Source organism: Marinobacter maritimus (assembly GCF_007671675.1).
Taxonomy (GTDB): domain Bacteria; phylum Pseudomonadota; class Gammaproteobacteria; order Pseudomonadales; family Oleiphilaceae; genus Marinobacter; species Marinobacter maritimus.
Genome location: NZ_VCGW01000006.1, coordinates 1 through 115,343, shown reverse-complemented (window position 1 = coordinate 115,343; position 115,343 = coordinate 1). Strand labels below are relative to the sequence as shown.

The 115,343-nt window shown below is 54.5% G+C and carries 98 protein-coding genes and 1 riboswitch (1 of these 99 running past the window's edge); of the genes, 68 read left to right on the top strand and 30 right to left on the bottom strand.

The features are described from left to right. The 7 genes in view from FFI90_RS18120 to rffA are tightly spaced (at most 40 nt apart) and all read left to right on the top strand, a layout consistent with a single transcriptional unit that may run on beyond the window. Positions 1–1,095, top strand: partial view of a glycosyltransferase family 4 protein gene (locus tag FFI90_RS18120; RefSeq protein WP_246123662.1) — the 3' portion only. 24 nt of this gene lie to the left of the window's left edge; the window shows 1,095 of its 1,119 coding nt (coding positions 25–1,119); the start codon falls outside the window, past its left edge; its stop codon occupies positions 1,093–1,095. Then, entirely contained in the window at positions 1,096–2,163 is a 1,068-nt protein-coding gene (locus tag FFI90_RS18115) for a CDP-glycerol glycerophosphotransferase family protein (protein WP_144780162.1), read from the top strand. Positions 2,164–2,203: 40 nt separating this feature from the next. Continuing rightward, positions 2,204–3,250 carry a dTDP-glucose 4,6-dehydratase gene (gene rfbB, locus FFI90_RS18110; RefSeq protein WP_144780160.1) on the top strand — a complete coding sequence of 349 codons (1,047 nt, stop codon included), beginning with the start codon at positions 2,204–2,206 and terminating at the stop codon, positions 3,248–3,250. 23 nt (positions 3,251–3,273) lie between these two features. Next, on the top strand, positions 3,274–4,185 hold the full coding sequence (rfbA, locus tag FFI90_RS18105; protein WP_144780158.1) for a glucose-1-phosphate thymidylyltransferase RfbA: 912 nt from the start codon (positions 3,274–3,276) through the stop codon (positions 4,183–4,185). Beyond that, a complete protein-coding gene (locus tag FFI90_RS18100; protein ID WP_186318018.1) occupies positions 4,178–5,221 on the top strand; it encodes a TDP-N-acetylfucosamine:lipid II N-acetylfucosaminyltransferase family protein in 1,044 nt (347 codons plus the stop codon). Before rfbA ends, FFI90_RS18100 begins: the two co-directional genes overlap by 8 nt. A 3-nt stretch (positions 5,222–5,224) precedes the next feature. Continuing rightward, entirely contained in the window at positions 5,225–5,788 is a 564-nt protein-coding gene (locus tag FFI90_RS18095; protein WP_144780154.1) for an acyltransferase, read from the top strand. Then, positions 5,785–6,915 carry a dTDP-4-amino-4,6-dideoxygalactose transaminase gene (gene rffA / locus FFI90_RS18090; RefSeq protein WP_144780153.1) on the top strand — a complete coding sequence of 377 codons (1,131 nt, stop codon included), beginning with the start codon at positions 5,785–5,787 and terminating at the stop codon, positions 6,913–6,915. Before FFI90_RS18095 ends, rffA begins: the two co-directional genes overlap by 4 nt. On the opposite strand, the gene FFI90_RS18085 is transcribed toward rffA, so the two are convergent. From FFI90_RS18085 to FFI90_RS18070, 4 genes are all read right to left on the bottom strand, one after another. Beyond that, positions 6,895–8,922, bottom strand: coding sequence for an O-antigen ligase family protein (locus tag FFI90_RS18085; protein WP_144780151.1), 2,028 nt, complete (start codon positions 8,920–8,922; stop codon positions 6,895–6,897). The two genes, rffA and FFI90_RS18085, sit on opposite strands and share 21 nt — an antisense overlap. A gap of 1 nt (position 8,923) precedes the next feature. After that, positions 8,924–9,829 carry a lysophospholipid acyltransferase family protein gene (locus FFI90_RS18080; RefSeq protein WP_144780149.1) on the bottom strand — a complete coding sequence of 302 codons (906 nt, stop codon included), beginning with the start codon at positions 9,827–9,829 and terminating at the stop codon, positions 8,924–8,926. Next, a complete protein-coding gene (locus tag FFI90_RS18075; protein WP_144780147.1) occupies positions 9,826–11,241 on the bottom strand; it encodes a mannose-1-phosphate guanylyltransferase/mannose-6-phosphate isomerase in 1,416 nt (471 codons plus the stop codon). Before FFI90_RS18075 ends, FFI90_RS18080 begins: the two co-directional genes overlap by 4 nt. A gap of 127 nt (positions 11,242–11,368) precedes the next feature. Next, a complete protein-coding gene (locus FFI90_RS18070) occupies positions 11,369–12,037 on the bottom strand; it encodes a YrbL family protein (RefSeq protein ID WP_144780145.1) in 669 nt (222 codons plus the stop codon). A gap of 94 nt (positions 12,038–12,131) precedes the next feature. Between FFI90_RS18070 and FFI90_RS18065 the strand changes: the two genes are divergently transcribed. After that, entirely contained in the window at positions 12,132–12,815 is a 684-nt protein-coding gene (locus FFI90_RS18065; RefSeq protein ID WP_144780143.1) for an SGNH/GDSL hydrolase family protein, read from the top strand. On the opposite strand, the gene FFI90_RS18060 is transcribed toward FFI90_RS18065, so the two are convergent. Genes FFI90_RS18060 through lpxL form a run of 4 tightly spaced genes read right to left on the bottom strand, consistent with a single transcriptional unit; the run spans position 12,793 to position 16,856 of the window. Further along, the gene (locus tag FFI90_RS18060; RefSeq protein WP_144780141.1) at positions 12,793–13,833 is read right to left on the bottom strand and encodes a glycosyltransferase; all 1,041 of its coding nucleotides are present in this window, start codon (positions 13,831–13,833) and stop codon (positions 12,793–12,795) included. The two genes, FFI90_RS18065 and FFI90_RS18060, sit on opposite strands and share 23 nt — an antisense overlap. Then, complete coding sequence (locus FFI90_RS18055; protein WP_144780138.1) at positions 13,830–14,945, bottom strand: glycosyltransferase family 4 protein; 1,116 nt, start codon at positions 14,943–14,945, stop codon at positions 13,830–13,832. The genes FFI90_RS18060 and FFI90_RS18055 overlap by 4 nt, the downstream gene beginning before the upstream one ends. Continuing rightward, positions 14,942–15,922 carry a mitochondrial fission ELM1 family protein gene (locus tag FFI90_RS18050; protein WP_144780136.1) on the bottom strand — a complete coding sequence of 327 codons (981 nt, stop codon included), beginning with the start codon at positions 15,920–15,922 and terminating at the stop codon, positions 14,942–14,944. Before FFI90_RS18050 ends, FFI90_RS18055 begins: the two co-directional genes overlap by 4 nt. Then, a complete protein-coding gene (lpxL, locus tag FFI90_RS18045; RefSeq protein WP_144780134.1) occupies positions 15,909–16,856 on the bottom strand; it encodes an LpxL/LpxP family Kdo(2)-lipid IV(A) lauroyl/palmitoleoyl acyltransferase in 948 nt (315 codons plus the stop codon). Before lpxL ends, FFI90_RS18050 begins: the two co-directional genes overlap by 14 nt. 122 nt (positions 16,857–16,978) lie before the next feature. On the opposite strand from lpxL, the gene waaA reads away from it, so the two are divergent. Further along, positions 16,979–18,232 carry a lipid IV(A) 3-deoxy-D-manno-octulosonic acid transferase gene (gene waaA / locus FFI90_RS18040; RefSeq protein WP_144780132.1) on the top strand — a complete coding sequence of 418 codons (1,254 nt, stop codon included), beginning with the start codon at positions 16,979–16,981 and terminating at the stop codon, positions 18,230–18,232. Between the two features lie 95 nt (positions 18,233–18,327). On the opposite strand, the gene FFI90_RS18035 is transcribed toward waaA, so the two are convergent. Then, on the bottom strand, positions 18,328–19,707 hold the full coding sequence (locus tag FFI90_RS18035; protein WP_144780130.1) for a TolC family outer membrane protein: 1,380 nt from the start codon (positions 19,705–19,707) through the stop codon (positions 18,328–18,330). 206 nt (positions 19,708–19,913) lie between these two features. Then, positions 19,914–20,030: riboswitch (TPP riboswitch) on the top strand. A 90-nt stretch (positions 20,031–20,120) separates the two neighbouring features. On the opposite strand from FFI90_RS18035, the gene thiC reads away from it, so the two are divergent. The 4 genes from thiC (at position 20,121) to cpdA (ending at position 24,380) form a co-directional block, all read left to right on the top strand. Further along, positions 20,121–21,998, top strand: coding sequence for a phosphomethylpyrimidine synthase ThiC (gene thiC / locus FFI90_RS18030; RefSeq protein WP_144780128.1), 1,878 nt, complete (start codon positions 20,121–20,123; stop codon positions 21,996–21,998). 269 nt (positions 21,999–22,267) lie between these two features. Then, positions 22,268–22,885: an NUDIX domain-containing protein gene (locus tag FFI90_RS18025; RefSeq protein ID WP_144780125.1), complete on the top strand. Its 618-nt coding sequence runs from the start codon at positions 22,268–22,270 to the stop codon at positions 22,883–22,885. Continuing rightward, a complete protein-coding gene (locus FFI90_RS18020) occupies positions 22,885–23,370 on the top strand; it encodes a DUF1249 domain-containing protein (protein WP_144780123.1) in 486 nt (161 codons plus the stop codon). Before FFI90_RS18025 ends, FFI90_RS18020 begins: the two co-directional genes overlap by 1 nt. A 203-nt stretch (positions 23,371–23,573) precedes the next feature. Then, the gene (gene cpdA, locus FFI90_RS18015; protein ID WP_144780121.1) at positions 23,574–24,380 is read left to right on the top strand and encodes a 3',5'-cyclic-AMP phosphodiesterase; all 807 of its coding nucleotides are present in this window, start codon (positions 23,574–23,576) and stop codon (positions 24,378–24,380) included. Here the strand turns inward: cpdA and metE are convergent. Further along, entirely contained in the window at positions 24,374–26,695 is a 2,322-nt protein-coding gene (gene metE / locus FFI90_RS18010) for a 5-methyltetrahydropteroyltriglutamate--homocysteine S-methyltransferase (RefSeq protein WP_144780119.1), read from the bottom strand. The genes cpdA and metE overlap by 7 nt on opposite strands. Before the next feature lie 121 nt (positions 26,696–26,816). Between metE and FFI90_RS18005 the strand changes: the two genes are divergently transcribed. The 3 genes from FFI90_RS18005 (at position 26,817) to FFI90_RS17995 (ending at position 29,534) form a co-directional block, all read left to right on the top strand. Next, entirely contained in the window at positions 26,817–27,707 is an 891-nt protein-coding gene (locus FFI90_RS18005; RefSeq protein WP_144780116.1) for a LysR family transcriptional regulator, read from the top strand. A gap of 43 nt (positions 27,708–27,750) precedes the next feature. Further along, a complete protein-coding gene (gene gcvH / locus FFI90_RS18000) occupies positions 27,751–28,143 on the top strand; it encodes a glycine cleavage system protein GcvH (RefSeq protein ID WP_144780114.1) in 393 nt (130 codons plus the stop codon). A 194-nt stretch (positions 28,144–28,337) separates the two neighbouring features. Continuing rightward, positions 28,338–29,534 carry a class I SAM-dependent rRNA methyltransferase gene (locus tag FFI90_RS17995; RefSeq protein ID WP_144780112.1) on the top strand — a complete coding sequence of 399 codons (1,197 nt, stop codon included), beginning with the start codon at positions 28,338–28,340 and terminating at the stop codon, positions 29,532–29,534. A gap of 55 nt (positions 29,535–29,589) precedes the next feature. On the opposite strand, the gene FFI90_RS17990 is transcribed toward FFI90_RS17995, so the two are convergent. After that, complete coding sequence (locus FFI90_RS17990; protein WP_144780110.1) at positions 29,590–30,246, bottom strand: histidinol-phosphatase; 657 nt, start codon at positions 30,244–30,246, stop codon at positions 29,590–29,592. 172 nt (positions 30,247–30,418) lie between these two features. Here FFI90_RS17990 and FFI90_RS17985 point away from each other — a divergent pair, with 172 nt between their 5' ends. From FFI90_RS17985 to FFI90_RS17975, 3 genes are all read left to right on the top strand, one after another. Next, positions 30,419–30,949 carry an RNA pyrophosphohydrolase gene (locus FFI90_RS17985; RefSeq protein ID WP_144780108.1) on the top strand — a complete coding sequence of 177 codons (531 nt, stop codon included), beginning with the start codon at positions 30,419–30,421 and terminating at the stop codon, positions 30,947–30,949. A gap of 15 nt (positions 30,950–30,964) precedes the next feature. Then, on the top strand, positions 30,965–33,271 hold the full coding sequence (gene ptsP, locus FFI90_RS17980) for a phosphoenolpyruvate--protein phosphotransferase (protein WP_144780106.1): 2,307 nt from the start codon (positions 30,965–30,967) through the stop codon (positions 33,269–33,271). Positions 33,272–33,376: 105 nt separating this feature from the next. Beyond that, entirely contained in the window at positions 33,377–34,621 is a 1,245-nt protein-coding gene (locus tag FFI90_RS17975) for a patatin-like phospholipase family protein (protein ID WP_144780104.1), read from the top strand. A 57-nt stretch (positions 34,622–34,678) separates the two neighbouring features. Here the strand turns inward: FFI90_RS17975 and hslU are convergent, their stop codons facing one another. The 6 genes from hslU to FFI90_RS17945 all read right to left on the bottom strand — a co-directional run bounded on the left by hslU (position 34,679) and on the right by FFI90_RS17945 (position 43,501). Then, positions 34,679–36,010 carry an ATP-dependent protease ATPase subunit HslU gene (hslU, locus tag FFI90_RS17970; protein ID WP_144780102.1) on the bottom strand — a complete coding sequence of 444 codons (1,332 nt, stop codon included), beginning with the start codon at positions 36,008–36,010 and terminating at the stop codon, positions 34,679–34,681. 2 nt (positions 36,011–36,012) lie between these two features. Beyond that, positions 36,013–36,567: an ATP-dependent protease subunit HslV gene (gene hslV, locus FFI90_RS17965; protein WP_144780100.1), complete on the bottom strand. Its 555-nt coding sequence runs from the start codon at positions 36,565–36,567 to the stop codon at positions 36,013–36,015. Between the two features lie 208 nt (positions 36,568–36,775). Beyond that, complete coding sequence (locus FFI90_RS17960; RefSeq protein WP_144780098.1) at positions 36,776–37,408, bottom strand: SPOR domain-containing protein; 633 nt, start codon at positions 37,406–37,408, stop codon at positions 36,776–36,778. 9 nt (positions 37,409–37,417) lie between these two features. Further along, on the bottom strand, positions 37,418–39,103 hold the full coding sequence (gene argS, locus FFI90_RS17955) for an arginine--tRNA ligase (RefSeq protein WP_144780097.1): 1,686 nt from the start codon (positions 39,101–39,103) through the stop codon (positions 37,418–37,420). Between the two features lie 145 nt (positions 39,104–39,248). Then, complete coding sequence (locus FFI90_RS17950) at positions 39,249–41,126, bottom strand: Ig-like domain-containing protein (protein ID WP_144780094.1); 1,878 nt, start codon at positions 41,124–41,126, stop codon at positions 39,249–39,251. A gap of 203 nt (positions 41,127–41,329) precedes the next feature. Then, a complete protein-coding gene (locus tag FFI90_RS17945; protein ID WP_144780092.1) occupies positions 41,330–43,501 on the bottom strand; it encodes a primosomal protein N' in 2,172 nt (723 codons plus the stop codon). A 181-nt stretch (positions 43,502–43,682) separates the two neighbouring features. On the opposite strand from FFI90_RS17945, the gene rpmE reads away from it, so the two are divergent. Then, the gene (rpmE, locus tag FFI90_RS17940) at positions 43,683–43,904 is read left to right on the top strand and encodes a 50S ribosomal protein L31 (RefSeq protein ID WP_144780090.1); all 222 of its coding nucleotides are present in this window, start codon (positions 43,683–43,685) and stop codon (positions 43,902–43,904) included. Positions 43,905–44,131: 227 nt separating this feature from the next. Beyond that, the gene (locus FFI90_RS17935) at positions 44,132–45,397 is read left to right on the top strand and encodes a malic enzyme-like NAD(P)-binding protein (protein WP_144780088.1); all 1,266 of its coding nucleotides are present in this window, start codon (positions 44,132–44,134) and stop codon (positions 45,395–45,397) included. A gap of 100 nt (positions 45,398–45,497) precedes the next feature. Here the strand turns inward: FFI90_RS17935 and FFI90_RS17930 are convergent, their stop codons facing one another. Then, entirely contained in the window at positions 45,498–48,014 is a 2,517-nt protein-coding gene (locus FFI90_RS17930; RefSeq protein ID WP_144780086.1) for a penicillin-binding protein 1A, read from the bottom strand. Positions 48,015–48,209: 195 nt separating this feature from the next. Between FFI90_RS17930 and FFI90_RS17925 the strand changes: the two genes are divergently transcribed. The 12 genes from FFI90_RS17925 (at position 48,210) to FFI90_RS17870 (ending at position 64,427) form a co-directional block, all read left to right on the top strand. After that, positions 48,210–49,274, top strand: a complete 1,065-nt coding sequence (locus tag FFI90_RS17925; RefSeq protein ID WP_144780084.1) for a pilus assembly protein PilM — start codon at positions 48,210–48,212, stop codon at positions 49,272–49,274. After that, entirely contained in the window at positions 49,274–49,837 is a 564-nt protein-coding gene (locus FFI90_RS17920; protein ID WP_144780082.1) for a PilN domain-containing protein, read from the top strand. The genes FFI90_RS17925 and FFI90_RS17920 overlap by 1 nt, the downstream gene beginning before the upstream one ends. Next, positions 49,837–50,448, top strand: coding sequence for a type IV pilus inner membrane component PilO (locus FFI90_RS17915; RefSeq protein WP_144780080.1), 612 nt, complete (start codon positions 49,837–49,839; stop codon positions 50,446–50,448). The genes FFI90_RS17920 and FFI90_RS17915 overlap by 1 nt, the downstream gene beginning before the upstream one ends. Positions 50,449–50,450: 2 nt before the next feature. Next, positions 50,451–50,999, top strand: a complete 549-nt coding sequence (locus FFI90_RS17910; protein WP_144780078.1) for a pilus assembly protein PilP — start codon at positions 50,451–50,453, stop codon at positions 50,997–50,999. A gap of 65 nt (positions 51,000–51,064) precedes the next feature. Continuing rightward, positions 51,065–53,128: a type IV pilus secretin PilQ gene (locus FFI90_RS17905; protein WP_186318017.1), complete on the top strand. Its 2,064-nt coding sequence runs from the start codon at positions 51,065–51,067 to the stop codon at positions 53,126–53,128. A 138-nt stretch (positions 53,129–53,266) separates the two neighbouring features. After that, entirely contained in the window at positions 53,267–53,833 is a 567-nt protein-coding gene (gene aroK, locus FFI90_RS17900) for a shikimate kinase AroK (RefSeq protein WP_144780074.1), read from the top strand. Beyond that, a complete protein-coding gene (aroB, locus tag FFI90_RS17895) occupies positions 53,826–54,923 on the top strand; it encodes a 3-dehydroquinate synthase (protein ID WP_144780072.1) in 1,098 nt (365 codons plus the stop codon). Before aroK ends, aroB begins: the two co-directional genes overlap by 8 nt. Positions 54,924–54,958: 35 nt before the next feature. Next, positions 54,959–56,428 carry an AAA family ATPase gene (locus FFI90_RS17890; protein ID WP_144780070.1) on the top strand — a complete coding sequence of 490 codons (1,470 nt, stop codon included), beginning with the start codon at positions 54,959–54,961 and terminating at the stop codon, positions 56,426–56,428. Between the two features lie 212 nt (positions 56,429–56,640). Continuing rightward, on the top strand, positions 56,641–61,089 hold the full coding sequence (gene gltB, locus FFI90_RS17885) for a glutamate synthase large subunit (protein WP_144780068.1): 4,449 nt from the start codon (positions 56,641–56,643) through the stop codon (positions 61,087–61,089). 90 nt (positions 61,090–61,179) lie between these two features. Next, positions 61,180–62,598: an FAD-dependent oxidoreductase gene (locus FFI90_RS17880; RefSeq protein ID WP_144780066.1), complete on the top strand. Its 1,419-nt coding sequence runs from the start codon at positions 61,180–61,182 to the stop codon at positions 62,596–62,598. 128 nt (positions 62,599–62,726) lie between these two features. Beyond that, positions 62,727–63,791, top strand: coding sequence for a uroporphyrinogen decarboxylase (gene hemE / locus FFI90_RS17875; RefSeq protein ID WP_144780064.1), 1,065 nt, complete (start codon positions 62,727–62,729; stop codon positions 63,789–63,791). A 267-nt stretch (positions 63,792–64,058) separates the two neighbouring features. Continuing rightward, positions 64,059–64,427, top strand: a complete 369-nt coding sequence (locus tag FFI90_RS17870; RefSeq protein ID WP_144780062.1) for a PilZ domain-containing protein — start codon at positions 64,059–64,061, stop codon at positions 64,425–64,427. A 187-nt stretch (positions 64,428–64,614) separates the two neighbouring features. On the opposite strand, the gene radA is transcribed toward FFI90_RS17870, so the two are convergent. After that, positions 64,615–65,991, bottom strand: a complete 1,377-nt coding sequence (gene radA, locus FFI90_RS17865) for a DNA repair protein RadA (protein WP_144780061.1) — start codon at positions 65,989–65,991, stop codon at positions 64,615–64,617. Continuing rightward, positions 65,991–67,652, bottom strand: coding sequence for an energy-dependent translational throttle protein EttA (ettA, locus tag FFI90_RS17860; protein WP_144780059.1), 1,662 nt, complete (start codon positions 67,650–67,652; stop codon positions 65,991–65,993). Before ettA ends, radA begins: the two co-directional genes overlap by 1 nt. Before the next feature lie 295 nt (positions 67,653–67,947). Here ettA and glyA point away from each other — a divergent pair, with 295 nt between their 5' ends. The 8 genes from glyA (at position 67,948) to FFI90_RS17820 (ending at position 74,578) form a co-directional block, all read left to right on the top strand. After that, the gene (glyA, locus tag FFI90_RS17855; protein ID WP_144780057.1) at positions 67,948–69,201 is read left to right on the top strand and encodes a serine hydroxymethyltransferase; all 1,254 of its coding nucleotides are present in this window, start codon (positions 67,948–67,950) and stop codon (positions 69,199–69,201) included. Positions 69,202–69,273: 72 nt separating this feature from the next. Next, positions 69,274–69,792, top strand: coding sequence for a transcriptional regulator NrdR (gene nrdR / locus FFI90_RS17850; RefSeq protein ID WP_144780055.1), 519 nt, complete (start codon positions 69,274–69,276; stop codon positions 69,790–69,792). Next, complete coding sequence (gene ribD / locus FFI90_RS17845) at positions 69,789–70,904, top strand: bifunctional diaminohydroxyphosphoribosylaminopyrimidine deaminase/5-amino-6-(5-phosphoribosylamino)uracil reductase RibD (RefSeq protein ID WP_144780053.1); 1,116 nt, start codon at positions 69,789–69,791, stop codon at positions 70,902–70,904. Before nrdR ends, ribD begins: the two co-directional genes overlap by 4 nt. A gap of 74 nt (positions 70,905–70,978) precedes the next feature. Beyond that, on the top strand, positions 70,979–72,094 hold the full coding sequence (ribBA, locus tag FFI90_RS17840; RefSeq protein WP_144780051.1) for a bifunctional 3,4-dihydroxy-2-butanone-4-phosphate synthase/GTP cyclohydrolase II: 1,116 nt from the start codon (positions 70,979–70,981) through the stop codon (positions 72,092–72,094). A gap of 47 nt (positions 72,095–72,141) precedes the next feature. Next, the gene (gene ribH / locus FFI90_RS17835; protein WP_144780049.1) at positions 72,142–72,618 is read left to right on the top strand and encodes a 6,7-dimethyl-8-ribityllumazine synthase; all 477 of its coding nucleotides are present in this window, start codon (positions 72,142–72,144) and stop codon (positions 72,616–72,618) included. Beyond that, positions 72,618–73,094: a transcription antitermination factor NusB gene (gene nusB / locus FFI90_RS17830; RefSeq protein WP_144780047.1), complete on the top strand. Its 477-nt coding sequence runs from the start codon at positions 72,618–72,620 to the stop codon at positions 73,092–73,094. Before ribH ends, nusB begins: the two co-directional genes overlap by 1 nt. A gap of 3 nt (positions 73,095–73,097) precedes the next feature. Beyond that, positions 73,098–74,054 (top strand): thiamine-phosphate kinase, encoded by a 957-nt coding sequence (thiL, locus tag FFI90_RS17825; protein ID WP_144780045.1) that lies wholly within the window; start codon positions 73,098–73,100, stop codon positions 74,052–74,054. Next, positions 74,051–74,578, top strand: coding sequence for a phosphatidylglycerophosphatase A family protein (locus FFI90_RS17820; protein ID WP_144780042.1), 528 nt, complete (start codon positions 74,051–74,053; stop codon positions 74,576–74,578). Before thiL ends, FFI90_RS17820 begins: the two co-directional genes overlap by 4 nt. A gap of 12 nt (positions 74,579–74,590) precedes the next feature. Here the strand turns inward: FFI90_RS17820 and FFI90_RS17815 are convergent, their stop codons facing one another. Beyond that, the gene (locus FFI90_RS17815) at positions 74,591–74,794 is read right to left on the bottom strand and encodes a DUF6316 family protein (protein WP_144780040.1); all 204 of its coding nucleotides are present in this window, start codon (positions 74,792–74,794) and stop codon (positions 74,591–74,593) included. 253 nt (positions 74,795–75,047) lie between these two features. Between FFI90_RS17815 and FFI90_RS17810 the strand changes: the two genes are divergently transcribed. Further along, positions 75,048–75,752: a DUF2057 family protein gene (locus tag FFI90_RS17810; protein ID WP_144780038.1), complete on the top strand. Its 705-nt coding sequence runs from the start codon at positions 75,048–75,050 to the stop codon at positions 75,750–75,752. Between the two features lie 23 nt (positions 75,753–75,775). Here FFI90_RS17810 and FFI90_RS17805 read toward each other — a convergent pair whose 3' ends face one another. Both FFI90_RS17805 and FFI90_RS17800 read right to left on the bottom strand, forming a co-directional pair. Beyond that, positions 75,776–77,296 carry a WS/DGAT/MGAT family O-acyltransferase gene (locus FFI90_RS17805; protein ID WP_144780037.1) on the bottom strand — a complete coding sequence of 507 codons (1,521 nt, stop codon included), beginning with the start codon at positions 77,294–77,296 and terminating at the stop codon, positions 75,776–75,778. Positions 77,297–77,421: 125 nt separating this feature from the next. Next, the gene (locus FFI90_RS17800; protein ID WP_144780035.1) at positions 77,422–78,333 is read right to left on the bottom strand and encodes a LysR substrate-binding domain-containing protein; all 912 of its coding nucleotides are present in this window, start codon (positions 78,331–78,333) and stop codon (positions 77,422–77,424) included. A 102-nt stretch (positions 78,334–78,435) separates the two neighbouring features. Between FFI90_RS17800 and FFI90_RS17795 the strand changes: the two genes are divergently transcribed. Then, entirely contained in the window at positions 78,436–79,419 is a 984-nt protein-coding gene (locus FFI90_RS17795) for a glutathione S-transferase family protein (protein WP_144780033.1), read from the top strand. On the opposite strand, the gene ispB is transcribed toward FFI90_RS17795, so the two are convergent. Then, positions 79,416–80,384 (bottom strand): octaprenyl diphosphate synthase, encoded by a 969-nt coding sequence (gene ispB, locus FFI90_RS17790; protein ID WP_144780031.1) that lies wholly within the window; start codon positions 80,382–80,384, stop codon positions 79,416–79,418. The genes FFI90_RS17795 and ispB overlap by 4 nt on opposite strands. Positions 80,385–80,633: 249 nt before the next feature. Here ispB and rplU point away from each other — a divergent pair, with 249 nt between their 5' ends. From rplU to proB, 4 genes are all read left to right on the top strand, one after another. Then, positions 80,634–80,945: a 50S ribosomal protein L21 gene (rplU, locus tag FFI90_RS17785; protein ID WP_096784044.1), complete on the top strand. Its 312-nt coding sequence runs from the start codon at positions 80,634–80,636 to the stop codon at positions 80,943–80,945. A 35-nt stretch (positions 80,946–80,980) separates the two neighbouring features. Next, positions 80,981–81,244, top strand: a complete 264-nt coding sequence (rpmA, locus tag FFI90_RS17780; protein WP_144780029.1) for a 50S ribosomal protein L27 — start codon at positions 80,981–80,983, stop codon at positions 81,242–81,244. A gap of 146 nt (positions 81,245–81,390) precedes the next feature. Further along, positions 81,391–82,581 carry an Obg family GTPase CgtA gene (gene cgtA, locus FFI90_RS17775; RefSeq protein ID WP_144780027.1) on the top strand — a complete coding sequence of 397 codons (1,191 nt, stop codon included), beginning with the start codon at positions 81,391–81,393 and terminating at the stop codon, positions 82,579–82,581. Between the two features lie 30 nt (positions 82,582–82,611). Beyond that, positions 82,612–83,736, top strand: a complete 1,125-nt coding sequence (gene proB, locus FFI90_RS17770) for a glutamate 5-kinase (RefSeq protein WP_144780025.1) — start codon at positions 82,612–82,614, stop codon at positions 83,734–83,736. A gap of 83 nt (positions 83,737–83,819) precedes the next feature. On the opposite strand, the gene rpsT is transcribed toward proB, so the two are convergent. Then, positions 83,820–84,089 carry a 30S ribosomal protein S20 gene (rpsT, locus tag FFI90_RS17765; protein WP_144780023.1) on the bottom strand — a complete coding sequence of 90 codons (270 nt, stop codon included), beginning with the start codon at positions 84,087–84,089 and terminating at the stop codon, positions 83,820–83,822. A 395-nt stretch (positions 84,090–84,484) separates the two neighbouring features. On the opposite strand from rpsT, the gene murJ reads away from it, so the two are divergent. The 13 genes from murJ to FFI90_RS17700 all read left to right on the top strand — a co-directional run bounded on the left by murJ (position 84,485) and on the right by FFI90_RS17700 (position 98,992). Further along, on the top strand, positions 84,485–85,981 hold the full coding sequence (gene murJ / locus FFI90_RS17760) for a murein biosynthesis integral membrane protein MurJ (protein WP_246123667.1): 1,497 nt from the start codon (positions 84,485–84,487) through the stop codon (positions 85,979–85,981). 84 nt (positions 85,982–86,065) lie between these two features. After that, on the top strand, positions 86,066–87,025 hold the full coding sequence (gene ribF, locus FFI90_RS17755; RefSeq protein ID WP_144780019.1) for a bifunctional riboflavin kinase/FAD synthetase: 960 nt from the start codon (positions 86,066–86,068) through the stop codon (positions 87,023–87,025). Between the two features lie 72 nt (positions 87,026–87,097). Continuing rightward, positions 87,098–89,917, top strand: coding sequence for an isoleucine--tRNA ligase (gene ileS, locus FFI90_RS17750; protein ID WP_144780017.1), 2,820 nt, complete (start codon positions 87,098–87,100; stop codon positions 89,915–89,917). Beyond that, complete coding sequence (lspA, locus tag FFI90_RS17745; RefSeq protein ID WP_144780015.1) at positions 89,917–90,441, top strand: signal peptidase II; 525 nt, start codon at positions 89,917–89,919, stop codon at positions 90,439–90,441. Before ileS ends, lspA begins: the two co-directional genes overlap by 1 nt. 5 nt (positions 90,442–90,446) lie before the next feature. Then, on the top strand, positions 90,447–90,899 hold the full coding sequence (gene fkpB, locus FFI90_RS17740; protein WP_144780013.1) for an FKBP-type peptidyl-prolyl cis-trans isomerase: 453 nt from the start codon (positions 90,447–90,449) through the stop codon (positions 90,897–90,899). A gap of 2 nt (positions 90,900–90,901) precedes the next feature. Continuing rightward, complete coding sequence (gene ispH, locus FFI90_RS17735; RefSeq protein ID WP_144780011.1) at positions 90,902–91,855, top strand: 4-hydroxy-3-methylbut-2-enyl diphosphate reductase; 954 nt, start codon at positions 90,902–90,904, stop codon at positions 91,853–91,855. 186 nt (positions 91,856–92,041) lie between these two features. After that, positions 92,042–92,623, top strand: coding sequence for a GspH/FimT family pseudopilin (locus FFI90_RS17730; protein ID WP_144780008.1), 582 nt, complete (start codon positions 92,042–92,044; stop codon positions 92,621–92,623). 22 nt (positions 92,624–92,645) lie between these two features. Continuing rightward, the gene (pilV, locus tag FFI90_RS17725; protein WP_186318016.1) at positions 92,646–93,179 is read left to right on the top strand and encodes a type IV pilus modification protein PilV; all 534 of its coding nucleotides are present in this window, start codon (positions 92,646–92,648) and stop codon (positions 93,177–93,179) included. Then, positions 93,176–94,450: a PilW family protein gene (locus tag FFI90_RS17720; protein WP_144780004.1), complete on the top strand. Its 1,275-nt coding sequence runs from the start codon at positions 93,176–93,178 to the stop codon at positions 94,448–94,450. The genes pilV and FFI90_RS17720 overlap by 4 nt, the downstream gene beginning before the upstream one ends. Beyond that, positions 94,441–94,959 carry a pilus assembly PilX family protein gene (locus tag FFI90_RS17715; RefSeq protein ID WP_144780002.1) on the top strand — a complete coding sequence of 173 codons (519 nt, stop codon included), beginning with the start codon at positions 94,441–94,443 and terminating at the stop codon, positions 94,957–94,959. Before FFI90_RS17720 ends, FFI90_RS17715 begins: the two co-directional genes overlap by 10 nt. Positions 94,960–94,998: 39 nt before the next feature. Further along, entirely contained in the window at positions 94,999–95,376 is a 378-nt protein-coding gene (locus FFI90_RS17710; protein WP_144780000.1) for a hypothetical protein, read from the top strand. After that, positions 95,373–98,537 (top strand): pilus assembly protein, encoded by a 3,165-nt coding sequence (locus FFI90_RS17705; protein ID WP_144779998.1) that lies wholly within the window; start codon positions 95,373–95,375, stop codon positions 98,535–98,537. The genes FFI90_RS17710 and FFI90_RS17705 overlap by 4 nt, the downstream gene beginning before the upstream one ends. After that, the gene (locus tag FFI90_RS17700) at positions 98,537–98,992 is read left to right on the top strand and encodes a type IV pilin protein (RefSeq protein ID WP_144779996.1); all 456 of its coding nucleotides are present in this window, start codon (positions 98,537–98,539) and stop codon (positions 98,990–98,992) included. The genes FFI90_RS17705 and FFI90_RS17700 overlap by 1 nt, the downstream gene beginning before the upstream one ends. Before the next feature lie 15 nt (positions 98,993–99,007). On the opposite strand, the gene FFI90_RS17695 is transcribed toward FFI90_RS17700, so the two are convergent. The 3 genes from FFI90_RS17695 to FFI90_RS17685 are packed head-to-tail and all read right to left on the bottom strand — an operon-like array spanning position 99,008 to position 102,669. Further along, the gene (locus FFI90_RS17695; protein ID WP_144780239.1) at positions 99,008–99,562 is read right to left on the bottom strand and encodes a GspH/FimT family pseudopilin; all 555 of its coding nucleotides are present in this window, start codon (positions 99,560–99,562) and stop codon (positions 99,008–99,010) included. 52 nt (positions 99,563–99,614) lie between these two features. After that, the gene (locus tag FFI90_RS17690) at positions 99,615–100,994 is read right to left on the bottom strand and encodes a sigma-54-dependent transcriptional regulator (protein WP_144779994.1); all 1,380 of its coding nucleotides are present in this window, start codon (positions 100,992–100,994) and stop codon (positions 99,615–99,617) included. Positions 100,995–101,028: 34 nt separating this feature from the next. Next, positions 101,029–102,669 (bottom strand): sensor histidine kinase, encoded by a 1,641-nt coding sequence (locus FFI90_RS17685; RefSeq protein WP_144779992.1) that lies wholly within the window; start codon positions 102,667–102,669, stop codon positions 101,029–101,031. Positions 102,670–102,763: 94 nt separating this feature from the next. Here FFI90_RS17685 and FFI90_RS17680 point away from each other — a divergent pair, with 94 nt between their 5' ends. Next, positions 102,764–104,428, top strand: coding sequence for an NAD+ synthase (locus FFI90_RS17680; protein WP_144779990.1), 1,665 nt, complete (start codon positions 102,764–102,766; stop codon positions 104,426–104,428). A 9-nt stretch (positions 104,429–104,437) separates the two neighbouring features. Here the strand turns inward: FFI90_RS17680 and FFI90_RS17675 are convergent, their stop codons facing one another. Further along, positions 104,438–105,271, bottom strand: a complete 834-nt coding sequence (locus FFI90_RS17675) for an outer membrane protein assembly factor BamD (protein WP_144779988.1) — start codon at positions 105,269–105,271, stop codon at positions 104,438–104,440. A gap of 133 nt (positions 105,272–105,404) precedes the next feature. Between FFI90_RS17675 and rluD the strand changes: the two genes are divergently transcribed. The 3 genes from rluD (at position 105,405) to clpB (ending at position 109,850) form a co-directional block, all read left to right on the top strand. Beyond that, positions 105,405–106,382, top strand: a complete 978-nt coding sequence (gene rluD / locus FFI90_RS17670) for a 23S rRNA pseudouridine(1911/1915/1917) synthase RluD (protein ID WP_144779986.1) — start codon at positions 105,405–105,407, stop codon at positions 106,380–106,382. After that, a complete protein-coding gene (gene pgeF, locus FFI90_RS17665; RefSeq protein ID WP_144779984.1) occupies positions 106,372–107,139 on the top strand; it encodes a peptidoglycan editing factor PgeF in 768 nt (255 codons plus the stop codon). The genes rluD and pgeF overlap by 11 nt, the downstream gene beginning before the upstream one ends. A gap of 134 nt (positions 107,140–107,273) precedes the next feature. Continuing rightward, positions 107,274–109,850: an ATP-dependent chaperone ClpB gene (gene clpB, locus FFI90_RS17660; RefSeq protein WP_144779982.1), complete on the top strand. Its 2,577-nt coding sequence runs from the start codon at positions 107,274–107,276 to the stop codon at positions 109,848–109,850. 55 nt (positions 109,851–109,905) lie between these two features. Here clpB and FFI90_RS17655 read toward each other — a convergent pair whose 3' ends face one another. Next, positions 109,906–110,367 carry a DUF4124 domain-containing protein gene (locus tag FFI90_RS17655; protein WP_144779980.1) on the bottom strand — a complete coding sequence of 154 codons (462 nt, stop codon included), beginning with the start codon at positions 110,365–110,367 and terminating at the stop codon, positions 109,906–109,908. A gap of 518 nt (positions 110,368–110,885) precedes the next feature. Between FFI90_RS17655 and FFI90_RS17650 the strand changes: the two genes are divergently transcribed. From FFI90_RS17650 to pssA, 4 genes are all read left to right on the top strand, one after another. Then, entirely contained in the window at positions 110,886–112,604 is a 1,719-nt protein-coding gene (locus tag FFI90_RS17650; protein ID WP_144779978.1) for an acetolactate synthase 3 large subunit, read from the top strand. Between the two features lie 2 nt (positions 112,605–112,606). Then, on the top strand, positions 112,607–113,098 hold the full coding sequence (ilvN, locus tag FFI90_RS17645) for an acetolactate synthase small subunit (protein ID WP_144779976.1): 492 nt from the start codon (positions 112,607–112,609) through the stop codon (positions 113,096–113,098). A gap of 65 nt (positions 113,099–113,163) precedes the next feature. Continuing rightward, positions 113,164–114,180: a ketol-acid reductoisomerase gene (ilvC, locus tag FFI90_RS17640; protein WP_144779974.1), complete on the top strand. Its 1,017-nt coding sequence runs from the start codon at positions 113,164–113,166 to the stop codon at positions 114,178–114,180. A gap of 88 nt (positions 114,181–114,268) precedes the next feature. After that, positions 114,269–115,120 carry a CDP-diacylglycerol--serine O-phosphatidyltransferase gene (gene pssA, locus FFI90_RS17635; RefSeq protein WP_144779972.1) on the top strand — a complete coding sequence of 284 codons (852 nt, stop codon included), beginning with the start codon at positions 114,269–114,271 and terminating at the stop codon, positions 115,118–115,120. Positions 115,121–115,343: the final 223 nt, after the last annotated feature.

The following is a 115,343-nucleotide window of genomic DNA, read 5'->3' as shown; positions in this document are numbered from 1 at the left end:
GAAATGCCGGCGATTTTATGCCTTACGGACGCTTGCGATCGCCCGGAGAGTGAGCTCTTTATCGGCCTTAAAAATGCCGGGTTTAGCGTTGATGTCATGTGCAACCCGAAAGGTCGAAACTATCAACGCCTGGTTGCTGAAAACATGGTCGTTCAGCCAATGGCGTTGAAAAGTCGTTTTGATAAAGAAGGCATACAGGCGATCAGCAAACAACTGAAAAGCAGACGCTACGACATTATTCACGCCTACAATCCGCGAGCTTTGGCATGTGCGCTCCGCGCGTCGAAAGGCACCAGCATAAAGATCGTGGCTTACCGGGGTATTATCGGCAATATCAGTTTTTTGAACCCGGAGTCCTGGATTACATTTTTGCATCCGAGAGTGAGCAAAATTGTCTGCGTGGCAGATGCTATCAAGGATTATCTGGCAAGCCTGAAGTTTCTCTGGATGCGCATTTCAGATGAAAAGCTCATTCGTATCTACAAGGGTCATGATCTTGGTTGGTATCAGGCAGCGCCGGCCAACCTTGAGCAGTTTGGTGTGCCAGCTGGAGCTTTTGTCGTGTGCAGTACGGGGCGAAATAATCCCAGAAAAGGATACGATGATCTGATTGAAGCGATCAACCACTTACCTGATGACATCAGTGCACATCTGGTGTTGGTCGGTGATGCAATTGACAATCAGGAGCTGAATGCTCAGGTAGCTCAGTCAAAGCATCCGGAGCGCATCCATTTCACCGGGTACCGAGACGATGCGCCGGCCATAGCCGCAGCAAGTGATGTTTTCGTTCTGCCTTCGAAGGAGCGGGAGGGTCTGCCCAGAGCCGTTATTGAAGCAATGGCTTATGGTGTGACACCTGTGGTAACCCGTGTGGGTGGTATGCCCGAGCTGGTCGAAGAGGATGTGAGTGGTTTGGTGGTTCCTCCGGAAAACTCTGTAGCACTGTCTTCGGCGATCGAGCGCCTGTACCGTGACAAAACGTTGCTCGAGAGATTAGGGCGGGCAGCCAAGGCAAGAATTGCGAATGATTTTCATACGTCGCAAACGGTCCGTGAAACGGGCGAACTTTACAAATCATTGATGGGTAGGAACTGAGTGCGCAGGTATCTGTTTTTCGTCAATCAGCCATATTCCTACTCAATATTGCGGCCATTGCAGGCTGAAATTCGGCGCCGGGGCGATGAGGTTGCCTGGTTTGTTGCCGGATGTTCAACGGCCCCACTGAAACCGGATGAGAAAAGACTGAAAACGGTGAAAGAGGTTCTGGCCTACGGAGCCGATGCCACCTTTGTGCCGGGCGATTGGGTGCCTTATTTTTTCCCGGGCATAAAAGTAGAAGTGTTCCATGGCATGGCCAGAAACAAGCGCGGCCACAAAAACGAGGACGAGAGCGACCACTACCGAATTCGGGGCTGGTTTGACCTCTATTGTACCCAAGCGGAGAAAGACACTGAAAAATTTCAGGCCCTGGCGCAGGAGTTAGGACATTTTGCGGTAGCCAAGACTGGTTGGCCCAAACTCGATCCGCTGCTCAAGAATGTGAATGTCGGTGAGCGTGCCCGCCCTGAAGGGGAGCCGCCAACCGTATTTTTTGCTTCGACATTCAGCCGCTCGGTTACCTGTGCGCCTCAGCTGGCGGACAAGATTGAAGCTCTCTCCCGGAGCGGCAATTGGCGGTTTATCGTAACCCTGCATCCAAAAATGGAAGAATCTGTTGTCGAGCGCTACCGAGGTATGCAGAGCGATAACCTGAGATTCGTTGAAAGTGATGAGGACCTGGTTCCGCTATTGCCCGAAGCGGACCTTATGCTGTGTGATACCTCGTCGATCATGTTTGAGTTCATGTTTCTTCAAAGACCTGTGGTGACCTTCCGAACAAAGATGCCTGGCCCTTACCTTATTGATGTCCAGAGCGTTGATCAGCTGGAGGATGGTCTGACACAAGCCGTCCAGCGCCCGGAACAATTGCTTGCCGCACAAAAAGAACTGTGCAGTGATCTTCACGTGTTTTTTGATGGGCGCTCAAGTGGGCGGGTTCTGGATGCGGTTGATCAGTTTCTGCTGGAAAAGAAGAATAGCTTGCGCCCCAAGCCCTGGAACCTGCTGAGGAAACTGAAGGTGAGGCGCCGTCTGCATAGGGAATTGGCCAAAACGTCTCATTAGTCAGTGATGCCATTGAGTTCAAACCTGATTGGAGTGTGGTATGAAAATTTTGGTCACCGGTGGTGCCGGTTTTATTGGATCGGCAATGATCCGGTACCTCATCGCGCAAACCGACACCGAGGTCGTCAATGTCGATTTGTTGACTTACGCCGGCAACCTGGAGTCACTGGGGGAAGTGTCCGGCAGTGATCGATACAGATTTGAGCAGGTGGATATCTGTGATCAGTCTCAGCTGCAGACTGTTTTTGAGGCTCATCAGCCAGATGCGGTAATGCACCTGGCGGCAGAGAGCCACGTTGACCGGTCCATCGATGGCCCTGCCGCGTTTATTCAAACCAACATTGTTGGCACCTGCACGCTGCTTGAAGTTGCGCGGAAATACTGGTTGGCGCTGCCTGAACACAAGCGAGAGGTGTTTCGGTTTCACCACATCAGCACCGATGAGGTTTATGGCGACCTTACGGCCGCGGATGAACCTTTCAGTGAAAGCACTCGGTATGCGCCGAGCTCGCCATACTCCGCCAGTAAAGCGAGCTCTGATCACCTCGTCCGTGCCTGGCACAGGACTTATGGCCTACCTGTCGTTGTGAGTAATTGTTCGAATAACTATGGTCCTTTCCAGTTTCCGGAAAAATTGATTCCCCTGATGATTCTCAATGCTTTGGCTGGTAAGCCTTTGCCTGTATACGGTGATGGTCTTCAGGTGCGCGATTGGCTTTTTGTTGAGGACCACGTTACGGCGCTCTATTCGGTGTTGAGAGAAGGGGAGCTGGGCGAAACCTACAACATTGGTGGGCGGAGCGAGAAAACCAATCTCGAGGTGGTACATTGTGTGTGCCGGTGCCTTGATGAGCTGGTGGAAAAAAAACCTTTCGGACTGTCGTCTTTCCAGGAGTTAATCTCCCACGTGTCGGATCGGCCGGGCCACGATCGCCGTTATGCTGTTAATATTGAAAAAATTAGTCACGAGCTGTGCTGGCAACCCAGTGAAACCTTTGACTCCGGAATGCGGCGAACGGTGAGCTGGTATCTTGACAATCTCGATTGGTGTCACCGTATTTTTGAAAGATCAGACAACAAACACTGATACTCAGAAAAGTTGAGCAACGTATGAAGGGTATTATTCTTGCTGGTGGCACTGGTACGCGCCTGTTTCCGATCACCATGGGTGTTTCCAAACAGCTTCTGCCTATCTATGACAAGCCTATGATCTATTACCCGCTCTCGGTTTTAATGCTGGCGGGTATCCGTGACATTCTGATTATTACCACACCCGATGATGCGACTGCATTCAAGCGTTTATTGGGCGATGGCAGGAGATTCGGCATTCAGCTGAGTTATGAAACCCAAAAGAGCCCTGACGGCCTCGCTCAGGCCTTTCTGATCGGAGAGGACTTTATCGGCACGTCAGATGTCTGTCTGGTGCTGGGTGATAACATTTTTTACGGGCAGGGTTTTACGCCGATGTTGAAAAATGCGGTGAACCAACTCCAGCAGAAACGAGGCGCGACGATTTTTGGATACCAGGTCAAAACGCCACAGGACTTCGGGGTCATCGAGTTTAATAGCGATATGCAGGCGGTGTCGCTGGAAGAAAAGCCCGAACACCCTAAATCCAATTTCGCGGTGACCGGCCTCTATTTTTACGACAATCGGGTTGTCGAGATTGCCAGGAAAGTAGCGCCGTCTGCTCGCGGCGAGCTTGAAATAACGGCTATCAATAATGCGTACCTGAACGATGGCTCACTGAACGTCCAGCTTCTTGGGCGCGGATTTGCGTGGCTCGATACCGGTACCCACGGCACGCTGCTGGAAGCGGCGCAATTTGTTGAAACCATTGAAAAACGTCAGGGGTTCAAGATTGCCTGTCTTGAAGAGATCGCCTGGCGCAATGGTTGGCTGGATAACGCGGGCATGCTCAGCGCTGCAGCGTTTTACGCGAAAAGTGGGTATGGGTCGTATATAAGGGAGCTGGTCGACGAATCTGACACTTTCGATAAGAGTGATGCGTCACTTGAGTAACCAGAGAGTTCTGCACATTTGCCGGGCAGAGAAGTTCATTCCGCCGTTTATCGATCTGGTACAGGCCAACTTTGATCCAGCCCTGCATGAGTTTGTCATTTTCGGTGACCATAAAAGATACAGCAGTGAGGGGCGCTTCGGCGTACATCGCGTAGGCAAGGGCTTCGCCGAGAAAACAACGGCAAAAATCCGTTTGATTGTTCAGATGCACCGCGCGGATCGAATTATTCTCCATGGGATGTTTACCCGTGCGGTCACCAAGATGCTGTTTCTGATGCCGTGGCTGTTAAAGAAGACCTACTGGTTTATCTGGGGTAATGATCTTTACGGCAAGAGAGAAGCAGGCTCGAAACCGGGCCTGAAGGATTTTTCCAGACGGTTTGTTATTAAACATCTCGGGCATCTTGTGACGCATGTGCCAGGTGATATTGAGCTTGCCAGGGAGTGGTACGGTGCTGGCGGTAAGTCTCATCATTGCCTGATGTATACCTCCAATCTGTTTTCGGCCACCGTTGTTGGAGAGAGAGTCACTGATTTCGTTGAAATTCAGGTGGGCAACTCTGCGGATCCCAGCAACAAGCACCTTGAGGTGTTTGAAAAACTGGCGAGCCTTCGGGCGGATAATTTTCGCGTGTATGTACCGCTTTCTTACGGCGATCAGCAGCACGCCTATCGGGTTATCAGCGAGGGCAGAAAGCTTTTTGCCGACCGCTTTGTGCCGCTCGTTGATTTTATGCCTTTAGATCAGTATCAGGAGTTTCTTGCGACGATTGACGTTGCCATTTTCAATCACAATCGCCAGCAGGGACTTGGCAATCTGATATCGCTTCTCGGCATGGGGAAAAAAGTGTATCTGCGGCGAGGTATTTCAACCGCCAATTTGCTGGATACGATGAAGATTCAGTGGTTTGATGTTGAAAAGATTGATTTGTCTCCGCCCTCGGAGCTTTCGAGGGAGGGTAATGTGCGGCGAATCCGGGATGCCTACTCAAAGTCGAACCTGATTGCGCAACTTGATGACATCTTTAAGGGGTGAGCGATGGGTTACCTTTCGGAAAGCGCGCTCGGAGACATGAACTTCAAGAGCCTGGGGCGGGGCGTCAGGATAAGCGACAAGGCGAGTATCTATAACGCAGAGCTGATGGACATAGGCGATTATTCCAGGGTTGATGATTTTTGCATTCTGTCAGGCAAGGTTTCCATTGGCCGCTATTGTCATGTAACCCCTATGTGCCTGATTGCCGGTGGGCAACCGGGTGTCGAGCTCAGGGATTTTTGCACCTTGGCTTATGGCGTCAAGGTTTTTGCACAATCCGATGATTATTCCGGAGAGACCATGGTCAACTCTCTTGTTCCAAGGAAGTACAAGCGAGAGCGTTTTGCTCCTGTTCTCCTGGAGCGGCAAGTCATAGTTGGAACAAACTCGGTCATATTTCCGGGCATAACAGTGGCCGAAGGCTGCGCAATAGGAGCTATGACCTTGGTCGCAAAGAGTACCGATCCGTGGGGAATATATGTTGGAAGTCCGGCCCGTTGGCTGAAGGCGAGAAAGAAAGATTTGAACGACCTTGAAAGCCGATTTCTACAGGAAGAAGACGCGTGATTCCATTTAATCGTCCCCCCGTTACAGGAAACGAGTTGCCCTTCATTGAAGAAGCGTTGAAGCAGGCAAAGCTCTCTGGCGACGGTCCATTCACTGAGCGTTGCCAACGGTGGTTTGAACGCCAGTTGGGCTGTAAGCGCACCTTTATGACCCCCTCCTGTACTCACGCCCTCGAAATGGCGGCCTTGTTGATCGATGTGAAGCCAGGCGATGAAATCATCATGCCGAGCTACACCTTTGTCAGCACCGCTAATGCGTTCGTACTCCGCGGCGCGCGCATAGTATTTGTGGACGTTCGTCCGGACACCATGAATATCGATGAGAGTCTTATCGAACAGGCAATTACCGAAAAGACCCGGGCCATTGTCCCAGTGCATTACGCCGGCGTCGGATGCGACATGGACGTTATTATGGAGCTGGCCAATCGTCATGGGCTTTACGTGATCGAAGACGCCGCCCAGGGCATGATGGCCGAATATCATGGCCGCCCTTTGGGCTCCATCGGGCACATGGGTACGTTCAGCTTTCATGAAACGAAAAACTATACCAGCGGTGGTGAGGGCGGATTGCTCATCATCAACGATGAAGGCTTTGTAAAGCGGGCTGAAATCATTCGGGAAAAGGGTACCAACCGCAGTCAGTTTTTCCGCGGCATGGTAGACAAGTACAGCTGGGTTGGAATGGGTAGCAGCTATCTTCCTTCCGAGCTTCAAGCTGCATACCTCTGGGGCCAGTTAAACCGGGCCGAGCAGATTCGTGACAATCGCCTGGCGATCTGGGCGCGGTATCACCAGGCGTTCAAATCCCTGATTGCAAACGGTATTGTTGACGGGCCTGCACGGCCGGAGGCGACGGCACACAATGCCCACATGTATTTTCTGAAAATCCGGGATCTGGAAGAGCGCAGCGCCCTGATTGATCACCTAAAACAAGCCGGTGTTATGGCTGTATTTCACTACGTGCCGCTGCACTCCACGCCGTTTGGCGAGACCGTGGGGCGATTCCACGGCGAGGAACGCTATACCACCAAGGAGAGCGAGCGCTTGGTGCGTCTGCCTCTCTGGTACGGCATGCCAGAGGAAGAGCAGGAGCGCGTCATTCAGTTGCTACTTGCGTTCTTCGGCTGATGAGTGATTTTTTCGCCGGGGACTTAACGTCCACAGGCCCGCGTATTTGTTAAACGTCACTTGAGCGTAGGTGACCGCCGTCAGGTAACCCACTGCGCCATCAAGAAACCCGAACCGGATAAAATAAACCTGTACAAAGGTCATCAAACCCCTGAGGGTTGGGTAGATCATGGTGTGTGTTTTCTTGCCCTTCCGATGCTTTTCCAGCGATCCCAGCCAGGCATACTTCGAGCTTTTTTCCAGTGAGTGACCAAAGTCCCTGTGTGTGTAGTGAGTCAGACGACCGCGCAGCGTTCTGGTTTTTCGTCCTTCAGGAATCAGGATGCGCTCGTGCACCAGGGCGTCGGAGAAACGAACGCCTTCCCGCCTGAACAGTCTCAGAGGCGCCCTGCCACTGCGGCCGAAATCCAGGCGGGCGCCATAGATAGTGACGGCCCAAGGGAGTTTGTAAGCATCTGCGTCAGGGTCAGCAAGCCGGTGGTTGATTTCCCGCGCAAGTTCCGGGGTTATGCGCTCATCGGCGTCCAGTGACAGTACCCAGTCGCTTGTGGCTTTCTCCAATGCTCTCTGTTTCTGAACACCAAAGCCGGGCCAGTCGGTGACCTCAAGGATGTCGGCATACTGCTTGGCAATCTCGACGGTTCTGTCTGTGCTTCCGCTATCAAGTACAATAATTTCGTCAGCAACCAACCTGGCCGACTTCAGACAATCGGCAATGTGGTCTTCCTCGTTTTTAGTGATGATTGTGGCCGATACCGTTCTCGTCCGTTGCCTTACGTAAGAGGTGCTCAGCTCGTTGAATAGTGCAGCGGCAATGCCTGAAACGGACACCAGGTAGAAGGTCAGGAACAGCGTTCGATTAAAGGTCGCTTCAGTCAGCCCGAAGAGGAGGTAACCAACGCTGACCATTGAGCCTGCCACTGCCAGATGTGCTGTCGCTGTGTGGGAGCTGAGCAGGTGTCGTGCGAAAATGGCCAAAGGAAGGAAGATCAGGAATGCCCAGCTCAGAATGCCCGGGACACCGCTGGTAGCGGCATTGTTGAGCAAGTCGTTGTGGGCGTGGCCGGTACAGCAGTCGATCAACACGGCAGACGATTCCCCGGATGCGACTGAAGCTTCGATTTCGCGCGTATAGCCTCCAAGACCCGCGCCGGTCCAGGGGTTGTCTTCAAACATCCGCCAAGCCTGCCCCCAGACTTCCATCCGGACGGTGATGCCGGAATCCAGGGTGTCGCTCTGTATAAATCCCTTGAGCTGATCGGGCACACGTTCATTCGTAGAAATGGCGATCACCAGCAAAACAGGAATTGCGAGCAGGCTGACGATGCGCAGATTTCTGCTGAGTAGTGGCATCAGGAGCAGGAGAAAAAATGGCAGGGCAACCAGATTACTCCGGGTTTGCGACAGCATGGCAATGGCGGCCGCCCCGGTACCCATAACGATAAAGAGAAGAGCAAGGGGGCGCCGCTTGCTGCGGAGGAAAAACAGCCCGCCCGTCAGGGTAAGGAAGCTAGCCAGCAGTGCGATATTCCCGAAGTTGATCGGGTTTATTCCGCCGCCAAAGCGGTTGCTCAGAAACGAGGTAATAGAACCCTGGTCTGCGATCAGCGCCGAACCCAGCAGAGCAAAAATGGATGCAGCCAAGAGCCCAGCCGCGGCGAATACCGTGTTCGCGCCCAGTCGGCCATAGCTCAGGGCGATAATCAGGGGCCAGAACAGAATAAAGCGGGCGTGAGCGCCTAGCGTTTTTCCGCCCTCATAACTGAAGCCTTCAACTGCCCAGGAATAAACGCTCACGAGTACAAAGAACCAGAACGCAAAATGCAGTAAACGCAATTCTTTTGGCTTATCCCATCCCGCCTGATATAAGGATTTTCTGTAGCTGATCACAAAACCTGCGATGGCAAGCAATAGAGTTGCAACTGCCAGCACGCTGGATGACAGCAGTGCGCCTGCGACACCGATTACAAAAAGCAGGTGGACAGGCTTTTTGATGCAGTCGGTCATGTCAGCACACCTTATCCGGGTTATAGGGATTCTTTTCGCCGGGTGGCCGGTGCCGCATGCGCTTGTATTCCCACTGGTACTGCCCGGGAATGTCCCGGATACAACGCTCGACAGACGTATTCAGAGCTGTTGTAGCAGCTACCGCATCCTTACTGTCCAGGCCCGGCTCAGTTTCGCGTACGACGATCCGAAACCCGCGCGCGTTCTCCAGCCTTTCGGCGTAGGTAATCAGAACCTTGGCACCGGTGCGCTGCATAAGTTTTGAAACCAGGGTCATGGTTTTGACTTCCATGCCAAAAAACGGCGCAAAGGCATTACCTTTGCCGCGCGGGGACTGGTCAGGAAGGATACCGGCAACACCGCCTTCCCGCAGAATCGAAGTCAGTCTTACCAGACCGCGTCTGTCGCCACGCACGAGTTCTGAGCCAAGCCGGCCTCGCACACGGATCATGTAGTCTTCGAATTCCGGCATGTTAGGTGGGCTATAGAGTGCGGCCATTTTGTAACGGGATGAGAAAAACAGTCCAGCCAGTTCCCAGTTCCCGAGGTGCGGCGCGAGCAGAATCAGCCCGCTGCCGTCAGCCATGGCATCGTCAATTAGCTCAAGCCCCTCGGTTTCACGTACCAATCCAAGGCATTTTTCCACTGGCCATTCCCACATCAAGGGAATTTCCAGCATTGTCATCCCTGTGTTTACCAGCGATTCTTTTGCCATGGTTGCGCGTTCGGCTTGTGGCAGTTCCGGGAGACATATTGCAAGGTTGATGTCGGTAACCTCGCGAGCTTTGACGGGTAGTTTCCACATAAGCAAGCCCACAAGCTTGCCGATTCTTTGAGCACCTGCCAGTGAAAGCCAGCCTGCGATACGCAGAAGACCTGCAACAAGAAAATATTTCAACTTGCTCATTTTCTGCCGTACCGGTCTTCGTATCTGACAATGTCATCCTCACCAAGATAGGAGCCGGATTGCACCTCAATCAACTCCAGGTCAATGACCCCGGGGTTTTCCAGCGAGTGCACCTGGCCTATGGGAATGTATGTCGACTGGTTTTCGGTGACCAGATAGGTTTTCTCGCCGTTAGTTACCCGCGCAGTGCCGCTGACGACAATCCAGTGCTCAGCACGATGATGGTGCATCTGAACGGAGAGTTTTGCGCCGGGCTTTACCGTAATTCGCTTCACCTGATAGCGCGGGCCACTGTCTATGGAGTCGTAGACCCCCCAAGGCCGGTAAACCTCACGGTGATTCATATGCTCGTGCCGGCCGTCGCTGCGGATTTGCTCAACCACGGCTTTTACATCCTGCACTTTGTCTTTGTGAGCAACAAGAATGGCATCGTTGGTCTCAATGATGACAAGGTCATCAACACCAATGGTTGCAACGAGCCGACTCTCTGCGCGAACAAGCGTGTTGCGGGTTTGATGGGCTATCACATCGCCGCTGAGGCTGTTTCCGTTCCGGTCTTTTTCACTGACATCCCAAAGTGCGGACCAGGATCCGATGTCGCTCCACCCGGCGTCCAGTGAAACGACGACAGCGTGATCGGTTTTCTCCATGACGGCGTAGTCAACAGATTCGGAAGGACAGCTTGCAAACCGTTCCGAATTTACCCGGATAAAGTGAAGGTCCTCGCTGGTGTCTGCCATCGCTGCGCGGCAGGCAGCCAGAATGTCAGGGCGATGCAGTTCCAGCTCGGTCAGATATTGTCTGGCGCCGAACAGAAACATGCCGCTGTTCCAGAGGTACTCTCCAGACGCAAGATAGGCTTGAGCGGTCTCGATATCGGGCTTTTCCACAAAACCATCAACGGTGTAGCAATCTGTGGCCAGTTCGCTGCTACGGTGTATATAGCCATACCCGGTTTCAGGTTGGTTGGGGACAATGCCGAAGGTGACAAGCTTGCCTTCCTTTGCCTGAGGTACAGCCTTTGCCACGCCTGCCTGAAAAGCCTCGACATCTTTGATCAGGTGGTCGGCGGCAAGAACCAGCATAAGCGGGTCATCGCCATGGGCGCTCTCACATAGCTGAAGTGCCGCCAACGCGATTGCTGGAGCAGTGTTTCGTCCGCAGGGCTCAAGAATGATGCAGCTATCTTCATGGCCGGACTGCCGCATTTGTTCCGCAGCCAGAAAGCGGTGCTCTTCATTGCAGATCAGGAGTGGTTTTTGCGCGTCCATTCCGTCAAGTCTGGCCACCGTCGATTGCAGCATCGAGAGGGGGCCGTCTGTCAGTTTGAGAAACTGTTTCGGGTTCAGTTGTCGTGACAGCGGCCAAAGACGCGAGCCGGTACCGCCAGCCATAATGACGGGATGAATCATGAGCTTACTCCAGGCTTGATTGAGTTTGTGAGAGCGTTCCTGAACCCTGTGTTCGCAGGTGGAATCTTACCATATGGATTGAGCATCGACAGCGCAGCTGCGCAGTGCCGCGAGCTCGTTACAGGCGTCATAGTCGTTGCGCGGCTTCCCAGGTTTGCTTTCTATCACTGAGCTCCCATGCAATGCGCTTGTAGAAGCGATTGACTCGTCTCGCTGTGTAGCGCCTTCGCCATGCCGGAATCGCTGCAAGCGTGTTCTGAGCGCCGGGTGCTCCCAGCCCATCGACCAGAAGAAGCTCTGGTTGATTGTTACGTCGGGCTATGACCAGGTTGTGAGGCAAGAGGTTGCGGGTCAATATGCCTGTTTTTTCGAGCCACTCACAGAAGCGCTCCGAAGCTGCTTTTATGGGGGCGTCAAAACCGTGTTGTTTCAGGTAGCTCTCAAGCGTTTGAGCCGGATCCCCGTGATCGTCCAGAAGAAGCTCACTTTCATTGGCGGTGCCGAGCGATGTTGGCGTTTCGCCATAGAACCGCGGGAGATGGTGCCAGACAATGCTTTCGTGGCCCTGTTTGATCAACGATACTATTGCAACCTGCTGATGTGCACGTTGTTCCTGTGTGTTGTCGTTGATCCTGGACTTGCCGAGCAGTTTTTTGAGAGGCATCTGCCGCTGATAACGCGCTTCTATATTTTCCGGGCGAATGACTTTCAGACAGCGGCCAGGGATGCCCGGGTGCAGGTAGCAATGGCGGTTGTAGCCCGAAGCAAAGGGCTTTTGGTCAGAAAGATCTATCACAGCAGTATTTCGTCTCTTCGGAGTTATAGGCTGATTGTCAGGTTGAATCTCATCACTGGCAATTTGTTCTGCTGGCAACTGGAGCCTGATGGCTATGAGTTTTTCAGAGGTATCCAAACCTTGTTTGGCATTTGGTGATTGTAACACAGAGGGTTTTCGAACCCTTGAAGGCCCCGTCTGGGCTGAGCAGGTTGCAGATGCGCTGGAGCTTGAGTTCAAAAATTGCGGGCACACCATGAGCACTACCCGGGAACTGCTGCAGTATGCTGCAGCGTTTCCTCCATCGGAATATGCATTAGTGTGTGTACAGTACGGGCTGGTGGATTCCTGGCTGACGTTTCGCGGTGCGCCTTATGTGCTTTATTACCCTGACAACCCGCGCCGGAAGCTGGCAAGAAAACTGGTTAAAAAGCTGAAGAAGTGGGCGCGCTCTTTACAGCTTCAAAAAAGGCTGGGGGCTGTCGAGCAAGTACCGTTGGAAGAGTACATTGAAAACGTACGGACAGTCCTGAAGTCTGCCCCGGACAGCCAGTTTGTTCTGGTGGCGACGGCTCCGAACCGTGACACATCCCGGAACCCGAGAATCCTGAGATATAACACAGCTCTTTCAAATCTTGCTGACGAGGAGCACAACGCAATCTATGCGGATGCCTGGGATGAACTCTGGAGCAATCTTGATGTATGTCTGATGGACGATGGAACTCACCTTACCACCCGAGGGCACCGCGTTGTCGCAGATTGTGTTCAGAAGGCGCTCAGGCCCGGGAGTTTGCGCTGAGAAGCTTGAAATAGAAAGCTTCTGTCCGGCTCGTCATGGCCTCCAGTGTCAGCTCCCGCGAAGTATGTTCAAAACATGCTTCCTGGCTTTTTTTCAGGCTTTCCGGATCTGCAAGTTGAGCTGACAACAGGGTGTGTAATGCGCTCAGGTCTGTTGCGGTTGCCAGGCTTTCGGCAGGAAGCATCTCAAGCGCACCATTGACGGGCGTTGAAAGCACGGGGCAGCGCATCAGTAGAGCTTCGACAAGAGTGTATGGAAAACCCTCGCGTTCGGAACTGATTACGCACACAGAAGCTTTCTGAAGCCAGGCCGCCGGGTTTTCTTCGTAGCCGGGCAGTTTTATGAAGCTTTCAGCTCCCAGGTGCTGGACCTGTACCCTCAGCTTTTCGGCCTCGGAGCCCTCGCCCAGAATATAGAGTGGCAGTGCAGGATTGACTGTTGCCCACACAGAAATCAGGTTGCCGAACTGCTTGACCGGCTCGAGGCGACCTATGGCAACTGCAAAGGCCTGGTTTCCGGGTACGGGGTGAGTTGTTCTGCCCACCTCGTTCTGAGACTTGACCCCATTGTGGATGAGGATTGAATCAGGGTGGGACAACGCCTCCCGGATGCCTTTGCTAACGGCAATTACACCCTCAAGTTTGTTGAAATCCTTATGGCTGGATTTGGTGCCATGGACAGTGCCCACCGTTACGCTTCCCTGAGTTCCCAGACCTGAGATCAGTGCGGCCGCCTTGCTGCCTTGAGCGTGGATTACATCGGGAGATAGCTTGCGAAGCATTCGTTTCAAACGCTGCTTTAGCAGGGGGTTCCGCCTTCCCCATTGTACCGGCAAAGGGTGGAAGGTGATCTCGTGTGAAAAGCGATGCCGGTAATCCGGGTGTGCAAGAACGTGCACCTTGTGGCCGCGGCGGGCAAGTTCGTCTGCAAGGTCAGCCGTGTGCTTTTCCATGCCCCCCCAATTACCTCCCGGAGTGGCGATTAACTGGGCAAGGGTGAGGCGCTCAGGTGAGTTCATGGTGAAGAGGGCACTTTAGCAAGAACTTTGCGGTAAACCTCCAGTGTCGACTCCGTTTGCGCCTGAAGGCGAAACTTGAAGGGGATCTCGATATTCGGAGTGCTGTCGCTCAACAGCCTGAGTGCAACCTGGGCGAACTCACGGGTGTCATCGGGCGTGACCAGCCCGTCAGGAAAGCATGCCTGCAGTGTTTCTGCCGCGCCTCCCCGGTTAAAGGCGACGACGGGTGTTCCGGATGAAAGCGCTTCGGTAACCGTGCGGCCGAAGGGCTCGGGCTTTGTCGACATATGGCAAACCAGGTTGGCGAACAGATAAAGCTCCGCCATGTCGTTTCGTTGTCCCAGAAAGGTGACCTTATCGTTAAGCCCAAGTTTCGCCCGGTGTTGTTCAAGCTCTCCCATGAAGTGCTCTTTGCCGGGTTCTGCTCCGCCAACAATGATGCCGTGGCAATCTGGCATTTTGCGGACGATTTCCTCCATGGCCTCAAGAAACTCCAGTTGGCCTTTCCAGCGAGAAATGCGCCCCGGCATCATCAGAATGCGTTTGTCCTCGAGGTGCGGAAACTGTGCAAACAAAGTCTGTCGCCATGCGTTGCTCAACTCACGCTTCTGAAAGTAATCCACATCCACACCGCGCTGTATTACGGTCAGCTTTTGTTCAGGAACCTTGAAATTGCGGAGAACGTAATCTCGAACACAGTTTGAAACTGCAATCACGTGATCTGATTTTGCCATGATCGCGCTGTAGGGGTTCACGGAGTACATGCCGTGGAAGCTTGAAACAACGGCGGGGCGCTGATGCGCTGGTAAACCCTTCAACGCCAGGCGTACGATCCAGGCCGGCATGCGTGAGCGCACGTGAATGATGTCTGGCTGCAGCTCACGGATCAGCTTTCTCATGGGCCGGATCTGACCGAAAGACGCGGGCGTTTTGCGATGAATGGGCATCTGTATGTGGGTTGAGCCTTGTTCCTGAAGTCGTTTTGCCAGCGGGCCGCCACTGGATACGACAAAAGACTCATGGCCATGCCGCACCAGATCAGACGCAAATTCCACTGTTCCTCTTTCTACACCGCCACTGAAAAGAGCCGGCAGTGCCTGAATAATTCTCAAGTAGTTGTCCTCTTTTGTGCTTTTTGCGTCTTGCCTGCTCCCGATGCAAGCCAGCGCTGGATGACCCAGTTTGCAGCCCGGTCCGCCTCCCAAAGAGGTTTCTCCTGCCCGGTTTTGCCCCCCATAACCGTAGCATGGTCGCTCCAGCGGGCTACATAACCCATTTCGACCAATCGTCGAACACCGCTGGCAACCCGACTGTCTGATCGCTCAGAGAGCTGAAATAGCCCGGTAGGCACACCGGATGTTGCAGCTTCGCACACCATCGACATGCTGTCTGGCGTTACCCAGATTGCTCTGGATGTGGCAACGTGATGGTTAAGCCAGTCTTCGTGGGTATCGTCAGGATTTACCACTGTGACCCGCAGGCCGGAAAGCTCATCAAGCCTTTCCCTGAGAGCGTTCGGTGTCCGCCTTGAACTGCTGATCGTCCAGCGCCATTGCGGGTATTCGCCGATCAGGTTGACAACTTGTCCAAACACAACGTCGTCGTCCCAGTCAAAATGTGGAGAAGGCCCTCCAAGTAGCAACAGAGCTTCCGGCTTGTCCGTGATCCTTGCCAGGGGGGTGATTGTGTTGATGACACCTTCGGTGATCAGGGTGTCCCGGTTTTGCGCAACGCCATCGTGGGCGGGAATAATTGAGCCGCCGACCCAGGTGCGAGGGAACCCGGGCTTCATGATAACCAGTGTCTTGGCTTTCCTGAGCCTCCGTAAAGACAGCAGGAGCCCGTGAGTACCTGAGCCCGCAGCGATGATCAGATCCGGGTGGGGGAGTGCTCTATCCAGCTTGGGAGGCATTGCCAGCAGTGCACGCCAAAATGGAACCTTGGCGTGGTGCGCATCTATCCAGAACAGGCTGGCGCCTGCTTTCACGCGTAACCGGTTGCCCAGGCCTTTGAGTTGGTTCCTGTGCCCCGGTTTGTCGTCTGTGAGCAACCATATTACGGGTGCTGATGATGCTTTATTTTTTGCCATAGAAGCCCGGATCGTCTTTGTCTGGTCGCGTTTTAAAACGTCGGTGCATCCAAAGGTACTGGTCTGGAGCGCGCCGAATCTCGCTCTCCAGAATCTGGTTGATCAAAGTCGCATCCTGCAAATCATCTCCGCTAGGGAAAGGTTCCAGCGGAGGGTGAAAATAAATATCGTAACCGGGTTTATCGTCTCGCCGAAAATGGCTGAACGGAACCACCTTGCATTTGCTACGCGCCGCAATACGTGACGTTGCGGTTATGGTGCCGGTTGGTATGCCAAAGAAGGGCGCAAATACGATATCTTTGCGCCCATAGTCCTGGTCAGCGGCATACCATACGGTGCGATTATTGCGCAGGCTCCGGAACAAGCCTCTGAGATCCCGGGCTCCGAGAACGGCGTCATACCGGCGCTCCCTGGCCCGGGTCATGATCGCATTCATCAGCGGATTGTTGTGATCCCGCTGCATAACATCCGCTTCAATGTACTCGGTAATCAGGCTGCCGCCGAGGTCCAGAGTGCTGTAATGGCCTCCAAGAAGCAGCACACCTTTGCCCTCGGTCAGTGCCTTATCGAGGTTCTCCTTGCCGTGAACATTCGTTATTCCGGTGAGCTTTGCAGGGTTTCGGAACCATGCGATGCCCAGCTCGATCAGGCCAATTCCATTGGCAATAAAGGTATTTCGAACCAAAGCAGCCTGCTGTGCCTGATTGAACTCCGGGAAGCATAGGCGGATGTTAACCTCGGCTATGTGGCGACGCCTATCGGCAAAGCGCCAGGCCAGAAGCCCCGCACACTTGCCGAGCCACCATTGAAAACGGATAGGAAGCTGTGCCACACACCACATTACAAAAACCCCGCCCCAAGTCGGCCACCAGCGAGGATGGAGGTAGGCGGAGTAGTCGGTGTTGCGCGGCTGCTTGCGATATTTCTTCTTCACGTGAAACGGGTCCCGAGGGTTCAATGGATTGCTGGGCAGACTATGGTGCCCGGCAGGGTCAATCGGAAGCAAATCAATAGGCTTTGGGATATGATAGCGCACTGATTTGCCGGGAGTCCTGCGTGCTTCAATTTATCTATTCACAGCTTATACGGTTGCTACTGCCATTTATTCTTTTGCGTTTGTGGTGGCAGGGCCGTAAGGCCCCCGAACTGCGCCGGAACTGGCAACAGCGCTTGGGTTTCGTGCAACGGACCAACGGCAGCGTGGTGTGGGTGCATGCTGTTTCTGTAGGCGAGACGATTGCAGCGGCGCCTATGGTGCGGCGGCTGCTCGCCCGGAACCCGGACATTACGATACTGATGACCGCCATGACAGACACAGGTCTGACACAGGCCATGAAAATGTTTGGTAATCAGGTCCAGTATGCTTACGCACCCTACGATACCCCGGGCTCGATCCGTCGTTTTCTGAACCGTGCCAACCCCAGAATTCTGGTTATCATGGAAACGGAAATTTGGCCGAATATGATACGCCAGAGCCGTTCCCGGCGCGTGCCGGTTTTTCTGATCAATGCGCGGCTTTCTGAGCGCTCGGCCCGAGGTTATGAGCGAGTAAAAAGCCTGGTCGCCCCGATCATGCGCAGCATCAGCTGGGTGGCTGCACAGGCCGAAAAGGATGCAGAGCGGTTTCGCAGAATTGGCGTTGCAGCATCCAAGGTTGCGGTGACAGGGAGTGTGAAGTTTGATGTGGATATCCCAGACGCCTTGAGGGAGGCTTCGCAAAAGCTTAAGGCATCCTTTTTCTCACGTCCGGTCTGGATTGCCGGGAGTACCCATGAAGGTGAAGATGCCCAGTTGCTGGCGGCGCACCGGCAGCTTTTGAACGCCCATCCGAATGCCCTGTTGATTCTGGTGCCTCGCCACCCTGAGCGCTTTGAATCGGTTACGGAAAAAGTCGGTAAACAGGCATTTACTCTGGCGCGGCGCTCCCTCGCTGAAGACCCTTCGCATGCAAATGTTTATCTCGGGGATACCATGGGCGAGCTGATGATGCTTTATGGCTCCAGCGACGTGGCGTTTGTGGGTGGTTCTTTGATTGAACGCGGTGGTCACAATCCTTTGGAGCCGGCTGGTTGGGGGATTCCTGTGATCTCTGGGCCCCACGTTTTCAACTTTGAAACCATTTATCAAAGGCTTCTCGACGACCGTGGCGTGACGATGGTCAGCGATGCGGGTGAGCTATACCGTCATTTGGCGGTTCTGTTCGGTGATGCTGTCGAGCGCCAGGCCAGTGGAAAGCGTGCATTGAGCGTGGTTAACAAAAATAGAGGTGCGCTGGACAGGGTGGTAGATGGAATTATCGAGCGGGTCTGAAGCGGTTGGGGTGTTGGTGCCTTGATAGAGAAAGGATAAGAAGGTTTGCTTCTACCCTTTCTCTATCAAGCGGCTATGCGCCTTGCCTGCGTATACTAGCGGGTAGGGTCTTCCAGGGTTTCCTGGTCATTGGCAAGAGCCTCTATGCCAGGGGCCGTGGCGCTGAGCCAATTGTTCAATTCAATCAGGTCTCTCGGGCTGAGCGTGCCCGCAGCCTGTTTTAGCTGAAACGTGTTGTTCACATAGTCATAACGGGCGTTGGCGTAATCCCGCAGTGCGACATAATAGGCCCGTTCTGCATCCAGCACTTCAACAATATTCCGGGTGCCAACATCATAGCCGGCGCGGGTTGCATCCAGAGCACTGCGGCGGGAAATGATGGTTTGTTTCAGCGCTGACGCAGTTTCAATGTTGTTGTTAATGGTCAGGAACAGGCTGCGAGTAGTTACCCGTACATCGCGGCGCACGGTGCTGAGAGTCTGTTCTGCCACTGTGACCAGAGAACGCTGCTGACGTACCCCTGCCTGAGTTCCACCGCCAGAATATAGCGGCACATTGAGGCTGAGGCCGATAATGCCCTGAGTAGTAACACCGTCACGCTGAAGGCTGGAGCTCTGCTCAATTCCGTCAACGTCGGACTTGCCGTAAGAGGCGTTCAGATCCAGTGTCGGGTAATGCCCTGCCTTGGCCACTTTCAGTCCGGACTCACTGGCGCTCAGGTCGTAAATTGCGGATTGAATGGACCAGTTTTGCTCCAGGGCGGTCATTTCCCACGCGGCCGGGTCCATTGGTTCAGGGCGGCCCAGAGGGAAGTTCTGGCGCAGATTCTCCAGATCCTCCGAGTATTCACCGGTCAGCCGGGCCAGTTGCTCCCGTGCGATATTTACCTGGTTTTCTGCTGCAATTCGCAGGCTCCTGCTGTCGTCGTAGCTGGCGCGGGCTTCGTAGACTTCAGTAATGGCGATCAGGCCAACATCGAAGCGCTCCTGAGCCTGTTCATACTGGCGCCGGATTGCGGCTTCGCCTGCCAGGGCGGTCGTTACCGTATCCTGAGCACGCAAAACATCAAAGTAGGCGGTTGCGACATCAAGAATGAGTTGTTGCTGAGCCAGATTATATTGCGCTCGCGCGGAATCTGTCTGGAACTGGCTGGCATCGTACTGAAACCATGCGTCTGCACGAAACAGTGGTTGTGTCAGTTGCACGCCGTAGTTCAGCTCTTTATAGCTGTTATCCTGGGATGCGCTGGGGCCGTCATTATCAATATGACGCGCCTCACCATAGGCACCGATTTGTGGCAACAAGGCGCTCCGGGTGACATCGCTGGCGGCCTGTTGGGATTCAAATCTGGCCTGAGCTGCAGCAATGCCGGAATCATAGGAAAGTGCTTTCTCATAGGTCTCTACCAGGTTCATGGACAGGGCAGGTTGTGCTGCCAAGAGGCCAACAAGTCCGGAAAGCAATCGTTTCTTCATTGTTACTCCTGAGTACATATGCGCGCTTGTGCCCTCTCGGGGCGCTTGTAAGAGAATGCCGGATCTCTGCGGAAAATATGGGAACGGCCTCCGCATTGGCATGGAAAATCGAACCGGTTTAAACAGATCAGTCATTATGGACAATAATTGCTCTCAGCTCTACACTTGCAAATAGCACCTACTCTGAGTGCTATGCATTACAGACTCGCGTCTTGACGGGGTGCTGGCTGCCTGATTTGTTTGGGCAACTGGCTGAGATTGCAACGCAGAACCCGCGACCTGATCCGGATAATACCGGCGTAGGGATTGAGACCAGACAACCGAAGAGCCAGTGCTGCCCGCTAAACAACGGCTTGGCTACTTTCTCCGTCATGCGCGACCCGAATACCAAAGCAATGTTCCGGGAGCGAATGATGACAGATCTACCAACTTACCTTAGTGATTCCGCCCGCGTGGATTCTGCCGCGATACAGCCGTTGCCAGGATCGCGAAAAATATACGTACAGGGTAGCCGTTCCGACCTGCGGGTGCCTATGCGGGAAATTACCGTACAGGACACGCCCACGGAGTTGGGCGGTGAAAAAAACGCGCCGGTGATGGTGTACGACACCTCGGGTATCTACAGTGATCCCAACGCGACCATTGACCTGCGCAAAGGGCTCCCTGCAATCCGTGCCGCCTGGATAGCCGAGCGAGAAGACACAGCGCCCTTACCAAGCTATACATCTGAATATACCCGCCGGCGAATGAAGGACCCTCAGCTCGACCCGCTCAGGTTTATGGATGAGCGTAAGCCATTACGAGCGCTGGCGGTTAAAAACGTCACCCAGATGCATTACGCCCGCAATGGCATCATTACGCCTGAAATGGAATACATCGCCATTCGTGAAAACATGAAACTGCTGGAAGCCCGTGAGCAGGGTTGGGTGAACGATCAGCACCCCGGCCAATCCTTCGGTGCCAGCATTCCAATGGAAATTACCCCCGAGTTTGTGCGCAGCGAAGTTGCTCGGGGTAGGGCGATTATCCCTGCCAACATTAATCATCCCGAATCCGAACCGATGATCATCGGTCGTAACTTTCTGGTGAAGATCAACGGCAACATCGGCAACTCAGCGGTTACTTCCTCAATCGAGGAAGAAGTAGAAAAGCTCACCTGGGGCATTCGCTGGGGTTCCGACACCATCATGGACCTCTCCACCGGCAAGAACATTCACGAAACCCGCGAATGGCTCATCCGCAACTCACCAGTGCCCATCGGCACAGTGCCCATTTACCAAGCGCTGGAAAAAGTAGGCGGCGTTGCCGAAGACCTAACGTGGGAGATCTTCCGAGACACATTAATCGAGCAAGCTGAGCAGGGCGTAGATTACTTCACCATCCACGCTGGCGTGCGCTTGCACCACGTACCAATGACCGCCAAACGCACCACAGGCATCGTCTCCCGAGGCGGCTCCATTATGGCGAAATGGTGTTTGGCTCATCACAAAGAAAGCTTCCTGTACGAGCACTTCGAAGACATCTGCGAAATCATGAAAGCCTACGATGTCTCCTTCAGCCTCGGCGACGGCCTGCGCCCCGGCTCCATAGCCGACGCCAACGACGCTGCCCAGTTCGGTGAGCTGGAAACCCTTGGCGAACTCACGAAAATTGCCTGGAAGCACGATGTTCAATGCATGATCGAAGGCCCTGGTCACGTGCCCATGCACCTAGTGAAAGAGAACATGGACAAACAGTTGGCGTGTTGTGACGAAGCACCCTTCTACACCCTCGGCCCCTTGGTTACCGACATAGCTCCTGGCTACGACCACATAACCTCCGGCATCGGCGCTGCCATGATCGGTTGGTTCGGCTGCGCCATGCTCTGCTACGTCACCCCTAAAGAGCACCTGGGCCTGCCCAACAAAGACGATGTGAAAACCGGCATCATCACCTACAAAATCGCCGCCCACGCAGCCGATCTGGCCAAAGGACACCCCGGCGCTCAAATACGCGACAACGCCGTCTCCAAGGCCCGGTTCGAATTCCGTTGGGAAGACCAGTTCAACCTAGGTTTGGACCCAGACACAGCTCGCGCCTTCCACGATGAAACTTTGCCTAAGGACTCCGCCAAAGTGGCTCACTTCTGTTCCATGTGCGGCCCAAAATTCTGCTCTATGAAAATCTCCCAAGAAGTTCGGGACTACGCAGCGGAACACGGTATTGACGAGATATCGGCAGTGGATGCTGGCATGAAGGAAAAATCCAGAGAGTTTATTGACTCTGGAAGCAAACTTTACGACAAGGTCTGAATTTTCTGGAAGCTGGCGGCGCGGTGCAATAGAAACTGGCGCTCGTCAACGCATAGCTCATAAGTCTGGGGCAGGGATCGAGAGGGTTTGCCAAAACTGTGCGGAGTCATGGATGGCGGAGCCCAAGCGCCACATGGATGTGCCGCAAGGAGCGTGTTTTGGTAAGCCCTCTCGATTCCTGCCTTGCACCCAAGCTAGCATCAAGAAGGCTTGCAATACCCCTAAGCCAGAGTCTATCGTTCAAAATCGATTTCACTGCAGGGCAAACTATGACCAAGCCGTTCCAGTTCGAAGCCAGTGACGTCACAATCGAAAAACGCGAAACCGTCTTTCAGGGCTTCTTCCGTATGGATAAGTTATGGCTGACGCATCCGCGCTTCGATGGCCGGAGTATGCCTCTGTTTACCCGTGAGCTCTTTCTGCGCGGCGATGCCACCTGCGTGCTCCCCTACGATCCTGACCGCGACGAAGTCGTTCTGCTTGAACAATTTCGCTTGGGCGCAATCGGTCGCGATCAATCGCCATGGTTACTGGAGCTGGTTGCCGGAATGAACGAAAACGGCGAAAACAGCGAAGAGGTTGCCCAGAGGGAAGGCCAGGAAGAGGCCGGGCTCAGTTTCAGTAAGCTCGAGAAAATCTGTGATTACCTGGTTTCGCCGGGCGGCACCACTGAAATGGTTTACCTATACTGTGGCAAAGTCAGCACCGAATCGGCAGGCGGCCTGTATGGGCTCGAAGACGAGCACGAAGACATACGAGCCCATGTGGTGCCGGCAGACGAAGCCATAAGTATGATCCGTGACGGTCGTATTAATAACGCTGCCGCAATCATCGCTATTCAGTGGCTCCAGCTCAACAGGGTCCGACTGCAGGCAGGGTGGGAGTAATGGGTGAATGGACCATGAAGCCCAAGCGATATGTGCCTGACCTGCGCCAGCTGGGAGCCCTGTGTGAGGGCAATTTCCAACGCCTTCGCAGGCTGCGCCAGCTCAGGGTAGACAATCAGCCAGTGTGTGAAATTGAACTATATCGGGAAAATGAATACCTGGGCCGCGTTCGGATCCAGGTGCTACAAACCGCCCGGTATACGGAAACCCTCTTGCTTGAGCAAGTTCACAACAGCGGGCGTTGGCTCAATAATCCACTGATGACTGTTCGGGTATACCACGACGCTGCCATGGCGGAGGTCATCAGTTGCTATCGTGACACGCAGATTGCGCCCGTCAATGACTATCCCAACCGCTTTATGCACCATCCGGATGAAAAAGTTCAGGTCAACGGATTTCTTGCTGACTGGCTCGAGTACTGTCTGAGGTTCGGCCATTTGCCGCTCGAGTATGCGGCCTGGTCTGCTGATGAAAGTGCGGACTGAAAGTTGGCCTTGAAGAGGGTAGTATTGTTAAATACTGCAATATATTGGTCGTGCTGATCCAGAATGTGACGCCGGTTCCAATCAATAGCGACAAATCCCGAAGCTGACAACGTACACTTGTTTTGAAATCATGGGGGCTAGCGTGAAACGGCGACCTGTGAATCCGTTCCTCAAGCGATGACAGCGAGCAGACCAAGAGCATCATGACGTCACAGGAAACCACCCGCCCACTTCGGGTATTGCAGCTAACGGATCCGCACCTGATGGCCAGCGTTGATGGTGCGCTGCTCGGTGTAAATACCCGTGACAGCCTTGATGCCGTTATAGCAGAGGTGCTCGAATCCCGCGGGCAACCTGATTTGATCCTGGCCACAGGAGATCTTGCCCAGGATGGCTCGGAAGAAGCCTATCGTGTGTTAGGCGACCGCCTTGGCGTGTTTGATTGTGTGTCCGCGTGGCTTGCCGGAAATCACGATCACGCTGAGTCGCTGACGAAAGTGGCAACGCGCTATGGCGCAGACCTGAGGCACATTGTTCAAGCCGGCTGGCAGTTCATTCTTCTGGATTCTTCGGTGCCAGGGAAAGTTTACGGGGAACTTGCCCAATCCGAGTTGGACTTTCTGGCCGAAACCTTGGCACAGCACCCGGATTTGCCGGCACTTGTTACGCTGCATCACCACCCGGTAGATATTGGTGCTGACTGGATGAGGGAAATTGGCCTCAGGAATCGTGAAGAATTCTGGCAGGTGATTGACCGCTTCCCGCAAGTAAAGGTCGTGTTGTGGGGTCACATTCACCAGACTCATGAGCAGAAGAGAAACGGCGTGCAGCTGCTGGCCACGCCTTCCACTTGCATTCAGTTTACCTCCGGTTCGCGCAAGTTCTCCGTGGAAGATCTGGCACCTGGGTATCGTTGGTTTGAACTCCAGGCCTCCGGCAACTTCACAACGGAAGTGGGTCGGGCCATGGATTTCGAGTTTGAGCTTGATAAGAACAGCTCGGGTTACTGATCTGCTTTCGCAAGTTCCCGTTCCGCAATTTCATTCCCGGCGCTTTGCGTCCGCAGTTCGCGGGCCGCAGCTACCATAGCTTCCAGGGCAGGGATCACCTCTTCCCAGCGACGGGTCTTCAGACCGCAATCCGGATTGACCCACAAGCGCTCTGCTGGAACCCTTTCCGCCGCCTTTCTCATCAAGTCTGTCACCTGTTCCACCTGCGGAATGTTCGGCGAGTGGATGTCATAAACGCCCGGGCCGATATCATTGGGATACTCAAAACCCTTGAAGGCATCGAGCAGCTCCATGGCAGAGCGTGACGTTTCGATGGTAATCACGTCCGCATCCATACGGGCAATGGCGCCAATGATGTCGTTGAACTCCGAATAACACATGTGGGTGTGAATCTGGGTGTCATCGTGCACGCCGTTGGCGCTGATGCGGAAGGCCTCGATAGCCCATTCCAGATAGGTATTCCAGTCTGACTGGCGCAAGGGCAAGCCTTCGCGCAAGGCTGCCTCGTCAATCTGGATAATACCCACGCCGGCCTTTTCCAGATCCTGTACTTCGTCGCGTACGGCCAGAGCCAACTGAAGGCAGGTATCCTTGCGTGGTTGATCATCACGCACGAATGACCAGTTCAGAATCGTTACAGGTCCGGTGAGCATGCCTTTCAAAGGTTTATCCGTCAGGGACTGGGCGTATGTGGTCCAGCCTACGGTCATGGCGTTGGGGCGGGTGATATCGCCAAATAAAATGGGTGGCTTCACGCACCGGGATCCGTAGGACTGCACCCAGCCAAAGCGGCTGAAAACATAGCCTTCCAGCTGCTCTCCGAAATACTCCACCATGTCGTTGCGCTCAGCCTCGCCGTGCACAAGTACATCCAGACCAAGCGCTTCCTGTTGCTCAATGCAGTAAGCAATTTCTTCATGAATCCGTGCTGTGTAGCTCTGACGGTTCAGGTTTCCCTGGCTAAACTCTTTACGAAACTTGCGTATTTCCGGAGTTTGAGGAAAGGAGCCAATGGTCGTCGTTGGATAGGCTGGCAGCTGGAATCGTTCTTGCTGCAGCTTGGCCCGGGTGCTGAACGGGCTCCTGCGATGGCCGTGCTCTGGTGTAATAGCCAACAGCGCCTTGGCAACCGCCGGGTTGTGGGCTCGTGAAGACTGTCGGCGGTTTTCAATGGCTTTCCGGTTGGCATCCAAATCCTTAGCTACGGCGTCCCGACCTTCATCGAGCGCCTTCGCCAGAGTGGCCAATTCCTGCAGCTTCTGGCGTGCAAAGGCCAACCAGTTGCGGATTTCTGAATCCAACGTCGTTTCGTTCTCAAGATCAACGGGCACGTGCAAAAGCGAGCAAGAGGTTGCAAGCCAAAGACGTTCTCCCAGCTTTTCCCTTAGTGGCTCCAGAAGATCCAGAGTGGCGTTCAGGTCTGTTTTCCAGACATTGCGGCCGTTGATAACCCCGAGGGACAGCACTTTGTGAGCCGGCAGCCAGTCAGCCAGTCGAGCAACTTCGATTTGGGCGCTGATGGCATCCAGATGAATGCCGGCAACCGGTAGCTCGCAAGCAAGTTGCAGGTTTTCGCGCAGTTCCCCGAAATAGGTCGTCAGCAGCAGTTTCACTGGAGCTGTTTTCAACTCGTGGTAGGCGAGTACGAATGCGTGTCGCCAGTCGGCGTCCAATTCTGTCACCAGCGCCGGCTCGTCAATTTGCACCCATTCGGCGCCTGCTGCTGCCAGTTTTTCAAGCAACTCGCTGTATACCGGTAGCAATTTTTTCAGCAGCTTCAAGCGGTCAGATTCATCCTTGGTCTTGCCCAACCTGAGATAAGTAACCGGGCCAATGATCACTGGTTTTGCAGTTACGCCTTGCGCGTGAGCTTCGGCCAGTTGCTCCAGAATGCGCTCAGCATTCAAGCTGAAACTCGTGTCGGCACTGAATTCCGGCACTATGTAGTGGTAATTGGTGTCGAACCATTTGGTCATTTCACCCGCATGCACACTGCAGCAGGCGCTGTCGCAGGGAGCGCGGCCCCGGGCTACACGAAAATACGCATCCAGCGTGGTGCCCTCATGGCTACTGGCGCGCTCTGGCAAATTGCCGAGTGTGACGCTCATATCCAGTACCTGATCGTACAGAGAAAAATCGCCTACAGGTGCCAGAGAAAGACCCGTCTGCTCTTGCCAATTCTGCGCGCGCAACTCAGCGGCCGTTTCCTGCAGGGCTCGTTCACCTGACTTGCCGTGCCAGAGGGCTTCCAGAGCAAATTTAAGTTCCCGGCGGGGGCCGATGCGAGGGTAGCCAAGGCTATGAGTGGTGGTCATCCGGAACTCCTGATTCTGTGTTTTTTGGGCGTTGATAGGAGTTGTCAGATTAGCGCTCAGATTTAATGAATAATAATGGTATTATTTCAGGGTTCCATTAATTTTACTCATGGGTTTCCCGATGATTGAGCGTAACCACCTGGAAGTGCTCCGGGCTGTGGAAACAGAAGGTTCCCTGACCGCAGCGGCGAGTCGCCTCCACCTCACCCAGTCCGCGCTAAGTCACTCTGTCCGCAAACTGGAACAGCAGCTGGGAACGCCAATTTGGCTGCGCGAAGGGCGCCAGCTGCGATTGACGCAGGCCGGCAACCACTTGCTTGCTCTGGCTAATCGGCTGCTGCCACAGTTCGAACATGCGGAAATGCTCATCGACCAGTTTGCCAGAGGGCAGGCGGGCACTCTTCGCATCGGAATGGAATGCCACCCGTGTTATCAGTGGCTGTTGAAAGTTGTTGGCCCCTACCTTGAGCAGTGGCCGTCGGTGGATGTCGACGTAAAACAGAAATTCCAGTTCGGCGGCATTGGCGCCCTGTTTGGCCACGATATCGACATGCTGGTCACCCCTGATCCATTGCACAGGCCCGGTTTGGTGTTTGAGCCTGTGTTTGATTACGAACAGGTGCTGGTAGTTGCCGCCAATCACAGCCTGGCAGGCAAGCCCTGGGTCGAAGCAGCGGATCTTGAGCCGGAAACCCTGATTACCTATCCCGTGGCGATCGAGCGGCTGGATGTGTTCAATTACCTGCTGGTTCCCGCAAACATGCGCCCGGCCCGCCATAAAACCATCGAGACCACGGATATCATGCTGCAAATGGTCGCAGCAGGCCGTGGGGTGGCGGCGCTGCCCCGCTGGTTGGTAACGGAGTACAGCGATCGGCTGGCTATTGTTCCGGTAAAACTGGGTAAAAATGGCATCGCCAAACAGATCTTTCTGGGCCGCCGCGAGCGCGATGTTGGTGTGCAGTACATGGATTCGTTCATGAAGCTGGCGCGAGAGGTTCGCTGGCGCTGACGTTTCGGTTACACTGCGCAAAAATCTGCCAGGAACTACCGTTATGAGCGAAACACCTCCCGATTTGAAATACATCGAAACTCACCAGTGGGTGCGCGTAGATGCCGATGGCACGGCTACAGTTGGTATTACCGACTTTGCTCAGGAGCAGTTAGGTGATGTGGTTTATATCGGCGTCCCCGAGGTGGGTGAAACGGTAACCGGTGGCGAGGAAGCTGGCGTTGCCGAATCCGTGAAATCCGCATCCGACGTGTTCAGCCCGGTAACGGGTGAAGTACTTGAGGTCAACGAGAGCCTTGAAGACGAGCCCGAGAAAGTCAACGAAGATCCCTATGGCGAAGGGTGGATGTTCAAAGTCAAACTCGCCGACCAAGGTGAGCTCGATGGGCTAATGGATTCGGATGCTTACGCTGAGCATTTAGCGGCCGTCGAGTAAGTCTGGCAGGAACCGTCGGGCAAGGCTGTCCAAAACTGTGCGGAGCCATGGATGACAGAGCCAAGCGTACATGGACGTATTCACAGCGTGTTTTGGACAGCCTTGCCCGATGGTTCCCTTCGCCCAAGCTTGGGTGTAGTGGTTGTCAGTTAATGTATAATCCCGCCCTGATTTTCTTCCCCTAGGTGGTTGCCATGAATTTCCCGGTTTTATATCTACGCAAAGGCGCCGAGCGCAGGCTCCGTGCTGGCCATCTTTGGGTTTACAGCAACGAAGTCGATATCCAGCGGTCGCCTCTGGCACAGTTCGAAGCCGGCACTCAGGCTGAGTTGCGGGCATCGAACGACAAACCACTCGGTGTGATTTTCGTTAACCCCCACTCCCTCATCTGCGGCCGCCTGATCAGTCGTGATGCTGCACAAGGCATGACACCGAATCGCCTGACCCAGCGCATGGAAACGGCGCTAACGTTGCGGGCCAGGTTGTTCGACAAGCCCTTCTATCGCTGGGTGTTCGGCGACAGCGACGGGCTGTCCGGGCTGGTGGTGGACCGCTTTGGCGATACCGTAGTGGTGCAAATCTCCACCGCTGGTATGGAACAGATGAAAGAGTCGATTGTCCGGGCGGTTCAGCGCTTGGTGCATCCGAAAGCCATCATCCTCAAGAACGATGGCAAGATGCGCAGCGTTGAGGGGCTGGCTACCTACATTGAGCAGGCGCATGGCCCGGAAGCGACACTGCTCGAGGTTGAAGAAAACGGTGTTCGCTTCGAAGTGCCGCTTGAAGGCGGACAGAAAACCGGCTGGTTTTACGATCACCGAATGAATCGTCAGCGTCTGCAGGCTTACGCGCCGGGTAAGCGGGTGCTGGATGTGTTCAGTTACGTGGGTGGCTGGGGCATTCAGGCGGCCTGTGCAGGCGCCACCCAGGTTACTTGTGTGGACAGCTCTTCAGGCGCCATTGATTCTGTGCATCACAATGCGAAACTCAACGGCCTGGATAATGTGGAAACCATTGAAGGCGATGCGTTCGACGCACTGAAGGCGCTGGCGGAGGAGAAAGAGAAATACGATATCGTTGTACTGGATCCGCCGGCCTTTATTCCTCGCCGTCGCGACCAGAAAGCCGGCGAACAGGCCTATGCGCGCCTGAACCAGTTAGGTTTGCGGTTGCTGGAGCGGGATGGGGTGCTGGTTTCAGCATCATGCTCCATGCACCTGTCCCAAGAGAAACTGGTTGACATTATCCGTGGCAGCGGGCGCAAGATTGATCGCTTCGTGCAACTGCTGGAGCAGGGGCACCAGGCGCCGGATCACCCTATTATTCCCGGAATTCCCGAGACGGATTACATCAAATCCTGCTTTGTGCGATCCCTTACCGGGTTTATGTGACGCTAAAGCTGAACCCGCTCTCTAAAAAGGCGAGTTCAGCGCTTTTTGGCGAACATCAGCTGCGAAGCGTCATAACATCCCAACCCTTATTCCTGGCGAACTCATCCAGCTTTGAATCAGGATCAACTGCAACCGGGTTATCCACTTTCTTTAGCAGCGGCAAGTCATTGTGTGAATCGCTGTAGAACCAGGCGCCGTCCAGACTTTCATTGTGAGCCTCCAGCCAGTCGTTCAGTCGGGCGACCTTACCTTCCTGAAAGCTGGGAGTGCCCGCAACGTTACCCGTATAGTGCTCGTTGATCATCTCGGGCTCAGTGGCGATCAGGTGCTCAATCTCCAGCAATTCGGCGATTGGCTCGGTCACGAATCGGTTGGTAGCCGTAATAATCATCAGCGTGTGACCGCGCTGTCGGTGGCTGTTCAAAAGCTCTTTGGCCTTTTTCTGCAGCATGGGGCGCACTTTCTTATCCATGAATTTGCTTCGCCATCTCAGAAGCTCATCCATGCTATGGATCGAGAGGGGCTGAAGCGCAAACCCAAGGTAGTTCAGTATGTCCAGCTCGCCATTCAGGTATTCCTGATAAAAACGATCATTGGCTTTGCGATAGGTCTCGGCATCAACAATACCTTCCTCTACCAAAAACTCACCCCAGGCATGATCACTGTCACCAGCGAGCAGGGTGTTGTCCAAATCAAAAATTGCGAGCGTCAAGCGATTACCTCCAGGGGAACAGGGCGTGCGAAAGCCGGTATCTTACCATGGGTGCCGGAGTGCAGCTGCGTTTGCCGAAGTCTTGGGATTCTGTAAGAATGAGCGCAACTTGGAAAAAATCCGGCCGGTAAATATCTCACCGGCCTGCCGACTCTATCAAGAGGACTGTACCGTGATCGATTCAGACGGTTTCAGACCCAACGTCGGAATCATTCTGGCCAACCACCGGGGAGAAGTTCTCTGGGCAAGACGAATAGGGCAGGACTCCTGGCAGTTTCCCCAAGGCGGTATTAATCATGAAGAATCGCCGGAAGATGCACTGTACCGGGAGCTTGGAGAGGAAGTTGGCTTGGGCGCCGATGATGTTGAAATCATCAGTTGTACCCGGGGCTGGCTGAGATACCGCCTTCCCAGAAGGATGGTACGGCACAACTCGCACCCCGTCTGCGTGGGGCAAAAACAGAAATGGTTCCTGCTGAGGATGTTATCACCCGATGCGCAAGTACGCGTTGACGGTACGGATTCACCGGAATTCGACGGTTGGCAGTGGGTAAGCTACTGGTACCCGTTAGGTCAGGTGGTTTCGTTCAAGCGTGAAGTGTATCGACGTGCGCTGAGAGAGCTTGCACCAAGGCTGTTCTACGACATGGAACAGTGGCACCGGAGCGAGCATAACCGGCGTTTAAAGGAACAGGCGAAATGACGGACTGACAACCCCATGCTGAGTATTCTGCGAAGTCTTGTACAAGAGGTAAACAGCGCCCGGGACCTTCCTGAGGCGCTGGGTATTATTGTATCTCGTGTGCAGAAAGCCATGGGCACCGAAGTCTGCTCGGTTTATCTTTTGGACCCGGCTTCCAACCGCTATATTCTGATGGCAACCGAAGGCCTGTATCTGAAAGCCGTAGGCAAAGTGAGCCTTGCGCATTCGGAGGGACTTGTCGGCCTTGTGGGTTCCCGGGAAGAGCCGATCAATCTCGAAGATGCGCCATCCCACCCCCGCTATCGTTATTTTCCCGAGACCGGCGAAGAGCGTTTCCGCTCCTTTCTCGGGGTTCCCATTATCCACCATCGTCGGGTGCTCGGCGTTCTCGTGGTTCAGCAGCGGGAGAGTTCCCGGTGTTTTGACGAAGGCGAAGAGGCGTTTCTGGTTACGGTTTCCGCTCAGCTGGCGGGTGTTATTGCTCACAGTGAAGCGACCGGTGCCATCAGCGGCCTTTCTCTGACCGGTGAGGAAGCCCGAGATGTCAGCTTCAACGGTGTGCCGGGGGCACCTGGTGTTGCCATAGGTCATGGCGTCGTGGTCTATCCGGCCGCCGACCTGGATGTGGTTCCCGACAGGCCGGCGGAGGACATTGACGTCGAGCTGGAGTTATTCCAGTCGGCTGTGCAAGCGGTCTGCGCGGACATCGAGCAGGTTGCAAAGCGGCTGACTTCAACGCTTCGCCCGGAAGAATTGGCGCTGTTTGATGTGTATCTTCGCATGCTGAGCGATGAAGCCTTGCCCGGTGAAGTTAATAACCGAATCCGTGAGGGTATCTGGGCTCAGGGTGCGCTCAAACAGGTAGTTCAGCATTACGTTCGTCATTTCGAAATGATGGACGACCATTATCTCCGGGAAAGAGCGGTCGATATCCGCGATCTTGGCCGCCGCCTGCTTTCCTATTTGCAGGAAGGCGAGCAGAAAGATCTGAATTATCCAGAGCGCACGGTTCTGGTCAGTGAAGAGCTGACACCTGCCATGCTTGGAGAGGTGCCCCGGGGGCAGTTGGTCGGCCTGGTGTCGGTCAAGGGCTCCAGTAACTCCCACGTCGCCATTCTTGCCCGCGCAATGGGTGTGCCCACCGTTATGGGGCTGGTGGATATTCCGGTTAACCAGCTTGATGGCAAAGAGCTGATCGTTGATGGCTTTGAGGGGCAGATCTTCGCTTCCCCTTCTGCAGATCTCAGGGCGTTTTTTCAGGCTATTTGCGAAGAAGAGGACGAGCTTGACCGCGGACTCGAAGCGCTTCGGGACAAGCCCTGCGTCACAACGGACGGCCACCGGGTACCTCTGCTGGTCAATACCGGATTGATGACCGACGTTGTGCGCTCTCTGTCTCACGGTGCAGAGGGTATAGGTCTTTATCGCACCGAAGTGCCATTCATGATCAAAGATCGCTTTCCGTCAGAACAGGAGCAGCGGCAGTATTACCGCGAGCAGCTGGAAGCCTTTGCGCCGAACCCGGTGACCATGCGTACGCTGGATATCGGCGGAGACAAGGCGCTGACGTATTTCCCGATCGAGGAAGAAAACCCGTTTCTGGGCTGGAGGGGCATCCGGGTGACGCTGGATCATCCCGAGATCTTCCTGGTTCAGGTGCGAGCCATGCTCAAGGCGAGCGAGGGCCTGAATAACCTTCAGGTCATGCTGCCGATGATCAGCAACATTTCCGAAGTTGAGGAATCTCTGCACCTGATTTACCGGGTTTATCACGAGGTGCGGGAAGAAGGCTTTGACATCCATATGCCCAAGGTAGGCGTAATGGTAGAGATACCGGCGGCGGTATACCAGATTCGAGAACTGGCTGATCGCGTCGATTTTCTCTCGGTGGGCTCCAACGATCTGACTCAATATCTTCTGGCGGTAGACCGCAACAACCCTCGCGTTGCCCAACTCTACCACTCATATCACCCAGCTGTTCTTCAGGCTCTGGTGCGAATTGCCCAGGATGCTCATGCCGTCGGCAAGCCGGTAGGCATCTGCGGCGAGCTGGCGGGGGACCCCGGCGGCGCACTGCTGCTGATGGCCATGGGCTACGATTCCCTGTCCATGAATGCGGCCAGTTTGCCGAAAGTAAAGTCGGTGATTCGCAGTGTCAGCCGGGAGTGGGCGGTGACGTTATTGAAAGACGTCCTGTTGCTGGATTCTCCTCACGTTATCAAAAGTTGTGTGGATCTTGCGTTGCGCAATGCCGGCTTTGGTCGCTACCTCCGACCTGGCAAGTCTACGTCGGCGGCCTTGGCGGAGAAGGCAGCGTCCTGAAAGCGCACTTGGAACTAGGGTGCGAGCTCTAAACCGGGTTGTTACTCTGTGAGATATACAGTGCCGAGAGTCCGCTCTGGCTCTTTATCCGGAAAAGGAACAGCTATGAAAGCGCCAACCGATCTAAAACCTTCTCCACGCATTGGGCTCGCGCTCGGTGGCGGGGGGCCGTTGGGTGGTATTTACGAAATCGGCGCACTTCGGGCGCTCGATGAAGCGCTGGATGGGCTGGACTTCAATAGCATCGACGTTTATGTCGGCGTTAACGCCGGTTCGTTTGTTGCGGCCAACCTGGCTAACCAGATGACCACAGCGCAGCTGTGCCGGATCTTTGTCCGGAACGAAGCCGAAGTTCACCCTTTTCACCCGGACGTGTTCTTCCGCCCGGCTTTCAAGGAAATAGGGAGTCGGATGCTGGCGATGCCAAGGCTATTTTCTACCGCCTTGCGCCGTTTTATCAATAATCCCTACGACCAGAGTCTGCTCGAAGCCCTTACGCTCATGGCGCAGGCGGTTCCAGCCGGACTTTTCGATAATGAGGGGTTGCATGAGTACCTCAAGCGGGCGTTTTCCATGCTGGGGCGCTCAAACGATTTCCGGCAACTGAAGCGCAGTCTCTACATTGTTGCTGCCGACGTTGAAAGCACAGAGGCTGTGTGTTTTGGTGCTCCCGGGTTTGACCATGTGCCGATTTCCAGAGCCATTCAGGCGAGTACAGCGTCGCCAGGCCTGTATGTGCCTGTCGACATAGATGGTCGGTATTACGTGGACGGAACCCTGCGCAAAGGCCTGCATGCTTCGGTAGCGTTTGAAGACGGTGCTGATCTGGTTTTCGCGGTAAATCCCCAGGTGCCGATTGACGCCAGTGCTGCGGTGAGGGCCGGAACCATGGCGCCGGGGGAGTTGACCCGTTCAGGCATGCCGAATCTGCTGTCGCAGATGTTCCGCACCATGGTGTATTCCCGCATGAAATCAGGAATCGCGCACTACGCGACGGATTATCCGGATAAAGATATTTTGTTGTTCGAACCCACCAGAGACGACGCCAAGCTGTTTTTCTCAAACGTGTTCAGTTTCCAGTCACGCAGAATGGTTTGCGAGCACGCTTATCAAATGACTCGTCGGGATCTGCTGAACCGGGCAGACGAGCTGGAGCCAAAGTTAGCGAAATACGGTATCAGGCTTCGTCGGGACAGGCTCGAAGATGAACAGCGCACAATAAGTACCAGCCTTTATGGCGAAATGCTGCCGTTGTATGTGGCCAAGAGCAGGCAGAAAAAAGCGGCGGGGAAAGGCAAGCTGGTGGCCGGACTGGAAAATGTCACCCAGTTGTTTTCAAAAGCAGAATAACTGACCGGACCAAGGGCATACAACACCCCTGATCCGGCAGTTTCCGATCCGCACTGATCAGAGTATATAGCGGCTCAGGTCCTCATCTTCCGACAGCTCTCCAAGCTTTTCATTCACGTAGTCAGCAGTCACTTCAAACATCTCCGTTACGCCATCTCCGGCATCGAACGACAAGCTCTCGAGCAACCGCTCCAACACAGTATGGAGGCGTCTGGCACCGATATTCTCGGTGGTCTCGTTCACCTTCCAGGCAATCTCGGCAATGCGGGCGATGGCATCTTCGCTGAACGTCAGCTTAACGCCTTCGGTGGCCATCAGCGCTTCGTATTGTTGAACCAGCGATGCGTCCGGTTCTGTGAGAATGCGCTTGAAATCGTCGGGGCTGAGAGCCTGAAGCTCCACCCGGATTGGCAGGCGGCCCTGAAGCTCCGGAATCAGATCTGATGGTTTGGACAGGTGGAACGCGCCCGAGGCAATGAACAGAATGTGATCCGTGCGCACCGAGCCGTATTTGGTGCTTACAGTGCTGCCCTCAATCAGCGGCAAAAGATCCCGTTGAACCCCTTCCCGGGAAACATCTGAAGAAGTGTTTTCCGAGCGCTTGGCCACCTTGTCAATTTCATCAAGAAACACAATGCCATTCTGTTCCACTGCGAGTATGGCTTTGTGTTTGATCGATTCTTCATTGACCAACTTGGCGGCTTCTTCTTCCTTCACCCGTTTGAGGGCTTCCGCCACCTTCATTTTCCGGGGCTTGGATTTGTCCGCAGCCATGTTGGAAAACATGCTCTGCAGTTGGTTGGTCATCTCCTCCATACCCGGCGGTGCCATGATCTCAACACCGGCGGCCGAGCTGCGAAGATCAATTTCAATTTCCTTGTCGTCCAGCTCACCTTCTCGCAGTTTCTTCCGGAAAAGCTGGCGCGTGGACGAATCCTCTGAGGTCTTCTGGCTGTCTTCGTCAAAGCTTCGGGGCGGTGGAATCAGGGCGTCCAGAATGCGGTCTTCGGCAGCGTCCAGGGCTCTTTCTTCGTGGCGCTTCATTTCCTGAACGCGCAGCATTTTAACCGCCATGTCGGCCAGATCACGGATAATGGATTCCACGTCGCGCCCAACATAGCCCACCTCGGTAAATTTGGTGGCTTCCACTTTCAGGAAGGGCGCATCGGCCAACTTGGCCAGACGACGGGCAATTTCAGTTTTACCTACGCCAGTGGGGCCAATCATCAGAATGTTCTTGGGTGTAACCTCATCGCGGAGGGTGCTGTCCAGTTGCATCCGGCGCCAGCGGTTTCTGAGGGCAATCGCCACGGCCCGCTTGGCCTCTTGCTGACCCACGATGTGTTTATTGAGCTCGTGAACAATCTCACGGGGAGTCATTGCAGGCATGATTACTCCGGATCGGTCGTTTTGGAAGGCGCTTCTTTGGAAAGCAATTCGATCGTGCGATTATGATTTGTGTAGATGCAGATATCCGCCGCTATATCCAGACCCTTCTCCACAATCTCGTGGGCGGAAAGCTGGGTATTTTCAAGCAGTGCGCGGGCAGACGCCTGCGCAAACGGACCGCCGGAACCAATAGCGATCAACCCCTGCTCGGGCTCGATCACGTCGCCATTCCCGGTGATAATCAGAGACGCCGTTTTATCTGCCACCGCCAGAAGCGCTTCCAGTCGTCGCAAAGCTCTGTCTGTACGCCAGTCTTTGGCAAGTTCAACGGCTGCTCTCGTGAGGTTCCCATTGTGTTTCTCAAGCTGGGCCTCAAATCGCTCAAACAGAGTAAAAGCATCCGCAGTGCCTCCTGCAAACCCCGCAATCACCTGGCCATTATAAAGACGGCGAACCTTGCGGGCGTTACCTTTCATCACGGTATTCCCCAGAGAAACCTGGCCGTCGCCACCCATGGCAACTTCGTCATCGCGTCTGACGGAAAGTATGGTAGTCATTAGGGCTCCAATTGCCTGATAAAAATCGGTATTGGCCAGTTATGGAGGCAGGATAGAGGAATTCAAGTAGTTCGGGGAAGAGGCTGTGGCGCAGGGCTTTCCAAAACACGCTGTGAATACGTCCGTGTACGCTCGGCTCCGCCATCCATGGCTCCGCACGGTTTTGGAAAGCCCTGCGCCACAGCCTCCCATTGTCCTCGGGGAACACTTAACCCTGCTTGGGAACCTTCCGTATAAGCGGCTGAATGTTAATAGACACCAGCTTGTCGATCGCCGAACTCATCTGACTTCGGGATGCGAACGGGCCAACATTCACGCGGTACCACACAGAGCCGCTATCAAGCTCTATGCGCTGCACGCCAGCCCTCAGCCCCTGGAAGGCAATCTGCGCGCGCTGGCGCTCGGCGTCTTCCTTGCTGCGGAACGAGCCGGACTGCACCAGGTAGTCGAAATCCTGCTTGGTCGGACCGGGGGTGTACTCTTCTACCTTCGGGGGAATAACCTCCGATTCCGGAAGCATCTCATAAAACCGGAAGCCCGGCTTTTTCTCGACCTGTTTGGTCGTTGTGGCGGCAGGAGGCGGCGCCGATTTTTCGGTTGTCGTTCGCGGTTGCGGCCCACCGCTGGTGGGCACGGAGTTCAGGTAGACAATGAACCCGATAAACCCGCCAACAGTCGCCAATGACAGAATCCATTTCAAAGACAAGCCTCCGCGTTGGGATCGAGCCGGCGCTGCCGGTTTGGTGCGCTTGTTCTGGGCGCGAACAGGCTTGGTCGGTTTTCTCTTGGCGGTGGCTGATGGTGAGCCAGACCGGTTTTTGCGCGCGTAATCTCGGGACATTTTCGTTACTTACATCTCTTCCGGTGCGCTGACACCCAGCAGATCAAGCCCGTTTGCAATTACCTGGCGTACCGCGAGGTAGAGGCTGACGCGGGCATCGCGCACTGCTGTGTCTTCAATCAACACTTTATGGGCGTTGTAATAGGTGTGGAACTGTCCTGCCAGATCCCTCAGGTAGTGCGTGAGGTGATGTGGTTCGCGCTGGGTGGCGGAGTTGGCGACCAGTTCCGGGTACTTTGCCAGTTGGTTTGCCAGTTCTTTTTCTTCATCCAGCGTGAGTAACGACAGGTCGCCCACGCATTCGTTAAGCCCGCGGTCGACACCCTCTGTCGCCAGTTTCCGCAGCACGCTGCAAATGCGGGCATGGGCATATTGAATGTAATAAACCGGGTTTTCATTGGTCTGGGAACGCGCCAAGTCAATATCGAAGGTCAATTGGGAATCAACCCGCCTTGCAGCAAGGAAGAAGCGGGTAGCATCCCGGCCCACTTCGTCGATCAGGTCCCGGATGGTGACGTAACTACCGGCGCGCTTGGAAATTTTCACTTCCTGGCCGGAGCGGGTAACCATGACCATCTGGTGCAGAACATAATCCGGCCAGCCTTGAGGAATACCTGCGTTCAATGCCTGCAGACCAGCACGAACGCGGGTGACTGTGGAATGATGGTCGGCGCCCTGTTCGTTGATGACGGTAGTAAAGCCGCGCTGCCATTTATCCATATGGTAGGCCACATCTGGCAGGAAGTAGGTGTAGCCACCGTCTTTCTTGCGCATGACCCGGTCTTTATCGTCGCCGAACTCTGTGGTTTTCAGCCACAGCGCGCCGCCGTCTTCGTAGGTATAGCCGTTGTCCTGGAGACGTTTTACAGCCGCTTCCACCTTGCCGTCCTGGTACAGGGACGATTCGAGGAAATACACATCAAACTGGACACCGAACGCTTTCAGGTCCAGATCCTGCTCCCGGCGCAGATAAGCCACGGCAAATTCCTGAATGGCTGACCTGTCTTCGGGATCCGCGCTGGCGGTTACTTCCCGGTCATCTGCGGTTACGGTATCGCCCGCCAGATAGGCCTTTGCAACATCGCTAATGTAGTCGCCGCGGTAACCGTCTTCCGGCCAGCTTTCGTCCTCAGGTGTCAGACCTTTGACACGTGCCTGTACCGAGAGTGCGAGATTGTTGATCTGGGCGCCCGCGTCGTTGTAGTAGAACTCGCGGGTAACCTCGTAGCCGTTGGCTTCCAGTAGCCGGCAAAGACAGTCGCCAATGGCCGCGCCGCGTCCGTGGCCCACATGCAGCGGGCCGGTTGGGTTGGCAGAGACAAACTCCACCTGAACTTTTTCCCCTTTGCCGCTGCTATTGCGTCCGAACTGGCCAGCTTCACCGAGAACGGTATCAACGACCCCGAACGCACTGGCTGTGCTCATGAAGAAGTTGATAAAACCGGGGCCTGCAATCTCCACTTTCTCCACAGCGCTGCTCTCGGGTAATTTCCCGATCAGCATTTCGGCCAGCTTGCGTGGTGCACACCCCGCCGTTTTCGCGGCGACCAAGGCGATGTTGCAGGCATAATCCCCGTGGGACTTATCTTTGGTGTTGCCCACTTGCGGCGTATAGGTCTGATCGGCAGGCAGCGCGCCCTCTGACTGAAGGGCGGCCAGGGCAGACTGGAGCAGGTCGGAAACGGTCTCTTTCATGCTGTGGGGTGACTCGGGTTGTATAAATGAGGAGGCGGTAAGCAAAAACGCCCACCGAAAATTCGATGGGCGCCATTATCGCGGAAAGTTGTTTTGTAAGCAAAATGCCCAGCGCGCAACCGGGCTTTTTGATGAGGGTTTTAGTTTACTGGCATTGGGTCACAGTATTATATTTACTCTGACTCCCCCCTGGGGGAGCGCTGGCATTCAGGTCTTCCGCCGAGCAGGGCAGCCTGTAGTCAGTGCTTGCCGATGATGAGAAGCCGGATACTGCTGAGGTTGCCGTTAATCGAACGTCTACCCAGTTGCACTCCCCTTTAGGGTAAAGAACGTTAAACTGAATAGAGCCGCTATCGTCAGTTTGCACAGTTGTTGGAACGCTCGCCGGGTTAGCTATTTGAATGCCGTTGTTGGCGTCTGCAAAATTTGTGTCACATGTGGTTGTTATTGTTGGTGTAAATTTCGGATCTGCATTGTCGTCTCTGTCGTAGGAACCTTTGCTAAACCTAAGAGGAATAATGCTAAGTTCGACTGTTTGATTTATCGATGCGTTGCCGTTTGCGTCAGTGACAAGAATGCCCCAAGGTTGTTCATAGAAAGTTTCATTCTTCTCAAAGATCTCATTACCTGTGCCGATCGTAATCGTTAGCGCTTTTCCGGCTACCGTTAGCTGCTCAGTGTCAGAAATGGTTGAACCATTTTCTTTTTCTGCAACGGCTGTGATCGTTATGTCCTGTCGCCCACTCGTACCATCGCTAGACTGGTATGTGGTTGACGCACGACCTTGGCTGTCAGTGATCGCTGAGCCCGGTGAAAGAGTCCCGTTGGTAATATCGCTGAGGCTAAAGGTAATGCGAGCATTTTTGACCTTGTTGCCGCTGTCGTCTTTTATAGTCGCAACAAGCGTTGTCTGGTCGTTAGTGCTTATCTGGGTGCGCGTTGCTCGCAGTTCGATGGTTTCTGGCGAAAGTGCGACAAACTCAACGCTACGCTGGGTAGAAATTCCAGGATTACCGGAGCTGTCAATTTCTGTCGCGGTAATAAGTGCTTGACCGGCATTGTTTGATTTGATTTGAACGGTTGCCTGTCCAGATGCATTGGTTGAAATCTTCTGGACAGTATCGTTGTTTGCGAATGTGCCGCGAGTCGTTGAAAACTCGATATCGCCACCGTTTACTGCGGCACCATTCTGGTTCCAAGTGACTGTTACTGTTTCGGTAATAGGAGCGTTCTGGCTATCAAGTCCGATTTCTATCTCCTGCCCTTGTGGTGGAGTGTCGAATACGAAGCTGTCCTCGGAGATCGTCACAGTGCTTTTTGTGCTTACTTTGCTACTGCCTTCATATGCACTAACGGTAATAGTGTCAGTGCCTCCATTGCTGGCAGTTAGAGTGAAGTTGACCGCCCCAGAACCATTTGTGGTCAAGGATGATGCTTGAATAGGGTTATTGCCGGAGCTTGTAACCAAGATGTTTTCGCTCGCTATTCCATTGCCTGCGGAGTCAGTTAATTGAACGAAATAGCTGGCAGCATCTTGGTTGGCTACGGCAGTGGGCCCGCTAATGCTAATAGATGTTCCTGTAACGGCTACGGATATCGTGCTGGATGCTGTTCCTGATTGCGCGGTTACACTGACAGTTCTGTTTCTCGGGTCGCCTTGCGAAGTAAGTATGGCTTGAGCATTGCCAGCCTCACCAGTAACTGAATCGAGTTGTTGGAGAAAGGCATTCTGGTCAGCGGAAAACAAGACAGGGACATCTGGAAGTAAAACGCCACCTGGGCCTCTGACCAGCGCACTGATAGTTGCCCGGTTTTTACCGGCGGTATCAATGGAAGGAATGTCTGTTAGTAATTGTATCGAGCTTGCCTGTGTAGATTGGCTGGAATCGGTTCCGTTATCGGAGCCTGATCCGTTTGTATTATTTCCTCCGGCCAAGGGGGTTGAGCTCTCATCCCCGCCGCAGGCGGCAAGTATGAGAGTCAATGAAATTGCCGCAGCACGCGCAAGGATTTTCCCTGACATTATTTTTCTCCAATTTTCGTTTACAGCACAGGTCTTCTCAGGCTGCGCGTTCGTTCCCGCAGGAAGAGCGCAAGTTTAAATATTTTTAAAGTTTGATGCTTAGTTTGCTGAAAAGCATAGCATAGGTTCCTTGCTTACAATGCTGATTAGTATTCATTTTTGAAATTCTTTGTAACATCCCGAAGGTCAGCGAAAGAGGGGCGTCAGCCGGTTTCCTGAGGATCTACATCAATCATCCATCTAGTCCCTTTCGGGAGCTTTTTCCTCTCAAGCGTCTGGCAAATACCGGTCAGCAGAATGTTTAGCCGTTTCCGGTTATCGGTGTTCAGGACCAGTTGCGCGCGATACCTGTCAGCCCTGCGAGCTATTAGCGCGGGAAGCGGACCCCATATTTCGATGCCGGGCGCCTTGGCGAGTGGTTTTATGCTGTCCAGTATTTGCAGGCTCTGTTCCATCGTATCCGCTTCAGCCCGAAAGATTACCATGGCACGGAAAGGCGGGAACTGGCCGGCCTCGCGTTCTTCAAGAAGTTGGTCAGCCATATCCAGATAACGGCCGTGGCAGAGTGTTTTGAGAAGTGGGTGGTCGCTGTGGCAGGTTTGTACAACCACTTTTCCTGGTTTCGAGCCTCGTCCGGCTCGGCCGCTTACTTGAAGCAGCGTCTGGATCAGTTGTTCGGGGGCCCTGAAATCAACGCTGAAAAGCCCGCCGTCTGCATTGATTACGATCACCAGGGTCACATTGGGGAAGTCGTGACCCTTGGCCAGCATCTGGGTTCCAACAAGGATACAGGGTTTGCCGCTGTCGACCTGTTTCAGAATACTCTGGATGCTCCCCTTGCGCTGAGTGCTATCACGGTCGACCCGCACGATAGGCGTATCCGGGAAATTGGTTGCGAGAATGTCTTCTGTTTGCTCTGTGCCCTGGCCAACCGGCTTGAAAGCGTCGCTTTTGCATTTCGGGCAGGTTTCGGTCGCCGATGCCTGGTATTCGCAGTGGTGGCATCGCATCGCCCGGTCACGACGATGGTAGGTCAGGCGAGTGTCGCAGCGCGGACACTCAACCATATGGCCGCAATCAAAACACATCATGACAGGCGCAAAACCACGACGGTTTACGAAGACCAGTGCCTGGTTGCCACTGTCCAGAGTTTGTCCGAGTGCCTGCAGTACAGGGCGAGATAGCCCTCCCTCGAGTGGCCGGCTGCGTATATCCAGCAGACTGATTGATGGTGGCAGGGCGTTGCCAGCTCGTTCTTCAAGCCGAATGAGTTGATACTTGCCCCCAAGTGCGTTTTGGTATGATTCCAGCGAGGGCGTTGCAGAGCCCAGAATAACCGGGCAGCGGTTCAAATGTGCGCGATACACCGCGACGTCCCGGCCCGAGTAGCGAAAGCCTTCGCCCTGTTTGTAAGAGCTGTCGTGTTCTTCATCAACGATCAGAGTTTTCAATGAGGTAAATGGCAGTAGCACCGCTGAGCGTGTGCCAATGAGAATAACCGGCTCGCCGTTGCGAATTTTCAGCCAGGCGCTCAGGCGTTGGCTGTCGTTGAGAGCCGAGTGCCATACCTGGATGCGCTCGCCAAAATAGCGTTGAAACCGTGCGACGGTTTGCGGTGTCAGGTTTATTTCCGGAACCAGCACCAGCGCCTGATCTTTGGCTGTGAGGTTCTGTTTAAGATAGTGCAGATAGATTTCTGTTTTGCCGCTCCCCGTAATGCCATATAGAAGGGATGCGCTGAAACCGCCCTCCGGCAGTGGCAGCTGGGAAGCAGCCTCGCACTGTGCGTCTGATAACTCCGGAGCGGCTATGGTTTCCGCGTGCCGGCCTTCAGAGATGTCATTCGCTGGTGTGGCAGCTCGAATCAGCTCCTTGTCACATAGTGCTTTCAGCTGCGGGCGGGAAAATCCGGCCTTTATGATGTCGCTACTTTTGGCGCCCTGTTTATGCTGTGCGATCCAGTCCAGCAGGTTTTTTTGCTTATGCGCGTTCGCTGGCAGTGCGGCGCTGCTGCCACAAGCTTGCCACCAGTCCTCGGCCTTCTCCATGGCGGGCCGACCCTTTCGCAACGCGGGAGGCAGCGCTGTGAACAGACATTCGCCCAGCGGGTGCTGGTAGTAGTTGCTGGCCCAGCTCAAAAGCTGAAAGGTTTCGTTCGGAAGTGCAGGCCATTCTTCCAGGGCATTGTGAAGAGGCTTTAAGGAGATTCCTTCTGGTGGCTCAATATTGGTTTCCACGATCAGGCCAATTGCTTGTTGGCGCCCGAAAGGAATTTTCACGCGCTGGCCGGGCGTTACGATGAGTCCCTCAGGCACGAGATAGTCAAAAAGCCTTCTGAGTGGCCGGTTCAGTGCAATGCGAGCTGTGGATGGCACTGAGTGCTCCCTGTGGTAAGGCTTGCCTGCCAGGATAATTGCAAGTAAGATTCGCGGTCTGTTTCCGGCAGGGCATGATTGTGCCCCGTCTTATCATTTGATTCAAACATGCGGTGCCTGGCGCCAGGGCTTTGAAAATTGCCCCGTGATCAGGTAGCGGCATGACCCACAGAGGTTCGCCATGAAAGAAGGTATCCACCCCAAGTACGAAGACATCACTGCAACCTGCTCCTGCGGTAATGTGATCAAGACCCGCTCTACTATCGGTCACGATCTGCAGCTTGACGTTTGTTCACAGTGTCACCCTTTCTACACTGGCAAGCAGAAAGTTATGGACACCGGCGGTCGTATCGACAAGTTCCAGAAGCGCTTTGGTGGTCGTATTGCAGGCAAAAAAGACTGATACAGTCTCAGAGTTTAAAAAAAGCGCCTGAGGGCGCTTTTTTTTGTAGCAGCAAAAATAACTGCTTTGTTTTTGATTGTACGCAATTGGCTGTATTGACTGGTCAGATTTTGTTCGACCTGCCCTTGTCGTTTCGGGGCAGGCGAGCCATAATGGCGCGCTCCTTCAGACAGGCTCCTGTCGTCTGAGGGCTATTACCTTTAAACGTGACAAACGGAACAGTGGCAATGTCTCAAGATCTGAAAGAAGCAGCCCTTGAATATCACGCCAAGCCGCGGCCTGGAAAGATTAGTGTAGAAATCTCCAAGCCGACAGCGACCGCCCGCGACCTTGCTTTGGCATACAGCCCAGGCGTTGCCGAGCCGGTTCGCGAGATCGCGAAGGACCCGGAGAACGCCTACAAGTACACTGCCAAGGGCAACCTTGTAGCGGTTATCTCCGACGGTACGGCGATTCTTGGTCTGGGTAACCTGGGTCCGCTGGCGAGCAAGCCGGTAATGGAAGGCAAAGGCGTACTGTTCAAGCGCTTTGCCGGAATTGACGTGTTCGATATTGAGGTCAACTCCGAAAGCCCGCAGGCGTTTATTGAAACCGTTGAGCGAATTGCTGACACCTTTGGTGGTATTAACCTTGAAGACATCAAGGCACCAGAGTGTTTCGAAATAGAGCGCGCTCTGATCGAGCGGTGCAATGTGCCCATCTTCCACGATGATCAGCACGGCACGGCGATTGTTACAGCGGCCGGCATGATCAACGCCCTTGAACTGCAGGGCAAGAAGATTGAAGAAGCGAAAGTGGTTTGCCTGGGAGCTGGTGCCGCTGCAATCGCTTGTATGAAGTTGTTAATCAGCTGCGGCATTCGCTCTGAAAACATCTTCATGCTCGACCGTAAGGGTGTGATCCACTCGGGTCGTGATGATCTTAATCAGTATAAGGCAATGTTTGCCAATGATACTGACAAGCGAACTCTGGACGATGCAATCGACGGAGCTGATGTGTTCCTCGGTCTTTCTGGTCCGGATTTGCTCACCGGTGAGCAGCTTAGGAAAATGGCGCCGAACCCGGTTGTTTTTGCCTGTTCCAACCCGGACCCGGAAATCGATCCGGCGCTCGCTCGCTCGGTTCGCGATGACTTGATCATGGCTACCGGCCGTTCGGATTACCCGAATCAGGTGAATAACGTTCTTGGTTTTCCGTTTATCTTCCGTGGTGCGCTCGACGTTCGCGCAACCTGCATCAATGAAGAAATGAAAGTCGCTGCGGTAGATGCCATCCGCAAACTTGCCAAAGAGCCGGTTCCGCAGGAAATCTGTGAAGCCTACGGTGCTGACAGCTTTGAGTTTGGTAAAGAGTACATCATTCCCAAACCCATGGATGTCCGTCTTCTGGAAGTTGTGCCGGCGGCTGTTGCCCGTGCTGCGGTGGATTCAGGTGTTGCTCGCAAAGGCTACCCTGCGCACTATCCGCTCAAGAGCATGGATGACATCATCTGATCAGTGACATTATAAGACCACAAAAAAACCGGCGGTGATCCCGCCGGTTTTTTTGTGGTTGCTTGTTTTCTGCGCTGTGGCGGGCGTGTGGGAGTTGCTGCTAAAAAATCTGGCGCGAGAGCCCGTCGCCGTTTCCGCCTGTGCCACCGGGACCACTGTCATCCGCTGCCATTGGCGCTGGCGCATCCTCTTCCTTGAATATCTCAAAAACGCCTTCCTCGCCGGGCCTTGCGCGCTTACCGGTTTCGGGGTTGATGCGAATGTTAACGATGCCGTTCGGCCGCGACATAAATGCCGAAGGCATTCCGTCCAGCGCTACTTTCATGTAATCGACCCAGACGGGCAGGGCAGTGCTTGCGCCGAACTCCCTGCGGCCCAGAGGTGCTGGCTGATCAAACCCTACCCATACAGTGGTGGCAAGGTTGTGATTGAAGCCTGCAAACCAGGTGTCCCGCTGTTCGTTGGTCGTTCCCGTTTTGCCTGCAATGTCATCGCGCCCAAGCGCCAAGGCGCGACGCCCGGTTCCGCGCTTGACGACATCCCGGAGCATCGAATGCAGGATGTAAACCGAGCGCTCATCCGCAAGCCGTCGCATGACCCGTGTATCAGGTTCGGTTTCTGCTGTGACGGCCGGAGACTTGTCGGTTTCATCGTCGGCAGCCACAGGCGCGGTTTCAATCGCGTCGCAGTTCCGGTCACAAAGTACGACGTCCGGGGCGTTGTAAATTGTTTCGCCGTTAACATCCGTAATGCTCTGAATCAGAAAAGGCTCTACGTCGTAGCCCCCGTTAGCTATCACAGCGAGACCTCGAGCTAACTCCATGGGGGAGAGCTGGCCGCTGCCCAGAGAGAGGGACAGGTCTTTGGGCATGTTTTCAACAGGAACCTTGAGCTGCTTGAGGTAGTCCAGTGTCTGCGGGATGCCGACATCTCTTAGCAAACGGATGGAAACCAGGTTCCGTGAGCGGTATAACGCCTCGCGAAGCGGAGTGGGGCCGTAGAATTGTCCCGAGGAGTTCTGTGGGCGCCAAGCGGTTTCGAGTTCCGAGTCGTCAAATACAATGGGGGCATCGTTGTAGATGGTTGCGGGCGTAATGCCGCTTTCCAGCGCTGCAAGATACAGGAAGGGTTTGAAGGTAGAGCCGGGTTGCCGTTTGGCTTGCATGGCGCGGTTGTATTTGCTCTGTCCAAAGCTGTAACCACCCGCGAGCGCCTCAATGGCACCAGTTTTGGCTTCGAGGGAGATCAGCGCGCCTTCGACTCTGGGTACCTGTGCAAGCGAAACGCGGACTGGCTGGCCAATTCCGGATGCTGCGGCTGCCTGTTCTGGCTCGCCGCCCTCGGGCGTTTCTGGTGCTTGCGGCAGTTCGTCTACGCGAACGTAAATAACGTCACCAACGCTTACAACGTCTGAAGGTTTTTCCGGCTTGGGGCCGGTCAGGTTCTCGGTTTTGTAGCGGTTGGCCCATTGCATTGATTCGAATGGCATAACAGCAGGGCCGAATCGGCGCACGTGGGCCAGAGCCTGGTTTTCGTCATCATTGACGGCGGTAATAACAGCCGGCATCAGGGACTCGATTCTCGGGTAGTTCAATATGGCGTTGGAAAGGTCCTCGCTGGCCAGCGTTTCGGCGTCGAGCTGGCCGATGGCGCCCCTGTATCCGTGCCGGCGATCATAGGCTTCAAGACCGCTTCTGAGTGCGTCCGTTGCCATCTGCTGGTCTTTGCCGTCGACGGTCAGTGTGACTGTGTACCCATCGGTATAGGCTTCTTCGCCAAACCGCCTGACCATCTCGGCGCGCGCCATTTCCGCGACATAGTCAGCGTCGACCTCCGTTTCCGTTGCATTGTAGGTGGCGGTGAGGGGGGCTTGAACAGCAAGCTCGTAAGCATCCAGAGTTATAAATTCGAGTTCTTTCATTCGGCCCAGAATCCAGTCTCTACGCTGCATGGCGCGCTGAGGGTTGGCAAGCGGATTATAGGCAGAGGGCGCCTTGGGCAGGCCTGCCAGCATGGCCATCTGTGCGAGAGAGAGTTCGTTGACCGGTTTGTTGTAATAAACGCGGGCAGCGGCGGCGATGCCGTAGGCTCGATTCCCCAGGTAGATCTTGTTCAGGTACAGTTCGAAAATCCGGTTTTTGTCCAGTTCACGCTCTATCTGAACTGCCAGAAGTATCTCGTTGAACTTGCGGATAAACGTCCGATCACGTGACAAAAAGTAATTTTTTGCAACCTGCATTGTGATGGTGCTGCCGCCAGACTGGATCGAGCCGGTAGAAACGAGTTCGATTGCAGCCCGCGCCAATCCTTTGATGTCGACCCCGAAGTGCTCGTAAAAACGTGAGTCTTCAGCCGCCAAAAAGGCTTGTAACTGAATTGTTGGGATCTGTTCGATTGTGATCGGTGCCCTTCTCTTTTCACCGAATTCTGCTATTAATCTGTTGTCTTTGCTATATACCCGTAACGGCGTCTGGAGTTTTATATCCAGAAGTTGTTCGACAGGGGGGAGGCCGGGACGGAGGTAAAGATAGAAGCCTGAGCCTACGATAACGGCGACACTCAGTCCGGTGAGAAATAACCATGCAAAAAGGCGAGATGTACGCAACAAATGAGACATTTTTTTCTGACAACTGTTGGATATAGGTCTATCATTTGAGAAATTGCTTTAGGAAGGATGAGTCGCTTCACCGTCGCAATTGTTCTCAGTTGAAGAAGAGCAAACATTGTAAACGGAATAATGAAGAAATTCTCTTAAATAAAAAACACATAACACATGTAACCGGGTGCATCTAGCCAGGTATAGGGTGAGCGCGTGTTCGGATTGTTCGGAAAGAAATCCAGTGCAGTATTGGGCGTAGATGTGAGTTCAAGCTCCGTCAAGCTCCTTGAGCTGTCTAAGCAGGGCGATCGGTATAAGGTCGAGAGCTACGCCGTTGAGCCTTTACCGGCCAACGCTGTCGTTGAAAAAAACATTACGGATGTTGAAGCGGTTGGTGAAGTCCTTAAAAGGGTAGCTTCCAAATCCCGTACCAGCGTCAAACATGTGGCTATCGCAGTATCTGGTTCGGCGGTCATTACCAAGGTCATCCAGATGGACGGGGGTCTCAACGAGTTCGAGATGGAAGACCAGATTGCTCTTGAGGCAGATCAGTATATTCCATACCCGCTAGACGAAGTTGCGATCGACTTCGAGGTGCAGGGCTCTTCGGAAACCAATCCCGATCAGGTAGATGTGCTCCTTGCGGCGTGCCGCAAAGAGAACGTTGATATCCGTGAAGACGCCCTCGAGATAGCCTCCCTCAATACGAAAATTGTCGATGTTGAAGCTTACGCGCTCGAACGTGCGTACGCGTTGATTGAGTCACAGCTGGACTCCCAGGGCGAAGACCTTGTGGTTGCTATCGTCGATGTGGGTGCCACCATGACCACTTTGAGCGTTCTGGCTGAAGGCAAGACAGTTTATACCCGGGAGCAGATCTTTGGCGGAAAGCAGCTTACCGAAGAGATTCAGCGCCGTTACGGCCTGTCTGTCGAAGAGGCCGGGCTTGCGAAGAAGCAGGGTGGTCTGCCTGATGATTATGAATCCGAAGTGCTTACACCGTTCCGGGAAGCCGTTGTTCAGCAGGTTGCGCGTGCGCTCCAGTTTTTCTTTGGGGCCAGCCAGTATAATGCGGTGGACTACGTGGTGCTCGCCGGCGGTACTGCTTCGATTCAGGGGCTGACAGAAATGGTGGAAGAGAAAACAGGCACACCGACACTGGTCGCGAATCCTTTTGCGGAAATGGCGGTCGGTTCCCGCGTTAACGCATCTGCCCTGAGCAACGATGCTCCTTCGCTGATGATTGCCTGTGGACTGGCAATGAGGAGCTTCGACTGATGGCAAAGATTAACCTCAGGCCTTGGCGCGAAGAGCTCCGGGCAGAGAAGCAGAAACAGTTTGTTGTGATGGTTGTGGGCGCGGCGATTATTGCGGGCGGCCTCACATTCCTCTGGAGCAAAGATCTGGATAGCAGCATTGCGTATCAGCAATCCCGGAATGCCTATATTGAATCTGCCGCCAAGAAGCTGGATGAACAGATTCGCGAAATCGAAAGCCTGAAGCGCAAGCGTGATGAACTGCTTGCCCGCATGAGGGTTATTCAGGACCTTCAGGGCAAGCGCCCTGTGATTGTTCGAGCTTTTGACGAGCTGGTTCGTACCTTGCCCGATGGGTTGTTCTATACAGACCTGAAAAAGACGGGTGACCGTGTGAGCATTGTAGGTATGGCGGAATCGAACAGTCGTGTCTCGACATTAATGCGTCAGTTCGAGGAATCTGATTGGTTTACCAGTCCAAACCTCTCCAATGTGTCTTCGGCTGACAGCCGGCGAGCGGGGTATAGCCAGTTCACTATGACTGTAAATCAAAAAACACCTGAGCCCGAAGGGGAGGGTAAGTAATGAGCCTCGCGGACTCGCTGAAAAGCCTGAATGAATTTGATATCAACGATCTTGATATAAATAACGCCGGTATATGGCCGGCCCCCATCAAGGCCATTGTTGTCCTGATCGTTTTTGGCCTGATTATGGGCGGTGGTTACTGGTTCTTTATCAAAGATCAGTACGTGCAGCTCGACCGGGTGGAGAAGACCGAGAAGGACTTGCGCAAAAAGTACGAAGAGAAAGCCTACCAGGTGGCTAACCTGGAGGTTTTCAAAGCGCAGATGGTTGAGATGGAAGAAACTTTTGGCGCGCTTGTGCGACAGCTTCCTAGTGAGACGGAAGTGCCAGGGCTTCTGGAGGATATTACCAACACAGCTCTGGGCAGTGGGTTGGCGCTTCAGGAAGTGAAACTCCAGGCAGAGCAAAAACGTGATTTCTACTCTGAACTGCCGATCAATATCCGTGTTTCAGGCTCCTATCACGAGCTCGCATCTTTCGTGAGCAGCGTTGCAAGCCTTCCACGGATTGTCACCCTGCATGATTTAACCATTAAACCAACTGGCGGAGACGGTGAGCGACTTGATATGCAAGTTGTCGCGCGTACCTACCGCTACCGGGCTGGAGAATGAGCATGGCAGCAAAGCATGCGGGAAAAGCCTGGCTGGGTGTTTGTCTGGTATCACTCCTGACGGCCTGCTCCCAGGGCAGCGGCTTTTCCGATCTTGACAAGTTTATGGCAGACACGCGAGCCAAGCCTCGAGGACATGTCGAGCCATTGCCGGAATTCAACGCTTACGAGGCGTTCAGTTACTCCGCAGCGGATCGGCGAGCACCATTTGAACCGCCAATAGATGTTCAGCTGACCATGGTTGATGAAAAGCCGGTGAGTGATGTCGAACCTAACCTGGATCGGCCAAACGAAGTCCTCGAAAATTTTGATATCAAGGATCTCGGGATGGTGGGTACGCTCCAGGGCGTATCGGGCGGTCTATTTGCACTGATTCGGGACAACGCAGGTGGTATTCACCGGGTTCGTGCCGGGAACTACATGGGTCAGAATTATGGCCGCGTTATCGGAGTCAGTGAAACCCGGATCGAGCTTATCGAGATCGTTCCCAATGGCCGGGGTGGTTGGGTAGAGCGTCCTCGCTCGCTGACCCTCGACGAAGACGCAGGCTAAGGAGCGGCGGGATGAAAAACGAAAGAAAAATACATATACAAAAAAGTTTGGGGTCGAGGCTAGCGATGTTCAGAAAACTCAATGTATGCGTCAGCGTGATTACTTTTGGGTTGTTATCCAGCCTGGCCAGTGCGGTCACGCTGGAAGACGTGTCGTTTTCGTCGCTACCGGGAGAACGCCTGGAAGTGACGCTCAAATTTGATGGCCAACCACCTGAGCCATCGGGGTACACCATTGAGCGCCCGGCGCGCATTGCCGTGGACCTGAGCGACACCACCAGTGGTTTAAACAGCCGTAGCATTCCTCTGGGGTCTGGAAATGCCCAGAGTATGACAGTGGTAGAAACCAAGGATCGTACCCGCCTGATTTTCAACCTCGTTGAGCTGGCCCCCTACGACACGGTTCGCAAAGATAATTCCCTTGTGATGACCATTGGCGGTGAGTCAGACGGCGGAGCGGTGACGGCCAGTACCTCGATGAACTCTTCGTCTGCGAAACCTTCCAGATCTCCGGATACGCTTGCTGGCGTTGATTTTCGTCGCGGTAAGGACGGAGAGGGTCGCGTAATCGTTGATCTCGGTAGCCCCGGTACTCAAGTGGATCTGTCTGAACTTGGTGGAAAAATTCGTCTCACCATGGACGGAATTGCGGTGCCCGCAGACCTGCGCCGCCGCCTTGACGTGACTGACTTTGCAACACCGGTCAGTCGCATCGATACCTTTGTTGAAGACGGAAATGCGGTGGTCGAGATTCGCCCTGAAGGCAACTACGACTACATTGCCTATCAATCGGGCAGTCAGTTCACGGTCAGCGTTGAAAAGCTGAGCGAGGAAGAAGCCGAATCCCGCCGCGAAGAGAAGTTCCCGTACACCGGCGAAAAGCTGTCGCTCAACTTTCAGGACATAGAAGTTCGTTCGGTGCTGCAGCTGATTGCTGATTTCACAGGTTTGAACCTGGTGGCGAGTGACACGGTTGGCGGCAGCATCACTCTGCGCCTGCAGAACGTTCCCTGGGATCAGGCTCTGGATCTTATCCTTAAAACCAAAGGTTTGGACAAGCGTCAGATCGGCAACGTTTTGCTGGTTGCGCCAGCTGATGAGATTGCAGCACGGGAAAAGCTCGAGCTCGAAACCACTAAGCAGATTGCAGAGCTTGCACCGGTTCGCCTGGACATCGTTCAGGTCAATTATGCCAAGGCCGGTGACATCGTTGCCCTGATCAAGGCGGACGAAGAGTTGATTACCGACCGCGGCTTTGTATCTTCGGACGTCAGAACCAACACCATCAGTGTTCGGGAGTCGTCAGAGAAGCTGGAAGAAATTCGCCGTCTCGTGTCTACATGGGATGTGCCTGTTCGTCAGGTATCTATCGAAGCTCGAATTGTACGTGCGCAGACTAACGTAGCGGAGAACCTCGGTGTTCGCTGGGGTGGTGCCGCATACGATGTAAGCGGAAACAACGTGTTTTCTATTGGTGGTTCTCAGGGGGCGGTTGAAGAAGCCCGCGATGCGGCCGGCGGTGGTACGGGTGGCATCACGTTCCCTGGTGCGCTTGCCGTTGACCTTGGTGTAAGCGGTGATGGTGCATCATCTTTCGCCCTCGGATGGGGTAGCCAGGATTTCCTGGTAGATCTCGAGTTGTCAGCACTCGAAACAGATGGCCAGGCGGAAGTTGTTTCTCAGCCGCGCGTTGTAACGGCTGATCGCCAGACTGCCTCTATAAAGTCGGGTGAAGAGATCCCGTATCAAGAGGCTTCCTCCAGCGGCGCCACTTCTGTTTCGTTCAAAGAAGCAGTGCTTTCTCTGGAAGTAACCCCGCAAATTACACCGGACGATAAAATCATCATGGACTTGGTTGTTAATCAGGACTCTCGTGGTGAAGTAACAGCTGGTATTCCATCGATCAACACTAACGAAGTTACAACACAGGTACTGGTCGGTAACGGCGAAACGGTAGTGCTGGGTGGTGTTTTCCAGTCTGAGGTTGCAACACAAACCACGAAAACTCCATTCCTTGGAGACATTCCTTATCTTGGGCGTTTATTCAAGCGCACAGAGAAGGTCAATGAGCGCAGTGAGCTATTGATCTTTATCACTCCAAAAATTATCAAGAACGACTTGATTCGCTAACTTGAACGGATAAAAAAGCCGCCGCGATAAACCGGCGGCTTTTTTGTGCCTGCAGGTTGTTCGGTGCTCAAGCTGAAGCTTATGCAATCTGCAGCCCTGTGATATTCTCACCCGCCTGAACACTATTGAGCGGAAGTTATGTCTTTGCCCAAACGCGTAGTCCTGGTCGGCCCCATGGGCGCCGGTAAAAGTACGATTGGCCGGATGCTCGCCCGTGAGTTGGGGTACCGATTCCTTGATTCTGACCGAATCATTGAAGAGCGTTGTGGGGCAAATATCCCCTGGATATTCGATGTTGAGGGCGAAGACGGGTTTCGGCAGCGTGAAACTGCCATGCTCTCAGAGTTGTCTGCCGAGCTTCAGACGGTTCTGGCAACCGGCGGGGGCGCCGTTATGCGCGATGAAAATCATGCAGTACTTAAAAAAGACGCTGTGGTGGTTTACCTTAGAACCTCGATAGAGCAACAGGTGGAGCGAACCCGTAAGGATCGCAATCGACCATTGCTGCAGAACGATGACCCTGAAGGTGTCTTACGCCATCTATTCGCCATCAGGGATCCGCTATACGCTGAGCTTGCCGACATTATTATGCATACGGATCGCAAGAGTCCCCGGCTTGTGGTACGCCAGCTCGTAAATCGTATAAATCCCAAAACTCCGCGACAGCAAAGACAGGTGCGAAAGGAAGGCCGCAATCATGTATAACCTGCTTCACGAACTTCTGGTTGACCTGGGAGAGCGCAGTTATCCCATCATAATCGGCGAAGACCTGTTAGGTGACTACGACCTTTCCGGCTACGTTGCTGGTTCTCAGGTGATGATCGTTACCAATGATGTCGTTGGTCCCTTGTATCTGGAACAGGCCAAGGCCTGTTTTCCCGGCAAGAGCGTGGATACAGTTGTGTTGCCGGATGGGGAAAAGCACAAAGACTGGCAGACGCTGAACCTTATTTTTGATGCGTTGCTGGAAAAGCGGCACACTCGAAAAACCACGCTAGTAGCCTTGGGTGGCGGTGTTGTTGGCGATATGGCCGGATTTGCCGCGGCATCTTACCAGCGCGGTGTTCCGTTCTTGCAGATCCCAACCACGCTTTTGTCGCAAGTAGACTCCTCAGTAGGCGGTAAAACAGGCATTAATCATCCGCTGGGAAAGAATATGGTTGGTGCTTTTCATCAGCCTGAAGCGGTATTGATCGATACCGGGACGCTTCAGTCACTGCCGCCGAGAGAAATTTCGGCGGGGCTGGCGGAGGTCATCAAGTACGGACTGATTCGGGACGTGGCGTTTCTTGAATGGTTAGAGCAGGCTATCGATCAGTTGATAGCATGCGACAGCAAAGCTCTGGCGGAAGCGATATTTCGCTCATGTGCCTGTAAGGCGGACGTTGTAGCTCAGGATGAACGTGAGAGCGGGCTCAGAGCTACGCTGAATCTTGGCCACACCTTTGGGCATGCCATTGAGACCTTCGTTGGCTATGGCAACTGGCTGCATGGAGAAGCGGTAGGCACTGGCATGATCATGGCTGCCGATCTGTCTGCGCGGGAGGGCTCAATCAACCAAGCTGATTATGCCCGCATTGTGCGAATCGTCAGCCGGGCCAGCTTACCTGCTTCGCCTCCGGCGGATATGAAGCCAGCCGACTTTATGAACCTTATGGCCGTTGACAAAAAGAATGTTGATGGCCGGCTAACGCTGGTGTTGCTTCGTTCTATTGGGGATGCGGTCGTGACAGCTGAAGCCTCCCCGAAAAATCTTGCAGCAACGCTGAAGGCTTTCTGTCGGCAGGAAAACTGAGCCGAGGTTGTAACAATGCACAGCAGGAATCCTTCGTGACTGACGACAGCTTCAACAGCCTTGATGGCGGAGGGTTGTTCCCCAGATTACAGCAGCGATACGGTTTGAGAGAGAATCCGCTGGAAATGGAGACTCCGTTCTTTCCAGATGCTATGCGACACCATGCCTTGGAGGCGCTTCGACATCTTAGCGGCTTTGGCGATATGGCGCTGCTACTTACCGGTGCACCAGGTTCGGGTAAGAGCAGGTTGCTGGCCGAGTTGGTTCGCAGCGAGTCTTCGCGGCTAGGCTTTCATAGGCTGTCTGCCGCGGCCACGACAAGCTCAAACGCTTTGGCACGAGACCTGAAACAGGTTATTCGCTCAGGCTCTAGCCCGGATGAGAACTCGCGAGAAGCCGTTTATCGTTTTTTTCGGTGGACTGAGGGAAAGGTCGTCAAGGGGCAACGAATGGTGCTGCTCATCGATGATGCTGATCGCGTTTCTCCAGAGCTTCTCAGATTAATCCTTGATGGCTTCCTGGCTGCTGATCGTTCCAAGGCGGCGGTGCCGGTGTTTGCCGGCGAGGATCGCCTCGTTACGCTTTTGGGTCTTGAGGATGCACCGGTATCTGTGCACCAGATCCACTTGCGTCCGCTTACCAGGGAAGAGGTGTTTTCCTACCTTGAGCCGCGAGTCCACAAAGCCGGCGGTAAGGTATCTGAACTCTTGAGCCCCGCCCGGCTTGCAGGAATACTGGAACTGAGCCAAGGCAGCTTTTCCCGACTGAAACGAGTAACGCCCGGCATATGGCTGGATATCGTGTCTGATGTTTCAAAATCAAAGCGCTCACAGACTATCGATTTCAAGCAGCTCCGCCTGCCTGCGCTGGCTCTCCTGCTTTTGGCTGGTTCCTGGTGGTTTGTGTCGAGGCAGTATGATGAGACGGTGGCGCTGGAGCAGGGGCCCGTTTCTGAACCTGACAGGGTGCGCAAGAGCATCACTATAGGCCCGGAAATATCTGAAGAAGATGTGCCGAAAGATGAAGGGATCGATGAGTTGCTGCCAGCGTTGACAGGGCCGGCGCAGTCGCCGGATCCTGCTTCTGAGCCTGAGCCTGAGCCTGAGCCTGAGCCTGAGCCTGAGCCTGAGCCTGAGCCTGAGCCTGAGCCTGAGCCTGAGCCTGAGCCTGAGCCTGAGCCTGAGCCTGAGCCTGAGCCTGAGCCTGCTTTCGTTCCAAAGAATGCCGGCAGGTACGTTGCTATTGAGCAGCTGCGCAGTCGCAGCAAAGGCTGGACCATTCAGCTTGTAGCTGGAAACCTGGAGCAGACTGCGCTGAACGTCATTTCCCGCTACCCGTCTCTTGATGAAATGGTGTATACGGTGGGTGAGCGTAAAAACGAACCATGGTTCATGGTGTTCTATGGGAACTACCCTTCCAGGGAGTCCGCTCAGGAGGCGGTATCCAGGCTTCCTGATTCTCTGGTTTCGCGCTCTCCCTGGGTGCGAACAGCCGAGGACCTGTAACAGGATCCTGAATGCGCGGTAACCCCCTGTTCCGTATCGAACAAGGTTCGGAAATAGCGGAACCTTCCTCGAGAAATATTGCCGAATCTGTTTGAGTACGTATTTGTACGTGTGTAGAATGATCAGCCCATTTTTTAATGTTGGCCGGTTTTTTGCACTGTATTGGTGCATAAGTCGCTGATTAAAAAGCATTTGCATGCGAGAGAGCGCTTATGAAGTCAGGTTTGTATCATCCCGACGAATTCAAGGACAACTGTGGATTTGGACTGATTGCCCACATGAAAGGCGAGGTCTCTCACAAGTTGCTACAGACGGCCATTGAGTCGCTCACCTGCATGACTCACAGGGGTGGTATCGCAGCGGACGGAAAAACCGGAGATGGTTGCGGTCTGCTTATTCAAAGCCCTGAAGCGTTCCTGAAAAAAGCTGCAGTAACAGCATTTGGAAAAGCGCCCGATGGCCTATTTGCGGTGGGCCAGGTGTTCCTGAGCCCGGAGCCAGAAAAGGCTACCAATGGACGAGCCGCACTCGAAAAACGACTGGTTGAACAAGGCCTGGAAGTCATGGGCTGGCGAGAAGTCCCGGTAGATGACAGCTGCCTGGGCCCAATGGCGTTGGACTGCATGCCCTGCATTGAACAGGTGTTTGTAACACCGGCGGCCAAGTCGGAACAGGAATTCGCCATCAGTCTGTTTGTTGGTCGCCGCCATGCAGAGCGGGATATGGCAGATGACCCCGAATTCTATATCTGCAGTCTTTCCCATCGCACGCTGGCCTACAAGGGGCTGATGATGCCGGCGGATCTGGCGAACTTCTATAAAGATCTGGGGGATCCTGATTTCGCCACTGCCATTTGCGTATTTCACCAGCGTTTTTCCACTAATACCATGCCCCGCTGGCCCTTGGCCCAGCCGTTCCGCTATCTGGCGCATAACGGCGAAATCAACACCATTGATGGCAACCGTAACTGGGCCATTGCCCGGGCGGCGAAATTTAACGCTCCGGATTTGCCTGACCTGCAAACCTTGCAGCCTCTGGTCAATCTGGCTGGTTCTGACTCATCCAGCATGGATAACATGCTGGAAATCCTGTTGGCCGGTGGCGTGGATCTGTTCCGCGCTGCGCGCATGATGATTCCGCCGGCGTGGCAGAATGTCGACACCATGGACTCCGAGCTTCGAGCGTTTTACGAATACAATTCCATGCACATGGAGCCTTGGGATGGCCCCGCTGGTCTGGTTATGTCGGATGGCCGTTACGCGGTCTGCATGCTGGACCGCAACGGCCTGCGGCCGGCGCGCTGGGTGGTTACCAAGGATGATTTCATTACTCTGGCGTCCGAGATAGGCACGCACAGCTATCAGCCTGCAGACGTGGTCGCAAAAGGTCGTGTCGGGCCGGGGCAAATGCTGGCTATTGATACGGAAACCGGTGAAGTGTTGCATACCCGGGATATCGATCAGCGTCTCAAGACAGCAAAGCCCTACAAGCGCTGGCTACGTGATAATGCGTTGCGAGTGGAAACAACGCTGAACCAGGACACACCCGAATTCCGGCTGCTGGATGCGGATGAGCTGCTGGTTCATCAGAAGATGTTCATGGTGTCGTACGAGGAACGTGACCAGATCCTGCGTCCCCTCGCGGAAAACGCTCAGGAGGCTGTCGGCTCAATGGGTGACGATACGCCCATGGCTGTTTTGTCCAGCAAGGTTCGGCATGTCGCAGACTATTTCCGCCAGAAGTTTGCTCAGGTAACGAACCCGCCGATTGATCCGCTGCGGGAAGCGATCGTGATGTCGCTGGAAACCTGCCTGGGAGCGGAGCGTAACGTCTTCGAGGAAACCGCAGAGCACGCTGACAGGATCATCCTGACCACGCCGGTCCTGTCACCAGCAAAATTCCTGCGGATTGCCAATAATGATCGCCCGGGCTTCACCGTGGCCCGGATTTCCATGAGCTACCTTCCGGAGGAAGGGCTTGAGCAGGCCGTTCGTCGCGTTTGTGATGAGGCCGAGAAGGCCGTTCGTGGAGGTAAGGTACTGCTGATTCTCTCAGACAAGGACTTGAAACAGGGTGAGCTGCCTGTGAGCTCCCTGATGGCAACCGGAGCGGTTCACCACCACTTGGTTGCAAAAGGTCTGCGCTGCGACTCCAACATCATAGTGGAGACAGGCTGGGCCAGGGACCCTCACCATTTTGCAGTGCTGTTTGGCTTTGGTGCGACGGCGGTCTATCCCTACCTGGCCTATCAGGTGTTGAACGATCTTATTCGGACGGGCGAATTGCTGATAGATCCCATCGAAGCGAAAAATAACTATCGCAAGGGGATCAATAAGGGGCTGCTGAAGATTCTGTCCAAGATGGGCATCGCTACTATCGCGTCTTATCGTGGCGCTCAGCTTTTCGAGGCCATTGGCCTTGCCGATGACGTTGCGAACCTGTGCTTCAAAGGCGTGCCCTGTCGTATCCAGGGCGCAGACTTTTTCGATTTTCAGCAGGATCAGGAACAACTGGCGGCCACTGCCTGGAAACCGCGCAAGCCGATCACCCCTGGCGGCTTGCTGAAATATATCCATGGCCAGGAATACCATGCGTTTAATCCGGATGTGGTTGGCAAGCTGCAAGAAGCGGTGACTACGGGCGATTACGGCCATTACAAGGAATACGCGGCGCTGGTCAACGAACGTCCGGTGGCCACGCTCAGGGATTTGTTCGGTTTCCGTGAGGGCATAGAAGCCATAGGGCTTTCCGAGGTTGAGCCGGTCGAGCAGATCTTTACCCGGTTCGATTCTGCGGCCATGTCCCTTGGCGCTCTGTCGCCGGAGGCTCACGAGGCTCTGGCGGTGGCGATGAATACGCTTGGTGGCCGCTCCAACTCTGGCGAGGGTGGTGAAGACCCGGCTCGCCATGGCACCGAAAAGCGATCCAAAATCAAACAGATTGCTTCGGGCCGCTTTGGTGTAACCGCCGAGTATCTGCGCAGTGCCGATGTCATGCAGATAAAGGTTGCTCAAGGTGCAAAGCCAGGTGAGGGAGGTCAGCTGCCCGGTGGCAAGGTTAATCAGCTGATCGCGCGCCTGCGATACTCGGTGCCGGGCGTCACTCTGATTTCGCCACCGCCGCATCACGATATCTATTCAATAGAAGACCTGGCGCAGCTGATCTTTGATCTCAAGCAGGTCAACCCGCAAGCCCTGGTTTCGGTAAAACTGGTTTCTGAGCCCGGCGTCGGCACGATTGCGGCAGGTGTGGCAAAGGCGTATGCCGACCTGATTACGGTCTCCGGCTATGACGGTGGCACGGCGGCAAGTCCGCTGGCGTCCATTCGTTACGCGGGTTCGCCTTGGGAACTTGGATTAACCGAAACGCAGCAAGCGTTGCGGGCCAACGACTTGCGTGGAAAGATCCGCCTGCAAACGGACGGCGGGATTAAAACCGGCCTGGATGTGGTGAAAGCGGCCATTCTGGGAGCCGAGAGTTTTGGTTTTGGTACCACGCCCATGGTGGCTCTGGGCTGCAAGTACCTGCGCATTTGCCACTTGAACAACTGCGCAACTGGCGTTGCAACCCAGAATGAATACCTCCGTGAAGAGCACTTCAAAGGCACGGTTGAAATGGCCATGAACTTCTTCCGCTTTGTGGCGGAAGAAACCCGCGAATGGATGGCTAAGCTGGGCGTTCGCAGCCTGGAAGAGCTCGTTGGACGAGTTGACCTTCTTGTTCGTTTGCCGGGCGACACCGAGCGCCAGAAAAAACTGGACCTGACGCGGCTGTTGTCCAACGATCACATTCCGGCGGACAAGCCTCAGACGTGTCAGGTTGAGCGTAACCTGCCGTTCGATCAAGGTTTGCTGGCGGAAGACATGCTCAAGGCAATTGCGCCTGCGATCGAAGGCAAAACCGGAGGCGCCTGGAATTATCGCGTGACCAATTGTGATCGCTCAATCGGTGCCCGCCTTTCTGGCGAAATTGCTGCAAAGCACGGAAATCAGGGCATGACTGATGCACCGATCACGCTGGATCTGGTAGGCACTGCTGGCCAGAGTTTTGGTGTCTGGAACGTTGGTGGTCTGAACCTGATTCTTGAAGGCGATGCCAACGACTATGTCGGCAAAGGTATGACTGGCGGCAAGCTGGTGGTCAAGCCGCCTCGTGGCAGCGCCTTTGCATCGCAGGAAACCGCGATTATCGGTAACACCTGTTTGTACGGTGCCACTGGTGGCAAGTTGTTTGCTGCAGGCACGGCCGGCGAGCGCTTCGCTGTTCGCAACTCCGGGGCCCAGTGCGTAGTTGAAGGCGCAGGCGATCATTGCTGCGAGTACATGACGGGCGGGCTGGTTACTGTGCTGGGCTCTACCGGCGCCAACTTCGGTGCAGGTATGACCGGAGGGTTTGCCTATGTGCTGGATATGGACAACACCTTTGTTGATAAATACAACCATGAGCTGGTGGAAATTCAGCGTATTTCTCGCGAAGAAATGGAGGCTTACCGCAACCATCTGCGCAGCGTTATTCGCGAGCACATCTCGGAAACCGGCAGTGCCTGGGCTGAGCGTATCCTTGAAGATTTCGACGACTACATCGGCCGCTTCTGGCTGGTGAAACCCAAAGCTGCGAATTTGCGCAGCCTGTTGGCAAGTACCCGTGCGCGTCCTGAATAAACTCAGGGCGTTGAGTCTGGTTACTTGTGAGGGTTCGGGGTTGCCGGAAAGGGCAACCTGCGTCGATATTGAGCTGATGAGAGCGTCAACATGAAAGAACGACTTGGTAATGACTTTCAGTTTGTGGAAGTAGGGCGGGTAGACCCAAAGAAAGTTCCTGCTAAAAAGCGTAAAAAAGAGTTTGGTGAGATTTATCAACCGTATACCGCCGATAGCGCAGCGTCCCAGTCCCATCGTTGTCTGGAGTGCGGAAACCCCTATTGCGAGTGGAAGTGCCCGGTACACAACTACATTCCGAACTGGTTGAAGCTGGTTTCCGAAGGCAACATCATGAAAGCCGTCGAGCTGTGTCACCAGACCAATTCGCTGCCTGAAGTGTGTGGCCGTGTTTGCCCGCAAGACCGCCTGTGTGAGGGTGCTTGTACGCTGAATGACGGATTCGGCGCGGTTACCATTGGCTCGGTTGAGAAATACATTACGGATACGGCCTTCGCCCTTGGCTGGAAACCGGACATGTCAGCGGTCAAATGGACGGACAAAAAAGTGGCGGTTATTGGCGCCGGCCCTGCGGGCCTGGGGTGTGCCGATGTACTGGTTCGCAACGGCGTAAAGCCGGTGGTGTTTGATATCTACCCTGAAATCGGTGGCCTGCTGACCTTCGGCATCCCGGAGTTCAAGCTGGAAAAGTCCGTGATGACCCGGCGGCGGCAGGTGTTCGAGGAAATGGGCGTTGAATTCCGTTTGTCCACCGAGGTGGGCAAAGACGTTCAGCTGGAGGATATTCTCGAAGAGTACGATGCCGTGTTCATGGGCATGGGAACCTACACCTATATGAAGGGCGGTTTCCCGGGTGAAGACCTGCCGGGGGTATACGATGCGCTGCCGTTCCTGGTATCCAACGTAAACCGGCGTCTTGGCTTTGAGAAAGATGCAGCGGACTTCATCGATATGAAAGGCAAGCGCGTCGTGGTTCTTGGTGGTGGTGATACCGCCATGGACTGTAATCGCACCTCCATTCGCCAGCAGGCAGAAAGTGTGAGCTGCGCCTATCGACGCGACCAGGCCAACATGCCGGGCTCGCGCCGCGAGGTCTCGAATGCCAAGGAAGAGGGTGTGACATTCCTTTTCAATCGGCAGCCTATAGCCATCATCGGTGAGGACCGGGTTGAAGGTGTGAAAGTGGTGTCAACACAGCTTGGTGAGCCAGACGAAAACGGGCGTCGTCGGCCAGAAGTGGTGCCTGGCAGCGAGGAGGTCATACCCGCCGATGCCGTGCTGGTTGCCTTTGGTTTCCGCCCAAGCCCGGCCGACTGGTTTGACGAGCTTTCGATCAACACTGATGATTCTGGTCGGGTTACCGCACCGGAAGGCGCGGAATATGGCTTCCAGACCAGTAACCCGAAAATTTTTGCGGGTGGCGATATGGTTCGGGGCTCGGATCTTGTCGTAACAGCAATCTGGGAAGGTCGCCAAGCTGCAGAGGGCATTATGGATTATCTGGATATCTGACAAACCCTTTGATCCGGATCAGAAGGCCGGCTTACTAAGGGTAAGCCGGCCTTTTTTATTATGGCAAACGGGGTATCATTGCTCCCATTCCGTTTAGACCATCAGAAAGAGACAACGTTGGAATCCTTATGACCGAGTTGAAGAATGACCGCTTTTTGCGCGCACTGATGCGCCAGCCTGTTGATCGTACCCCGGTATGGATGATGCGTCAGGCTGGCCGTTATCTACCCGAGTATCGCGCTACCCGGGAGAAAGCGGGTGACTTCCTCAGCTTGTGCAAGAATACGCCTTTGGCGTGTGAGGTAACCCTCCAGCCACTTGAGCGTTTTCCGCTGGATGCCGCGATTCTGTTCTCGGATATCCTCACCATTCCGGATGCCCTGGGTCTAGGGTTGTATTTTGAAACCGGCGAAGGCCCCAAGTTCAAGCACACCATTCGCTCCAAGGCGGATGTTGAGGCGTTGCCCAAGATCAAGGCAGAAGTCGACCTCGATTACGTAATGAACGCCGTTTCTACAATCAGGGGCGCGCTCAATGGCAGTGTCCCCTTGATTGGCTTCTCAGGCAGCCCCTGGACCCTGGCAACCTATATGGTTGAAGGCGGCTCCTCCAAAGATTTCCGCGAAGCCAAAAAGCTTATGTATGGCCAGCCAGAGGTGATGCACCAGCTCTTGGATCATCTTGCAGATTCGGTCATCGATTACCTCAATGGCCAGATCAAAGCCGGTGCCCAGGCGGTTCAGATTTTCGATACCTGGGGCGGCGTGTTGAGCAGCTGGGCGTACGAGGAGTTTTCTCTGCGCTACATGAAGAAGATCGTTGATAACCTGATTCGCGAAAATGACGGGCGCTATATTCCGGTGATTCTGTTCACCAAAAACGGTGGCCAGTGGCTTGAATCCATTGCAGATTCAGGGGCTGATGCCGTTGGTCTGGATTGGACCACGGATATCGGCGACGCTCGTGCTCGCGTGGGTGATCGTGTGGCTCTGCAGGGCAATATGGACCCCACCATGCTTTATGCGCCGAAAAAGCGTATCCGCGAGGAAGTGGGCGACATCCTGCGTCGCTACGGGTCCGGCCCTGGTCACATATTCAACCTCGGCCACGGCATTACGCCGGATGTGGATCCCGAGCACGCCAAGGCGTTCATTGAGGCGGTTGTTGAATTGAGTCCTGAGTACCACCGCTGATTGTTGTCCTTGCTTTCTGGCCTGTTAGCGCCGGGAAGCGGGGGTTGAGTCACCGATTCCAAAAACCGCTACAAGCACATCCCTGTGGCTTGTCTCCGGCCGTCCATGGCCTCCGACATTTTTGGAATCGGTGACTCAACCCCCGCATCTATGTTCTCAGCACGTCTTCTCTTAGTGCCCCCCCCCTGAAGTAGAACTCCTCTGGATCGGCAACCCCACCCGGTCTATAGTCGTATCAGATGATATCGACAATAAAGGAGCAGCCCCTTGCCCACCAAAACGTCCGAAAAACGGAAGTTCCACCGCATCAGCTTTGACGCCCCTTGTGAACTGCATGCCCTTGAGAGCGTGTGGACAACGGAGGTACTGGATATTTCCCTGAAAGGCGTTCTGGTCAAGCGGCCAGAGGGTTGGGACATACCCTTGAGTCAGCCCTGTGAGGTGATCGTACACCTTGATGGACAACAGGCCGGGATAGTTATGGCTGTCGAGTTAAAACATGTAGAGCCGCATAGACTTGGTTTTAAGTGCCAGTACATCGATCTGGAAAGCGCCACCCATCTGAAGCGTTTGGTTGAGTTGAACCTTGGCGATCAGGTTCTTCTTGAGCGGGAGTTTTCTCACCTCATTGATTAGTTAATTATCGAGTTTTTGTTGGAGGGCGAATTGCGAATTTTGCAGGCGTAAGTGGGGAAGCCTTTCCAAAAATGTCGTAGGCCAAGGATGGCCGGAGACAAGCGCACATGGATGTGCTCGTAGCGGTTTTTGGAAAGGCTTCCCCACTTTCGCCATACCGCTAAAGCCGGCAGTCTGGGGGTAGGGCTTAAAGCTCCTCCAATGCCGTAATAGCCTCGCTGAGCTTAGTCACAGGAATCACCTTCATTCCTGCAATAGGTTTGCGTGGTGCATTGGCTTTAGGAACAAGAGCACGGGTAAAGCCGTGCTTCGCGGCCTCGTTAATCCGCTCTTGGCCACTGGGCACCGGCCGAATCTCCCCCGACAACCCGACTTCCCCGAAAATGACCAGGTCCTGAGGCAGCGCCCGGTCACGGAACGAAGACACAATGGCAGCCAGTAACGCCAAATCCGCGCTGGTCTCGTTAACCTTCACGCCACCCACAACGTTCACAAACACATCCTGATCCGACACATGCAAGCCGCCATGGCGGTGCAACACCGCCAGAAGCATCGCCAAACGGTTCTGATCCAGGCCAACAGCGACACGCCGGGGGTATCCGCCTTGGGCCATGTCCACCAACGCCTGAATTTCCACCAGCATGGGTCGAGTGCCTTCCCATACCACCATAACCACGCTGCCCGGCGCCGCTTCTTCGCCACGGTTCAGAAAAATCGCACTGGGGTTTTTTACTTCCTTCAGACCCTGCTCCAGCATGGCAAACACGCCCAGCTCATTCACCGCCCCAAAGCGGTTCTTGATGCCGCGCAGAGTGCGGTAACGGCTGTCACTGGAGCCTTCCAGAAGGATGGAGCAGTCGATCATGTGCTCCAAAACCTTGGGGCCGGCAAGGCTGCCATCCTTGGTGACGTGACCTACCAGGAACAGAATGGTGCCCGTCTGTTTGGCAAAGCGGGTCAAAAACGCTGCGCTTTCACGCACCTGGGAAACCGAGCCGGGGGCGGATTCCGTGTCCGCCACGTGCATCACCTGAATACTGTCCACTACCAGAATCCGTGGTTTCTCTGCTTCTGCCACCTGTATGATCCGCTCGACGCTGGTCTCGGAGAGCATTTTCAGATCTTTGGTAGGCAGACCAAGACGTTTCGCGCGCATGGCCACCTGCTGCAGGGATTCTTCACCGGTCACGTAAAGCGCCGGAACACTGGCAGCCAGGTGGCAAACGGCCTGAAGCAGCAGGGTGCTCTTGCCGGCACCAGGGTGGCCTCCCATCAGAACCGCGGAGCCCTCTACCAGCCCGCCGCCCAGAACCCGGTCGAACTCCTGCATGCCGGTGCTGATACGCTCCTGTTCGGAGAGGCTTACGTCGTTCAGGCTCTGGACGGCCGACAGGCTGCCGGCAAAACCTTCAAAGCGCACGCCGCGAGCGCCTTTGGCATTGTTGCTGACGCCACGGACTTCGCTGATGGTGTTCCAGGTCTGGCAGGCCGTACATTGGCCCTGCCACTTGGAATAGTCTGCACCACACTCGGTGCAGACGTACGCGGTTTTGGCTTTTGCCATCAGGCCAGCTTCTTGTACTTCATGCGCTGGGGCACCATAGCGGAATCCCCTTTGCGTTTTTTATGGTCTTCGTCGTATTCGGCGAAGTTGCCCTCGAAGTACACCACCTCACCGTCATCCTCAAACGCCAGGATGTGCGTGGCTACTCGGTCAAGGAACCAGCGGTCGTGCGAGATAACCATGGCAGAACCCGGGAAGTTCAGAAGAGCTTCCTCCAGAGCGCGCAGGGTTTCTACGTCCAGGTCGTTGGTAGGTTCGTCCAGCAGCAACACGTTGCCACCTTCTTTCAAAAGCTTTGCGAGGTGCAGGCGGTTACGCTCACCGCCGGACAAATCACCCACCCGCTTTTGTTGGTCAGAGCCCTTGAAGTTGAAGCGTCCGGCATAGGCTCTTGACGGTGTTTCATAGTTGCCGACCTTGATGATGTCCTGGCCTTCACTGAGCAGTTCCCACACGGTTTTGGAGCCGTCGAGATCACGGTTCTGGTCCACATAGGCCAACTGGACCGTTTCACCCACGGTGATGGTTCCGGCATCGGGTTGGTCGTGGCCTGCGACCATGCGGAACAGGGTGGATTTGCCTGCGCCGTTACCGCCAATGATGCCGACGATCGCCCCCGGCGGAACGGAGAAGGAAACATTTTCGTAGAGCAGGCGATCACCAAAAGCTTTGCTGATACCTTCCACTTCTATGACCTTGTCGCCCAAACGGGGTCCGGGCGGGATATAGATCTCGTTGGTTTCGTTGCGCTTCTGGAAATCCTGCGAGCTCATTTCTTCGAAACGGGCAAGGCGGGCTTTGCTCTTCGATTGCCGGCCTTTGGCGTTGCTACGCACCCACTCCAGCTCCTGTTTGATGGCTTTCTGGCGCGAAGCTTCCTGTTTGGCTTCTGTACCCAGGCGCTTTTCCTTGTTTTCCAGCCATTGGCTATAGTTGCCTTCAAACGGGATGCCTTGGCCCCGGTCGAGCTCCAGAATCCAGCCTGCTACGTTGTCGAGGAAGTAGCGGTCGTGGGTAATGGCAACTACGGTGCCTTCGTAATCGTGCAGGAAGCGCTCCAGCCAGGCGACGGATTCTGCGTCCAGATGGTTGGTGGGCTCATCCAGCAGAAGCATGTCCGGGCCCGAGAGTAACAGGCGACACAGGGCTACACGACGGCGTTCACCACCGGAGAGATTTTTTACCGGCTGGTCCCAGGCGGGCAGGCGCAGGGCGTCGGCGGCAACTTCCATTTTGCGTTCAATGTCATGGCCATCAGTGGCCTGAATCAGAGCTTCCAGTTTGCCCTGTTTTTTGGCTAGCTCATCAAAATCTGCATCCGGCTCTGCGTAGGCGGCGTAAACCTGATCCAGCTCAGCCAGGGCGTTGTGAACGTCGGCCACGGCTTCGTCAACAATTTCCTTTACGGTTTTGCTGTCGTCCAGTTCCGGTTCCTGGGGCAGGTAACCTACATTGATGCCTGGCTGAGGCCTGGCTTCGCCAATGTAATCCTGATCTACGCCCGCCATAATGCGTAAGAGCGTAGATTTACCTGAACCGTTCAGGCCCAGTACGCCGATTTTGGCGCCCGGGAAGAAGCTCAGGGAAATATCTTTGAGAATTTCGCGTTTGGGCGGAACCACTTTGCCCACTCGGTTCATGCTGTATACGTACTGGGCCATAAAGGCATTACCCTCTTTGAAAACGAGATGTGACAGGGTGTCTGAGGCGCTTCGAGCCGCCACCTTACGGAACTTGCTAACTGGGTTTTCTAGTTGGGTTTGTAAGGTATCGAAACCCGGGAGCTATAGCAATTTCACGAAAACAGGTGATATCGGTATGACGGTATCTGCGAACTGCATAAAGGGTGATTTCCAACCCGGTAATGGGCTAGAATAGCGGCCCAAATTTTAAGGGATTCCGGGGGCTATTTCCAAGACTCTCCGGGCCAGCCAAGCACACAGGGGCAGCGCATCGATGTTTAATCGTGATATGAAAATCGCCGGATTCGACGACGAACTCTGGAACGCCATGCAGGCGGAAAGCAAGCGCCAGGAAGCTCATATTGAGCTGATCGCGTCGGAGAACTATACCAGCCCGCGGGTTATGGAAGCTCAGGGTAGCGATCTTACCAACAAGTACGCTGAGGGTTATCCTGGCAAGCGTTATTACGGTGGCTGCGAGTTTGTAGACATAGCTGAGCAACTGGCGATTGATCGCGCCAAAGAGCTGTTCGGCGCCGCTTATGCCAACGTGCAGCCGCACTCCGGCTCACAGGCTAACTCGGCCGTATTCATGGCTCTGGTCAACCCTGGCGATACCGTTCTCGGCATGAGCCTGGCTCACGGTGGCCACCTTACCCATGGTGCCAGCGTAAATTTTTCAGGCAAGATCTATAACGCCGTGCAGTACGGCATTAACACCGACACCGGCCTGATTGATTACGAAGAGCTGGAGGCCTTGGCGGTTGAGCACAAGCCGAAGATGATCATTGCAGGCTTCTCTGCCTATTCCCAGGAACTGGACTTTGCCCGTTTCCGTGCCATCGCTGACAAGGTGGGTGCTTACCTGTTTGTGGACATGGCTCACGTGGCAGGCCTGGTAGCCGCCGGCGTCTATCCCGACCCGATGCCCCACGCGCACGTGGTCACAACTACTACCCACAAAACCTTGCGCGGACCCCGTGGCGGCCTGATTCTGGCCTGCGACGATGAAGCACTGCACAAGAAGCTGAACTCTGCGGTATTCCCGGGTGGCCAGGGTGGCCCGCTGATGCACGTGATTGCCGCCAAGGCGATCTGCTTCAAAGAAGCCATGAGCGACGAATTCAAGACCTATCAGAAGCAGGTAGTCAAGAACGCTTCTGCTATGGCGAACGTGTTTGTTGATCGCGGCTACGATGTGGTTTCGGGCGGTACAATGAACCACCTGTTCCTGGTGAGCCTGATCAAACAGGACATCACGGGTAAAGATGCTGACGCCGCTCTCGGCCGTGCGCACATCACCGTGAACAAGAATGCAGTCCCCAACGACCCACGATCGCCGTTCGTAACCTCTGGTTTGCGCCTGGGTACACCGGCTGTCACCACCCGTGGTTTTGGTGAGGCGGAATGCCGAGAACTGGCGGGATGGATTTGCGACATTCTTGATAACCTGGAAGACGAAACCGTCAACAGCCGTGTCCGTGAACAGGTTGAAGCCCTGTGTGCGCGCTTCCCGGTATACGGCTAAGCATCTGGTAAGACCTGCCGGGCAGGGCGCGCATAGTCGCGCCCTCCGGCTTTCTCTTCGGAGTTCCTGAGTATGCACTGTCCTTTCTGTGGTGAAGCAGATACCAAGGTTATTGACTCGCGACTCGTGACCGAGGGCGATCAGGTGCGCCGCCGCAGAGAGTGCCTTTCCTGCCGTGAGCGTTTTACCACCTTCGAGTCAGCGGAGCTGGTTATGCCCAGAGTCGTCAAACAGGATGGTATTCGTCAGCCCTTTAACGAGGAGAAACTGCGCTCGGGAATTATGAAAGCCCTGGAGAAGCGCCCGGTCAGTATTGAGCAGATTGATGCTGCGCTAAATCGCATCCGATATCGCCTGCGTGCGACAGGAGAGCGCGAGGTGAAATCCATGCAGCTGGGCGAAGAGGTGATGACTGAGCTTCGGCAGCTCGACAAGGTTGCTTATGTCCGGTTTGCCTCTGTTTACCGCAGCTTTCAGGACATCAATGAGTTCAAGGAAGAAATTGAGCGACTTTCGGCGTCCAACGGTGACGCGGCTGTGGATGTTGCCAAGGCGCTGGCGGATAACCACTCTCCTGAAGGAAAAAAATGACCGAACTCCGGGAACGGTCCATGATGGCTCGGGCCGTGCAGCTTGCATGGCGGGGCCGCTATTCAACGCACCCTAACCCCCGAGTTGGCTGCGTGATAGCCCGTGGTGACAAGATTCTGGGTGAAGGCTGGCATGAGCGGGCCGGCGAAGCCCATGCGGAAACCCGTGCGCTCAGCCAGGCCGGCCCCGCTGCTCGTGGCGCGACGGCCTATGTCACGCTCGAACCCTGCAGTCATTTTGGCCGTACACCACCCTGCGCACGTGCATTGATTGATGCAGGTGTTTCTCGGGTTTTTGCTGCCACTAAAGACCCCAACCCGTCGGTATCCGGAAGGGGCTTGGAAATGCTCCGCGAGGCCGGTATTCGAGTCCGTGAAGGGCTTTTGGCGGATGAGGCGGCGCGCCTGAACCCGGGGTTCATGAAACGCATGAACACCGGTCGCCCCTGGGTCCGGCTCAAGATGGCGGCGAGCCTGGATGGCCGTACCGCTATGGCCTCGGGTGAAAGCCAGTGGATTACCGGTGATGAAGCACGCCGCGATGTTCAGCGGCTCAGGGCTGTCAGTGATGCCATTCTTACGGGCGTCGGAACTGTGCTCGCAGACGACCCGTCACTAACCGTTCGTCGCGAAGAGCTCGGAGATATAGGCGATGCCACCGAGCCTTCTCGGCAGCCACTGCGAGTAATCGCCGACAGGGATGCCAGAACACCACCTTCCGCAACGATTCTGCGCGGGGGCAAGGTTCAGATATTTTGTGCCTCTTCCACGCTTGCGACGGCGCCGGCACAGGATCTTGCGGCGTTGGGAATTCGCCTGAAAGGCGTTGCCTGGAAAGATAATGGTATTGATGTATCCGAGCTTCTGGATTCGCTGGGTGAAATGGGCATAAATGAGCTGCTGGTGGAGGCCGGCCCCACACTGGCCGGCACGTTTATCAGTGAACAGCTGGTCGACGAGCTCTGGCTTTACCAGGCTCCGGTATTCCTCGGCAGTAAGGGCCGGCCTACGGCGCATCTTCCGCTGGAGACTATGGCCGACAAGATTGAATGGGTCGTACAAGACCGGCGACAGGTAGGGGAAGACCAGCGTCTGATCCTGATTCGCCGCTAAATGTTTAAATTCACAATGCGTCCCCGGTTGTTGCCTGAAGCTGCGACGGGAGCATTGAAAGGGTGCAAAATAGTATGGCACTGAACAGCGTTGAAGAAATCATTGAGGATATCCGCCAGGGCAAGATGGTTATCCTGATGGATGATGAGGACCGGGAGAACGAAGGTGACCTGGTTATGGCCGCCGAGCATTGCTCCGCAGACGACATCAACTTCATGGCCCGCTTTGGCCGTGGCCTTATTTGTATGCCCATGACCCGTGATCGGTGTGAACAGCTGGGCCTGCCGTTAATGGTCCAACAGAACGCCTCGGGCTTTGGCACCAAATTTACACTTTCCATTGAAGCGGCTACGGGCGTGACCACAGGCATTTCGGCGGCGGACCGTGCCCGCACTGTCCAAGCAGCAGTAGCTCGCAACGCCAAGGTGTCGGATCTGGTTCAGCCTGGGCATATTTTCCCTCTGATGTCTGATCCTGGCGGCGTGCTCAGCCGGGCTGGCCACACAGAGGCATCCTGTGACCTGGCTGCATTAGCCGGTTGCGAGCCTGCGGGTGTTATCTGTGAGGTCATGAATGACGACGGCTCCATGGCGCGTCGGGAGGATCTCGAGCGCTTTGCTGAAATACACAATCTGAAGATCGGCACCATTGCGGATCTGATTCACTACCGTACCCTTCATGAACGTACCGTTGAGTGTGTCGAAGAGAACCAGCTCGATACTGAGTACGGCGTGTTCAAGCTACGCACTTACAAAGATGTTATTCAGGGCTCGACACACCTGGCCATGATATTTGGTGAGATTTCGGTAGATGAGCCTGTGTTGGTGCGCGTTCATATTACCGATACGCTCAGGGACCTTCTGGGTGCCCGCCGCAAGGATTCCCGCAGTTGGCCGCTGCACCACGCGCTTGAGAAAGTCGCAACGGAAGGACGTGGCGTTGTGGTTCTGCTGAACAGTGCAGAAGACAGTTACGATCTGGAAGACCGCATTCAGGAGTTCTTTGATCAGGGGCAAACTCCTGCGGGCAAGGGCAGCTCGGGTGTGTATTTCACCATAGGCACCGGTTCCCAGATTCTAAGGGATCTCGGCGTAAGCAAAATGCGCCTGCTAAGCCCCTCTGTTAAATACTCGGCGATTTCCGGATTTGATCTGGAAGTGGTTGAGTACATTCCCTATACCCCGGACTGACACACCCGGTTGCAGCATTGCCGCTGCGATCCGAGAAGGAGCCACTGATGGCAGATATCAAAGTAATTGAAGGTGATTTTACCCAGTGCAGTGGTCGCTATGCGCTGGTAGTTGGCCGTTTTAACGGCTTTGTGGTGGAGAGTCTGGTAAACGGTGCGATAGATACCTTGCGTCGCCATGGTATTGCCGACAGTGATATCACTCTGGTACGAGTACCTGGGGCTTATGAAATGCCCTTGGCCGTGAAACGCGTGGCTGAAACCGGTGGCTACGACGCCATTATTGCTCTGGGCGCTGTTATTCGTGGTGGAACTCCTCACTTTGAGTACGTGGCAGGCGAAGCATCCAGCGGTCTCGGTGCGGTAAGCCTTGAAACAGATGTACCGGTAACCTTCGGTGTATTGACCGTTGATTCTATCGAACAGGCGATCGAGCGCTCCGGTACCAAGGCCGGCAACAAGGGCGCTGAGGCGGCCATCACGGCGCTGGAAATGGTCAGCCTGTTCAACAAGCTGGGTGAGTAATGAGCAATACTGAAGATACAACACCCCGCCCGGCGCCGTCCGACCAGCCAAAAGCCGGTGATCGCCGCCGTGCCCGGGTTCTGGCGATGCAGGCGCTTTATCAGCGCCACTTTGCCAAGAGCCCGATCTCGGATATTGAAGCCGAATTCATGGTCGACAACGACATGACCAAGGTTGATATCTTGTACTTCCGTGACGTCCTGCGTGGCGTCCATCGCGAACAGGCAGAGCTGGACAAGCTTATTGAGCCGTTTCTCGATCGCCCGCTGCAGGAGGTAGATCCGGTGGAGTTGGCCATTTGCCGGGTGGGAGCCTATGAACTGCGGCATCGCCTGGATGTGCCGTACAAGGTGGTAATTAATGAAGGCATCGAACTTGCCAAGAAGTTCGGTGGCACAGAAGGGCACAAGTTCGTCAATAGCGTGCTGGACAAGCTGGGCCGACGTTTGCGCCTTGCCGAGACCCGCTCGCGCTGACCGATGAACGAATTTGAGCTGATACGGCAGTACTTTATGCCGCTAGCCCGCTTGTACGATTCCCGGTCTGTCGTTTTGGGGCCGGGCGACGACTGTGCCGTTCAGCGAGTTCTCCCCGGTTCTGAGCTGGTTTTCTCCATCGATACGCTGGTTGAGGGCGTGCACTTTCCCCTCAACTATCGTCCTGACTATCTCGGCTGGAGAGCGCTTGCGGTTGCTGCCAGTGATCTTGCTGCCATGGGAGCTGACCCCGCCTGCTTTACCCTTGCATTGACTTTGCCCGAGGCCGATGAAGCCTGGTTGTGTGATTTTGCATGCGGGCTTGGCAAGGCGGCCGAGTCGTTTGGACTGGTGCTTGCAGGGGGCGACACAACTCGCGGCCCTCTGGTTTTGAGTTTGCAGGTACACGGCCTGGCCCCTATCGGTGCAGCCATCCGTCGCTCTGGTGCCAAGCCGGGCGATCTGGTAGTGGTCTCCGGCACACTTGGTGATGCCGGCGCTGCCCTGGGCTATCTTGATTCGCTTAGCCCCTCCAAAGATGAGGCGTATGTGCTTGAGCGTTACCACCACCCCGAGCCGAGACTGACGCTGGGCGCCGCCCTCAGAAGTCTCGCTAGTGCGGCCATCGATGTGTCCGACGGTTTGTTGGCGGATCTCGGTCACATTCTTGAAGCGTCTTCGGTTGGTGCCAGTATTGAGAGTGCGCGTGTACCCGTATCGCCTGCACTCACACGCCTGAAAGGCCCGGAAGCCCAAGAGTATGCGCTACGCACCGGTGATGATTACGAGCTTTGCGCGACTATCCCTGAGGCAAGATGGGCCGATGCACCATCATCATTGAAGCATCAGCTCACGGTTATCGGTGTGATTGAACAAACTCCGGGTTTGCGCCTTGATGGGACTGCTGTAGTGTCGGAATCTGGTGCCGCGGGTTTTGACCATTTCAGGAGAAAAGCATGAGCCAGGAAGATCAGTGGCCAGAGCCGGATTTGCCTCAGGCTATTCTGCCACCGGGGTTCCTCAAAAACCCTATACACCTGTTAGCCTTCGGGTTTGGCAGCGGTGCCGCGCCGCGCGCTCCGGGAACCTGGGGCAGCCTCGCAGCGATTCCTCTATGGTATGGGTTTGCCTGGCTTCCACCGGTTGCCTATTGGCTTGTCGTTTTGCTCGCCTTTCTGGTGGGTATCTGGCTATGTGGAAAAACAGCTACCGATTTGAAGGTACACGACCATGGCGGGATAGTGTGGGACGAATTTGTCGGGATGTGGATTGCCCTTGGGCTCTTTCCTGATCAGATTTACGGCGTAATGCTGGCGTTCCTGATTTTCAGGTTCTTCGATGTGCTCAAGCCCTGGCCCATTAGCTGGTTGGATGAGCGGTTGCCTGGCGGGCTTGGTATTATGGTGGATGACGTGGTTGCCGGAGGCATGGCGTTACTGTGCCTGATCGCGATTGATGTATGGCTGATGCCTTACATTCTTTAGCAGGTACTCAGCTCAGTGTACCTGCTGTTCTTCCGGAAGGAGTCTCACCACGTGCAGGAAACGCTTCAGCCCGATTTCCGCCCGCTCTCTGGAAGCGAAGGGGCCACTATCGAAACCTTCCCGGGTCGTAAAATACCATTTGCTTCCAACACAGAAAAACCGACTGCTACGAAAGGGGATGCGCCCCTCTTCTCCTGATCTGACCTGCGTATTCATGGCCGGCTCCTGTGCGCCTGGTTGATGTCTCTATTCCGGACGCTGCGTGAAGGATAAGGGTTTGTTTAAAATTAATACAAATTCGGGGAAATTCAACATTTTTTGACAATTATCCGATCGCCCGCTCATGCGGGCTATTCGACATGCTCTTTGCGTATCCTGTTGCCCTCAGCCGCGGCTGTGTTCAGAATGCACGTTAGCAGGTCATATCCTTCGCCAGCCCAAGCCTCACCCGAATCCTAAAGGAGATAAAATGAGCATCAGTCACGTTTTACGTGTTAGTAAATTCAAGTCGAGTCATTCCTGCCGCTGGTTACAGGTGGTTCGGACGTTACTGCCTGTTGCGCTCATATCTGTACTGGTGGGCTGTTCATCGGCGGTTACCAAGCTTGAAACCTGGGAAGGCAACCCGGCCACGGCGGTGAACGCGGCTACGCTGAAAGTGCCCGGTGCTATCCAGGTTAGCCGGGTTAATGGTCGCTCCATGACCAACTACCTGATAAATGATCTGGCGTTGGATTACGCTCTGCTCCCGGGTGAGAATCAGGTCGTATTTACCTACAAAACGATCTGGGCCAAGTCCGGGGTTGTGGACAACGGTGAGTCCAAGGTTTACGTGATAGAAAGCGAGCCCCAGGTCGTTCGGTTTGAGGCGTCACCCAATGAGACTTACAGATTCGAATTTGATGTCCCGGAGACCCGTCAGCAGGCGGAGAAGGTGATGCCGGAGTTCTCTGCGGCAATTGTGGGGGCTGATGGCCAGGCCTTGGCCAGATCGACAAACTGGGCGCCCTCGGAATATGCCTCGACAGCGAGAACGCCGCTGCCAGATGGTCAGGCTACCGATGGTGAGGCCTTGTTCAGTGACGGTATGAGCTCGCTTGAGCGCTTGAAGGCTGTCTGGGAAACTGCGTCTGACGATGACAAGAAAGCGTTTCTGCGCTGGGCGTTCGAGTAAAGCGCCTGGCGCTTCGCCAGCAGCTATCGCCTGAGGCGGCCCACAAGCTTCTTCAGGCCAGTTTCCAGTATTCCCATTGCATCGTCTGCCAGTGTCTGGCTTCGGGTCTCTGTGAGCGGTGTGTGCATCTCCTCCGGGTCCAGTTCGTCAGCCGCGCTCTCGATGGCTGTGAGGCTGGCGCAGACATGGTCCCGGAGTGAATCACCTCCGGCCACGACATCCGGGCAGATGGTGAAGTTGAGTGTCAAGTTGCCCTGGTAACTCACAGCAACAATAACCATCCCCATGCTGTCGAAAAGCGGTGCAGCATTGTATTGCTGCGCCAGTTTCGCACCTTGCAGATACAGGGGTACCTGAGGTCCGGGCACGTTAGTGATGGGCAGGTTGAAAACAGGCCGATAGCGTTGCGCGATCTGCGATTCGGAATACAACCGTGCCGACAGTGCCAGCATACTGGAGGGTAAAAGTTCTGTGAGCCGGTCCGCGGCGATGGCCTCGCGGTATGGCTCTGAGGCCACTGCGTTCCAGTGAATTCTGCGAATGCGCCGAGCCGGGTCGTATTCGCTGGTGGCAAGATCCAGAAGCATCGCGGACATCTGGTTCCCAGTGGTCCTTTGCAGCGTGCTTGAGCGCACTGAAATAGGTGTCATGGCGATCAGGGACTGGCGCGTATCTGCCCCTTGCTCGCCAAGGTATCGGCGCAGTGTTTCTGCGCAAAGTCCTAAAACCACATCGTTCAGCGTGACATCACCCAGCGCCGCCTTGATTGCCTTGAGGCGGGATAGTTCAACCTTTGCGGATACGATTTGGCGGTTGGCCGTGATCTGCTGGTTGAATGGGCAGTGAGGTGCCGAGAACAAAGGAAATGGCAGGGGGATTTTTCGTAACTGCTTGTGGATCAGTCCTCGGGTAGTGGCTTCCGCTGCACCGACTGCCAGTGAGGCGAATCGCCAGGGCGTGCGCAGGATGTTGGCGCCGGCCTGGATCATAACCCGTTCCTCTGATGGCTCGGCGCGCGGCTGCCAGGGGCGAGGTGCGCTGATGGGTTGCGGCTCAGGCGTATACTCCAACAGCTTGCCCATGATTTCCTCACCGCTGAACGCATCAATGGCGGCATGGTGCAGCTTTACAATGAGTGCAAAGCCTGCTTTCTCGTCACCCAGCTGGAAACCGTCTACGAAGGTTATATGCCAAAGGGGACGGTCCCGCTTCAGAGGTTCTTCCAGAATCCTCGAGGCAAGCGTCATAAGGCTTGCCTCCCGGCTGTTTTCGCCGAGACTTACATAAGCGAGGTGTCGTTCAATACTGAAATCAGGATCATCAATCCAGTATGGTCGACCCAGGCGCAGAGGGATCTCTTTCAGGCGCTGGCGAAAAACCGGGACGACGTGAAGGCGGCTGCGCAGATAAGCAACGAAGGTGCTGAATGCGAGGGGGGTATCCCGCTCGCTGGCATCAAAGAGGTAGATGCTACCGATATGCATCGGCGCGTTCGCAGATTCAAGGTACAGGAACGAAGCGTCCAGTTCCGATAGCTGCCGCATCAATGAGCTCCAGTCGTCGTTAAGGTTCGTCGCAGTATAGATGAAACGGTTGTTGATCTTGTTGACTCATTTGCCTGCCAGAATTCTGCGGCGGAGCCATTTTGGTCTCAGCCTGTGCCAGGGCTTCAGCTATCGAGCCAGTCGGTTATGGTCGCGTCTTTGATCAGTCTGTGCCAGAACCACATCAACGCTTTGCCTTTATCGTCGGTGTGCCTTGCGGCCTGAAGCGCTATGGGTTGTCTTGGTTCGTCTACCCGTTTTTCGATGAGTTGGCCGGAAGCAAGAAGCGCCTGCACCCGGGCGCGTGGTAGCCAGCCTACGCCGAGCCCGGCCTTCTGCATGGCGATTTTGTGGTCGATAGTTGCTCCTGTCAGAGTACGCTGTTGGTGAAAAATGCCTGCATGTCCAGCGGGCAGGGCGCGCGATGAGTCTGCGGCAACGGCGGCCGGAAAGCGGCAAATGTCGTCTTCGCTCAGCGGTTCTTCTGCACTTGCCAATGGGTGGTCGGGCGCGACGGCAAAAACAAAGGTCATGTTGCCAAGAATATGACTGGTAAAGTTCCCCGCAGGTTTGCTGATGTCGTCGGCACCAATAATAAGGTCCACCCTGCGGCTTTGAAGGGCGTCCCAAGTGCCTGCGAACACCTCTTCAGTAATCTGAACGTCAACCGGAACACCCAGTGCGTAGAATTCTTTTACGGCCGGAAACAGGCACTCCGCTGGCAATAGCGAATTGAATCCGATGCGCAGCCGGGTTTCCCAGCCCTGAGCAACTTGGCGGGTCGAGTGAGCCAGGTTATCGGCTGCTTCAAGCAGGGTTCGACCTTCCTCTAGCAGGTAAAGGCCGGCCGGGGTGAGTACGGCCCGGTGTCCGCTGCGGTCAAACAAAGATACGTTCAGGTCTTCCTCGAGCTTTTGCACGGTGTAGCTGATCGCCGATGGCACCCGGAAGAGCTCGCCAGCAGCGCCGGCAAAGCTGCCTTTGCGGTCGATGGCGTCGAGGACTTTCAGGGCGTCTATAGTGATGGCTGTGTGCATGTTCGAATTATCTGAGGTAGTTGGCCAGAATTGCTTGCTTGAGAGGTTATCAGGGTCGCCGTTATTCTGCTTGTATCATCAGGATATTTATTGGAGTTGGATATGGGTCTTCTCGTCGACGGTAAGTGGTACGATCAGTGGTATGACACCAGCAAAACCGGTGGCAAATTTGAGCGTGAAGCCGCGCGGTTCAGGAACTGGGTGACGGCGGATGGCTCGCCGGGGCCGGCGGGTGAGGGCGGTTTCAAGGCTGAGTCGGGGCGTTATCATCTTTACGTGTCTCTGGCCTGTCCCTGGGCTCACCGCACGTTGATTTTCCGGAAGCTGAAGGGGCTTGAGGCCCATGTTTCTGTATCCGTTGTGCATCCGGATATGGTGGAGAATGGCTGGGAGTTCCGGCCCGGTGAGAGCTTACACGCAGATGATTTGCACGATTTTCGCTTCATGCATCAGATTTATACTAGGGCAGCACCGGAATATTCTGGGCGGGTGACGGTTCCGGTTTTGTGGGATAAGCACCAGAACACCATAGCCAGCAATGAGTCGGCGGATATTATCCGCATGTTCAACTCGGCATTTGATGGTCTGCCCGGTGTGAACGCTGATCTGGATTTCTATCCGGAGGCTTTGCAGGCCGAGATTGATGCGGTGAATGAACGTGTGTACGACACGGTTAACAACGGCGTCTACAAGGCAGGTTTTGCCACGGCTCAGGCGCAGTATGAAGAGGCCTACTCTGCGTTGTTCGGTTCGCTGGATTGGCTGGAAGCCAGGCTGTCTGGGCAACGTTATCTGGCTGGGAGTGCTTTAACAGAGGCAGATTGGCGACTGTTCACGACGTTGGTTCGGTTTGATGCGGTTTACTACAGTCACTTTAAGTGCAACCGTCAGCGCATCAGTGATTTTCCGGCGCTTTCAGGTTACGTGAGGGAGTTGTATCAGGTGCCTGGAGTGGCTGATACAGTGAGTATTGATCAGATCAAGCGCCACTATTATGTGAGCCAACGGACCATCAACCCCACCCAGGTTGTGCCGGTGGGGCCGCAGTTGGATTTCACGGCTCCCCACGGTCGCGACAGTCTTTAACTGACTCGCGCCACGGCGACCTGAGTCAGTAGTTGCAGGGCATCTTTGTGGGGTGAGGCGGCAAGCGCACTCAGAGTGTCTGAGGCTTTTGCCGCTTCGGCTATAGCCCGCTCCATGGTGTATTCCAGCGCCCCGGAAGCTTCAATAAGTTCGAGAACCTTTGGCAGGTTATCCAGCCCGCCTTTGCGTATGGCCTGGCGTATGAGTTGCCGGTTTTCTTCACTGCTGTGAGCCATGGCGTGGATGAGGGGCAGGGTGGTTTTGCCTTCCGCAAGATCGTCGCCAACGTTTTTGCCCATGGCTTCGGCATCGCCACGATAATCGAGAACGTCGTCAACTAACTGGAAGGCCAGCCCCAGGTGTTTACCGTAGTTTTTCAGAGCCCGCTCCTGGGCATCGTCTGCGTTGGCGAGCAAGGCGCCGGAATGGGAGGCAGCTTCGAACAGCATGGCGGTTTTATTGTGGATCACGGTCATGTACTGATCTTCGGTAATGTCCGGGTTTTTTACATTCATCAGCTGCATGACTTCGCCTTGGGCAATTACCGCCGTGGCGTGAGACAGGATTTCCATAATAGGAAGGCTTTTTAGCTCAACCATCATCTCGAACGCGCGGGCGTAGAGGAAATCACCTACTAGCACGCTGGGGGCATTCCCCCAGTTAGCATTCGCCGTGCTTCGGCCACGGCGCATGTCCGATGTATCCACAACATCGTCATGGAGCAGTGTCGCGGTGTGAAGAAATTCGATCACCACGGCCAGCTTGAGATGCTCATCCTTGCTATAACCCGCGGCCCGGCTGGAAAGCAAAACCAGTAGAGGCCTCAAGCGCTTACCGCCGCTTTCGATAATGTACTGGGCTATCTTCTCTACCAGGGGAACATCGGAGGAAAGTCGCTGGATGATCAGGTCATTAACGCGGCTGAAGTCGTCTGCCACGGTGTCGTAAATGCTCGGGGCTGTCATGCGGCTTTTGAATCCCTTGCTGATGTCGTAGTTGTGTCGCTACCTAGTATGCTGATAATACAGGCAGAACGCGGCAATGCTAGGTATTGCCGAGGTTAGTGTCAACTTGGCTTGTATTGCTGGGCGCCTTTTCGTACAATCACGCGCCCAACTCATCCCAACCTGCGCTCCCTGCTATAGGGTTGCCAAAGCGCTTCCCTTAGAACCAGGTGGATAAGAGCAGGGATGGGTCAATCGCGGAGAACGTTAATGTACGCAGTTATTGTTAGCGGTGGTAAACAGCACCGTGTTAAAGAAGGCGAAACTCTGAAACTGGAGAAGCTTGAAGTTGAAACCGGTGGCAACGTCGAGTTTGATCGCGTTCTGCTGATCGCTGATGGCGACAACTTCAAAGTTGGCGCGCCGGTAGTTGATGGTGCCAAAGTTACTGCCGAGGTGGTTAGCCACGGTCGTCACGACAAGATCAACATCATCAAATTCCGTCGTCGCAAGCATTCAATGAAGCGTCAGGGCCACCGTCAGTGGTTTACTGAAGTCAAGATCACGGGTATTCAGGGCTAAGTCCCGGGAAAAACCCCTTAATCAGGAGGCTTGTCATGGCTCACAAAAAAGCAGCAGGTAGTACCCGTAACGGTCGCGATTCCGAGTCGAAAAGACTTGGTGTGAAGCGCTACGGCGGCGAATCAGTATCTGCAGGCAGCATTATCGTTCGTCAGCGCGGAACCCGTTTCCACGCCGGCGTCAATGTTGGCCTCGGTAAAGACCACACGTTGTTCGCGAAAGCAGACGGCCAGGTCAAGTTCGAAGTGAAAGGTCCACAGAACCGCAAGTTCGTAAGCATCGTTCCAGCTGCTGCGTAAGCAGCGGCGATCCGGTTCTGTCGAACCTTGGGTAGCGCTGATATTCTGCTGTTACAGTCAGAAGTCAGTGTCACCCGGAGCCCCGCAAAGCTTCCTTGAGGCTGCGGGGCTTTTTAGTTTATGCGCCACGCGCGAAGGGTTGATTCATGAAATTCGTAGACGAAGCCACAATCATCGTTGAAGCCGGTAACGGCGGCCACGGCTGCCTCAGTTTTCGACGTGAAAAATACGTTCCCAGGGGTGGTCCCGACGGCGGCGATGGCGGTGACGGTGGCTCCGTGTATCTTGAGGCGAGCGATTCGCTTAACACGCTGGTCGATTACCAGTTTCAGCGTAAGCACAAGGCGCCGGGTGGAGAGCAGGGTTCGGGGCGGAACTGCACAGGCACCAAAGGTGAAGATCTGGTGCTGCCAGTACCGATTGGCACCACGGTGGTTGATGTCGATACTCATGAAGTGCTTGGCGACCTTACCCGTATTGGTCAGCAGCTGAAGGTAGCTCAGGGCGGATTTCATGGTCTGGGCAATACCCGGTTTAAATCATCAATCAATCGCGCGCCCCGCCAAACATCCAAAGGCTCTGAAGGTGAGCTCAGGAACCTGCGTCTGGAGCTGAAGGTTCTGGCAGACGTGGGCCTTCTGGGGTTGCCCAACGCAGGTAAATCTACCTTTATACGGTCTGTATCAGCCGCTACACCCAAAGTTGCTGATTATCCGTTCACGACGCTGGTGCCGAACCTGGGTGTCGTGAGTGTACAGATGCATCAGAGCTTTGTTATTGCGGATATCCCAGGTCTGATTGAAGGTGCTGCCGAAGGTGCGGGCCTTGGCGTTCGTTTTCTGAAACACCTGGTGCGCACCCGTTTATTGCTGCACCTGGTCGATGTGGCGCCTTACGACGGTTCATCGCCTGTCAGCGCAGTTAAAGTTATTGCTCATGAGCTCGAGAAGTTCAGCGAAACCCTGGCTAACCGAGAGCGCTGGCTGGTGTTGAACAAGGTCGATATGGTGCCGGAAGAAGATCGTGAAGCCCATTGCCAGGCGATCATTGATGAGCTTGGTTGGAAGGGGCCGGTGTTCAATATTTCAGCGTTAAGCGGTGAGGGTACCAAGCCGCTGACGCAGGCGGTTATGCGTTGGATTGAAGAGCGAGCCGAAGAAGAAGCGGAAAACCCTGAGGTTGCCGAGCAGGAGGCCGCGCGGCGCCGGCAGATGGATGAAGAGGCCAGGGCTGGTATAGAAGAAGAGAGGCAGGCTCGCCGCGCGGCCCGTGAAGAAGATGATGATGACTTCGACGACGATGATTACGACGTTGAAGTGGTTTATGTGAAAGACTAGATTTTGGCTTTTGAGGATAGTGCTCCTGCCATGACTCAACGCGCACAGCTGCATCAGGCACGCCGCCTGGTGGTGAAAATTGGAAGTGCCCTTCTGACCAATGATGGCCGTGGCCTCGATGTGCCAGCGCTTGGGCTCTGGGTGGATCAGATGGCGGCGCTGGTCAAACAAGGCGTTGAGCTGGTTGTGGTTTCTTCGGGCTCAGTGGCTGAAGGGATGAGCCGCCTGGGTTGGAAGAAGCGCCCGGAGCAGTTGCATGAATTGCAGGCCGCCGCCGCTGTGGGTCAGATGGGGCTGGTGCAGACCTGGGAGGCAGAATTCAAGCGCCACGGTATTCATACTGCCCAGATTCTGCTGACCCATGATGACCTTTCTGATCGCAAGCGTTATCTGAACGGCCGCAGCACGCTCAGGGCTCTGCTGGATTTTGGTGTTGTGCCTATCGTGAACGAGAACGACACGGTGGTTACCGATGAGATCCGATTTGGTGATAACGACACCCTGGGCGCGCTGGTTACTAATGTGGTTGAGGCAGACGGCCTGATTATTCTCACCGACCAGCTTGGCCTGTTTGATAAAGATCCACGCAAGAACCCGGATGCCAGTCTGGTGACCGAACGGCTCGCCAGTGATCGCGAGTTGGATGCCATGGCCGGCGGCAGCGCCGGAGTTCTGGGTCGCGGCGGTATGCAGACCAAACTCCGTGCCGCGCGCCTTGCAGCGCGATCCGGAGCCTTCACGGTGATTGTGGGTGGCCGCATTGAGGGTGTTCTTACCCGGCTGCACCAGGGGGATGTTCTGGGTACTTTACTGCTTCCTGAACAGGGGCGGATTGCGGCGCGTAAACAGTGGCTGGCAAGCCATCTGCAGACTCGCGGCAAGCTGACGCTCGATGATGGCGCGGTGAAAGTGCTTCGTCAGGGTGGGCGCAGCCTTCTCCCTGTCGGAGTCAAAAGCGTTGCCGGTCAGTTTCGCCGTGGCGAGATGGTGTCCTGTGTTGATCAAAAAGGTATTGAGGTTGCTCGCGGGCTGGTGAATTACGATGCAGGTGAAGCGGGTGCAATAGCCGGTCGTTCAAGCAACAGCATTGCGAAAATTCTGGGCTATATTTCCGACGAAGAGATGATTCATCGCGATAACATGATAATTGTCTGAAAAGTAATTATTTGAAATAAAAAAACCGGCTGCGAGCCGGTTTTTTTATAGCAACAAGAGCTTTTAGCTAGCGCAAGACGCTATCAGGCGCTTTTCAGTGCTTTGATCTTGGTGCTCATGCGGCTCTTCTGGCGAGCTACTTTATTCTTGGTGAAGATACCCTTGTTGACCATGCTGTCCATAATAGGCTGGGCAGTCTGGAATGCGGCCTGAGCTTCTTCGTAGTTGCCAGACTCAATTTTGGTCTGAACTTTTTTCATGTAAGTGCGGGTCATGGAGCGCAGGCTTGCGTTGTGCTTGCGGTTCTTCTCGTTCTGACGTGCGCGCTTTTTGGCTTGCGGGGTATTTGCCACCGTAAAACTCCTGAAAGTACTGAAAATTCGTTACTGAATGATTCGTACGGAAAACTCTGGGCAAAATACCATCCAGAGGATCCCTGAAATCGCGGGCGCGCCCATAACCAGCGCGTCGAAATAAATGACGCGGAACTATGCCGCCCAAACGTGTAAATGTCAATACCAAACCCCATTTGATCCCATGATTCAAAAGGGCTGTGGTAAACTCCCGGCTCGCCGGATACGGGTTCAGCGGGGATGCAGGTAATTCCCGAAATACCCGGCCAAAATGAGTGTGCAACCGGACTAAAGCCCGAATGTCATCGCAACCTGAACCTTTGCCGAAAAAGCAACCGAAAAAAAAGCCGCCTGCCAAAGTGCCCGGTCTGCTTAGGTCTTCCGGTTTGGTGGGCATGATGACCATGCTATCCCGGGTGCTGGGTCTGGTGCGGGATATGGTGATCGCCCGCTATTTTGGTGCCGGTGCCGGTGCAGACGCTTTCTTCGTTGCGTTCAAGATTCCCAATTTTTTACGCCGGCTTTTTGCCGAAGGTGCCTTTTCACAGGCGTTTGTGCCGGTGTTGTCATCCTATCGTGAGAACCGCCCGGTTTCTGATGTAAAGCGTCTGGTAGATGCGGTAGCCGGCTCGCTTGGACTTGTGCTGCTGGGCATCACCTTGGTGGCCATGCTCGGCGCGCCACTTTTGACCGCCGTGTTTGCACCCGGCTTCCTGGATGATGACATCAAATTTGCGCTGACCAGCGACATGCTGCGCATTACCTTTCCGTATTTGTTGATGATTTCTCTGACGGCGTTTGCCGGCGGTATTCTCAACAGCTACGACCGTTTCGCGGTACCCGCTTTTACGCCGGTTTTGCTCAATTTAGCGATGATCGGTGCGGCTGTTTATCTTACCCCGCTAATGAGTGAGCCGGTTATGGCTCTGGCTTGGGGTGTGTTCATCGCCGGTGCGCTACAGCTGTTTTTCCAGTTACCGTTTCTTATGCGGCTGGGACTCATGCCCCGGCCACGGGTTGACTATCGACATGAGGGTGTCAGTCGCATCCTCAAGCTCATGGTGCCGGCGCTGTTCGGGGTGTCGGTCAGCCAGATCAATCTTCTGCTGGATACAGTATTGGCGTCCTTCCTGCAAACCGGCAGCGTATCTTGGCTGTATTATTCAGACCGGCTTTCCGAGCTGCCCTTGGGGGTATTCGGTATTGCCATTGCGACGGTGATTCTGCCGAGCCTGTCGCGCAAGCACTCCGCAGCCTCCACAGATCAGTTTGCCGCTACATTGGACTGGGCCGTGCGTGCGGTGCTGATTATCGGGGTGCCTTCCGCTCTGGCGCTGGGGTTGTTGGCCGAACCCTTGATCGCAACCCTGTTTCATTATGGTGAGGTTACCGACAGGGATGTGGTCATGTCGGCACAGAGCTTACGGGCCTATTCCGCCGGGCTGCTCGCCTTTATGGTGATCAAGGTTCTGGCGCCGGGATTTTTCGCGCGACAAGACACCCGTACGCCGGTAAAAATCGGGATCATTGCCATGGTCGCCAACATGGTTTTCAATCTGGCGCTCATCGTACCTTTGGCCCACGCTGGCCTGGCGTTGGCGACGTCGCTGTCGGCCTGGCTTAATGCGGTTCTGCTCTGGCGCGGGCTCAAACGGCAGGGTGCATGGCAAAGCCAGCCCGGCTGGGGGAAATATTTTGTGCAGATTGGCCTTGCGAATGCTGCCATGGTTGGCGTTATTCTCTGGCTGAACATGCCGGTCATGCGCTGGCTGTCGGCAGGCGGCGTTGAGCGTTCACTTTATATGGGAATGATGGTGGTGGCTGCCAGTGGCGCCTATTTCCTTGTTCTGGCGCTGGCAGGGGTGCGGGTAAGACATTTCCTCCAGAGGTAAGGTATAATCGCGCGTTTTCTCACCAGCGTCTTGCACACTCGGGCAAACGCTGAAAGCCAACTGGCAAATGAAGGTTCGCACTGCATGCGTCTGATCCGAAGCCTGACCAACCTGAAAATGCTTTCCAGGCAGGTGGATTCTCCGCTGGCGGAGGGCTGTGTTGCCACGATCGGCAATTTTGACGGCGTTCATTTGGGCCATCAAACAATTATTGATCAGGTAAAAAGTAAAGCCCGCGCATTGAATCTACCCTCGGTTGTCATGGTTTTTGAGCCTCTGCCAAGGGAGTTCTTCCAGGGTATGGACGCGCCTCCCCGGCTGATGGGGTTTCGGCAGAAATTGGAAACCCTGCTGGCAGCGGGCATTGATATCGTGCTTTGCCTGAAGTTCGATGAGAACTTTCGCAGTTACTCCGCTATGGGCTTTATAGACGATGTTCTTATCGACGGGCTGGCGGTGCGCCACCTTGTTGTGGGCGACGATTTTCGCTTCGGCTGCGATCGGGCCGGGGATTTTGCGCTGCTTGAAAAGGTGGGAAAGACCGCCGGGTTTTCAGTAGAGAACACTCGCACCGTAACCGTCGCAAACGAGCGAATAAGTAGCACCCGAATCCGTAACCTGCTGCTGGATAACCAGCTCGAACAAGCCGAGTCTTTGCTTGGGCGCCCGTATCGTATCCGGGGGCGTGTTGTTTATGGTCGGCAGCTGGGTCGACGTATCGGGTCGCCTACTGCGAACATCCTGCTCCGGCAGATGCCAGCCTTGCGCGGCGTGTACGTTGTTAGCGCGACGCTGGAAGACGGAAGCGCGCAGGATGGCATTGCCAACATTGGCTTGCGCCCGACAGTTGATGGCAAACAGCCAGCACTGGAAGTGCACCTGTTTGACTTTACTGGCACACTTTATGGCCAGCATGTTGACGTTGTTTTCCGCCACGGACTGCGGGATGAAGAAAAGTTTGAATCCATCGGCGCGCTTAAAGCGCAGATCGCCAGAGATTTTGACGCCGCAAGAGCGTGGCTGGCTGAACACCCGTTAAGTTAAAGAGCAGCACTGACCAGAATTGACTAAATAAGCTGACCAAACCTACTGACCAAAAGAGTACGCACACAAACCATGAGCGACTATAAGCACACCCTGAATCTGCCGGAAACCGCGTTTCCCATGCGCGGCAACCTGGCCAAGCGCGAGCCCGAGATGCTCAAGCGGTGGCAGGATCTGGACGTTTACGCCAACCTGCGCCAGCAGCGCGAAGGGCGTGAGAAGTTCATCCTTCACGATGGCCCTCCTTACGCCAACGGCAGCATTCACATTGGTCATGCGGTCAACAAAATTCTGAAGGACATGATCGTAAAGTCCCGCGGCTTCATGGGCTTTGATGCGCCCTACGTGCCGGGTTGGGATTGCCACGGTCTGCCGATTGAGCACAAGGTAGAGCAGGAAATCGGCAAGGCCGGTGTGAAGGTCGATTACAAAACCTTCCGCCAGGCGTGCCGTGACTACGCCACCAAGCAGATTGCTGGCCAGAAAGCCGACTTTATCCGCCTTGGCATCATGGGTGAGTGGGGTAAACCCTACCTCACCATGGATCCGAAAGTGGAAGCGGGCATTGTGCGTGCGCTCGGCAAGATCGTCGCCAAAGGGCATGTGGTCCGAGGTTTCAAGCCGGTTTACTGGAGTGTGGTGGGTCAGTCCGCACTGGCAGAGGCCGAAGTGGAATACCAGGACAAAACGTCAACGCAGATTGATGTGCGCTTTACCGCCGTGGACCAGGCCAAAGCCCTGTCGCTGTTCGGAACGGACAAGGGCGAAGGTGACGTTTCTATCGTTATCTGGACCACGACGCCCTGGACCATTCCTGCTAATCAGGCGGTATCCCTCAACGCTGATCTGGACTATGCACTGGTACAGGTTGACGCGGGTAACGGCCCCGAGCGTATGATTCTGGCTGCGGCCATGGTCGAAGGCGTTATGGCGCGCTGGGATATTCCGGATTTTGAAGTGCTGGGCACTTGCCTGGGCGCTGATCTTGAAAACCTGGCCTTGCATCACCCGATCTACGATAAGCAGGTTCCTGCAATTCTGGGTGATCACGTATCAATCGAGGCGGGTACCGGCGCCGTTCACACGGCGCCTGATCACGGTATGGAAGACTTTGTGGTCGGCAAAACCTACGGTATCGGGACGCTGAACATGGTTCAGGCCGACGGTACCTACACCAGCGCTACCGGTGAGTTTGCAGGCATTCATGTCTACAAGGCCGACGAGCCAGTATGCGAAGCCCTGGCGCGTGAAGGCAAACTCGTCCGCAAGGAAAAATTCCGTCACAGCTTCCCTCATTGCTGGCGCACCAAAACGCCGCTGATCTACCGGGCCACGCCACAGTGGTTTATCAGCATGGATAAAGAAAATCTCCGCGCGGATGCACTGGAAGCCATCAAAGGTGTGCGTTGGGTTCCGGCCTGGGGTCAGAATCGTATTGAAGCCATGTTTCAGCAGTCTCCGGACTGGTGCATCTCACGTCAGCGCACTTGGGGCGTACCAATTACCCTGTTTATCCACAAAGAAACTCAGGAACTGCACCCGGACACCCAGAGCCTGATTGAAAAAGTGGCTCAGGCTATCGAAACCGGGGGCATTGATGCCTGGTACGAGATCGATACCCGCGAACTTCTGGGCGACGATGCCGATCACTACGAAAAAGTTCTGGATACATTGGACGTGTGGTTCGATTCGGGTGTTACACACGAGTCTGTGTTGCGTGTGCGCCCGGAACTGGGCCAGTTCCCGGCCGATATGTATCTGGAAGGCTCTGACCAGCATCGCGGCTGGTTCCAGTCCTCATTGAAAACATCCATTGCCATGAACGGCGTGGCGCCCTATAAGCAGGTGCTGACTCACGGTTTCACCGTGGATGGTAAAGGTCTCAAGATGTCCAAGTCTCTGGGGAATGTGATCGCACCCCAGGAAGTGATGAACGAACTGGGTGCCGATATTCTCCGCCTGTGGGTTTCAGCAACCGATTACAGCGGTGAGATGACGGTTTCCAAGGATATCCTGCGACAAACCGCCGATGGATATCGCCGTATTCGTAACACTTCGCGCTTCCTGTTGAGCAACCTCACAGGCTTTGATCCGAAACAACACATGGTTGCGCCGGAAGACATGATTGCGCTGGATCGCTGGATGGTGGATCGTGCTCTGCAGCTGCAAAATGAGTTGCACGACGACTACCAGAATTACGCCTTCCTGCGGATCTACCAGAAGGTGTACAGCTTCTGTGAAGCCACGCTGGGCGGCTTTTATCTCGACATTATCAAGGATCGGCAGTACACCACTCAGCCGGACAGCCTGGCGCGGCGATCCTGCCAGACTGCGCTTTACCACGTAGCAGAAGCACTGGTGCGTTGGATAGCGCCTATTCTGAGCTTCACCGCAGATGAAATCTGGCAGCACCTGCCGGGAGATCGCGGCGAGACAGTGTTCTATGAGACCTGGTATGAAGGCCTTGCAGAATTGCCCGAAAATGCCGAGCTGGGTCGCGATTACTGGCGCCGGATATTCGGCGTGAAAGAGGCGGTAAACAAACGCCTGGAAGAGGCTCGGGCCCGTGGCGAGATCAAAGGATCGCTGAGCGCTGAAGTCACGCTTTATTGTGATGGTGAGCTGGCGGCGGACCTGGAATTTCTTGGAGAAGAGCTCCGCTTTGTGCTGATCACCTCCGAAGCAACCGTAAGGCCGGTATCCGAGGCTGACGGCGCTGAGATGACCAGCTACGACGGCCTGCGTGTAAAGGTAGCTCCGGCTACCCACGCCAAATGCGAGCGCTGCTGGCACCACCGCGCAGATGTGGGTGCCAACGCCGACTATGAAGAGCTGTGTGGCCGCTGTATCACCAACGTGGAAGGGCCGGGCGAAACCCGCTCGTTTGCCTGATGGAACTGGCAATGAATGAGCAGGTAACCGGAAGCAAACTGAAGTGGCTGTGGCTGGCGGTACTGGTGGTCGCGCTTGATCTCGGCACCAAGGCCATGGCAACGGCCATGCTGACCTACGGCAACCCGGTGCCGGTGATTCCCATGTTTAACCTGACGCTCCTGCACAATACCGGCGCAGCATTCAGCTTTCTCGCCGGTGCGGCAGGCTGGCAGCGTTGGTTCTTCGTAACGCTGGCGCTTGTGGTCAGCGTGGTACTGGTCGGGTGGCTGAGAAATCTGCAGCGGCATGAAACCTGGTCGGCCATTGCCATTGTATTGATCCTCGGTGGTGCGCTGGGTAATGTTTACGACCGGGTTGTGCACGGTTATGTCGTCGACTTCCTGCATTTCTATTGGCAGGACTGGCACTTTCCCGCATTTAATCTGGCCGACACCGCCATTACCATAGGTGCCGCCATGATGATTCTTGATATGTTTCGCAAGCCTGCTGATCCCGGCACGCCTGCGAACGGGAGCGAATAAAGCCCATGAAAGAACTGCCTGTAGATAAAGGAACACGCGTAACCTTGCACTTTGCGCTCAAGTTCGAGAGCGGCGAAGTGATTGATACCACCTTCGATAAAGACGCGGCGATTCTGGAAATTGGTGACGAAAGCCTGCCGGAGAATTTTGAAGCCTACCTGATGGGCATGAAAGCCGGCGACAAAGCCAGCCACCAGGTGCCACCCGAAAAGGCCTTTGGTCAGCGCAACCCCAACAATTTGCAGACCTTCAAACGGCACGAATTCAGTGCGGATATGGTGTTAGAGCCGGGTGTGATGATCTCCTTTGCGGATGCGCGTCAGCAAGAACTGCCAGGCGTGGTGAGCCGTGTGGAAGGGGATGAAGTGGAAGTGGACTTCAATCATCCGCTGTCCGGGCGTACACTGACTTTCGATATCGAAGTTATTGACGTAGAACCGGCAGGGCAGACGCACTGACTATGCAAATAAGACTGGCAAACCCCCGTGGCTTTTGTGCAGGCGTGGATCGCGCCATCGAGATCGTAAATCGTGCCCTGGACGTATTCGGTGCGCCCATTTACGTGCGCCACGAGGTCGTACACAACAAGTTCGTGGTCGACAACCTCCGCAATCGCGGCGCCATTTTTGTGGACGAACTGGATGAAGTGCCAGACGACAAGCTGGTGATCTTCAGTGCCCACGGCGTATCCCAGGCCGTGCAGAACGAAGCCGCCCGCCGTGGCCTCAAAGTGTTCGACGCCACTTGTCCGCTGGTCACCAAAGTGCACCTGGAAGTTATGCGCTACAGCCGCGACGGCCGCGAATGCGTGTTGATAGGGCACCACGGTCACCCGGAAGTGGAAGGCACCATGGGCCAGTACGATCACAGTACCGGTGGTAATATCTATCTGGTTGAGAATGAAGAGGACGTCTCTCAGCTAGAGGTGAACGACCCGGCACACGTTTCCTACGTCACCCAAACCACACTCTCCATGGACGACACCGCCCGCGTGATTGACGCCCTGCGAGAGCGATTCCCACTGATCGAAGGCCCTCGCAAAGACGACATCTGCTACGCCACCCAGAATCGCCAGGATGCGGTAAAGCAGCTGGCCGGCGACTGCGATCTTATGTTGGTTGTGGGCTCGCCTAACAGTTCCAACTCCAACCGCTTGCGCGAACTCGCCGAGCGTATGGGCACCCCCGCCTATCTGATCGACGAAGCTGCCCAGATCGATCCTCAATGGCTCCAGGGCAAATCGTCCATCGGCGTTACGGCCGGCGCCTCAGCCCCGGAAGTGCTGGTCAATGACGTGATTGCCCGCCTGCGGGATCTTGGAGGCAGCGTGCCCGAAGAGATTGAGGGGCGTGAGGAGAATATTGTGTTTTCTATGCCTAAGGAATTGCGAATCGATGCGGTAGAGGTTCAGTAGCTGCTAGATGCACAAGAAATTTGGTTTTGAAACTACAAGAAGCAATAAAAAAGCGTGACTTCAATCACGCTTTTTTATTGCCCATATGCCGCTCATCACTCATTTTTCTCCGCCTGTCGCTTCATGGTATTTATTCACATGAGAGTTTTGTAATCTGAAACTGATACAAACAGAGGTTCTGGCTTTATGCATCTCCGGATAAACAGTGGTTTTACACTGATCGAGCTGATGGTCACTCTCGCTGTGGTAGCAATTGTTGCAACCATCGCAGTGCCAGCGATGAGCGATATGGTCACCCGCAGTCGCACAACGGCCGCCTTTAATGAACTACAGGGCTTGGTTGGGTATGCGCGAAGTGAGTCGGCTAAGTCGCCAGGAGAGTCTGTCTTACTGTGTTCGTCCAGCAACGGCACAGGTTGTACCGGGCAAACTGACTGGAACGCAGGGTGGTTGATTGCCCGGGATGTGAACGGTAATGGCGGTGTTGATGGCGGTGATACTGTGCTGAAAGTTATGGGGGCTCTGTCTGGAGGGATAAGCCTTAAGGTGAAGACAGGTGCCAGTAGCAACTTTGACACGACTTCTGTATCGCTGGTTCGAAATGGTGCACCGGCGGGTGATAACCAGATAACGTTCAAGCTATGCGATTCCTTTGGTGTCAGCGAATCCAGAGGTGTGATCTTGTCTGTGTCCGGGCAAGCCAGGGCTGCTGCACGCGATGGTAGCGGAAATCGTGAAGATCATAACGGTGTCGATTTTCAATGTTGATCCAGGATCCGGGAACAAAATTATGAGTATGCAGATTCCACAAGTGACAAGGCACCCGGACCGGCAAAGTGGTATGACGTTGATAGAGATTCTTGTCACCGTGCTTGTTCTTGCTATCGGTCTTTTGGGAATGGCCAGTCTTACCGTAGGTAGCCTGAAAAATAACCAAGGGGCTTTTTTGCGCACCCAGGCCACCATTCTTGCTTACGATATGGCTGACCGCATGAGGTCGAATGCCGCAGAAGCTATCAGCGGAAGCTACGATGGTGCCACAACCAATACGACCCTTAGCGCTCCAAGCTGCGGTACAAATGGATGCACAGGTGCCGAAAGAGTTTCTGCAGATATTTTTGCCTGGAAACAGCAAATAGAAGGCGCCAATGGAAACATGGCAATGCTGCCAGGAGGGGAAGGGGCTATATCCGGTGGCGGTGGCGCAACAAACGCCGGGACTGCCTTTACGGTTACAATTACCTGGAAGGAAGATCGCTGGAATGAGACCAAGGATTCGATGTCGACAGAAGACCAGCAAACGGTTGTTGGGTTTACGTTATGAGGGATATTAAGCGTGGCATTTCAGTAGCTGATAAAACCTCTATCGCGCCTCAGCGCGGTCTTTCACTGGTTGAGTTGATGGTAGCGCTCGCCCTGAGCGTGACCCTTATACTTGGCATATTTACCGTCTACATGGACTCATCGCAGACCACGAGGGTGGGTGAGGCGCTTGCTCGGGTTCAGGAGTCAGGGCGCATAGGGTTGGAAATGATGTCTCAGGAAGTCCGTATGGCGGGTTATCAGGGCTGCTCCGATAACTACACCGTTCCGGTTAGAGTCATTGCAGATAACCCGCCGCCATCACTGACGCCAGCAGCCGGCGAGGATAGTGTGTATCTCTATAATTCCGGGTTGATGGGGTGGCAGGTTACGGCAGCAACTCAGTCAAGCTGGGATAGCGGAACAGACTTCGAAGACCTTGGCATCATTGAGGACGACGCGCTGCCTGGTAGTGATGTATTGATGGTTCAACGTGCGAGGCTGCTAAATGCAGCAATCAGCAATGCTGGCATGGGTAGCGCGGCTGGTTCGATACCGATAGACGACCCCGATGGGCTTTTTGGATCAGGTGCAGCGTTCAGCTCGGGTTCTTTGTTGATGATTGCCAGTTGTGAGTTTGCCGATATTTTTCGAATGACCAATAATCCATCCGGTGCCAGCAAATCCATAGCGCATGCCTCCTCGTCAAACAGCAGTGACCGCTTGTCATCAGCTTATGCAGCGGATGAAGATGCCGAAATCTACTCGCTTGAGAGCACAGTTTTCTTTGTTGCAGATACCGGACGCGTTGATGATCAGGGCAACAGTATTTCCGCGCTTTATCGCGCCAGAAACAACTTTCCCAACAGTGCAACGCCAAGCTTTCAGCGCGAGGAGCTCGTGGAGGGCGTGGAGGCATTGAAGATTCAGTACGGCCTGAGAACGGATGCGAGCAGTAACACCATTAACTACGTTGACGCTTCAGGTGTGGGTGCCTCTGACTGGAAAGACGTCGTGGTAGCGCGTGTCGGCATGTTGGTTAGCGCTTCTGGTAACGCGTTACAGCAGGACGACAGTCAGACATACGAACTGCCGGGGACAGTTTTTGTCGCTGGTGCACCCGGTTCAGGGCAGCAGGCTCATGCCGCAGATAGGCGATTGCGTAAGGCCTTTGTCAGTACGCTGGATATCCGCAACCGGCGTTGTGGAGAGTTCAGGCAGTTCGGATCTACGGACCTGTGGGAATGGGAAGACGCAGACGATAACGGTGGAGATGGTGACCCATGCAACTAGAAAATAGCACTGTAAAACCCGCTGCACTTATTTGCTCAGTAGGAGTACGTCAGCGTGGAGCTGCGTTGATTATCAGCTTGGTAATATTGCTGGTGATAACCGTTATCGGGCTTGCCAGCATGAATACATCCATTCTTCAGGAGCGCATGTCGGCCAATGCACAGAATGCCCGACAGGCATTTTTGTCCGCTGAAGCTGCCAGTCAAGATCTTTTCCGGAAGCTGGAACCCATGGACTCCAGCTCGAACGAGTGGAAATTGGCTTTGGATGCCCTGGATGCCGGCATACGCGTTGCAACGACACCTAAGGCCTATAGTGGCGTTGGTTCAGGCAAGGTTGCAACCGCAGAGCTCCGATACCTCGGTGAAGCGAATCTGGTCGAAGGACATTCGTTTGGAGAGGACATAGAAACATTCCGCCAACGCTATGAGATTATTGGAGATGCATCGGTAACTGGTGCCGGAGCCAGTAGTCGGGTGATTCGTGGTGTAAGCGTTGTTTTCTATTAAAAACATTTTTATTGGGAAAAATCATCCAGAGGTGAACATATGAGTTACCTGATAAAGGTCGTGATCCTGTTAAGTGCGCTCGTGGCTCAGGCTTCCTGGGCACAGCAGACACCCTCAGCATTCGCATACAGCGAGATAATATTGGAAGAGCGGGCCGTAGAGTCTCCGAAGGTCGTGGTTGTGTATTCAAAGGCATCCGGAGTGTTAGAAATTCGCTTTCAGGAGTGTGATGACTGCGAGTACAGAGCACTTTCCCCAGCGGATGGAATCACCTTTAGCGTTGGAGGTAAGAGCCTGCTTGCGGAGACCGCCAGTGGAACATACAGGAATAGCCCTGGAACCGTTTTTATTGACGCCTCAAGCTCAAAGGTAAATCGTGTTCATTATTTTCAGACCCGTAGTGGGGGTGACGAATGAAGACTTATAAAGGCAGATTAACGGCTTTTTTCTGTGGCTTTGCTATGGCCCTTAGCTCCACTGCCGCAGTGGCGGATGATACTGAGATTTTCTTTAACACCCAGAACAATACCAGTATTCGACCAAACCTACTGTTTATTCTGGATAACTCCGGGAGTATGGACGCAGAAGTTACCGTTAATGTTCCGGTTGATCCTGTTTACGATCCATCCAAGACATATCCTAGCTCAGGTTTTGATTCCGATTTTGTTTATTATAAGCAAAGTGGTAGCTGGTACACGGTTAAACGCTCAGTGATCGACTGCTCGGATATGCTAGCGAGAATTGATCAAGTTGGTGAGTTAAAGAGCTATAGGATGGCTTATTATTATCAAAATAAGTGGAATAGCTTTGATAAGGTTAATGTCAATAACAGCACAACCGATTGTGAGGCGGATAACGATAGATCGAGTATAAAAAATTGGTCAAAATTTGACACTCAAACTTATTTTTCCGCCAACTACCGCAACTGGCAGGCGACGAGTGGTGGTACAGTAAAGATGACGCGCATGGATGTTATGAAGGGCGTCGCGCGTCAGTTGGCAGATAGTACCACTGGTGTAAATATAGGTTTGATGGCTTTTAATACAAGAGGTAGTGCCGATGAAGGTGGGCACCTTCTCAATCCTGTGGAAGATGTCGCTACCAATCGAAGTACTTTTAAAGCAGCCGTTGACAGCCTGGATCACGACACCTGGACTCCACTCTCAGAAACACTTTTTGAGGCGATGCGATATTATCAAGGTGGCTCACAGTTTTTAGACTCGAATCCGATAAACAGCCAGAAAAATGGTTATGTATCCCCAATATCACTTGAGTGCCAATCAAACAATGTCATTGTTCTGACGGATGGAGCTCCAACAAGAGATGCCAACCATGAAGGTACCATGGAGGGCGAAATAGGTGAGTCCTGCTCGGGTAACTGCCTTGATGAAATAGCCGGTTATATGAGAAATAATGATATGTCCTCAGCTCACGCTGGCGATCAGACGATAACCACATATACTGTTGGATTTGAGCTTAATGACCCTCTTTTGGCTGCGGCAGCAACAGCTGGCGGAGGTAAGTATTATCTGGCGAATGATGCGGAAGAGTTGGCGGGAGCCTTTGATGACATTGTAAGAAGTGTACTGGAAACCAGCAGTACGTTTGTTGCTCCCGGTGTTGCAGTTAACTCGTTTAACCGGCTGAATCACTTTGATGCGCTCTACTACTCCGTTTTCGAACCTGATACCCGACCTCTCTGGGAGGGCAACCTGAAGCGTTACAAAATTTCCGATACGGGAGAAATTGTAGATGCCAATGGCAACCAGGCAATTGATTCGTCAACTGGCTTCTTTAAAGACGGAGCGCAAAGTTGGTGGTCGCAAGCGCCGGATGGAAGAGCAGTAACAGCAGGGGGTGTTCGTTCGAAACTGCCTGATGCAACAAATAGCAGAAAAGTTTATACCTGGATCCAGGGAAATAACCTGAACGCAAGTGATAACCTTATCGCGGCCTCCAACACAGGCTCCATAACGAAGACACTGCTTGGCGATAGCACCATGACTGATGCCGAGCAGCTGGAGCTAATACGTTGGATTCGGGGTGAGGATGTTCTGGATGAGAATGGCAACAACCAGACCAATGACGCCCGTAAGTTCATCTCGGATCCCTTGCATTCGGAACCAAGGTTGATTGTTTATGGTGGCACAGAGGCAAGTCCGGATACATCGGTATTTTTTGGTGATAATCAGGGCTATATTCATGCAATTAACGGCGAAACCGGCGAGTCTCATTTCGCATTTATGCCGGCCGAGTTACTGAAGAATCAGCAGACGTTTATGGATAACGCCGATACCGTGGTGGATCGCATCTATGGTATGGACGGTCCAATCGTTAGCTGGGTGAAAAACCCTAGTGGGGATGTTGAGTTAGCTGACGGAGATCATGTGTATCTCTACGCCGGGATGCGCAGAGGTGGTCGCAGCTATTATGCGCTGGATGCCACCGATAGGTCGGCGCCAAAGGCAATGTGGCGCATATCTGGAGGCTCGGGTGATTTTGTTGAGCTTGGCCAGAGTTGGTCTACGCCGGTAAAGAGTAAAGTGAACATCGACGGAACCGTGAAGGATGTGCTGTTTTTTGCCGGTGGCTATGACGCGGACCAAGATAACGCGACCACTCGCACCGAAGACGATATGGGTCGCGCTCTTTACATCGTGGATGCGATTACCGGTCAGAGGTTGTGGTGGGCAGGCCCAGCAGGGTCAGGTGCCAATCTTGAGCTTGGTAACATGAAGTACAGCATGCCCGCCTCCCCGAAAGTGCTTGATATAGACGGAGATGATCTTGCAGACCAAGTTTACGTTGGTGATATGGGTGGACAGATCTGGCGGTTTGATCTGAATAACGGCAACTCTGTAGGTACACTGGCGTTCGGCGGTCGCATTGCAGATTTTGCGGGCGACGAGGTCGCGAATGCACGACGCTTTTACCATACGCCGGATCTTTCCATCAGCCGGTATTGGGGTAAACGCTATCTGACGTTGGTAATTGGGTCTGGCTATCACGCTCATCCTTTGAACAAGGTTATCGAAGATCGCGCGTACATGATTCGTATTCCCGCATTGTTTGGAGCGCCGGTTGACCCTAGCTCCAGCAATGTAAGCTATTCCACTCTTACTGAGAGTGACCTGTACGACATAACAGACAACAAAATAGGCGAGGGTACGGATGCAGAAAAGCTAACAGCAGAGGAAAATTTATCTAACGCCAGTGGTTGGATGCTCAGCTTTGAGAACAGTGGTGAAAAAATGCTTTCATCGAGCATTGTAGTTGATGGGGTAGCTACCTTCACAACGTATGAACCTGCGGCTTCTCTGTCAGCGTGTGCGCCATCAACGGGCCGCTCGCGACTTTACTCGGTGCTACTACGTGATGGCCGACCGGTGCGTAATTATGATGGAATCGAAGATCTCAAAAAGAGTGATCGCAGTAAAGATGTACCGGTTCCCGGTATACCGCCTCCGCCGAAACTGTTACGGACGGAAAAGAACGCGTTTATCTGTGTTGGTACAAACTGCGAGCAGGTAGAGGATAGCAACACCTTTACTCAAACGTTTTGGAGGGAGGTTGAGTGATGGGGTTTGGCGGTCGCGAACATCAAGGCTTCACTTTGATAGAAGTGATGATTGTGGTTGCCATTGTCGGCATTCTTGCCGCTGTGGCTTACCCTTCTTATGAGGAACATGTGAAATCATCCCGAAGGGCCGAAGCGCAGTCCGCTCTCATGGGGTTGGCAGCAGCCATGGAGCGGCATTTTACAGCTAACAATACATACAAGGGGGCTGGCTCTGGCGGTGGGGACACCGGAGCCCCTGATATTTACTACGATCAGGTACCCAGTGACGGTGGAACCGCGTACTACAACCTTACTGTCGAGAGTGCGTCGGACTCTGCGTTCGTAGTGAAAGCAACCCCGGCAAATGCTCAGGCCGGGGATGGTTTCTTGGATCTGAATAACCAGGGTATTAGACGCTGGGATAAAGACAACAGCGGCGGCATCGGCACCGGCGAGACGAGCTGGAAAAAATAGAAGATAACCGTGGCTTCAGCACTGAATCACTGCGCCCCAGGATAGCCGGACTTTATTGTCGAAGTCTTTATCATGAACTGCGCGGAAGCGACCGCCACGATTGACACTGAGGTAACTCATTGGTTGCTGTGAGTTCTGTTCTGGGCATGCTATCAACGAGCCACTGGCTCCGTGGATAAGACCGTTGGGGCCGAATGTTAAGTAGCCACGCCCGCCTGTGCGGGATTTGATGCGGTAGTTTGTCACAGGTGGAATAAGTTTCCATACAGTGTTGCTATCCGGTCGCAGGTTCTTGTCTCGGTCCGGGAATATCGCTGCGGGTAGCGTCCAGTCGTTTACGCATCGGTTACCAGAAGACAGCGGGCATATGGTAACGAGGGCTCCGGTATGAACTGCTTGTGAGCGAGCGAATGAAAAGGCGCCATGGTAGGTTGCGATCAGTTCGCGCTGGCGCGATTGGGCAATCTCACGATCCATTGCAGGCACCGCAAAGCTGAACGTAATGGAAAGAATGATCAGTGTGATTAGTAGCTCAACAAGCGTTAAGCCTTTGTTCCGAGCAAAAGTCATGTTGCCTCCTTGGCAAAATTAGCGGCTTTCTTCCTGAAAGCCTCGTTATTATTCACTCCATTCCTAACTTCTTCAACCGGTACCGCAACGCCCGAAAGCTGATCCCCAGCCTCTTGGCCGCTGCGGTTTTGTTCCAACGAGTTGCCTCCAGGGCTTTTTCGATAGCCTGGCGCTCGATGGATTCGAGGTAGCCCTCCAGATCAATATCACCCTCCGGTACCAGAGTCGGGCTGACGTCTGACGTTGCACTGCCACTGATATCGACTGCGGCGGCTCCAAGGCCAGTGCCAAGATGCAGGTCAGAGGCGCTGATTTTCTCGGCATCGCACAGAGTAAAGGCGCGTTCAAGAATATTCTCCAGCTCCCGCACGTTGCCTGGAAAGTCATGCTCTTTCAGCCGGTCTACCGCGTCTTGAGACAGTGTTGCCGCATCGCATTCGTATTCCCGGGCGATGCGTTCAAGTATGTGATTCGCCAGCAGCGCGATATCGTCCGTGCGATCTCTCAGGGGAGGGACGGCCAGTTCTATCACGTTAATCCGGTAGAACAGGTCTTGGCGGAAGCTTCCCGCCTGAACCAGTTCCGCCAGGTTCTTATGTGTGGCGCTCAGCAAACGAATGTCGACGGGTATTTCTTTGGTATCGCCTACCGGGCGCACGGCTTTTTCCTGAATGGCGCGTAGCAACTTTACCTGCATAGCGAGGGGCAGGTCCGCTACTTCGTCCAGAAACAGTGTGCCGCCGTCGGCAGAGCGGAACAGGCCATCCTTGTTTTCAACGGCGCCCGTAAAGCTTCCTTTTTTGTGCCCGAAAAACTCACTTTCCATCAGTTCTGAAGGAATCGCACCGCAGTTTACAGCGGTGAAGGGCGCAGCACTGCGCGGCCCCTGAAGGTGGATCATTCGCGCCACCAGCTCTTTGCCGCTGCCGGATTCACCGCTGATAAACACCGGTGCCTGGCTTCTGGCAAGCTTACGGGTCTGATTGCGTAGCTTTTTGATTTGCATGGAGTTGCCAAGCAAAAGGCCGGGCTCATCGATGGCCTCATCAATAGCAGGGCGAGGCTCCGATAGCCTGAGCGCGCTGTTTACCAGTTCCCGAAGCCTGGAGAGCTCAACGGGTTTGGAGACAAAATCAAACGCGCCGGCTTTCAGGGATTCAATCGCCGTGTCCATGCTTCCGTAGGCCGTGATAACGGCAACTGGCATGTCCGGCCGGTGCTGTTGAATCCACTGTACCAATTCGATGCCGTTGCCGTCTGGCAGATTCATGTCGGTCAGGCATAACTGCGGAGTATGCTGCTCCAGCAGTCTGAATGCGTTGGTAAGGTCTGGGGCGGTGAGGGTTTTTATGCCCATCCGCGTAAGGGTAATTTCGAGAAGATCCCGAATGTCGGGTTCGTCGTCAACAATCAGCGCTGTGTGAGTGGTCATCTTTTTTTGTCGGTTCCGTTTTGTCAGTTCCACGTCAGATCATTCGCCCTGGGTGAGCAAAGGTAATGCGGAAACAGCAGCCGGGTTGGTAGTCTTCCACTAGGGACAAATGGGCCTGATTAGACTCGCACAGTTCTCTCGCCAGATAAAGCCCAAGGCCCGTGCCACCTTTGTCGGTGGTGTAAAATGGCTCGAAAACCAAATGGTTTGAGCCCGGGGCTACACCCGGGCCAAAATCTCTTACATCCACGTAAGCTCGCTCGCCATCGGCCGTAGCGCCGGCGTTGAGCTCGATTCTGCGCTCTCCGGTTTGCTGGTAGCTGTAACGCAAGCCGTTGTCACACAGGTTCACCAGCACCTGTTCGATCTGGCTTTTATCGAATCGCGCTTCGGGCATGTTGGTGATGGTGTGTAATATCACATCCGTGGCGGGTATGGCGTTGTCCTGGGTTTGGAGGAAGTCAGTTCTGAATTCCTTCAGCCAGCTGCCTACATCAACCAGGTCGGCATGGGCCGATTTGCGCCGGGAAAGGCTGAGCACGTTCTCGATTATGCCATTTGCGCGACGCGAATGGCGCCGGATAATGCCCAGCATTTGCTGGTCCCCGGTATCGAGATGAGGCGACTCTTCCATCAACTGTGCTGCATGGCTGATGGCCCCAAGCGGATTGCGGATTTCATGGGCAATACCGGCAGTCAGCCGGCCGAGCGACGCGAGTTTCATCTGCTGGGCCTGCTGCGTCACTTTGCTCATGTCTTCGATAAATACCAGAATCTGGTCTCCGCGCTCTTGATCAAGCTGGGTAAAATTGACTTGCAGGAGCGGAGAGGTGGGAGCCGACTGAAACGGCTCTGTGCGCCTTGCCGGATTTTTAAGCCACGCTTCCAGGCCGGATTTGAGCTGGCCCGGGAGGGTTTTTGGTCGAGTTGGCGTCGTACCTTTATCGATTGGGATGCCAAACAGCAGTTCTTCAGCAGCCGCGTTCGCGAGGCGTATCTGGCCAAACCGGTCGAGCACCAGAATGCCGGTGCGCATGCGCTGGATGATCTGCTGGTTGATTTGTTCCAGCTCGACAATGCTTTGTGCACGGCTGCTGGCCAGTGCTTCGCTGCGCATCATTCGCAGAGAAATATTTTGCAGGACAAACGCAGTAGCAAAATACAGGATGCCAAGCGAGCCGGCACGCACGATATCATCGGCGGGGCCGTCAAGTGTCAGCACCGCCCAGCCCGAAATGCTGAGTGAACAGATGGCCGCCAGAGCGGCATAGAAAGTTCCCATGCGGCTGGGGTTAAGAATGTTGCCTGCGGCCACGGAAACAATGACGAGATTGGCAAGCCCGTTCGTGATGCCGGTACTTGCAAATAGCAGCCCGTGCATGATCAGGATATCCAGCAGTATTGATAAGGTGATGTGCCGTTGTCCTGGCTGAAAGCCGGCCAGCATGGTCAAAGCAATAAAGCTGTTCAGCGCCAGATAGCCCACGACGCCAAACTGGTAGTAGTCCAATAGTCGGAAGCGGAGGTCAAAATTAACGGGGTCAACAAACAGGAGAGCCACCAGAACAACGCTGATAACCACCCGGTAATGATTGTAGATGCGAAACAACTTGGCTTGCTGAAAGCCGGGTGTTCGTTTGTCGGTTAGGACCGCCGATGCCGTATCTGTTGTCATAGTTTTTCGAAAATCCGTTGCGGGGCGGAAGAAATCAGGGCCTATGGGGGGGTATAATAGCCTTTTCGTGGCAATGAGTTACAGGAGCCAATCTATGTCTGTTTCCGGGAACGCCCCGCTTTCTAACACATCGCACCGCAAGTTGCGGGTCGTGATGGCGCAGATGGATTTTCTGGTGGGGGATATTCCCGGTAACACCGGGCTGATTATTGAGGCTGCGAAGCGTGCTCGCTCCGAGCATAAGGCTGACATCGTTGTGTTTCCGGAGCTCTGCATTACCGGATACCCGCCGGAAGACTTGCTGCTGCGCCCCAGTATGGATCTCCGAGTGAATGAGGCGCTTGAGCGCCTGAAGAATTCGGAGATTGGCGCCGCGATCGTTATCGGTGCGCCTCTTCGAAATAACGGATTGCTATACAACGCAGCTGTGGTGATTGAAGACGGCACGATCACCAGTTGCTATTTCAAACGGTTCCCGCCCAATTACCAGGTTTTCGATGAGAAACGTTATTTTGCGAATGGCGCGGGTGCGACGGTGGTCGAAATCTGTGGCGTGCCGGTGGGCCTTACGGTTTGCGAAGATATCTGGGCGGACGGCCCTGTGGAAGACTCCGCGGTCGCAGGCGCTTGCTTGATCATTAATCTAAACGCATCACCCTACGATATCGGCAAGCAGGAGCGGAGAAAAGCGCTGCTTGAGCGTAAGTCGCGTGAGAATCGTGTGAGTATTATTTACGTGAATCTGGTGGGTGCTCAAGATGAACTGGTATTCGACGGCGGCTCTATGGTGTACGACCATTCGGGCGCTCTTGCCGTGGAGGTGCCGCAGTTTACCGACGGACTGTTTGCTGTAGATTTTGTGTGTGATCGCCATTGCCAGCCAATCTCGCAACCATTGCCCCCGGAGCCGTCGCTAGAGGCCAATGTTTATAGTGCGCTGGTGACAGGTGTTCGCGATTATGTGAACAAAAATGGTTTCAAATCGGTGGTGCTTGGTCTCTCGGGCGGTATTGATTCCGCTCTGGCCCTGGCTGTGGCAGCCGATGCGCTGGGGCCCGAGCGTGTCCGTGCTGTAATGATGCCGTTCCGCTATACGTCGGACATGAGTCTTGAAGATGCAGAGGCTCAGGCGGTGGCCATGGGCGTTCAGTACGACGTGTACTCCATAGAACCCATGTACGAATCCTTTATGGCGACGCTGGCTACCCCGTTCGAGGGCACGTCCCCGGATACAACCGAGGAAAATCTGCAGGCTCGTATTCGGGGAGTTGTCCTGATGTCGCTGTCCAATAAATTTGGTTCGTTGGTGCTCACAACTGGCAATAAGAGTGAGTTGGCCGTGGGATACTCGACTCTCTATGGCGATATGGCGGGTGGTTTCGATGTGCTCAAGGATGTTCCCAAGACGCTGGTGTTTCGCTTGGCCTGGTACCGTAATTCCGTATCTTCGGTGATTCCTGAGCGGGTAATCACGCGGCCGCCTTCAGCTGAGTTGGCTCCGGATCAGAAAGATGAAGATAGCCTTCCGGGCTATGACGTGCTGGATCAGATTCTGAATCTCTATGTAGAGCGGGATTTCAGCGCCAATGCGATTGTTGCAGAAGGTTTTGACCAGGCGGATGTCAGTCGTGTTATCCGCTTGGTGGACATCAACGAGTACAAGCGCCGGCAGTCACCGATCGGAATTCGGATCACAGAGCGAGGCTTTGGCAAGGACCGCCGCTATCCCATTACCAGTGGATGGAAAAGCGGCAATTGACAGAGCAGGCTATTCGTCGTCCATAAGCCCAAAGGTCACGACACTGGAGAGTGAGCGATTCTCGCGCTTAAGCAAGTTTGCCTGAAACTCACCCTCGCTGTTGAAAGCGTCGCTTTTCGGGAAGTTCTGACGAAGTAATGCGATCGCATCCTGAGAGCCTTTTTTGAATTTCAGGAAATCGAACGTCTCTGCCAGGATGATGATCGCTTCTTCAACGGCTGGTGATGTCGGGAAGTTCTCTACGATGTAACGCGCCCTGTTGTTGGCAGCCACGTAGGCTTCGCGTTTGATGTAATAGCGAGCGGCATGTAGTTCCAGCTCGGCCATTCGGTTGCGAACGGCAAGCATGCGCTGGCGGGCGTCGGCAGCGTATTCGCTCTCTGGATAGCGGTTCAGCAGTTCGCTGAAATCACGGAATGCCTGCTGCTGCTCACCAGCGTCCCGGGCAGCAACCTCAATAGGGAGGTAGCGTGCAGCCAAGCCGATATCAAGATTGTAGGAGGCGAGCCCGCGCATATACAGAGCATAGTCCGCATGATCGCTCTGTGGGTTCAGACGCAGGAAACGGTCTGCTGCAGCCCGGGAGCCCTCAAGATCGAGATTCTGGTAGCGGGCATAAATAAGGTCAAGCTGCGCCTGTTCAGCGTATCGGCCGAACGGGTAGTAGGTCTCCAGCGAATCCAGATTCTGCTCGGCTTCATTGAAATTACCGGAGTTCATAGCCTGCCGGGCGTTGTCGTAATAGGTCTTTTCCGGTAGCACTTCCTCCTGCTTGTTGGACGCGCAGGCACTGATCAGTACAACCAGTGTGGAAAGTAGCAGCAAACGAAAACCTGATCTCATGCCGGAATCCCGTATAATGTCGATAAATTCGAGTGCGGTATTGTAGCGGGGAACTCGCCTTATGTGCAGAGCGCATCCCGCCAGTTTCAAATATTCTGACCGAAACGTAACACACACAGGCCCTGGGGGCTTAATGTCATCTGAAAACCGAATAACTGCCAGTTTTGCCATACCGCCTGCTTTGAGTGACCGGCGCCTGGACCAAGCTGCTGCAGAACTCATGCCAGAGCATTCGCGTTCGCGCCTGCAGTCCTGGATTCGCAGCGGTGCTTTAACGGTGAACGGAGAAGCGCGTAGGCCAAAAGACAAAGTAATGCTGAGCGACCGCCTTGAGCTTGATGCCGAGCCTGAAGCCCAGGTGACCTGGCAGGCCGAAGCGATCAGCCTGGATATTGTTTACGAAGACGAGCATCTGCTTGTCATCAACAAGCCGGCTGGCCTGGTGGTTCATCCTGCCGCAGGTCACGCCGACGGTACCCTGGTGAACGCCTTGCTGAACTATGCGCCGGAAGTGGAGAATCTGCCGCGTGCCGGTATCGTCCACCGTCTTGATAAAGACACCTCGGGTATTATGGTGGTCGCTCGCAGCCTGGTTGCACACACCTCTCTGGTTGGTCAGTTGCAGACGCGAACCATGGGGCGTGAGTACGAGGCCGTTGTCGTCGGAACTCTGACGGGTGGTGCGACGGTGGATGCGCCCATTGGCCGTCATCCCCATGAGCGCAAGAAAATGGGTGTGGTCAAAAACGGTAAGCCTGCGGTAACCCACTATCGCCTGATTGAGCGCTTTGCGGCCCATACCCATGTTCGCTGCAAACTGGAAAGCGGTCGCACACATCAGATTCGCGTGCACATGGCCCATGTAAAGCATCCTCTGGTTGGTGACCCGCTCTATGGTGGCCGGTTGCGCTTGCCGAAAGGTACAACGGAGGAGTTGCGGGAAGTGCTTTCGGCATTTCATCGGCAGGCACTGCATGCACGTCAGCTCACGCTGGAGCATCCGGAAACCGGAGAGATTCTGAGCTGGGACGTGCCATTACCCGAAGACTTCATGGGATTACTCGCGGCTTTGCGTAAACACGTTCAGGAACTTGAGAGCGATGAGTTCTGAAGCTGCTCCTTTACTAACGCTTATCCACCCGGGTTGGTCAGCGCCTGCGAATATCCGCGCTGTGTGCACAACCCGGGCAGGTGGTGTCAGTCAGCCCCCATGGGCCAGCCTGAATCTGGGTGGTCATGTGGGTGATGAGCTCGGACATGTGCGGAAAAATCGCATGATACTGGCAGATGCCTGCGGTCTCCAGCCAGGCGCATTCGGTTGGCTGAGCCAGGTTCATGGCACCAACGTTGCCGATTTGTCTGTCGGCGACATTACTGGTATTCCCGAAGCCGACGCCAGTTTTACCCGGGCAATCGGAAGAGCTTGTGTCATTCTCACCGCAGACTGTTTACCTGTCATTCTCTGTGACCGGAATGGAACCACGGTAGCCTCTGCTCACGCCGGCTGGCGCAGCCTTTGTAGTGGGGTGCTGGAAAACCTGGTTGCCAGTATGGGGTTGCCGGGTAATACGCTGATGGCCTGGCTCGGGCCAGCCATAGGCCCAAAGGCATTTGAGGTTGGGCCAGAAGTCAGGGCGGCTTTTATAGCGCAAGACCCACAGGCAACGACTGCTTTCAGCCCGTTGGGCGTCCGCGAGGGTCATTATATGGCAGACATATATAGCCTTGCCCGGCTGCGACTCGAAGCGCTGGGGGTCGAAAATATTTCCGGTGGTGACTTTTGCACGGTTGCGGATAGTCACCGTTTCTACTCTTATCGCCGCGATGGCCAGACTGGTCGCATGGCAACGGTTATCTGGAAAACCTGAGGTGCGTCAATTTTCTGACAGTTGCCCCTGCGTTGACCTTGAACTTCCCTCGATTGCCCCTACATTAGTTCCCAAAGCAAACCGAATGTGCAATAACTGATCGCATTTGCCGAACGAATCGGGGAAACGAATTCATGAGAATCGACAAGCTCACCAGTCTTTTGCAAACCGCACTGGCCGACGCCCAGTCATTGGCCGTTGGCAAGGACCATAACTTTATTGAGCCTTTGCACCTTATGCAGGCAATGCTTGACCAGCAGGGCAGCTCTATCAAGCCGCTCCTCAAACAGTCAGGAGCAGAGCCCGGTCGGGTGCGCCAGGCTGTGGCACAGGAAATCGAGAACCTGCCGGAAGTAAGCGGCAGTGCGGGCGATGTTGCTATGTCCAACGACATGGGTCGCCTGTTTAACATTGCCGACAAATTGGCACAGAAGCGCAAAGACCAGTTTATCTCCAGCGAACTTATGTTGCTGGCTGCTTTGGAAGACCGGGGCACCCTTGGCAGGGTATTGCGTGAACAGGGTGTGGATAAAGCTGCCCTGGAAAAAGCGATTAGCGCCGTGCGCGGTGGTGAAGCCGTAGACGATGCCGGTGCTGAGGAGAACCGGCAGGCGCTGTCGAAGTATACCATCGATCTGACGGAGCGGGCAGAAGCCGGCAAACTCGACCCGGTCATTGGTCGTGATGACGAAATTCGTCGCACGATTCAGGTGTTGCAACGCCGACGCAAAAACAACCCAGTACTCATCGGTGAGCCTGGGGTAGGAAAAACCGCCATTGCAGAAGGTTTGGCGCAACGGATTGTTAATGGCGAAGTGCCCGAAGGCCTTAAAAACAAACGAGTCTTGTCTCTGGATATGGGCTCGCTTATTGCCGGTGCAAAGTTCCGGGGTGAGTTTGAAGAGCGCCTGAAAGCGGTGCTGAACGAACTCGCCAAACAGGAAGGCCAGATCATACTGTTTATCGATGAAATCCATACGGTGGTGGGCGCGGGTAAAGCTGAAGGCTCCATGGATGCGGGCAACATGCTCAAGCCGGCACTGGCCCGTGGCGAGCTGCATTGCGTAGGCGCCACCACACTGAATGAATACCGAGAGAACATCGAGAAGGACGCCGCCCTGGAACGGCGCTTCCAGAAAGTGCTGGTGAATGAGCCGAATGAAGAAGACACCATCGCCATACTTCGTGGCCTGAAAGAGCGCTACGAGGTACACCACGGTGTAGAGGTGACAGACGGAGCGATTATTGCGGCTGCCAAGCTGTCCCAACGGTACATTACTGATCGTCAGTTACCCGATAAAGCCATTGATCTGATCGATGAAGCGGCTAGTCAGATTCGTATGGAGATGGACTCCAAGCCAGAGCCCCTGGATCGGCTGGAGCGCCGTCTTATCCAGCTCAAAATTGAACGGGAAGCGTTGAAGAAAGAGACGGATGCGGCCTCGAAAAAACGGCTTGAAGAGCTTTCAGGCGTTATTCAGGGGGTGGAGCGGGAGTACGCCGATCTTGAAGAAATATGGAATACCGAGAAGGCCGCTTTGCACGGTTCTCAGAAGATAAAGAGCCAGCTTGAGCAGGCCCGTATTGATCTGGAAACTGCTCGTCGTGCGGGCGATCTGGGCAAAATGTCCGAGTTGCAGTATGGCCGCATTCCGGAATTGGAGCGCCAGCTTGATATGGCGAGCCAAGCCGAAATGATGGAAATGACGCTTTTGCGTAATCGCGTGACTGACGAGGAAATTGCAGAGGTGGTTTCCAAGTGGACGGGGATCCCGGTATCCAAAATGCTGGAAGGTGAGCGCGGCAAACTGATGCGCATGGAAGATGCGTTGCATGCACGGGTTATAGGTCAGAACGAAGCTGTAGAGGCTGTATCCAATGCCGTTCGCCGCTCAAGATCGGGCCTCGCAGACCCGAACAGGCCGAACGGTTCGTTCCTTTTCCTTGGGCCGACCGGCGTGGGTAAAACCGAGCTTTGCAAAGCTTTGGCTTCGTTTCTGTTCGATACAGACGATGCCATGGTGCGCATCGATATGTCGGAGTTTATGGAGAAACACTCCGTTGCCCGTCTGATTGGTGCGCCGCCGGGTTACGTTGGTTACGAGGAGGGGGGGTATCTCACCGAGGCCGTGCGCCGTCGCCCCTACTCCGTGCTGCTGCTCGACGAAGTCGAAAAGGCACACCCGGACGTGTTTAACATATTGCTTCAGGTGCTTGATGATGGTCGCCTCACGGATGGCCAGGGGCGCACAGTGGACTTCCGGAATACGGTCATCGTAATGACGTCAAACCTGGGCTCTGACATTATTCAACAGAGGGCTGGCGAAGAGAACTACGAAGCCATGAAGAATGCCGTCATGGAGGTAGTGGGTACGCACTTCCGCCCCGAGTTTATTAACCGTGTGGACGAAGTCGTCGTATTCCATCCGTTGGCCGGAAGCCAGATTCATGGTATCGCGAAAATCCAGATAGAGATTCTCGGCAAGCGCCTGCAAGAGCAGGATATGAAACTGGAGCTGGATGAAGCTGCCCTGGATTTGTTGTCGGAAGTCGGGTACGACCCGGTTTACGGTGCGCGGCCACTCAAACGAGCGATTCAGCGGATGATCGAGAACCCGCTGGCACAAAGGCTGCTACAAGGTGACTTTGTTGCTGGTGACACAATTCTCGCCACCGTGGACGGAAGTAATCTGGAATTCAAAAAGGCTTGATCTGTACTGACAGTAAAAAGGGTGAGAGCTTCGGCTCCCACCCTTTTTTCAGTTTTTATGACTGGTCTTCTGGTCCACAGTTTTCAGCCGCAATTTCTTCCAGTTTTTCCCGTTGCTCAGCGATCTCTTCCGGTGCCAGGTAGCGCATTTCGCCGTTTTCTTCTATGCGGATACGCGCGTTGCTGTCGATGACCTCCAAGTTTGCACGAGCGCTTTCGCAGTTGGCCACGCGCTGCTTTCGGTGGGCTGCCTCGACGGCGGTTTCCTTTTCACGGTCCGCCTCTTTCTGCTGCTGCTCCTGAAGCTCGCCCAGGCGTTTTTGCGGACTGGTTCGGCTGGCGGCTCCAAAAGAAGTGCCCGAGCGAACGTTGACGGTTTCAGAGTTGGCGCCTACTGGCTGACGGTCTCCGAAATGGGTTATGCCATTTTCGTCCGTCCATTTATAAACCGAGGCGCTCATTGCCATGCCGGGTGCAACGGCTATCAATAATGTCAGCATCAGGGTTTTTCTGTTCATGGCTCTACTCGCGGTGTGTTCGCTGTTCCCGGGCAAATCAGTAACCTGAAAGGCCGGGCCCGTTACGTTGATTTATGTTGGCCTATCATGCCATTAGTGCGAAGCATTTTCTTCTGCCTGGTTCAAATCTCTGTATCTGAGCGGTGGATAATTATTGCAGACCTTTAGTCAGGATGGGCATAGAAAGCAACTGTTGCTATTGACAGGGAGTTTCGCGCTGTCAGAATTACGGATTGCCTGAAGACTGGGGCTAAATACGGCAGGCAACCCCGTGCGAGTATTCCCCGTTATTTACCACACTGAGCATGCCGCGCATCTGTCGCGGGATGGTTGTTGCTTACGTGCAACCCGTTGATTGGCCGTTCTCCGCAACCCTCAGGAGGGCGGCTGGCCAAGAGACAACCTCTTAACAAGGTGTGGAGCAGCCGGTTCCGCTTTCAAAAGAAGCAGGGAAACCGTGAACCCAGGCAACCGGGCGTTTGCCCGGCTCATTCACTCGTAGAAGAGGGTAGAAAATCGTGGAGTTATTGTCTGGTGCCGATATGCTGATCCGCTCCCTGCAGGATCAGGGGATCGAATACGTATATGGCTATCCGGGTGGTGCAGCCCTTCATATTTATGATGCGCTGTTCAGGCAGGACAAGGTCAAGCATATTCTGGTGAGGCACGAACAGGCGGCAGTGCATATGGCTGATGGCTATGCGCGCGCTACTGGTTTGCCGGGAACTGTGCTTGTTACCTCTGGCCCTGGAGCCACCAACACCATTACCGGTATTGCTACCGCGTTCATGGACTCCATTCCAATGGTTGTTCTGTGCGGACAGGTGGCGTCTACGTTGATTGGCGAAGATGCCTTCCAGGAAACCGACATGATGGGTGTTTCCCGGCCTGTCGTTAAACATAATCTCAGTGTGCGTCACCCTTCAGAAATCCCGGAAATTATCCGCAAGGCGTATTACATCGCCTCAACCGGGCGTGCTGGGCCTGTCGTTGTGGATATTCCCAAGGACATGACCGCACCGAATGAGCGTTTTGAGTATGCTTACCCGAAAAAGGTCAAGCTGCGTTCCTACAACCCCGCTATACGTGGCCATGCTGGCCAGATCAAAAAAGCGGTCGATATGATGCTGGCAGCGCGCCGCCCCATTATATATGCCGGGGGCGGTGTTATCCTGGGCAAAGCGTCCGGGCAGCTTACTGAGCTGGTGCGCAAACTTGGGTATCCGATTACCAATACTCTGATGGGGATTGGCTGCTATCCGGCCAGCGACAAGCAACACCTTGGCTGGCTTGGCATGCACGGAACCTACGAAGCCAACATGGCAATGCACCATTCGGATCTTATTCTGGCGGTCGGTGCACGCTTTGATGATCGCGTAACCAACGCAACGGAAAAGTTTTGCCCTGGGGCCCGCATCATTCATATTGATATTGACCCTGCATCCATTTCCAAAACCATCGACGCCGACGTGCCCATTGTTGGGCCGGTTGATGCGGTTCTCAAGGAAATGCTTGCTCTGGTAAAAGAGAGCAAGGAAAAGCCGGATGCAGACGCTCTCACATCCTGGTGGAAGCAAATCGACGAATGGCGCGCTTTCCACGGCATGCGTTACGAAACCAGTCCGGACGTGATCAAGCCCCAGGAAGTAGTGGAAATGCTGTGGCGCCTGACGAACGGAGATGCATTTGTCACCTCCGACGTGGGCCAGCATCAGATGTTTGCAGCCCAGTACTACAAGTTCGACAAGCCTAACCGATGGATCAACTCTGGTGGCCTCGGCACCATGGGTTTCGGTTTGCCAGCAGCTATGGGAATCAAGCTGACACATCCGGATGATGAAGTGCTCTGCATTACCGGTGAGGGCAGCATTCAGATGAATATTCAGGAGCTGTCTACCTGCAACCAGTACAAGCTGCCGGTGAAAATCATCAATCTCAACAATCAGTCGCTGGGCATGGTGAGGCAGTGGCAGGACATGAACTATGAGTCCCGTCACTCCCAGTCTTATATGGAATCGCTGCCAGATTTCATCAAGCTTGCGGAAGCATACGGGCATGTTGGTGTCCGTATCGACAAGAAAGAGGATTTGGAACCGAAGCTGAAAGAAGTGTTGGCCATGAAAGACAAGCTTGTCTTTGTGGATATCCAGGTTGACCGCTTTGAGCACGTGTATCCGATGCAAGTGGCCCGTGGCTGCATGAAAGATATGTGGCTCAGCAAGACGGAGAGGGTGTGATCATGCGTCGAATCATTTCTGTGTTGCTTGAAAACGAGCCTGGTGCACTGTCCCGAGTAGTCGGGCTGTTTTCGCAGCGGAACTACAATATTGAGACTTTGACGGTTGCGCCCACTGAGGATGAGACCCTGTCTCGCCTCACGGTGACAACGACAGGTTCAGATCGGGTTATTGAGCAGATTACCAAACAGCTCAACAAACTCGTCGAGGTCGTCAAACTGGTGGATCTGACTGAGGGGCCCCATATCGAGCGGGAGCTGATGCTGATCAAACTGAAGGCGACAGGTTCTCAGCGTGCCGAGATTAAGCGCACTGTGGATATTTTTCGGGGCCAGATTGTTGATGTCACTAGCTCGGTTTACACCGTTCAGTTGGCGGGCGCAAGCGACAAGCTGGACGGCTTTGTACAGGCGATCGGGACTTCGGGCGTGCTCGAAGTAGTGCGTTCAGGGGTTTCCGGGATCGCCCGAGGCGAGAAGGTTTTGAGCCTTTAAGCAGTTTCATATATTACGAACGCTTTGGCCTCCTGAAGGGCCATCACAAATAATAGAGGTTAGTCATGCAGGTTTATTACGATAAGGATTGCGATCTTTCTATCATTCAGGGCAAAAAAGTTGCCATCATCGGTTTTGGCTCACAGGGACACGCCCACGCGTGCAACCTGAAAGAGTCCGGTGTTGACGTGACCGTAGGTCTGCGTCCTGGGTCTTCTTCTATCGCCAAGGCGGAAGCCTACGGTCTTAAAACCAGCGACGTGCCTTCTGCAGTTGCGGCAGCCGACGTGGTTATGGTTCTGACACCGGATGAGTTCCAGTCACAGCTGTACAAAGCTGAGATCGAGCCAAACCTGAAGCAGGGCGCCACTCTTGCCTTTGCTCACGGCTTCGCAATTCACTACAACCAGATTGTTCCGCGTAAAGATCTGGACGTTGTGATGATTGCCCCCAAGGCTCCGGGCCACACCGTTCGCACTGAGTTTGCGAACGGCGGCGGTATTCCTGATCTGATTGCCATATTCCAGGACGCCTCAGGCAACGCCAAGAACCTGTCGCTGTCATACGCCAGCGGTATCGGCGGTGGACGTACTGGCATCATTGAAACAACCTTCAAGGACGAAACTGAAACCGACCTGTTCGGTGAGCAAGCCGTTCTGTGTGGTGGCGCGGTTGAGCTGGTAAAAGCTGGCTTCGAGACTCTGACCGAAGCGGGTTATGCTCCGGAAATGGCGTACTTTGAGTGCCTGCATGAGCTCAAGCTTATTGTAGATCTGATGTACGAAGGCGGTATCGCCAACATGAATTACTCCATCTCCAATAACGCAGAGTATGGTGAGTATGTGACTGGCCCTGAGATCATCAACGAGCAGTCTCGCGAAGCGATGCGCAACGCGCTCAAGCGTATCCAGAGCGGCGAATACGCGAAGATGTTCATCTCTGAGGGTGCTCTTAACTACCCATCAATGACTGCGCGCCGTCGTCAGAACGCCGCTCACGAGATTGAAGTGACCGGTGAGAAGTTGCGTGGAATGATGCCGTGGATCTCTGCCAATAAGATCGTGGATAAGGATAAAAACTAAGCGGAGTTTCGCTTGGTTAATGAAACGCGGCCCGGGTGGCCGCGTTTTTCGTATATACTTCGCCAAAATACTTTCCGGAGTAATGGGAATGACTGACGAGAAAAAAGATGCTCAATTGAGTTCCGGGGCCAGAGAGCCTGAGAATCCTTCCAGTGCAGCAGAGGAGTGTGAAATAGAGCCAGGCGAGGTGGTAGAGGAAGAGCTGGTTGAGGGTGCACCGGTGCGTAGGAAAGGCATATACCTTCTGCCTAATGCGCTGACAACAGCCTCTCTGTTCTCGGGCTTCTACGCCATTGTGTCGGCGGCCGGCGGTGTCTTTGATAACGCTGCCATTGCAATTTTTGTGTCGATGATTCTGGACGGTCTTGATGGACGCGTTGCTCGCATGACCAATACCCAGAGCAAGTTCGGTGAGGAATATGACAGCCTCGCAGACATGGTTGCGTTTGGTGTTGCACCTGGATTTGTCGCGTTCTTCTGGTCTCTGAACGGCCTCGATAAAATCGGTTGGGCAATTACATTTATATACGTGGCCGGTGCTGCGCTTCGCCTGGCGCGATTTAACACGCAAATTGGTTCGGTGGACAAGAAATTTTTCGTTGGCCTTCCAAGTCCTGCAGCTGCAGCATGCGTTGCTGGCCTTGTGTGGTGCTTTCAATCGTTTGAGCCGTCAGCCTGGTTAACCTTCCTGACTATGGTGGTTGTAGGTGGAGCAGGCGTACTGATGGTCAGCAACGTACTGTATCGTAGCTTCAAGGATCTTGACCTGAGAGGGCGTGTGCCTTTCGCTGCGATTTTGCTGGTGGTGCTGATCTTCGTAGTGATTGCGTTGGATCCGGCTACAGTGTTGTTCACCGGTTTCCTGATCTACGCTTTGTCTGGGCCGGCTCGTGCATTGTTTCGCGGTAAGCCGCGTCGGTCTGCTGGTGCAGATAAGTAAGGCGCTGGGGTTTCAGCAGAAGTAGCGCGGTTTTTGATCGGTTTCTTCCCCGTTTCAGTGAATTCGTAGGTGGAAACCGAAGTTCTGCAGAATTAATTGAAGATGGCCGTTGACAGAATCTCGTGCGTCTGTAGAATGCGCATCTCCTTCGAGGGACACACCGCTGAGGCGGGGAGTTCTGAGAAGGGCAACTGTTTGAAAGTATTGAAGAAAACGAGTTTGA

Coding starts and splice junctions, on each gene's coding strand:
- rfbB (WP_144780160.1), top strand. CDS start 2,204: ATGAAAATTTTGGTCACCGGTGGTGCCGGTTTTATTGGATCGGCAATG.
- rfbA (WP_144780158.1), top strand. CDS start 3,274: ATGAAGGGTATTATTCTTGCTGGTGGCACTGGTACGCGCCTGTTTCCG.
- FFI90_RS18095 (WP_144780154.1), top strand. CDS start 5,225: ATGGGTTACCTTTCGGAAAGCGCGCTCGGAGACATGAACTTCAAGAGC.
- FFI90_RS18085 (WP_144780151.1), bottom strand. CDS start 8,922: ATGACCGACTGCATCAAAAAGCCTGTCCACCTGCTTTTTGTAATCGGT.
- FFI90_RS18080 (WP_144780149.1), bottom strand. CDS start 9,829: ATGAGCAAGTTGAAATATTTTCTTGTTGCAGGTCTTCTGCGTATCGCA.
- FFI90_RS18075 (WP_144780147.1), bottom strand. CDS start 11,241: ATGATTCATCCCGTCATTATGGCTGGCGGTACCGGCTCGCGTCTTTGG.
- FFI90_RS18065 (WP_144780143.1), top strand. CDS start 12,132: ATGAGTTTTTCAGAGGTATCCAAACCTTGTTTGGCATTTGGTGATTGT.
- FFI90_RS18060 (WP_144780141.1), bottom strand. CDS start 13,833: ATGAACTCACCTGAGCGCCTCACCCTTGCCCAGTTAATCGCCACTCCG.
- FFI90_RS18050 (WP_144780136.1), bottom strand. CDS start 15,922: ATGGCAAAAAATAAAGCATCATCAGCACCCGTAATATGGTTGCTCACA.
- FFI90_RS18035 (WP_144780130.1), bottom strand. CDS start 19,707: ATGAAGAAACGATTGCTTTCCGGACTTGTTGGCCTCTTGGCAGCACAA.
- thiC (WP_144780128.1), top strand. CDS start 20,121: ATGACAGATCTACCAACTTACCTTAGTGATTCCGCCCGCGTGGATTCT.
- FFI90_RS18025 (WP_144780125.1), top strand. CDS start 22,268: ATGACCAAGCCGTTCCAGTTCGAAGCCAGTGACGTCACAATCGAAAAA.
- FFI90_RS18020 (WP_144780123.1), top strand. CDS start 22,885: ATGGGTGAATGGACCATGAAGCCCAAGCGATATGTGCCTGACCTGCGC.
- cpdA (WP_144780121.1), top strand. CDS start 23,574: ATGACGTCACAGGAAACCACCCGCCCACTTCGGGTATTGCAGCTAACG.
- metE (WP_144780119.1), bottom strand. CDS start 26,695: ATGACCACCACTCATAGCCTTGGCTACCCTCGCATCGGCCCCCGCCGG.
- FFI90_RS18005 (WP_144780116.1), top strand. CDS start 26,817: ATGATTGAGCGTAACCACCTGGAAGTGCTCCGGGCTGTGGAAACAGAA.
- gcvH (WP_144780114.1), top strand. CDS start 27,751: ATGAGCGAAACACCTCCCGATTTGAAATACATCGAAACTCACCAGTGG.
- FFI90_RS17995 (WP_144780112.1), top strand. CDS start 28,338: ATGAATTTCCCGGTTTTATATCTACGCAAAGGCGCCGAGCGCAGGCTC.
- ptsP (WP_144780106.1), top strand. CDS start 30,965: ATGCTGAGTATTCTGCGAAGTCTTGTACAAGAGGTAAACAGCGCCCGG.
- FFI90_RS17975 (WP_144780104.1), top strand. CDS start 33,377: ATGAAAGCGCCAACCGATCTAAAACCTTCTCCACGCATTGGGCTCGCG.
- hslU (WP_144780102.1), bottom strand. CDS start 36,010: ATGCCTGCAATGACTCCCCGTGAGATTGTTCACGAGCTCAATAAACAC.
- hslV (WP_144780100.1), bottom strand. CDS start 36,567: ATGACTACCATACTTTCCGTCAGACGCGATGACGAAGTTGCCATGGGT.
- FFI90_RS17960 (WP_144780098.1), bottom strand. CDS start 37,408: ATGTCCCGAGATTACGCGCGCAAAAACCGGTCTGGCTCACCATCAGCC.
- argS (WP_144780097.1), bottom strand. CDS start 39,103: ATGAAAGAGACCGTTTCCGACCTGCTCCAGTCTGCCCTGGCCGCCCTT.
- FFI90_RS17950 (WP_144780094.1), bottom strand. CDS start 41,126: ATGTCAGGGAAAATCCTTGCGCGTGCTGCGGCAATTTCATTGACTCTC.
- rpmE (WP_144780090.1), top strand. CDS start 43,683: ATGAAAGAAGGTATCCACCCCAAGTACGAAGACATCACTGCAACCTGC.
- FFI90_RS17935 (WP_144780088.1), top strand. CDS start 44,132: ATGTCTCAAGATCTGAAAGAAGCAGCCCTTGAATATCACGCCAAGCCG.
- FFI90_RS17930 (WP_144780086.1), bottom strand. CDS start 48,014: ATGTCTCATTTGTTGCGTACATCTCGCCTTTTTGCATGGTTATTTCTC.
- FFI90_RS17920 (WP_144780082.1), top strand. CDS start 49,274: ATGGCAAAGATTAACCTCAGGCCTTGGCGCGAAGAGCTCCGGGCAGAG.
- FFI90_RS17915 (WP_144780080.1), top strand. CDS start 49,837: ATGAGCCTCGCGGACTCGCTGAAAAGCCTGAATGAATTTGATATCAAC.
- FFI90_RS17910 (WP_144780078.1), top strand. CDS start 50,451: ATGGCAGCAAAGCATGCGGGAAAAGCCTGGCTGGGTGTTTGTCTGGTA.
- FFI90_RS17905 (WP_186318017.1), top strand. CDS start 51,065: ATGTTCAGAAAACTCAATGTATGCGTCAGCGTGATTACTTTTGGGTTG.
- aroK (WP_144780074.1), top strand. CDS start 53,267: ATGTCTTTGCCCAAACGCGTAGTCCTGGTCGGCCCCATGGGCGCCGGT.
- aroB (WP_144780072.1), top strand. CDS start 53,826: ATGTATAACCTGCTTCACGAACTTCTGGTTGACCTGGGAGAGCGCAGT.
- gltB (WP_144780068.1), top strand. CDS start 56,641: ATGAAGTCAGGTTTGTATCATCCCGACGAATTCAAGGACAACTGTGGA.
- FFI90_RS17880 (WP_144780066.1), top strand. CDS start 61,180: ATGAAAGAACGACTTGGTAATGACTTTCAGTTTGTGGAAGTAGGGCGG.
- hemE (WP_144780064.1), top strand. CDS start 62,727: ATGACCGAGTTGAAGAATGACCGCTTTTTGCGCGCACTGATGCGCCAG.
- radA (WP_144780061.1), bottom strand. CDS start 65,991: ATGGCAAAAGCCAAAACCGCGTACGTCTGCACCGAGTGTGGTGCAGAC.
- ettA (WP_144780059.1), bottom strand. CDS start 67,652: ATGGCCCAGTACGTATACAGCATGAACCGAGTGGGCAAAGTGGTTCCG.
- glyA (WP_144780057.1), top strand. CDS start 67,948: ATGTTTAATCGTGATATGAAAATCGCCGGATTCGACGACGAACTCTGG.
- nrdR (WP_144780055.1), top strand. CDS start 69,274: ATGCACTGTCCTTTCTGTGGTGAAGCAGATACCAAGGTTATTGACTCG.
- ribD (WP_144780053.1), top strand. CDS start 69,789: ATGACCGAACTCCGGGAACGGTCCATGATGGCTCGGGCCGTGCAGCTT.
- ribBA (WP_144780051.1), top strand. CDS start 70,979: ATGGCACTGAACAGCGTTGAAGAAATCATTGAGGATATCCGCCAGGGC.
- ribH (WP_144780049.1), top strand. CDS start 72,142: ATGGCAGATATCAAAGTAATTGAAGGTGATTTTACCCAGTGCAGTGGT.
- nusB (WP_144780047.1), top strand. CDS start 72,618: ATGAGCAATACTGAAGATACAACACCCCGCCCGGCGCCGTCCGACCAG.
- thiL (WP_144780045.1), top strand. CDS start 73,098: ATGAACGAATTTGAGCTGATACGGCAGTACTTTATGCCGCTAGCCCGC.
- FFI90_RS17820 (WP_144780042.1), top strand. CDS start 74,051: ATGAGCCAGGAAGATCAGTGGCCAGAGCCGGATTTGCCTCAGGCTATT.
- FFI90_RS17815 (WP_144780040.1), bottom strand. CDS start 74,794: ATGAATACGCAGGTCAGATCAGGAGAAGAGGGGCGCATCCCCTTTCGT.
- FFI90_RS17810 (WP_144780038.1), top strand. CDS start 75,048: ATGAGCATCAGTCACGTTTTACGTGTTAGTAAATTCAAGTCGAGTCAT.
- FFI90_RS17805 (WP_144780037.1), bottom strand. CDS start 77,296: ATGCGGCAGCTATCGGAACTGGACGCTTCGTTCCTGTACCTTGAATCT.
- FFI90_RS17800 (WP_144780035.1), bottom strand. CDS start 78,333: ATGCACACAGCCATCACTATAGACGCCCTGAAAGTCCTCGACGCCATC.
- FFI90_RS17795 (WP_144780033.1), top strand. CDS start 78,436: ATGGGTCTTCTCGTCGACGGTAAGTGGTACGATCAGTGGTATGACACC.
- ispB (WP_144780031.1), bottom strand. CDS start 80,384: ATGACAGCCCCGAGCATTTACGACACCGTGGCAGACGACTTCAGCCGC.
- rplU (WP_096784044.1), top strand. CDS start 80,634: ATGTACGCAGTTATTGTTAGCGGTGGTAAACAGCACCGTGTTAAAGAA.
- rpmA (WP_144780029.1), top strand. CDS start 80,981: ATGGCTCACAAAAAAGCAGCAGGTAGTACCCGTAACGGTCGCGATTCC.
- cgtA (WP_144780027.1), top strand. CDS start 81,391: ATGAAATTCGTAGACGAAGCCACAATCATCGTTGAAGCCGGTAACGGC.
- proB (WP_144780025.1), top strand. CDS start 82,612: ATGACTCAACGCGCACAGCTGCATCAGGCACGCCGCCTGGTGGTGAAA.
- murJ (WP_246123667.1), top strand. CDS start 84,485: ATGATGACCATGCTATCCCGGGTGCTGGGTCTGGTGCGGGATATGGTG.
- ribF (WP_144780019.1), top strand. CDS start 86,066: ATGCGTCTGATCCGAAGCCTGACCAACCTGAAAATGCTTTCCAGGCAG.
- ileS (WP_144780017.1), top strand. CDS start 87,098: ATGAGCGACTATAAGCACACCCTGAATCTGCCGGAAACCGCGTTTCCC.
- lspA (WP_144780015.1), top strand. CDS start 89,917: ATGGAACTGGCAATGAATGAGCAGGTAACCGGAAGCAAACTGAAGTGG.
- fkpB (WP_144780013.1), top strand. CDS start 90,447: ATGAAAGAACTGCCTGTAGATAAAGGAACACGCGTAACCTTGCACTTT.
- ispH (WP_144780011.1), top strand. CDS start 90,902: ATGCAAATAAGACTGGCAAACCCCCGTGGCTTTTGTGCAGGCGTGGAT.
- FFI90_RS17730 (WP_144780008.1), top strand. CDS start 92,042: ATGCATCTCCGGATAAACAGTGGTTTTACACTGATCGAGCTGATGGTC.
- pilV (WP_186318016.1), top strand. CDS start 92,646: ATGAGTATGCAGATTCCACAAGTGACAAGGCACCCGGACCGGCAAAGT.
- FFI90_RS17720 (WP_144780004.1), top strand. CDS start 93,176: ATGAGGGATATTAAGCGTGGCATTTCAGTAGCTGATAAAACCTCTATC.
- FFI90_RS17715 (WP_144780002.1), top strand. CDS start 94,441: ATGCAACTAGAAAATAGCACTGTAAAACCCGCTGCACTTATTTGCTCA.
- FFI90_RS17710 (WP_144780000.1), top strand. CDS start 94,999: ATGAGTTACCTGATAAAGGTCGTGATCCTGTTAAGTGCGCTCGTGGCT.
- FFI90_RS17705 (WP_144779998.1), top strand. CDS start 95,373: ATGAAGACTTATAAAGGCAGATTAACGGCTTTTTTCTGTGGCTTTGCT.
- FFI90_RS17700 (WP_144779996.1), top strand. CDS start 98,537: ATGGGGTTTGGCGGTCGCGAACATCAAGGCTTCACTTTGATAGAAGTG.
- FFI90_RS17695 (WP_144780239.1), bottom strand. CDS start 99,562: ATGACTTTTGCTCGGAACAAAGGCTTAACGCTTGTTGAGCTACTAATC.
- FFI90_RS17690 (WP_144779994.1), bottom strand. CDS start 100,994: ATGACCACTCACACAGCGCTGATTGTTGACGACGAACCCGACATTCGG.
- FFI90_RS17685 (WP_144779992.1), bottom strand. CDS start 102,669: ATGACAACAGATACGGCATCGGCGGTCCTAACCGACAAACGAACACCC.
- FFI90_RS17680 (WP_144779990.1), top strand. CDS start 102,764: ATGTCTGTTTCCGGGAACGCCCCGCTTTCTAACACATCGCACCGCAAG.
- FFI90_RS17675 (WP_144779988.1), bottom strand. CDS start 105,271: ATGAGATCAGGTTTTCGTTTGCTGCTACTTTCCACACTGGTTGTACTG.
- rluD (WP_144779986.1), top strand. CDS start 105,405: ATGTCATCTGAAAACCGAATAACTGCCAGTTTTGCCATACCGCCTGCT.
- pgeF (WP_144779984.1), top strand. CDS start 106,372: ATGAGTTCTGAAGCTGCTCCTTTACTAACGCTTATCCACCCGGGTTGG.
- clpB (WP_144779982.1), top strand. CDS start 107,274: ATGAGAATCGACAAGCTCACCAGTCTTTTGCAAACCGCACTGGCCGAC.
- FFI90_RS17655 (WP_144779980.1), bottom strand. CDS start 110,367: ATGAACAGAAAAACCCTGATGCTGACATTATTGATAGCCGTTGCACCC.
- ilvN (WP_144779976.1), top strand. CDS start 112,607: ATGCGTCGAATCATTTCTGTGTTGCTTGAAAACGAGCCTGGTGCACTG.
- ilvC (WP_144779974.1), top strand. CDS start 113,164: ATGCAGGTTTATTACGATAAGGATTGCGATCTTTCTATCATTCAGGGC.
- pssA (WP_144779972.1), top strand. CDS start 114,269: ATGACTGACGAGAAAAAAGATGCTCAATTGAGTTCCGGGGCCAGAGAG.